The 98,475-nt window shown below is 56.0% G+C and carries 82 protein-coding genes, 3 tRNA genes, 1 other RNA gene and 1 pseudogene; 33 read left to right on the top strand and 54 right to left on the bottom strand.

The genetic code is table 11. From position 1 onward, the window contains the following. The 4 genes and pseudogenes from AD948_RS18215 to hrcA form a co-directional block, all read right to left on the bottom strand. Positions 1–213, bottom strand: a pseudogene (locus AD948_RS18215) (energy transducer TonB); the annotation flags it as partial. Between the two features lie 475 nt (positions 214–688). After that, positions 689–1,820 (bottom strand): peptide chain release factor 2 gene (gene prfB / locus AD948_RS12855; protein ID WP_097802352.1). Its coding sequence is split into 2 segments (ribosomal slippage): positions 689–1,750 and positions 1,752–1,820, totalling 1,131 coding nucleotides; the frame shifts between segments, so codons are not numbered across the junction. Between the two features lie 76 nt (positions 1,821–1,896). Next, complete coding sequence (locus tag AD948_RS12850) at positions 1,897–4,683, bottom strand: penicillin-binding protein 1A (RefSeq protein WP_061472269.1); 2,787 nt, start codon at positions 4,681–4,683, stop codon at positions 1,897–1,899. Between the two features lie 154 nt (positions 4,684–4,837). Further along, a complete protein-coding gene (gene hrcA / locus AD948_RS12845; protein WP_006559767.1) occupies positions 4,838–5,911 on the bottom strand; it encodes a heat-inducible transcriptional repressor HrcA in 1,074 nt (357 codons plus the stop codon). 271 nt (positions 5,912–6,182) lie between these two features. Here hrcA and rph point away from each other — a divergent pair, with 271 nt between their 5' ends. The 4 genes from rph (at position 6,183) to acs (ending at position 11,430) form a co-directional block, all read left to right on the top strand. Then, on the top strand, positions 6,183–6,911 hold the full coding sequence (gene rph / locus AD948_RS12840) for a ribonuclease PH (protein ID WP_061472268.1): 729 nt from the start codon (positions 6,183–6,185) through the stop codon (positions 6,909–6,911). Between the two features lie 4 nt (positions 6,912–6,915). Then, a complete protein-coding gene (rdgB, locus tag AD948_RS12835) occupies positions 6,916–7,515 on the top strand; it encodes an RdgB/HAM1 family non-canonical purine NTP pyrophosphatase (RefSeq protein WP_006559765.1) in 600 nt (199 codons plus the stop codon). 96 nt (positions 7,516–7,611) lie between these two features. Continuing rightward, positions 7,612–8,841, top strand: a complete 1,230-nt coding sequence (mtnK, locus tag AD948_RS12830; RefSeq protein ID WP_061472279.1) for an S-methyl-5-thioribose kinase — start codon at positions 7,612–7,614, stop codon at positions 8,839–8,841. Between the two features lie 627 nt (positions 8,842–9,468). Beyond that, entirely contained in the window at positions 9,469–11,430 is a 1,962-nt protein-coding gene (gene acs, locus AD948_RS12825; protein WP_061472267.1) for an acetate--CoA ligase, read from the top strand. A 133-nt stretch (positions 11,431–11,563) separates the two neighbouring features. Here acs and AD948_RS12820 read toward each other — a convergent pair whose 3' ends face one another. From AD948_RS12820 to aroA, 4 genes are all read right to left on the bottom strand, one after another. Beyond that, positions 11,564–12,772, bottom strand: a complete 1,209-nt coding sequence (locus AD948_RS12820; RefSeq protein ID WP_061472266.1) for an L-dopachrome tautomerase-related protein — start codon at positions 12,770–12,772, stop codon at positions 11,564–11,566. 538 nt (positions 12,773–13,310) lie between these two features. Further along, entirely contained in the window at positions 13,311–15,023 is a 1,713-nt protein-coding gene (gene rpsA / locus AD948_RS12815; protein WP_035378973.1) for a 30S ribosomal protein S1, read from the bottom strand. Between the two features lie 279 nt (positions 15,024–15,302). Further along, positions 15,303–15,947 carry a (d)CMP kinase gene (locus tag AD948_RS12810; RefSeq protein WP_045543632.1) on the bottom strand — a complete coding sequence of 215 codons (645 nt, stop codon included), beginning with the start codon at positions 15,945–15,947 and terminating at the stop codon, positions 15,303–15,305. After that, complete coding sequence (aroA, locus tag AD948_RS12805; RefSeq protein ID WP_058987672.1) at positions 15,944–17,296, bottom strand: 3-phosphoshikimate 1-carboxyvinyltransferase; 1,353 nt, start codon at positions 17,294–17,296, stop codon at positions 15,944–15,946. The genes AD948_RS12810 and aroA overlap by 4 nt, the downstream gene beginning before the upstream one ends. A 236-nt stretch (positions 17,297–17,532) precedes the next feature. On the opposite strand from aroA, the gene AD948_RS12800 reads away from it, so the two are divergent. Then, positions 17,533–17,865, top strand: coding sequence for a TIGR02300 family protein (locus tag AD948_RS12800; RefSeq protein WP_035378876.1), 333 nt, complete (start codon positions 17,533–17,535; stop codon positions 17,863–17,865). A 109-nt stretch (positions 17,866–17,974) separates the two neighbouring features. On the opposite strand, the gene AD948_RS12795 is transcribed toward AD948_RS12800, so the two are convergent. The 7 genes from AD948_RS12795 to ffs form a co-directional block, all read right to left on the bottom strand. Continuing rightward, positions 17,975–19,309 (bottom strand): radical SAM protein, encoded by a 1,335-nt coding sequence (locus tag AD948_RS12795; protein WP_156479028.1) that lies wholly within the window; start codon positions 19,307–19,309, stop codon positions 17,975–17,977. Positions 19,310–19,792: 483 nt separating this feature from the next. Next, a complete protein-coding gene (folB, locus tag AD948_RS12785; protein ID WP_061472263.1) occupies positions 19,793–20,197 on the bottom strand; it encodes a dihydroneopterin aldolase in 405 nt (134 codons plus the stop codon). 7 nt (positions 20,198–20,204) lie between these two features. After that, a complete protein-coding gene (locus AD948_RS12780) occupies positions 20,205–21,005 on the bottom strand; it encodes an SDR family oxidoreductase (RefSeq protein WP_061472262.1) in 801 nt (266 codons plus the stop codon). A gap of 36 nt (positions 21,006–21,041) precedes the next feature. After that, positions 21,042–21,638, bottom strand: coding sequence for a recombination mediator RecR (gene recR, locus AD948_RS12775; RefSeq protein ID WP_006557591.1), 597 nt, complete (start codon positions 21,636–21,638; stop codon positions 21,042–21,044). 76 nt (positions 21,639–21,714) lie between these two features. After that, complete coding sequence (locus tag AD948_RS12770) at positions 21,715–22,038, bottom strand: YbaB/EbfC family nucleoid-associated protein (protein ID WP_006557590.1); 324 nt, start codon at positions 22,036–22,038, stop codon at positions 21,715–21,717. 95 nt (positions 22,039–22,133) lie between these two features. Further along, complete coding sequence (locus AD948_RS12765; protein WP_061472261.1) at positions 22,134–24,299, bottom strand: DNA polymerase III subunit gamma/tau; 2,166 nt, start codon at positions 24,297–24,299, stop codon at positions 22,134–22,136. Between the two features lie 57 nt (positions 24,300–24,356). Further along, an RNA gene (ffs, locus tag AD948_RS12760) (signal recognition particle sRNA small type) lies at positions 24,357–24,454 on the bottom strand. Positions 24,455–24,566: 112 nt separating this feature from the next. Here ffs and AD948_RS12755 point away from each other — a divergent pair. The 5 genes from AD948_RS12755 (at position 24,567) to AD948_RS12735 (ending at position 30,372) form a co-directional block, all read left to right on the top strand. Next, a complete protein-coding gene (locus AD948_RS12755; RefSeq protein WP_006557588.1) occupies positions 24,567–25,058 on the top strand; it encodes a hypothetical protein in 492 nt (163 codons plus the stop codon). A 533-nt stretch (positions 25,059–25,591) separates the two neighbouring features. After that, entirely contained in the window at positions 25,592–26,653 is a 1,062-nt protein-coding gene (locus tag AD948_RS12750; protein ID WP_082782441.1) for an N-acetylglucosamine kinase, read from the top strand. Further along, positions 26,653–27,957, top strand: a complete 1,305-nt coding sequence (gluP, locus tag AD948_RS12745; protein WP_061472260.1) for a glucose/galactose MFS transporter — start codon at positions 26,653–26,655, stop codon at positions 27,955–27,957. The genes AD948_RS12750 and gluP overlap by 1 nt, the downstream gene beginning before the upstream one ends. A 37-nt stretch (positions 27,958–27,994) precedes the next feature. Beyond that, positions 27,995–29,098: an N-acetylglucosamine-6-phosphate deacetylase gene (gene nagA / locus AD948_RS12740; protein WP_061472259.1), complete on the top strand. Its 1,104-nt coding sequence runs from the start codon at positions 27,995–27,997 to the stop codon at positions 29,096–29,098. Between the two features lie 320 nt (positions 29,099–29,418). Then, entirely contained in the window at positions 29,419–30,372 is a 954-nt protein-coding gene (locus AD948_RS12735) for an aldo/keto reductase (RefSeq protein ID WP_061472278.1), read from the top strand. Between the two features lie 88 nt (positions 30,373–30,460). On the opposite strand, the gene ypfJ is transcribed toward AD948_RS12735, so the two are convergent. The 4 genes from ypfJ to AD948_RS12715 all read right to left on the bottom strand — a co-directional run bounded on the left by ypfJ (position 30,461) and on the right by AD948_RS12715 (position 35,673). Beyond that, a complete protein-coding gene (gene ypfJ, locus AD948_RS12730; protein ID WP_006557580.1) occupies positions 30,461–31,330 on the bottom strand; it encodes a KPN_02809 family neutral zinc metallopeptidase in 870 nt (289 codons plus the stop codon). A 219-nt stretch (positions 31,331–31,549) separates the two neighbouring features. Next, complete coding sequence (gene mdoH / locus AD948_RS12725) at positions 31,550–33,715, bottom strand: glucans biosynthesis glucosyltransferase MdoH (protein ID WP_061472258.1); 2,166 nt, start codon at positions 33,713–33,715, stop codon at positions 31,550–31,552. Then, a complete protein-coding gene (locus AD948_RS12720; protein ID WP_039903444.1) occupies positions 33,691–35,235 on the bottom strand; it encodes a glucan biosynthesis protein in 1,545 nt (514 codons plus the stop codon). Before AD948_RS12720 ends, mdoH begins: the two co-directional genes overlap by 25 nt. A gap of 78 nt (positions 35,236–35,313) precedes the next feature. After that, positions 35,314–35,673: a winged helix-turn-helix domain-containing protein gene (locus AD948_RS12715; protein WP_006557577.1), complete on the bottom strand. Its 360-nt coding sequence runs from the start codon at positions 35,671–35,673 to the stop codon at positions 35,314–35,316. Positions 35,674–35,765: 92 nt separating this feature from the next. Between AD948_RS12715 and AD948_RS12710 the strand changes: the two genes are divergently transcribed. Next, the gene (locus tag AD948_RS12710) at positions 35,766–36,284 is read left to right on the top strand and encodes a GNAT family N-acetyltransferase (RefSeq protein WP_061472257.1); all 519 of its coding nucleotides are present in this window, start codon (positions 35,766–35,768) and stop codon (positions 36,282–36,284) included. Between the two features lie 64 nt (positions 36,285–36,348). Here AD948_RS12710 and recA read toward each other — a convergent pair whose 3' ends face one another. Beyond that, positions 36,349–37,371: a recombinase RecA gene (recA, locus tag AD948_RS12705; RefSeq protein WP_006557575.1), complete on the bottom strand. Its 1,023-nt coding sequence runs from the start codon at positions 37,369–37,371 to the stop codon at positions 36,349–36,351. Between the two features lie 269 nt (positions 37,372–37,640). Then, positions 37,641–39,020, bottom strand: a complete 1,380-nt coding sequence (locus AD948_RS12700) for a gamma-glutamyltransferase (RefSeq protein ID WP_405055303.1) — start codon at positions 39,018–39,020, stop codon at positions 37,641–37,643. 234 nt (positions 39,021–39,254) lie between these two features. On the opposite strand from AD948_RS12700, the gene AD948_RS12695 reads away from it, so the two are divergent. Beyond that, positions 39,255–40,031, top strand: a complete 777-nt coding sequence (locus tag AD948_RS12695; protein ID WP_061472256.1) for a DsbA family protein — start codon at positions 39,255–39,257, stop codon at positions 40,029–40,031. Between the two features lie 135 nt (positions 40,032–40,166). Here AD948_RS12695 and hemA read toward each other — a convergent pair whose 3' ends face one another. Together hemA and AD948_RS12685 are read right to left on the bottom strand one after the other, a co-directional pair. Beyond that, positions 40,167–41,444 carry a 5-aminolevulinate synthase gene (hemA, locus tag AD948_RS12690; RefSeq protein WP_035378905.1) on the bottom strand — a complete coding sequence of 426 codons (1,278 nt, stop codon included), beginning with the start codon at positions 41,442–41,444 and terminating at the stop codon, positions 40,167–40,169. Between the two features lie 108 nt (positions 41,445–41,552). Next, entirely contained in the window at positions 41,553–42,029 is a 477-nt protein-coding gene (locus tag AD948_RS12685) for a hypothetical protein (protein WP_039903443.1), read from the bottom strand. A 269-nt stretch (positions 42,030–42,298) separates the two neighbouring features. On the opposite strand from AD948_RS12685, the gene AD948_RS12680 reads away from it, so the two are divergent. From AD948_RS12680 to AD948_RS12670, 3 genes are read left to right on the top strand one after another with little or no spacing between them, the layout of a single operon-like run. Then, entirely contained in the window at positions 42,299–44,269 is a 1,971-nt protein-coding gene (locus AD948_RS12680) for a transketolase-like TK C-terminal-containing protein (RefSeq protein ID WP_061472255.1), read from the top strand. Positions 44,270–44,293: 24 nt separating this feature from the next. Continuing rightward, positions 44,294–45,316, top strand: coding sequence for a type I glyceraldehyde-3-phosphate dehydrogenase (gene gap, locus AD948_RS12675; RefSeq protein WP_058987695.1), 1,023 nt, complete (start codon positions 44,294–44,296; stop codon positions 45,314–45,316). Further along, positions 45,316–46,539, top strand: a complete 1,224-nt coding sequence (locus AD948_RS12670; RefSeq protein WP_006557567.1) for a phosphoglycerate kinase — start codon at positions 45,316–45,318, stop codon at positions 46,537–46,539. The genes gap and AD948_RS12670 overlap by 1 nt, the downstream gene beginning before the upstream one ends. Before the next feature lie 117 nt (positions 46,540–46,656). Here the strand turns inward: AD948_RS12670 and AD948_RS12665 are convergent, their stop codons facing one another. The 9 genes from AD948_RS12665 to AD948_RS12625 all read right to left on the bottom strand — a co-directional run bounded on the left by AD948_RS12665 (position 46,657) and on the right by AD948_RS12625 (position 55,853). After that, positions 46,657–47,571, bottom strand: coding sequence for a DMT family transporter (locus tag AD948_RS12665; RefSeq protein WP_211264486.1), 915 nt, complete (start codon positions 47,569–47,571; stop codon positions 46,657–46,659). A 30-nt stretch (positions 47,572–47,601) separates the two neighbouring features. Continuing rightward, positions 47,602–48,264, bottom strand: coding sequence for a fused DSP-PTPase phosphatase/NAD kinase-like protein (locus AD948_RS12660; protein ID WP_006557564.1), 663 nt, complete (start codon positions 48,262–48,264; stop codon positions 47,602–47,604). Positions 48,265–48,351: 87 nt separating this feature from the next. Continuing rightward, on the bottom strand, positions 48,352–48,861 hold the full coding sequence (locus AD948_RS12655; protein WP_061472254.1) for a GNAT family N-acetyltransferase: 510 nt from the start codon (positions 48,859–48,861) through the stop codon (positions 48,352–48,354). Positions 48,862–49,322: 461 nt separating this feature from the next. After that, complete coding sequence (locus AD948_RS12650) at positions 49,323–50,810, bottom strand: hypothetical protein (protein WP_061472253.1); 1,488 nt, start codon at positions 50,808–50,810, stop codon at positions 49,323–49,325. Positions 50,811–51,074: 264 nt separating this feature from the next. Further along, positions 51,075–51,857 carry a succinate dehydrogenase iron-sulfur subunit gene (locus AD948_RS12645; RefSeq protein WP_006557561.1) on the bottom strand — a complete coding sequence of 261 codons (783 nt, stop codon included), beginning with the start codon at positions 51,855–51,857 and terminating at the stop codon, positions 51,075–51,077. 36 nt (positions 51,858–51,893) lie between these two features. Then, positions 51,894–53,705 (bottom strand): succinate dehydrogenase flavoprotein subunit, encoded by a 1,812-nt coding sequence (sdhA, locus tag AD948_RS12640; RefSeq protein ID WP_006557560.1) that lies wholly within the window; start codon positions 53,703–53,705, stop codon positions 51,894–51,896. A gap of 95 nt (positions 53,706–53,800) precedes the next feature. Next, positions 53,801–54,217, bottom strand: coding sequence for a succinate dehydrogenase, hydrophobic membrane anchor protein (gene sdhD, locus AD948_RS12635; RefSeq protein WP_006557559.1), 417 nt, complete (start codon positions 54,215–54,217; stop codon positions 53,801–53,803). A 1-nt stretch (position 54,218) separates the two neighbouring features. Then, on the bottom strand, positions 54,219–54,692 hold the full coding sequence (sdhC, locus tag AD948_RS12630) for a succinate dehydrogenase, cytochrome b556 subunit (RefSeq protein WP_035378917.1): 474 nt from the start codon (positions 54,690–54,692) through the stop codon (positions 54,219–54,221). A gap of 138 nt (positions 54,693–54,830) precedes the next feature. Next, positions 54,831–55,853 (bottom strand): aspartate-semialdehyde dehydrogenase, encoded by a 1,023-nt coding sequence (locus AD948_RS12625; RefSeq protein ID WP_006557557.1) that lies wholly within the window; start codon positions 55,851–55,853, stop codon positions 54,831–54,833. Positions 55,854–56,015: 162 nt separating this feature from the next. On the opposite strand from AD948_RS12625, the gene zwf reads away from it, so the two are divergent. After that, positions 56,016–57,563 (top strand): glucose-6-phosphate dehydrogenase, encoded by a 1,548-nt coding sequence (gene zwf, locus AD948_RS12620; RefSeq protein WP_061472252.1) that lies wholly within the window; start codon positions 56,016–56,018, stop codon positions 57,561–57,563. A gap of 14 nt (positions 57,564–57,577) precedes the next feature. Here zwf and AD948_RS12615 read toward each other — a convergent pair whose 3' ends face one another. After that, complete coding sequence (locus tag AD948_RS12615; RefSeq protein WP_061472251.1) at positions 57,578–59,050, bottom strand: mannitol dehydrogenase family protein; 1,473 nt, start codon at positions 59,048–59,050, stop codon at positions 57,578–57,580. A gap of 606 nt (positions 59,051–59,656) precedes the next feature. On the opposite strand from AD948_RS12615, the gene adhP reads away from it, so the two are divergent. After that, positions 59,657–60,685 carry an alcohol dehydrogenase AdhP gene (adhP, locus tag AD948_RS12610; RefSeq protein WP_061472250.1) on the top strand — a complete coding sequence of 343 codons (1,029 nt, stop codon included), beginning with the start codon at positions 59,657–59,659 and terminating at the stop codon, positions 60,683–60,685. A gap of 32 nt (positions 60,686–60,717) precedes the next feature. Then, positions 60,718–62,109, top strand: a complete 1,392-nt coding sequence (locus tag AD948_RS12605) for an NAD-dependent succinate-semialdehyde dehydrogenase (RefSeq protein WP_006557551.1) — start codon at positions 60,718–60,720, stop codon at positions 62,107–62,109. A 60-nt stretch (positions 62,110–62,169) separates the two neighbouring features. On the opposite strand, the gene AD948_RS12600 is transcribed toward AD948_RS12605, so the two are convergent. From AD948_RS12600 to xseA, 6 genes are all read right to left on the bottom strand, one after another. After that, complete coding sequence (locus AD948_RS12600) at positions 62,170–63,012, bottom strand: creatininase family protein (protein WP_061472249.1); 843 nt, start codon at positions 63,010–63,012, stop codon at positions 62,170–62,172. Between the two features lie 119 nt (positions 63,013–63,131). After that, the gene (locus AD948_RS12595) at positions 63,132–65,147 is read right to left on the bottom strand and encodes a CocE/NonD family hydrolase (RefSeq protein ID WP_248846019.1); all 2,016 of its coding nucleotides are present in this window, start codon (positions 65,145–65,147) and stop codon (positions 63,132–63,134) included. 233 nt (positions 65,148–65,380) lie between these two features. Continuing rightward, the gene (locus tag AD948_RS12590; RefSeq protein WP_058987713.1) at positions 65,381–66,556 is read right to left on the bottom strand and encodes a phosphoserine transaminase; all 1,176 of its coding nucleotides are present in this window, start codon (positions 66,554–66,556) and stop codon (positions 65,381–65,383) included. Positions 66,557–66,590: 34 nt separating this feature from the next. Then, a tRNA-Leu gene (locus AD948_RS12585) sits at positions 66,591–66,674 on the bottom strand. Between the two features lie 94 nt (positions 66,675–66,768). Then, positions 66,769–67,116 carry a hypothetical protein gene (locus tag AD948_RS12580; RefSeq protein WP_035378931.1) on the bottom strand — a complete coding sequence of 116 codons (348 nt, stop codon included), beginning with the start codon at positions 67,114–67,116 and terminating at the stop codon, positions 66,769–66,771. Positions 67,117–67,215: 99 nt separating this feature from the next. Next, the gene (xseA, locus tag AD948_RS12575; RefSeq protein ID WP_061472247.1) at positions 67,216–68,673 is read right to left on the bottom strand and encodes an exodeoxyribonuclease VII large subunit; all 1,458 of its coding nucleotides are present in this window, start codon (positions 68,671–68,673) and stop codon (positions 67,216–67,218) included. A gap of 48 nt (positions 68,674–68,721) precedes the next feature. Between xseA and purD the strand changes: the two genes are divergently transcribed. Further along, positions 68,722–70,005, top strand: a complete 1,284-nt coding sequence (gene purD, locus AD948_RS12570) for a phosphoribosylamine--glycine ligase (RefSeq protein WP_211264485.1) — start codon at positions 68,722–68,724, stop codon at positions 70,003–70,005. 374 nt (positions 70,006–70,379) lie between these two features. Here the strand turns inward: purD and AD948_RS12565 are convergent, their stop codons facing one another. The 6 genes from AD948_RS12565 to AD948_RS12540 form a co-directional block, all read right to left on the bottom strand. Further along, positions 70,380–70,862: a GNAT family N-acetyltransferase gene (locus AD948_RS12565; RefSeq protein WP_248846018.1), complete on the bottom strand. Its 483-nt coding sequence runs from the start codon at positions 70,860–70,862 to the stop codon at positions 70,380–70,382. Beyond that, positions 70,862–71,557 (bottom strand): tRNA (adenosine(37)-N6)-threonylcarbamoyltransferase complex dimerization subunit type 1 TsaB, encoded by a 696-nt coding sequence (gene tsaB / locus AD948_RS12560; RefSeq protein WP_061472246.1) that lies wholly within the window; start codon positions 71,555–71,557, stop codon positions 70,862–70,864. The genes AD948_RS12565 and tsaB overlap by 1 nt, the downstream gene beginning before the upstream one ends. Positions 71,558–71,559: 2 nt before the next feature. After that, on the bottom strand, positions 71,560–72,141 hold the full coding sequence (locus AD948_RS12555) for a malonic semialdehyde reductase (RefSeq protein ID WP_006557835.1): 582 nt from the start codon (positions 72,139–72,141) through the stop codon (positions 71,560–71,562). A 95-nt stretch (positions 72,142–72,236) separates the two neighbouring features. Further along, positions 72,237–72,800 (bottom strand): NifU family protein, encoded by a 564-nt coding sequence (locus AD948_RS12550; protein WP_006557834.1) that lies wholly within the window; start codon positions 72,798–72,800, stop codon positions 72,237–72,239. Between the two features lie 199 nt (positions 72,801–72,999). Next, positions 73,000–74,268 (bottom strand): DUF2075 domain-containing protein, encoded by a 1,269-nt coding sequence (locus tag AD948_RS12545; RefSeq protein WP_061472245.1) that lies wholly within the window; start codon positions 74,266–74,268, stop codon positions 73,000–73,002. Between the two features lie 68 nt (positions 74,269–74,336). Then, positions 74,337–76,358 (bottom strand): M61 family metallopeptidase, encoded by a 2,022-nt coding sequence (locus AD948_RS12540; protein WP_408736070.1) that lies wholly within the window; start codon positions 76,356–76,358, stop codon positions 74,337–74,339. Positions 76,359–76,632: 274 nt separating this feature from the next. Here AD948_RS12540 and AD948_RS12535 point away from each other — a divergent pair, with 274 nt between their 5' ends. After that, positions 76,633–77,328: a fumarylacetoacetate hydrolase family protein gene (locus tag AD948_RS12535; protein ID WP_061472273.1), complete on the top strand. Its 696-nt coding sequence runs from the start codon at positions 76,633–76,635 to the stop codon at positions 77,326–77,328. 89 nt (positions 77,329–77,417) lie between these two features. Here AD948_RS12535 and AD948_RS12530 read toward each other — a convergent pair whose 3' ends face one another. After that, entirely contained in the window at positions 77,418–78,281 is an 864-nt protein-coding gene (locus AD948_RS12530; protein WP_061472243.1) for a LysR family transcriptional regulator, read from the bottom strand. A gap of 326 nt (positions 78,282–78,607) precedes the next feature. Here AD948_RS12530 and aldA point away from each other — a divergent pair, with 326 nt between their 5' ends. After that, positions 78,608–80,065 (top strand): aldehyde dehydrogenase, encoded by a 1,458-nt coding sequence (gene aldA / locus AD948_RS12525; protein WP_061472272.1) that lies wholly within the window; start codon positions 78,608–78,610, stop codon positions 80,063–80,065. 115 nt (positions 80,066–80,180) lie between these two features. Here the strand turns inward: aldA and AD948_RS12520 are convergent, their stop codons facing one another. From AD948_RS12520 to uvrA, 3 genes are all read right to left on the bottom strand, one after another. Continuing rightward, complete coding sequence (locus AD948_RS12520; protein ID WP_061472242.1) at positions 80,181–81,491, bottom strand: YncE family protein; 1,311 nt, start codon at positions 81,489–81,491, stop codon at positions 80,181–80,183. A 282-nt stretch (positions 81,492–81,773) separates the two neighbouring features. After that, positions 81,774–82,610, bottom strand: coding sequence for a creatininase family protein (locus AD948_RS12515; protein ID WP_061472241.1), 837 nt, complete (start codon positions 82,608–82,610; stop codon positions 81,774–81,776). Positions 82,611–82,612: 2 nt separating this feature from the next. After that, the gene (uvrA, locus tag AD948_RS12510; RefSeq protein ID WP_006557822.1) at positions 82,613–85,507 is read right to left on the bottom strand and encodes an excinuclease ABC subunit UvrA; all 2,895 of its coding nucleotides are present in this window, start codon (positions 85,505–85,507) and stop codon (positions 82,613–82,615) included. 233 nt (positions 85,508–85,740) lie between these two features. On the opposite strand from uvrA, the gene AD948_RS12505 reads away from it, so the two are divergent. The 4 genes from AD948_RS12505 to AD948_RS12490 are packed head-to-tail and all read left to right on the top strand — an operon-like array spanning position 85,741 to position 88,075. Further along, positions 85,741–86,700 carry a tetratricopeptide repeat protein gene (locus AD948_RS12505; protein ID WP_061472240.1) on the top strand — a complete coding sequence of 320 codons (960 nt, stop codon included), beginning with the start codon at positions 85,741–85,743 and terminating at the stop codon, positions 86,698–86,700. Positions 86,701–86,711: 11 nt separating this feature from the next. Beyond that, on the top strand, positions 86,712–87,413 hold the full coding sequence (locus AD948_RS12500; RefSeq protein ID WP_061472239.1) for an LON peptidase substrate-binding domain-containing protein: 702 nt from the start codon (positions 86,712–86,714) through the stop codon (positions 87,411–87,413). A 23-nt stretch (positions 87,414–87,436) separates the two neighbouring features. Next, positions 87,437–87,631 (top strand): Trm112 family protein, encoded by a 195-nt coding sequence (locus AD948_RS12495; protein ID WP_006557818.1) that lies wholly within the window; start codon positions 87,437–87,439, stop codon positions 87,629–87,631. Positions 87,632–87,655: 24 nt separating this feature from the next. Further along, positions 87,656–88,075, top strand: a complete 420-nt coding sequence (locus tag AD948_RS12490) for a hypothetical protein (protein WP_006557817.1) — start codon at positions 87,656–87,658, stop codon at positions 88,073–88,075. A gap of 162 nt (positions 88,076–88,237) precedes the next feature. Here AD948_RS12490 and AD948_RS12485 read toward each other — a convergent pair whose 3' ends face one another. Together AD948_RS12485 and AD948_RS12480 are read right to left on the bottom strand one after the other, a co-directional pair. Continuing rightward, positions 88,238–89,686, bottom strand: coding sequence for an amidohydrolase family protein (locus AD948_RS12485; RefSeq protein WP_082782440.1), 1,449 nt, complete (start codon positions 89,684–89,686; stop codon positions 88,238–88,240). 35 nt (positions 89,687–89,721) lie between these two features. Continuing rightward, complete coding sequence (locus tag AD948_RS12480) at positions 89,722–90,963, bottom strand: multidrug effflux MFS transporter (RefSeq protein WP_058987723.1); 1,242 nt, start codon at positions 90,961–90,963, stop codon at positions 89,722–89,724. On the opposite strand from AD948_RS12480, the gene AD948_RS18210 reads away from it, so the two are divergent. After that, complete coding sequence (locus AD948_RS18210; protein ID WP_140385751.1) at positions 90,962–91,228, top strand: hypothetical protein; 267 nt, start codon at positions 90,962–90,964, stop codon at positions 91,226–91,228. The genes AD948_RS12480 and AD948_RS18210 overlap by 2 nt on opposite strands. 158 nt (positions 91,229–91,386) lie before the next feature. Here the strand turns inward: AD948_RS18210 and AD948_RS12475 are convergent. Both AD948_RS12475 and AD948_RS12470 read right to left on the bottom strand, forming a co-directional pair. Beyond that, a tRNA-Ala gene (locus tag AD948_RS12475) sits at positions 91,387–91,462 on the bottom strand. Positions 91,463–91,547: 85 nt separating this feature from the next. Next, positions 91,548–92,180: a Maf family protein gene (locus AD948_RS12470; RefSeq protein ID WP_061472238.1), complete on the bottom strand. Its 633-nt coding sequence runs from the start codon at positions 92,178–92,180 to the stop codon at positions 91,548–91,550. Between the two features lie 370 nt (positions 92,181–92,550). Here AD948_RS12470 and hemE point away from each other — a divergent pair, with 370 nt between their 5' ends. From hemE to hemJ, 3 genes are read left to right on the top strand one after another with little or no spacing between them, the layout of a single operon-like run. Beyond that, complete coding sequence (gene hemE, locus AD948_RS12465; RefSeq protein ID WP_061472237.1) at positions 92,551–93,630, top strand: uroporphyrinogen decarboxylase; 1,080 nt, start codon at positions 92,551–92,553, stop codon at positions 93,628–93,630. Continuing rightward, positions 93,630–94,331, top strand: a complete 702-nt coding sequence (locus tag AD948_RS12460) for an HAD family hydrolase (RefSeq protein WP_061472270.1) — start codon at positions 93,630–93,632, stop codon at positions 94,329–94,331. Before hemE ends, AD948_RS12460 begins: the two co-directional genes overlap by 1 nt. Beyond that, positions 94,328–94,780, top strand: a complete 453-nt coding sequence (hemJ, locus tag AD948_RS12455) for a protoporphyrinogen oxidase HemJ (protein ID WP_006557809.1) — start codon at positions 94,328–94,330, stop codon at positions 94,778–94,780. The genes AD948_RS12460 and hemJ overlap by 4 nt, the downstream gene beginning before the upstream one ends. A gap of 110 nt (positions 94,781–94,890) precedes the next feature. Here the strand turns inward: hemJ and AD948_RS12450 are convergent, their stop codons facing one another. Next, on the bottom strand, positions 94,891–95,466 hold the full coding sequence (locus AD948_RS12450) for an NUDIX domain-containing protein (protein ID WP_039903590.1): 576 nt from the start codon (positions 95,464–95,466) through the stop codon (positions 94,891–94,893). A 140-nt stretch (positions 95,467–95,606) separates the two neighbouring features. Here AD948_RS12450 and AD948_RS12445 point away from each other — a divergent pair, with 140 nt between their 5' ends. The 4 genes from AD948_RS12445 to AD948_RS12430 form a co-directional block, all read left to right on the top strand. Then, a complete protein-coding gene (locus AD948_RS12445) occupies positions 95,607–96,824 on the top strand; it encodes an MFS transporter (protein WP_039903588.1) in 1,218 nt (405 codons plus the stop codon). A 49-nt stretch (positions 96,825–96,873) separates the two neighbouring features. Beyond that, a complete protein-coding gene (locus tag AD948_RS12440) occupies positions 96,874–97,458 on the top strand; it encodes an LOG family protein (RefSeq protein WP_039903585.1) in 585 nt (194 codons plus the stop codon). 89 nt (positions 97,459–97,547) lie between these two features. Continuing rightward, positions 97,548–97,624: transfer RNA gene (locus AD948_RS12435), tRNA-Pro, on the top strand. 503 nt (positions 97,625–98,127) lie between these two features. After that, positions 98,128–98,475: hypothetical protein (locus AD948_RS12430; RefSeq protein ID WP_211264484.1), on the top strand; the 348-nt coding region annotated here is incomplete at its 3' end.

Genomic DNA, 98,475 nt, shown 5'->3' with positions numbered 1-98,475 from the left:
GGGGGGCGGTGGTGGTGGTGGTGGTAGAATTCTGGTCTTGATCGGTGGTTTGGGCACCGGGACGCTGGTGGACGTTCCCATACCCAGCACTAGGCCCATAACCGCCAATACATGCAGCAGAATGACTACCAGCAGAGCAACAACACCGACAACAGCTCCTGTCCCGACGACGTAATGCATCGGTCTCCGTTGCTGTTGCGTGCGGTCCTTCATATTTCTACATCCTCCTTCTTCCACGCCAGCCATAAAACGCCGGTCTGCATCCACCCCCGATACTCGGGCCCTGAAAGTGGCGGTTACAAACCAACATTTCGTGCCTCAGCACTGGATAGACTGACAGAGCTGCATAGCTGCCATCTTCCTGATCCTGATTGGGCAATTTGAGAACAGTTCTGTCAAGAATGTTCTTGATCGAAAATAATGCTGCCCCACACAAAGCGTTCTGCCTAAAATTTGAGCACGCAACTGCACCCCGCAGAAAAACGCCATATTTCAGCCAAAAATCACTAAATGCTGTCTGGTTATGCTTCTTTTCATTTCATTGTCATTTTGAAAAAAAATAGCGTCTAAACGCGCAGCATGAAGAAAGAGTTTCGGTCTGCCACGAAATATAAAACGGATTATAAAAAAGCGGGCCTGCCAGAGGCAGCCCGCTTTGTAACAAAACCTTCTTATTTTGAACGCAGCCTTACTGGGCGGAGGCACTGGCCTCAGAGCGGGTAGCCCCCACACGCGCGGCCAAGGCCGCCGCCATGAAGTCATCCAGCGCGCCATCCAGCACCGCATCCGGATTCCCGGTTTCCACGCCTGTACGCAGATCCTTGACCATCTGATAAGGTGCTAGAACGTAGGACCGAATCTGATGCCCCCAGCCAATATCGGTCTTGGCAGCTTCCGTGGCAGCCGCAGCGGCTTCACGCTTCTGAAGTTCGGCTTCATACAGGCGCGCACGCAGCATCTGCATGGCCGTGGCACGGTTCCGATGCTGTGAACGGTCTGTCTGACAGGCCACCACAATCCCAGTGGGAATATGGGTGATACGGATGGCAGAATCCGTTTTGTTAACGTGCTGCCCGCCCGCACCGGATGCCCGGAACGTATCCACCTTCAGGTCAGAATCATTGACTTCAATCTCGATCGAATCATCAATAACCGGATAGACCCAGACGGAGGCAAAGGACGTCTGCCGTCGGGCTGCCGCATCAAACGGAGAAATCCGCACAAGCCGATGCACGCCAGCTTCCGTTTTCAGCCAACCATAGGCATTGGGGCCGGAGACCAGAATGGTGGCCGATTTCAGCCCCGCCTGTTCCCCTTCCGAGCTTTCCATCAGCGTGACCTTGTAGCCATGCGCTTCTGCCCAGCGGGTGTACATGCGCAGCATCATTTCCGCCCAGTCCTGCGCCTCGGTGCCGCCAGCACCAGCATTGACTTCCAGATAGCAGTCATTGCTGTCGGCCTCGCCAGAAAGCAGGCTTTCCGTCTCACGCCGCTTGGCTTCTTCCGCCAGTTGCTTCAGGGTTGAAATGGCTTCCTGAACCACTTCGGCGTCCCCTTCAGCCTCGGCCAGTTCAACAAGCTCACAAGTGTCCTGCACGCTGTTTTCAAGCGCCAGAACCCCCTCTACCTGTCCAGCCAGCAGCGTGCGTTCACGCATCAGCTTCTGGGCGGCTTCCGGGTCATTCCATAAATCAGGATCTTCTGCCTGGTTGTTCAGCTCGGCCAGTCTGGCCTGTGCGACATCCCAGTTAAAGATGCCTCCTCAGCAGCGCCACTGACTGCTTGATCTGGTCATTAAGGGCTTCCGTCTCGGCAGACATCAGGCCGTTTCTCCATCACTTCTAGGACTTGCTTGAATTGCAGAGAGACTGTTCAGACAGTCTCTTGTAAGCGGCCTCAATAAAGGCCGCCCATGCCAATGTCACCCCCGGAAGGCTCCTGCGCAGGGCGTGGTGTGCCGGGTGCTGGCGTAGCGCTATTGCCCGCAGCAGTCCCACCCGCACCGGGCTGCCCGCCACCGGCGGCCATATCGCTTTCCGAATCGGGCATGTTTTCAGCGCCAGTATCGGCTGCCGTCAGTTCCTGAGACGCGCCATTATCAGCCAGACTGACGCTTACACCCGGAATCTGATCTGGCTTGAACGCATCAATCGCAACGCCACGGCCCGTATCATACCGCACCAGCGTAACACCCTCCGGCACGGGGAAATCAAGCTTGGGGTACCCCTCAAAGGCGGTCTTCATGATCTTGTTCCAGATAGGACCAGCAATGGCCCCCCCGGTCTCGTTCTTGCCCAGAGATTGAGGCGAATCGAACCCGATCCACACGACCGTCACCAGATCGGGTGAGTAACCGGCAAACCACGCATCATTGAAATTCTGGCTGGTGCCGGTTTTGCCCGCTACAGGCCGATCAATCCCTTTGCCAGCCTGCACCCCGGTGCCGCGACGGATGACATCCTGCAACATGGTGGTGATCTGGAATGTGCTTTGTTCTGACGCCACTCTCGGCCGATCATCCTTGACGGCAGGCTGATCATCCACACCGGGCAGATCTGCGCTGTTCTGCACGGCAGCAGACGGTGCCGGGGTGGTTACTGGCGCGGGCGCGGGTGCTGGCGGCTGCGGCTGCGGCTGCGCGGCATCCGGCTTGCCATCAGGGAAGATGGCGTCTGGTTCATTCTCATGACCCGCAGCCTGTTGCTCTGCGGCAGTCTGAGCAGCGACAGAAACCAGAGAAAGCCCTTCCGGCCGCCAGATCACCTTACCCTGCCGGTCCTGCACATCATCTATCAGGGTCGGGGTTACTTTCCGGCCCCCGGCAGCCAACGTGGCGTAGGCTCCCGCTTCTTTCAGCACCGTGGTTTCCACGGCCCCCAGAGCCGCAGGCAGCACGTGCGGCATGGAATCCACAAGCCCGATTCGCGTTGCCAGATCAGCCACATTCTTGATGCCGATATGCGCAGCCAACCGAATGGTCACGAGGTTGCGGGATTCCCGCAACGCATCATGCAGAGACGTTGGCCCCCAGAAATCCTTTTCATAATTGTTGGGGTGCCATGCCCCGTAAGAAACCGGAGAATCGTCAAAGGCCTGAGAGGGAGAAATGCCCTGCTCCATGGCTTGTAGATACACAAACGGCTTGAAGGATGAACCCGGCTGACGCAACGCCTGCGTTGCACGGTCAAACTGTGATGTCTGGAAAGACCAGCCCCCCACCAGCGCCATCACGCGCCCGGTATGCACATTGAGGGTCACCACAGCGCCTTCCACATGCGGCACCTGCATCAGCGCCACACGCTCCCCTTGGGCCTGAGGTTCAATCATCACCACATCGCCCGCTCTCAACAGGCGGAACCGGCGCGTCCATGCCAGATCACGTTCCAGCACCTGCGCGGTTTGTGGTGTTCCGCCCTGCGTGGCAGCACCCCGCCGCATGATGCCCCCTTCAAGCCAGCCCACCCGGCCGCGAGAAGGGTCAAGCACCACAGCCAACCGCCATTGATCCAGCATTCCCAGCGGCACTGGCACGGCCTGAAGGGCCGCCACCCAGTCCTCCTGAGAAGAAGAGGACGTGACCTCTGCCAGATGCTTGATAGGGCCACGCCAGCCACCATGTGCCCGGTCATACGCCATCAGGCCCTGCCGCAGAGTGGTCTGTGCCGTAAGCTGCAATGCGGGGTCCAGACTGGTGTGCACTTCCAGCCCGCCCTGTAGCGTCGTGTCCTGCCCGTACCGTTCCAGCAGTTCGCGCCGCACTTCCTCAGCAAACCATTCAGACCCGGGAGCCGGACCGGGGCGCACAAAGGCGTGCGGGATCAGAGGCTCGGCTTCTGCTGACCGGGCAGCCTCATGCGTAATGGCGCCTGTTTCGGCCATCCGCTCCAGCACCCAGTTCCGTCGCCCACGCGCGGCATCCGGAAACCGGATCGGGTTGTAATTGGTCGGAGATTTGGGCAACGCGCCAAGGAAAGCCGCCTCGGCATCATCAAGCTGATCAAGCGGCTTGTTGAAATATGTCTGCGCGGCGGCGGCAATGCCATAGGCGCCGCTGCCCATGTAAATTTCGTTCAGATAGATTTCGAGAATCTTCTCCTTGGGCAGCACCTGCTCAATACGCATGGCCAGAAACGCTTCCTTGGCCTTGCGCTTCATGGAGACAGCATTACTGCCCAGCAGCATGACGCGCGCCACCTGCTGCGTGATGGTGGACGCACCAATAGGCCTGCGCCCCTTGCCGCGAGTAAGATCGGTCAGACCTGCGCGTATAATGGCGACCGGGTCCACCCCCTTATGGGTCCAGAATTTCTGGTCTTCCGCTGCAATAAAGGCGTTTTTCACCCGGTCTGGAATAGCGCTGTACGGCACAAACACCCGGCGTTCATCTGCCAGCTCGGCAATCACCTTGTCATCTGATGCATAAAGGCGGCTCATTACAGGCGGCTGGTAGGTCCGTAACCCTTCCACCGTCGGCAGGTCTGCCACAATACCTTCATACTGGTGCCAGACCAGCAGGGACGCCCCCGTTACGCCAACAAGCCCCACGGCAGCCACTGTGCCCAGAAGCCCCCGCCATTGGCGGAAACGTGGCCTGCGCAGCGTTACACCCTGCCGGGAAGAAGCGTTTTCTTCTTTCTTGTCAGAAGAAGACCCAGAGTCACCAGAAGACGGAGTTCGTGTCATGCAGGTCCTTTATCATTCCCATGCGCTGCCGTCTTCCTTCTCATGCGCCATATTGACCACATGATGGCAAAAAGACACCTCTCCCCGCCGGACCAGCCTTTTCCAACGGAGTTTGCCTTTAATGTCACTGTTCCGTTTTACCGGAACACCCCATCTAGCCCAGCATTTCACCCAGAAAACGGGCCGTATAATCCACCACCGGAATAATGCGACCGTAATTGATGCGCGTGGGGCCAATCACGCCAATGGCCCCTACAATCCGATTGGCCTCGTTCCGGGCTGGGGCCACGACCATGGACATGCCGGAGGCCCCGAACAATCCACTTTCCGCCCCGATGAAAATCCTCACCCCTGCCGAATTTTCCGCCAGTTCCAGCAGGCGCATCATGGTTTCCTGCGTTTCCAGCCGATCAAACAGGGTCTGAATGGCCAACAGGCGTTCCTGCCCATCCACATCCGCCAGCAGCTTGCCTTGACCGCGAATAATCAGGGTGCCGCCGCGTTCATCCGCGCCACCGCCCCACACAGCCAGACCACTTTCCACCACCTCGGCCGTCAACTGGTCCAGCGCGTTCTGGTTCTCCGTCATTTCAGCGCCAACCCTGTCACGCAGATCATGCAGGGTTGTGCCTAAAACACGGGCATTCAGGTAATTGGCCGCTTCCACCAGAGCCGAGGGAGGCATGCCAACCGGGGTTTCCATGACCCGATTCTCCACATGGCCATCAGTGCCGACAAGGACAACCAGCGCCCGATTGCCGCCAAGTGCGACAAACTCAATATGCTTGATGCCCCCCTCCCCCTTGGGAGCCACCACCAACCCGGCCGCATCGGACATGCCTGAGAGCAGAGCCGAAGCCTCCGTCAACGTCTCCTGCAAGGAGCGCCCCCGCGCTTCCAGAGACCGACCAATACCGGCCTGCTCCTCTTCTGAAAGGCTGCCAAATTGCAGCAGGCCATCCACAAACAGCCGCAGCCCTTTTTCCGTAGGCAGACGCCCGGCGGAGGTGTGGGGAGAAAACAGCAACCCCGCTTCCGTCAATGAGGCCATGACATTCCGAATGGTCGCCGGAGAAAGTGGCAACCCCAACCGGCGTGAGAGCGTACGGGAACCTACGGGTTCACCGCTCGCCACGTACTCTTCCACAATTTCGCGCAAAATCGCGGCGGATCTGCCATCCAGTTCCGGCGGCAGGGGCGATTTTACGGGCAGCAGACCACGCTTCATGATGACAGGCCTCCTCCTTCAAAATGATCCAGCCGGTAAATCAGGCCAAACAGACATATCCTGATCTTCTGCGCATCTGGCGTGCGTCTGACAAGAGAGCAAGTCCCGTCAACGCAAGAGTGAGCAGTCCCTGACCCTTTTCAGGCAGACATAACGCACATCTCGCAGCACCGGCGCACCTGCGTAGCCGGAGACCGTCACGCGGTTCCGCTCTGACGCAAATCCCTTTATGTGCAGGGACCCCTCGTTTTTTTGTCAGGAGCCCTTCCTCATGCGCCCTTCCGGCCGTCAGCCAGACCAGATGCGCCCCGTTACAATTGAAACCGGTTTTGCCCACCATGCGGAAGGCTCCGCCCTTATCCGCGTGGGCGGCACGGAAGTGCTCTGTACGGCCAGTGTGGAAAACCGCGTTCCAGCCTTTCTGCGCGGAAAGGGTTCAGGATGGGTGACAGCCGAATATGGCATGCTGCCCCGTGCCACCCATTCGCGCGGCCCGCGAGAGGCCGCCAAGGGCAAACAATCCGGCCGCACACAGGAAATCCAGCGGTTGATTGGCCGCTCCCTGCGTTCTGTGGTGGACCTGCCCGCGCTAGGTGAGATCAGCATCACGCTGGATTGTGACGTCCTGAATGCAGATGGTGGCACCCGTTGCGCCTCCATTACTGGTGCATGGGTGGCGCTACGGTTGGCTCTGGGTAAATTGGTGGCCGCGCATGTGCTGCGCCAGTTGCCCCTGCGCGGACAGGTTGCGGCTGTCTCCTGCGGGTTGACGGAAGCCGGCCCTGTGCTGGATCTGGACTATGCGGAAGACAGCGCCGCCGCAGCCGACACCAATTTTGTACTGACGGCAGACCGGCGCATTGTGGAAATTCAGGCCACGGCCGAAGACGCTCCCTTTATGGAAGACTCTTTCACCGCCATGTTCGGCCTCGCCCGGCAGGGTGTTTGCGTGCTGTTTGATGCCCAGACAGCCGCAGTGAACGCAGCAGAAGGCCACTGATCCCATGACAAACCCCATTTTGAAATCTGGCGACAAACTGGTTCTGGCCAGCCACAACAAAGGCAAACTGGCTGAATTTTCCTCTCTCCTCGCTGATTTCGGCATTACCGTGCTCTCTGCCGGAGATCTTGATCTTCCTGAACCGGACGAGACGGAAACCACATTTGCAGGCAACGCCGCCCTCAAGGCTGTCGCCGCAGCCAAAGCCACGGGCCTGCCCGCGCTGGCCGATGATTCCGGCCTGTGTGTTTCCGCCCTTGGGGGAGCACCCGGCATTTATTCCGCACGCTGGGCCGGGCCGGATAAAGATTTTCCCGCTGCCATGGCCCGCATTCACGAGGGAATTGGCGAAGACGAACGCGATGCGTGGTTTATCTGCGTGCTGTGCCTTGCTTTTCCGGATGGCACTACCCGTAGTTTTGAAGGGCGTATCAATGGGCAGATCACGTGGCCCCCACGGGGAGACAAAGGCCACGGATATGACCCCATTTTCACGCCGGAAGGGGAAACCCGGACCTTTGCGGAAATGGCGGACGCCGAGAAAAACGCCATCAGCCACCGTGCTCGCGCCTTTAAATCCTTCCGTGAATCGTGCCTTGATTGATACCACTATTGGAAAACAGAGTTTTTGTCTGATACGGTGCGCCAGCCGGGGAATTCCCCGGCTGTTTTTCTATCAGATGTTCAGGACAAGGACTCCATGACCACACAGAACACCGCTTACCGCACACTGGATGCTGAGGGTGTAAGATCCTATGTGGCCTCTCTTCCCGCCATTGCCGCGCGCCTTGGAAGCGCGCCGGAAACATGGACCATCCGGGAAGTGAGTGATGGCAACCTGAATTTGGTGTTTCTGGCGGAAGGCTCAAACGGAGGGGTTTGCCTGAAACAGGCGCTTCCACACGTTCGGGTTGATCCATCCTGGAAAATGCCGCTGGACCGCACTTTTTTTGAAGCCGCCTATCTGCGCAACGTGTTTCCCCACGTGCCAGACCTTACAACAGAATGCCTGCATTTTGACCCGGAACAGTTTATCCTGATTGTCAAAAGCCTTTCTGGCCATACCGTTTTACGCACAGCCCTTATGAACGGGCCGGTTAACCCGGAAATAGCTACCCGGATTGGGCGCTTTGTGGCCCACAGCACGTTTGCCACGTCCCTGCTGGCAGCCCCTTTTGAACCCGTTATGGACCGCCGCATCTGTTTTGCCCGCAACCAGACACTCACCCGTATTACGGTTGATCTGGTGCTGACAGACCCGTACCATAATCACCCCCGTAACCACTGGGCAGAACCGGGCCTGACACCTGTGGTAGACGCCATTCGTGCTGACAAGAATGTGCTGGCCCGGATCGATTCACTGCGCCTACGCTTCCTTTCCTGCCCGCAGGCTCTTCTGCATGGAGACCTCCACACGGGCTCCATCATGACCACGGAAGACGATACACGTGTCATAGACGGCGAATTTGCGATCTACGGTCCTATTGGCTTTGATGCCGGACTGTTTGTCGCAAATCTCGTGCTCAGTTTATTTGCCACGCCGGACACTGCGGCCACACACCTTCATAAACAGATGATCACCTTGTTCTGGGGCAGCTTTACAGAGCACTTCCTTCATTTGTGGAACACACAGCCTACCCCTTCCGACCCGGCGGCCCTGTATTACGCCCCCACCCAAGGCGGCATTTCAGAACGAGAAAAAACTCTTTTTCTGGAAAGTGTTTTTCAGGACATGGTTGGATATTGTGGTGCGGAAATCATCCGCCGCATTATCGGCTATGCACACGTTGCCGATTTCTCTGTTCTGCCCAATACGGAAAGCCAGGAAGCCCGCAAAAAACAGGCTCTTCTGTTCGCAAAAAAATGTCTTGATCAGAAACATCTTTTTAAAAACGTTTCTGATTTTCTTACTTCGCTTTCCGCAGACTGATCTCTGTGCTCTGAACTGCCCAGCACTGATAGGCTGGGCAGCCTTTAGCCTCCGGCTCCGGGCTGGATGTGGACCTTTCCCCTAATGCCCTCTCTTCCGGCCTCTTAGGATGACACTGCTCCCTCTGCGGCCCGCACGACCCCAAGTGGCACCTGCATCGTGTTGTAACAGCTCTTTTACCTGAAGATGCAAGACGCCTCTTGCTTTTAGCGTCATTTTTCTGTCTGCTAGCGTCACCGCAGGAAAGTGCGTTGCTGCGATACCGCAATTTTTCCCTTTCCCTGCCCCAGCTTTGCAAACATTGCAAAACCCGAAAAAATCTTCGCTTCTTTTCACTTTTATTCGGGTAGCGCTCGGCAGACCTCCTCAGGCACACTTCGGCTTATGGACATACACAGAGGCCAAAGCCATGTCGTCTCACGATCTTAAATAGTGCAGCCCTTAATCAGGGCAACGCACTGAACCGTTTGCCTGTTCTGTCAGAAGCGCTTCCCACCAGAAGCGTTTCTATAGGGCTTTTGGCCCACGGTATCTGATTACTGAACTTGCAGCAGATGCCTTGCAGAACATGACACCGTATTTCTTCTGAGACACCGACAAAAACAAAAAGACCGGGGGACAAAGAAGATGTCTGAACATACCATTATTCCCGTGCATCCTCAGTCAGCAGAATACTCCTTGCTGACACCGTCACAACTGCAGGCGATGACACGCCGTGCCGAGCGTGATCCGGATGGGTTCTGGCTGGATCAGGCGGAGCGTATCCACTGGCACAGCAACCCGACCCGCGCCTTTTGTGGCTCCTTTCAGGATGATGTTGAAATCAACTGGTATCATGATGGCACGCTGAACGCCTCCGTCTCCTGCATAGACAGCCATCTGGGGGACAGGGCAGATCAGGTTGCCCTGATCAGCCACCGCGACGGCACGGATGAAGCAGAAAAGCTGACATACCGTATGCTGCATGAGCGCGTCTGCCGTCTGGCAAATTCCTTGCAGCATCTTGGTGTTTCTCGGGGAGATCGTGTTGCCATCTCCTTGCCCATGGTATCCGAAGCCCCTATTGCCATGCTGGCATGTGCCCGTATTGGTGCTGTGCATGTGGTGCTGTTTGGCGGTCTTTCAGCAGAAGCCATTGCCGAGCGTCTGGTAGATAGTGGCGCACGCGTTGTGATTACCGCCAACGAGATTGCACGCGGTGCAAAGCGTATCCCGCTCAAGCACATTATGGATGAGGCGTTGAAAAAAGCGGGGGCAGAGAGTGCGGTTGAAACCGTTCTGGTGCTCCGCACAACAGATGCGCCCGTTGCCATGCTTCCCGAACGTGACCTTGATTTTCACGATTTTGTGGACTGGTTTGAACCAGACTGCATCCCGGAGATCATGAATGCGGAAGATCCCCTTTTCCTGCTCTACACCTCTGGCAGCACCGGCAAGCCCAAGGCCGTGGTGCACACCACGGGCGGCTACATGGTATGGGCGGCCTACACCATGGGCATGGTCTACACCCACCGCCCGAATGATGTTCTGTGGTGCACAGCGGATGTGGCATGGATTACCGGCCATACCTCGGTTGTCTATGGGCCGCTGGCCAACGGCAGCACCACCATGATGTTTGATGGCCTGCCTTCCTACCCGCAACCGGGCCGCTGGTGGGAGCTGATAGAACGCCACAAGGTGACCATGCTGTTTACCGCCCCCACCGCCATCCGCTCCCTGATGCGCGAAGGCGATGATCTGGTAAACCGGTATGACCTGAGCAGCCTGCGGCTTCTGGGCACAGCCGGAGAACCCATCAGCCCGGATGCATGGATGTGGTACCATGATATTGTCGGCAAAGGCCGTTGCCCGGTTGTGGATACATGGTGGCAGACGGAAACCGCAGGCATCATGCTTGGCCCAATTCCCGGCGCACAAAAACTGAAGCCAGGATCAGCCACCATGCCGCTTCCGGGTGTTTCCATGGTGCTGACCGACACCAAGGGAGACGTGATTGAAGGCGCAGGCGAAGGATGCCTGTGTGTCACCCGCTCCTGGCCCGGACAGGCACGCACCCTGTGGAAAGACCATGCCCGTTTCCAGCAGACCTACTTCTCTTTCAGCCCCGGTCTGTATTTCACGGGGGATGGCGCACGCCGCGATGCCGACGGGTATTACTGGATTACGGGCCGTATGGATGATGTCATCAACATTTCCGGCCATCGGATCGGCACCGCCGAAATTGAGGAAGCTGTTGGTGCAGACAGGCGCATTACAGAATGTGCAGCCGTTGGCGTGCCACATTCCGTCAAAGGACAGGCGTTGGTTGTGTTCGCCATTGCGCGGGATGAACAGACCAGCATAACGCCCGAAGATATCACCCGGCAGGTCAGTCTGGCCATCGGGCGCTACGCTGCGCCAGATGAGGTTTTCATTGTGCCAGATCTGCCCCGTACGCGCTCTGGCAAGATTGTGCGGCGTCTGCTGCGCAAGATTGCTTCCGGAGAGCTGGATACGCTGGGGGATCTGTCCATGCTGAGCGATGCAGACAGCGTGGATATGTTGATCAACACCGTGTGGAAGGAGGAACAAACCTTGAATGTTGCCTGAGTTTTCGCAAAACACATTTTAGAATCATATTTTGCCGTTCAAATTTAAATGTCGTTCCGCTTTTTTGGTCTCTCAGCCCTGCCAGATGCTCCTGGCAGGGCTTCCTGTTTTTAAAAGGGCTTCTTTACCCCCCTTATGTGGGCTCCGCGCTGTAGGTCGGCACAGGCTCAATGGGAAAACGGATAAGATGATACGGCGGACGCCGCTTATCCTGCCCATTATTGAAGCTGGCCAGCCGGTTCCACTGTCCCAGTGTGCAATAGACATGCGTACGCGTGCAGAAAATGCCATCAGGCGAAAGAATGCGCGGATCATGCACCATCAGATCAAATGATCCATCCGTATTGCGCCGCAGAATACAATCGTGCTCGAAATTGGTTGTGTAGATACGGCCTTGAGCATCTGTCGCCAGCCCGTCTGCTGTTCCTTTTTCTCCTTCATCCCGCACCGCTTTTGCAAGATCCGCATCGGAAACAGAAAAATCGGACAGCAGCGCCGTTGGCAGACTGTACAGCCTGCGGCTGGTCAGAGGCGCGTAATAGAGCCGATCACTTGATGCACTCAGGGTAACACCATCTACGCCGCCCACCACAAAACGGGGCTTCTGGGCGGGGTCATACACCAGCGGCACCCCCTCCACCACGGCCATGAAGCCTGCCTCCGCCTGCGTGGAAGGATGGGTTGCCAGAACGCGGCGCTGCTTCCCGCTGGCAACGTCCACAACGACCAGCCCCGGACTGTGCCCAAACGAACTATCGCTGACATACACAGTGCCTGCCTGCCCGTGTGTCAGATCCACGCGCAGATCATTCATATGGCTGTCAGGCAGCAGCGTCGGGCTTTTGAGGATAATGCTGTGCAGCAGCCTGTTGGCCGCAATATCAAAACACACAATTTTAGCGGCACCGGGTTGAAGCGGCAGCCCCGCCAGCTTGCCGTCATCAATAGCCCACAGCCTGCCCTGAGTATCCATCATCATACCATGGATAGACATCAGCCTGTCCGCAGGTGCGGCAGAAGACGGCAGACTAAGCGCTGCACTGGGCCAAGGCACCACACGCCCGTTCACCAGTTCCCCTAGTGTCGCGCCTTTATGGTTGATGGCGTGCCGGGGAAAACCGACAAAAATCCGTCCGTTCTCCGCCACAACAATACCGGAAGGACCGGGCCCGTAAAACTCAGCGACAATATCGAATGACCCGGCAGGTTCATAACCCTGATCGCCATTTACGCCGGTTGTGGGCGTGCCCTGCGCCCGTGCGGGCAACGCCCCGCCGAGAGACACCATGCCCCCCACCAGAGGGGCCACAGCCACCCCGGCAACAAGCCGCCTGCGTGACATGCACGCCTGAACATGTCGCCAGAAAGAAGACCCCTTAGGCAAATCTGGTAAATGGCGATCCGTCATCCTCATCTCCCTCTTCCCTGCTCCACTTTAGACATCAGGGAAGAAACCCCGATGCCTCAAAGCGCGGTGCCGGCCTGACTTGCAGGCCGTTCTGGCCGGGTATTGCCCCGGACCACGCCCTGTCATTCCTGTTGGTTATCGTCTCAAGGGTTTCACGCGGGCCGTGATCTCACAACCCCTGAACCGTCTATACGGCCATCACACGTTGGTAGGGTGCGCATGCTCCCCTCCCCTACAGACATTCTATGCGCCACAGACCGCGGGAAGCGGGAAGCGGGAAGCGGGAAGCGGGAAGCGGGAAGCGGGAAGCGGGGGAGCAAGGCCCTTTTATGCCCACACACAAGCCAGTATGAGCGGGATATGAGACATAAAAAAAGCGGCGCTGTTTCCAGCACCGCTTTTTCCGGCATCACTACCGAGGCGTTCCGGGGGTGTGAGGCGAACCCCACACATCCGGTATTCCAGTAACTGATCAGGCGTCGGTGTTACGACGACGGATGGCAGCACCCAGAATATCACCGAGAGACGCACCGCTGTCGGATGAGCCGTATTCGTTGATAGCCTGCTTGTCTTCTTCCACTTCACGGCCCTTGATGGTCAGAGCCAGCTTGCGGGCTGCGCGGTCAACGGAGACCACTTTCGCATCCACACGTTCGCCAACAGCGAAGCGTTCCGGACGCTGTTCCGCCTTGTCACGAGCCAGTTCCGCACGACGGATGAAGCCGGTCAGAACATCGTCAACCTTCACTTCAATCCCGTTGGACTGAACTGCGGTCACGGTGCAGGTTACAATGGCACCCTTCTGAACGCTGGTCAGCACATCAGCTGCCGGATCTTCCTGAAGCTGCTTGATGCCCAGAGAGATGCGTTCTTTTTCCACATCCACGTCCAGAACCTTGGCTTTGACAACCTGGCCCTTTTCGTAGTGCTTCATGGCTTCTTCGCCAGTTTCGTCCCAGGACAGGTCGGACATGTGAACCATGCCGTCGATGTCTGCGGAGAGACCAACAAACAGACCGAATTCGGTGATGTTGCGGATTTCGCCTTCCACGGTGGAGCCGATCTTGTGCTCTTCCGCGAACTGTTCCCAAGGATTGCGCTGAACCTGCTTCAGGCCCAGGGAGATGCGGCGCTTCGCGCTGTCCACATCCAGAACCATCACATCGACTTCCTGAGAAGTAGCGACGATCTTGCCCGGATGGACGTTCTTCTTCGTCCAGGACATTTCAGAAACGTGCACCAGACCTTCAACGCCCGGTTCCAGCTCAACAAATGCGCCGTAATCGGTGATGTTGGTCACGCGGCCCGTGTAACGCGCACCCGGCGGGTACTTCAGGGCAACATTTTCCCACGGATCAGCTTCAAGCTGCTTCATACCCAGGGAGATACGCTGCGTATCGGAGTTGAAGCGGATAACCTGCACGCGCACCGGCTGGCCGATCTGCAGAGCTTCAGACGGGTGGTTGATACGCTTCCACGCAATGTCGGTCACGTGCAGCAGGCCGTCAACGCCGCCCAGATCAACGAACGCACCGTAATCGGTGATGTTCTTCACAACGCCGTCCAGAATCATGCCTTCGGTCAGGCCCTGGATCAGTTCGCTGCGCTGTTCTGCACGGGTTTCTTCCAGAACGGCACGACGGGAGACAACAATGTTGCCACGCGCACGGTCCATCTTCAGAATCTGGAACGGCTGAGGAACACCCATCAGCGGGCTGACGTCACGCACGGGGCGGATATCAACCTGGCTGCCGGGCAGGAACGCCATGGCGCCACCCAGATCAACCGTGAAGCCACCCTTGACGCGGCCATAGATGGTGCCGTTGACGCGCTGGTTTGCTTCGAACGCCTTTTCAAGGTTCGTCCAGGCTTCTTCACGGCGTGCTTTTTCGCGGGAGAGAACAATGCTGCCGTCACGGTCTTCGTACCGTTCAACATACAGTTCCACCACGTCGCCCGGCTTGATATCCGGCGTCACGCCCGGAGGAGCAAATTCACGCAGGGACACGCGACCTTCGCTCTTCAGGCCAACATCAACAATGGCAAATTCGTCAGTCAGGCGAACAATACGCCCGCGCACAACGGACCCGTCAAAGCCGGTATCACGGCCAAGGGTCTCGTCGAGAAGGGTAGCAAAATCTTCACCACGGAAGTGATCCGCGGTCGGGGTTGCGGCTGAAGCCATGTGTAACTGTAAATCCTGCGCCGACTTGCCAATGAAGAAGCCGGCCATTCCTGCGCACCACATCGTGCGGCACGACTTGCTGGCGGAGATATCAGGAAAACCTGATCTATGTTCCGGCAGCCCAGAGAAAAGAAAATTGAAAACCCGCTGCAAACAACAGGCATCTGTATCGCAGAGACACCTTCCACCCGCGCTTTGTCAACACAAAGGAGTGGAAAATAACGTGAGATATAATGAAAATAAGCAGTTGCGTGCCATCCATGACACGCAAACCTGCCTTTACTGGCCGAGTCGCCTGCGCGCGAACGCGAGAGCCTGCGCCAGAACGTCTTCCGCGCTCAGGGTATCCGTTTCAATAACCTGAGCATCTGCCGCTACCTGCAAGGGGGCTGTTTTCCGGCCAGAATCCGCTGCATCCCTCACCTTCAGCGCCTCTTCCATTTCAGCCACCTGCGCCTGCGCGTTGGGGGCACTCTGGTCCCCTCCCAGTTGCAGGAAACGCCGCAGGGCCCGCGTGGCGGGAGAGGCTGTGATGAACAGTTTGACGTCCGCATCGGGAAAAATCACGGTGCCGATATCACGCCCGTCCAGCACAGCCCCGCGCTCACCCGCAAAGCGGCGCTGGGTTTCGACAAGGGCCTGCCGCACGGCTGGCTGGGCGGCTACCTTACTGGCGGCCTGCGCTACCTCTGGCGCACGCAGGTCTGTGCGGGCCAGATCTTCCGGGCTTAATTTCTGGGCAAACGCCTCTGCCGGAGCAGCAGGGTCCTGCCCGGCATCCAGCGCAAGCCGCCCTACGGCCCGATAGAGCAACCCCGTATCCAGATAAGGAAGCGAGAGCGCCTGCGCCAACCGTTTGGCCAGAGTGCCTTTTCCCGCCGCAGCAGGACCATCAACCGCTATAACCGGACCGCCACGCTTCATGCCGCAAACCCTGCGCCAAGGCTGTTCAGAAGCGGGAAGTAACCCGGGAAACTTGTGTCAATAAACGCGGTATCATCAATTTCCACCGGGTTTTCTGCCACCAGCCCCAGAATGGAAGCGCTCATGGCCAGACGATGATCCATATGGGTTTCCACAGTGCCACCGCCCGGAATAGCGCCCTGGGTGCCATAAATAATCAGATCATCACCATCCACTTTGGTGCGCACGCCGTTCTTTTCCAGCAACGCCACGGTAGACGCCAGACGATCACTCTCCTTAACGCGCAATTCCTCCACTCCGCGAAAACGCGAAATGCCCGTAGCAAACCCCGCTGCCACAGCCAGAATGGGGTATTCATCAATCATGGACGGCGCACGCTCCGCAGGCACATCCACGGCTTGAAGTGAGGAAGCCTGTACGTGCAGATCCCCTACCGGTTCGCCACCTTCCGTCCGTTCGTTGGTGATATCCAACCGGGCACCCATTTCACGCAGGGTGGTGAACAATCCCGTGCGCAGCGGGTTAAGGCCCACATTGGAAATCACAACATCAGACCCCGCCACCAGCAAAGCCGCCACCAGCACAAAGGCTGCGGATGACGGGTCTCCCGGCACAGTCACATCCCGCGCTATCAGGTGCGGTTTGCCTTGCAGGCGGATAATCCGACCGCCTTCTGGCGTTTCTTCCACTGCCACCTGCGCCCCAAAGTGACGCAGCATGTTTTCCGTATGATCCCGCGTGGGCACAGGTTCTTCCACCCGTGTTTCGCCAGCGGCATTCAGGCCCGCCAGCAGAACGGCGGATTTAACCTGAGCAGACGCCACAGGCAGGCGGTAATCAAGCGGAGCAGGCGTTGCATTGCCCTGAATGGCCAGTGGCAGACGCCCGCCTTCCCGCGCAAGGAAGGTAGCCCCCGTGCCCGCCAGCGGGTCTGTCACCCGTTTCATGGGGCGGCGGCGCAGGCTGGCGTCACCGGTCATGACGGACATCATGCCGTGGCTGGCCAGAATGCCGGAAAGTAGACGGGCCGCCGTGCCGGAATTGCCCATATCCAGCACATCAGAGGGCTCTGTCAGCGCCCCAAGGCCACGCCCCCGCACATGCCAGCGGCCATTTTCATCGCGGGTGATATGCGCGCCCAGCGCCCGCATGGCGTCTGCCGTGCGCAGCACGTCCTCCCCTTCCAGCAGACCGATAATGCGGGTCTCGCCTTCAGCAAGCGCAGAAAACATCAGCGCCCTGTGGCTGATGGATTTATCTCCCGGTACGGCCACCGTACCGGCAAGAGGGGCAGGCGCGCGGGTAACGCGCAAAGGACGGGAAGAAGAGGGTGCCTGTGTCATGCCCATTTCATTCCGGCTTGTCCCGCCGTAAGTCAATCCGCCAGAGGCTGGAATCTGTCTCTTCTGCATGGAAAATTATTACCTCTTTTTCCACGCAGGGTTTGACAGGCGTGCTGTGCAATGGCATTTGGCCTCGCCTTAATAGTGTGGTCGATTCCCGCCTCAGGCCATCTGAGCAGGGAATCGCCCGTTTCCGGGGCGATCCCTCGTCCCATGTCTGCTCAGGATCGACAGGTAGCAAGATGTCCCAGCCCGATCTCGGCACCAAACGCGTCTGCGTGTCCTGTGGTGCCCGCTTCTATGATTTGAACCGTAACCCGGCCGTATGCCCCAAATGCGGGACAGAACAGCCCGAACTGGTTCCCCGTCTGCGCCGCAGCACGGACAGCCTGACCCCCACCCCGGCTGATACCCCGGCGGCTAAGCCCAAAGACGATGATGATCTGGATCTCGACACCGACGCCGACACCGATGCCGATGATGTGATGGAAGATACATCCGATCTGGATGACGACGACGATGACATCAGCTCCGACATTGATGTCAGCACGGATTCGGATGAACACGATTCCTGATCTGGCACACTGCACCGGGTTTTTCCCGGTGTGCTGATCACATTAAAGCCCGCTCTCGCAGCGGGCTTTTTTTATGGTTGCCACACAGCCAGAAAATACGCTTTGTCTATCAGGCTGGAATTTCCGACCGATCAAGCGTGTTAAAAAACGTTTCCGGGTCGCCAATATCACGCACATTTTTTGTCAGGATAGGCACTTCGATCATCGTATTCCCTGTACTGGCCACGCTGATGCCCCGCAGTTCCAGCGTTCCATCCCAAGAAAGGCGCGCGAGATAACGACCGGGCAAAAAGCCGGTCTCCAGCGTGGGAGCGGGAACAGGAGCAGGCGATGGCTCATCTCCTGATGGAACCGGAGGCCTGTCGAGAAGGATCTGACCTGGCTCAAGTGTCGGGAGATTGGCTTGGAGCCAGTCCCAATCCGTTTGCGTCAGAAACTCCTGCTCACGAAAGGCTGGATCAATAAAGGGAACATCATAAGTATAACGAATCTCTACCTGTGCGGCTCGCCGTTCTTCTATCAGATAACGCGCCAGATCTGGCAGTTCGTGGAGATTGGATTTATAGGCCATAATGATATAGCGCAGTGCAACTGAGGAATTTACCTCGTTGAAAGCATTTAGAAGTTTGTCCCAGTTTTCCATGAAGATTGGAAAACGAGCCCCCTTGCGCATCCGCTCGTATATCTCTGGCGTGCGAGATTCTATTGAAATATTGATATGGTCAATTCCACTCCGGGCCAAACCATGAAAGTAAGAGGCAGGCATACGCCGCGCAATATTGGATGTGAAAAACACCTTATTGCGCATCCCGTTCGGTATTAAATCCAAAAAAGAAAGAAAATCTGGATGAAGCGATGGTTCATGCAGGCAGGAAAACCAGAATTCACCATCTTTCGTATAAGGCATCAACCGGAGTGCAGCCTCCAATGTCTCCCGTGTCATGACATTTGTCCGGCGCACGCCGCTATAGTCATAAAGACAGAAGGGGCACCGTAAATTGCAGTTATTTACGATATCCATCGCCACGTGCAGAAGGGGCTGCCACGCAGCAAGCTGCGGGGAATGCGTAATCTCATCTCGGCCCGGAACGCGCACCCGCAAGCGCTCTCGTTCAGCAGGAGAAAGCTCCCGCTTCAGGTGAAACCAGAACCCATACGCGCGACTATTGTCTCCTACACCGGCAATACCATGATGAAACTGGTCCGCTAAAACGGTGCCAAGACTCTCGCCTGTGTCTGGAAGAAAGGCTTCTACCGGCAGGCGCTGAACTGGATCATCCGGATCCATGATCCACCCGTGAATGTGGCGTAGGCCGATCTGATCTACAAAACCGAGCAGAGGTTTCCCTGCGGTAGTCTGCACATGCTCCGCACCCCCTTCCGGGGGAGAAGGACGCGTGAAGAACCCCAGTATTTTTCTGCCCGCTCTTTTAACCCTGCTCACATGCGCACCATGCTGTTCATCACATTATTTTCTGCCCGCACCATAAGATTATATCTGAGAAAAGAGCGCAACATTTTCAGGAATAATCAGATGCTGGTTGATTGATTATCTGTCCATATGACAAAAAAAATACCTACTGAACTCTCATTTGGTGCATATGATAATTCTGTCTTTCAGAAACACGGTAACCATTAGCGGACCGTGGAAACACACTGCAAAGCCGGACATAGACCAGCCCTCCGGATAGGACTTTCAAAACGGAAGGCTTTGATCTACCGCGGCCAGGCAGCTCTCAAGCCTTATCTCGAAAAATCAAATCATATTTTGCAGATTTGAAAAGCTGTAGCTTTCCCTGACGCCCGATGCATGTGTCTCCATAAAATCAATGTGTCCGTATAACACAGCATCGGGACACCTTATTTTTCTGAAGTGTTGCGTTTATTTTCAACATGCCGATGCTGGAAAATAAACGCTCTTTTGTCCTCAGCCCTGCGGGGTAGCACGGCGTTCTATTTCTACGCCTACGGATTCAATTTCTTCAAAAACATCCAGTTTTTCAATTTTTATGCGCACAACACGCACGCGGGCATCTGCCAGAACACCGGCGGCAATGCGTTCCGCCAATGTTTCCACCAACCTTACATGCCCTTCACTTACAATACGGCGCACCAGAAGCACCACATGCTCGTAAGAGACCGTGCGGCTCAGATCATCTGCGCCCACTTCCAGATCATCCCGATCCAGCACACCAAACGCCACGGAAACGCGGATACGCTGGGTGACACCCTGCTCATGCGGGAAAACGCCAATATGCGCATCCAGCACCATGTTGTTGAGGAACAGGCAGCGCAACGGCGGTTCGTCCGCCCACGGAGCAAAAACTGTCATACGAGGGTTATTCTTCCAAAACAGAACCGGCTGCCGCAGCCGGAGACCACTGCAAATGTTGCCCGCCATCCAGCGCCAGCATCTGCCCCGTAACTGAGGGTAACGCCAGAAGAGCCAGGGCAGACCGCGCCACTTCTTCTGGCGATGTGCCATGACCCAGCGGTACGGAAGCGCATTGCCGGGCAAATTGTTCCTCACTCTGCCGCACACTGGCCAGAGCAGGGCCGGGGCCTATGGCGTTCACCCGAATGCCATGGGGTGCAAGAGCAAGCGCCATGGTCTGTGTCAGGGTCCACAAAGCACTTTTAGACACCGTGTAACTGATAAAATGAGGGGTGAGGGACCACACGCGCTGATCCAGCATGTTCAGCACCATTCCCTCCGCATCCTTGGGGAGCGCCTTGGCAAAAGCCTGCATCAGCACAAATGGCGCACGCAGGTTGGGCTTCATATGCCCAACCCAACTGTCCTTTGTCGCGTCATCCCATTCATCACGCTCAAAGGTTGAGGCGTTGTTGACCAGCACCCCAAGCGGACCGCCTAGCGCTGCACTTGCCTGTTCCACCAGTGGTGAAACAAATTCTTCCCGTGCAAGATCCGCCTTGAGCAGACACGCCTTACGGCCCAGCGCCACAACTTCTTTCCGCGTTTCTTCCGCCGCGTCCGTGTCTCCACGGTAATGAATGGCCACATCAAACCCGGCTTCAGCCAACGCCAGAACAATAGCCTTGCCCAGCCGCGCCTTGCCCCCCGTTACCAATGCCCGACGCGGAATGCGTGAAGAAATTGGAAAAGCATTTATCGCCACGTTATTCTCCGTCTCCGGGTTAGTATACGCTGCTCTTCAGGCAGGCCGTCGGGCGCCCAGAGCCGCCGCCAGTGTGCCATCATCCAGCACATCCAGTGCGCCGCCCACAGGCACGCCCTGCGCAACCCGGCTGACGGCTACGCCCTCATAAATCGCCAACCTGTCCATCAGCCAGTGCATGGTGGTGGCCCCTTCAACAGTGGCCCCCAGTGCCAGAATGACTTCACGCACACTGCCACATTCCAGTCTGTCCAGCAGGGGGGCTATATTCAGGTCTTCCGGCCCTATTCCCGCCAGCGGAGAAAGCGTTCCGCCCAGCACCAGATAGACCCCTCTATGCACGCCAGCACGCTCCAGCGCCCACAGATCACCCACCGTTTCCACCACACACACCACACTGCGGTCCCTTACTGGGTCCGTGCAAATGTGGCAGGGATCAACCGTGTCCAGATTGCCGCAGGTGGAACAGGTTTTGACAGCATTGCCGGCATGTTCTAGCGCGCGGGCCAGCGGCACCAGACGCGCCTGAGGATCACGCAGCAGAAACAGGGCAATGCGCCGGGCCGAACGCGGGCCAAAGCCCGGCAACCGCCCCAGAAGCTTGATAAGCTGCTCTATTTCCTGCCCGCGCATCCTGCACTCCGCCTGTCTTCTCCATCCGCTCTGCATCGCGCCCGCCATGTCATGCGGGCACGCATTGCACGATGGATCAGAACGGCAGCTTCATACCTGCGGGCAGGTTCAGCCCACCGGTGACTTTCTGCATTTCTTCCGCTGCCTTGGCATCCAGCTTGGTGCGGGCATCGGCACAGGCCGCCACGATCAGATCCTGCAACATTTCCATTTCTGCAGGGTCTGCCAGTTTGGGGTCGATGGTGATGGAGCGCATGTCACCCTTGCCGCTCAGCACGACCTTGACCATGCCAGCACCAGCAGCGCCTTCAATGTTCATCGCTTCCAGCGTGGCCTGCATGGCTTCCATCTTTGCCTGCATCTGGGTCGCCTGCTTCATCAGTCCGGCAAGATTTTTCATGGTTTACTCTCCCTGTCTGACCGCAGTGCAGCGGTCTGGTCTGGGGTGGTCTTCCACCCTGTCGTTAAAGCCGGAGGTTCCGGCCGATATCCAGCTCAATCCATGGATGAACCGGGATCGAATGGTCGTTCATCCTCGTCCAGCAGTTCGGCGTCAAGCGGTGCAAATACAAGGTCTGGCACCTCCTCAGGGGGCAGGCCGTAATCATCCAGCCCGTGGTCACGCACTTCACCCAACTCCGCATCCGGAAAAGTGGCCAGAATGGCCTTTACCAGCGGATGTGCCTTGGCAGTGCGGCGTTGGAACTGGATGATCTCCGCACCCTGTTCGTCCAAAGTGGGCTCCCCGGCCTCATCCGAGATCTTGACCCGCCATTGCTGATGAGTGGCGTGCTCGAGCACACGCTGAAGCTGCCGCCCCAGATCAGACGGAACGCCAACCTCCGGCCGCACCACAATGTCACCCGGCGCGAAGGAAACCAGATGAACTGCATTCCGCAAATGCCCATGCAGCAGGGCTTCCCTCCGATCCTTGACCAAGGCCACGGCCTCACGCCACGTGCGGGGCATGGGAGCAATGCTTGGCTGTGCAGGTTCGGAAGGTTCTACCGCTGGCTCCGCCGCAACCTGAGGCGCCGGATCTCCACCCTGAGCAGGCTCTCGGGCAATATCGGGCTGCACAGCCATGACAGAGGTGCCACCGACCATTCTCAAAGCGGGCGGAGGTTCTGCCGGTTGATGAGCGGAGGTGTCTGGCCGCGCTGAAGATGCTGATGAGGCGGAGGGGCTGCCATCGCCATCCAACCCGGTTCCTGTCTGTGGCGCAGGACGCTGGGCAGGCGCATCCTCCCATGGGGGATGAACATCTGACGTCTCGATGCGCGCAGAAGGAAGTGACCCATTCTGCCCACTCATTCCAGAAGAAGAGATCTGTGCACCGCCAGCCGAAGGTGGGGCTGGAGTGTTTTCTTGCCCGGACAGACGTTTGATCAGATCAGCCGGGGAGGGAAGGTCCGCCACGTAACAAAGGCGGATCAGCACCATATCTGCAGCGGCGCGTCTGTCCGGTGCGGACTCAACTTCCTGCACGCCTTTCACCAGCATCTGCCAGGCACGCATCAACACCGGCACAGGCAGTTTTTCTGCCATTTCCGTGCCGCGCACCCGCTCAGCTTCTGGCAGATCGGCCGAATCCCGCAGGGAAGGAACAGCCCGCAGGCGGGAAATGGTGTGCACCAGTTCCAGCATATCCCCCAGCATCAGGCCGGGGTCTGCACCCCGCGCATGGGCTGCATCAGCCAGAGCCAGCGCCTTGTCCGGTTTGCCGGTAAACGTGGCTTCCAGCAGATCAAAAACCACCTGCCGATCCGCCAGCCCCAGCATGTCACTGACAAGAGCGGCCCCAATTTCTTCTGATGCCCCATCCGGCCCCGTGCCTTGAGCAATGGCCTGATCAAGCAGGGAAAGACCATCACGCACCGAGCCATCCGCCGCGCGGGCAATCAGTGACAGAGCCTCGGGGGAGAGACGCACCTGTTCCTTTTCCGCAATGCGGGCAAACAGGGCGGCCAGATCTGCCTGCGGCACACGGCGCAGGTCAAACCGCTGGCAGCGGGACAGCACCGTTACCGGCACCTTGCGCAGTTCCGTCGTGGCAAAAATGAAAGTGACCTGTGCAGGCGGCTCTTCCAGCGTTTTCAGCAACGCATTGAACGCGTTGCGGGAGAGCATGTGCACTTCGTCAATAATGAAGACCTTCATCCGGCCCTGCATGGGCCGGAAGCGCGTGGCTTCTATAATCTCACGCACATCATCCACCCCCGTGCGGGAAGCGGCATCCATTTCCAGCACATCGGGGTGGCGGTCATTCAGAATGGCGACGCAATTGGCACACACACCACACGGATCTGGCGTGGGGCCGCCCTTGCCATCCGGCCCGATACAGTTGAGCGCTCGGGCGATAATGCGGGCCGTGGTGGTTTTACCCACACCGCGCACACCGGTCAGCATGAAAGCATGAGCCACACGCCCCAGCGCAAACGCATTACGCAGCGTGCGCACCATGGCTTCCTGACCAATCAGGTCATCAAACGTGGTAGGGCGATATTTGCGGGCCAGAACACGATAAGGTGAGCCAGAAGGCGCGACCGGGGCAGGAACAGGGGCTGGAGAAGGAGCATCTCCAAACAGACCGGGGCCTTCCATAACAGGATCGGGAAGCCCCTCATCCTGAGAAAGCTGCGCATCGGTCTTATCGGTCATGACAGTTCCGAAGAGTAAGAGTCACGCCCGCAAGAACTGGTCAACAGGGCGGAAAACGGTGGAAAGCCGGACAATGACCCGGACGAAACTTACTGTGGCTGCTTCCTTCCGGACCTGACCTGGTCAACAAGGTGCCCGTCCACCGCCGACTTTCCACCTCGGTAGATAGCACCAAACGCTGGCACATGCCAACCCTGCACATCTCGGAACCACTTTGGGGCGTTTCCCTCTTGGCCTTGAGGCAATGAGCACGCTAGGACAGAAATCATGGGAGCATCCAGCCCCGGTTCCTCAAGTGCAGAGAGTGTGAGCGTGCCCAGATTCAGCCAGCCCTTTCTTGTTGCAGCCCTGATACTTGCTTGTTTTTCTGTCCCGGTGATGGGCCACGCAGAAGAAGACGATAGCAATAGCAACGGTGAGAACAGCGAAGTTCGCAGCAAAGTGCCCAACATGCAGTTGCAGAAGGAACTGGCCGTACTCCAGTTCAAACCGGAAGCTGCCAGTGAAGCCTGCATCGACTCCCTGAAGGAGCTGCACAAAACGCAGGCGCAACTTGCGGAAGAACAGACCCGCACCCACGATCAGGATGTGGCCATTGCGCAGGACGTGCTTGAGTCAGATTTTGAAAACTCCATAGAACTCTGCTCTCCGGACGTTCGCAAACTCTGTGAAACACAGAACCCCGAAGTACGGCTGGCACGGGCCTGTGAACAGTTGGGCAGCCTTCCCGATGGAGACGGCGCCGGGCAGGAAGACTGACCCCGGCCCATATCAGGCCCCTTTTAAGGTCGCTTCAACAAGATTGAGGTGAGGGCGGACAGGGCAGTGTTGGCCTGAAAAGCAACCAGGAAGGCCCATAAGAACACGCCGAAAAGATTTTTGAAACAGTGGCCCGACAGAGGAAAATGGGCTTCTGTTCCCTCACCAACACATTGGACCATATGCCCCACCAGCACGCAGCCATGGTTGTGCCGAAAGGCGTGGATGCTTCTTGCTAACGACATGCGAAAACTGGCATCCAGCGAGAACGAACGGCCAAAAAACCGGCAATGCGTTTAAGACGCTGGCACGGAAAGGCCGGAGCGTACCGGGATAGAAATCCGCCGGGCCTGCCTTGCAGGTGTGCTCCCTCATCCCTTTCACTCACATGCGCTTCATCCTGCCTCTTACCCTTGGGTTAAGAGCTCTTATTCACACGGCAACTGGTGAGAGACCTGAAAAGGTTATAGGCTTTGCGAAACAAACCAACGCCACATGGCACGGTTTTCCCAAGGCAACCGAAGTTCCGGCCCATGCATGATTCCGCCTTTTCTGCTCCTGCTTCCTCTGTTCCCGCCATTCTGGCCGTTGATGGCGGAGGCACCAAAACAGCCGCGGTGCGTATCGGGCAGGACGCTGGCGTGCAGGCTTATCACACCACGTCTGGCAGCAACCCGTTTGACCAACCTGCATGGCGCGACGTGCTGACTGATCTGGTCACGCCCATAAGCACAGGTGTGCAGGCATCTGCGTTCGGTCTAGCCGGGTATGGAGAAAATCGTGCTTTTGGTGAAACCATCCGCACCCATCTGCATGGCCTGTGCCCCAATGGCGCATTTAGCCTGAGCAATGATGTGGATATGGCCTGCAACGGAGCTTTTGCGGAAGGAGCGGGTGTCCTGTTGCTCTCCGGCACGGGGTCCATTGCATGGGCGCGCAATGCACAGGGCCAGACCACCCGCGTTGGCGGCTGGGGCAGTACCTTTGGAGACGAGGGAAGCGCCTACTGGATTGGCCGCACGGCGCTTCAACTGCTCTGTCAGGCGCTTGATGGCCGCGAACCGGACGCCGTTCCTTTTGCTCGTAAACTGTGCGCTGGCATGGGTTGGCCGGACACAAACCCTGCTGCGATGGACGCCCTGCTGGGCTGGCACGCCGGGCAGGACCGTCCACGTTCGGCAGTGGCGCAATGCGCGCGCCTTGTGGACACACTTGCAGAAGAAGGCTGCCCGCAGGCTCTTACCCTCCTGAAAGCGGCCGCGGCCGAACTGGCCCGCTGCGTGCAGACCGCACGTGCCCATTTTGGTGCAGACAGCGTTGGTGCCGATCCTCTGCCATGGAGCTACGCAGGCAGCGTGTTCAACAGCCGCCTGATCCGTGCGGAACTGACAGCACTCTGCGGTGCGCCCCAGCCGCCCCGGCTGCCACCATTAGGGGGCGGTATTTTACGCGCAGCCCGACAAGCCGGGTGGAGCATTGATGCAGACTGGATTTCTGTGCTGGCAAGAAACCTTGAGGCTCTTCCCGCCACCCAGTCCCTGACAACGCCCCTTCACTCTCTTCTGGCTCCCCTTTCAGAAAAGGCTGGCTCCTGATGCCCGAAGCCACCTCAGCCCCGGCCCCATCCTCCACTGAGAACAATTTTTGCCCCGCAGGGTCTTATGGCTGGACACCGCTCTGCCTGACGGCAATGCTGTTTTTCCTGATCGGGTTTGTCACATGGCTTAACGGGCCGCTGATCTCCTTTGTCAGGGTTTCTTTTTCCCTTGATGATATCAGTGCATTTCTCATCCCGCTTGTTTTCTATTTTTCCTATTTCTTTTTTGCCATCCCAGCCTCCTGGGTTATTGCCCGCACAGGCCTGAAACGTGGTCTTTCCCTTGCGCTGACAGTCATGGCCATGGGCATGGCCTGCACGGGCCAGTTTATTGCTGCCGGGGTCTATGAAGCCGCCTTGGCAGGGTTGCTGATTCTGGGCGGAGGGCTTGCGCTGTTGCAGGTCGCTGTGAACCCGTATGTCAGTTTTCTGGGGCCGCCTCAAAAAGCAGCGCAGCGCATTGCCATTATGGGAATATGCAACAAATTTGCGGGAATTTTGGCTCCCATCGTGCTGGCAACATTGGTCATGGGCGATATTGAAAACGTGGCGCGCCGTGCCGCTGGCATGACAGATGCCGTCGCCCGGTCTGCCCTGCTGAGCCAGTTTGTTCAGGCCATTTACTGGCCCTATCTGGGCATGGCCCTGCTGATGCTTCTGGCTGCTGGCGGTGTTGCGCTTTCAAGCCTACCTGATCTTCAGCCGCCAGAAAAAGCCATTTCTTCAAGCGAACTTTCCCACGCCTCAGACACACGCAGCACGCTGCTTTCCTCACATGTTCTGTGCGGGATAGCCGCCATGTTTCTTTATGTGGGGGTGGAAGTCATGGCGGGCGACGCCATTGGCACCTACGCGCAAGGGTTTGGCCTTCCCCTTAGCCAGACACGGTTTTTCACGGCATTGACACTTACTGGCATGTTGGTGGGATATTGTCTGGGCATGGTCTGCACGCCCCGGTTCTATTCACAGGAACGCTACACCCTGTATTCCTGTATCGCCGGAAGCATTCTCAGCCTGTTGGCTTTTGTGGGGCATGGTTATGGTTCCGTTCTGTGCATCGCCCTACTTGGTGTCGCAAATTCCATGATTTTTCCGGGTCTTTTCCCAACAGTTCTGAATAATACCGGCAAAGCAGCACCCCTTGTTTCGGCTTTTCTGGTCATGGCTTATTGTGGCGGCGGCATTCTGCCCCAGCTTTTTGTCTGGCTGAAAACCCTGTTTGGATTTCAGGGCGTTTTTACCAGCCTGACACTCTGCGGCTATGCACTGATCGCCCTTTACATGCGCCGCTCAGCCTCCTGATATCTTACAGCCCTTTTGCCATTCAAAGAGTTCTACCATGCAGACCTTAAGCGGACACCTTGTTCTTCCTGACCAGATTCTTCCCGGAACAGTCACGTTTTCAGAAAAAACTTTGACTGTTTCTGAAAATACGTCCGTTCCAGACCGCTACATTCTGCCGGGTTTTATTGATGGACACGTTCATGGTGGCAACGGCGCGGACACCATGGATGGTGTAGAGGCCATTCATACGCTTGCCCGCTTTCATGCCACGCATGGCACCACCACCATTTTACCCACCACCATCACCCGGCCATGGGCGGATGTGATGGACGCTCTGCGCGCTGTGGCGGAAAGTGTGCGTACCCAGTGTGCAGGAGGCCCCGTAATCCATGGCGCGCATCTGGAGGGCCCGTTTGTCAGCCCTCATAAACTGGGGGCGCAACCCCCGTACGCCATTGCTCCTACGGAAGACCGCGTAACGGAAGCCTTGGCAACCGGCTGCGTAAAAGTGGTGACGCTGGCTCCAGAACTTCCGCATGCCGAGCAGGCCATGGAGCAGTTTGTCGCTGCGGGTGTGCGCGTCAGCATGGGGCATACGGTTGCAACTTACGAGCAAACGGAAAAAGCCATCTGCCACGTCTGCTCCGCCGGAGGCGTTGCGGGGGCCACGCATCTGTTCAACGCCATGGCGCCCATTACCAGCCGCAAACCCGGCCCGGTAACAGCCCTGATGTGTAGCGATGCTTATGCAGAAATGATTTTTGACACGCATCATGTTCACCCGGCCACCTTCCGGCTGGCACATAAGGTTATGGAAGATCGACTGCTTTTTGTAACAGACGCCATGCGGGCCACGGGTCTGCCCGAAGGGCCCAGCCAGTTGGGCGGGCAGGATGTCATTGTAAAAGACGGCGCCGTGCGTTTGCCCGACGGCAGCCTGGCAGGCAGTGTGCTGACACTGGATGTCGCCTTGCGTAACGCCCTGAAAACCGGAACCCCTCTTGTAAAAGCGTCTGCGCTGCTCAGCAGTAATCCTGCTCGCTATCTTGGCCTGACCGATCGCGGCACATTGGAAGCAGGCAAGCGCGCAGATTACGTGGTGATGGATAGCAGCTTTATGGTGCAGGAGGTCTGGGTGGGCGGCCAGCGCATCCACTAAACCGCTTTGCAGGCACTGTGTTTGGTCGCAGCATCGAAAACCTCCCTGTCTGGCAACAGGAAAACTGACCTGACAGAGCTTCATTTGCTGTCACATTTTGAATCACGGGAGCGCATGCCTGCCTCTTCTGGGGAACAGGCGCGCGCTTCATGCGTTTTGATGCCTGTTTGTGGCCAGTTTTCCCAGAAGAACGTCCTCTTGTGGAGCACTGGTCCGTAAGATGGTTTTCCCGCCGTGTGCAGACGGACACCAACCAGCGCGCTATACGGGCCCGCCCCTGCACTTGAGCTAACAAAGCCTGCTAAATGAAGGAAAATATCATGGAATTTCGCCCTCTTGGCAAAACAGACCTGAATATTGCCCCCATCGTATTTGGTGGAAATGTATTTGGCTGGACCATTGATGAAAAAACCAGTTTTTCCATTCTGGACGCCTTTCTGGATTACGGGTTCAATGCCATTGATACGGCAGATGTCTATTCCCGCTGGAGCCCCGGCAATGAGGGTGGAGAATCTGAAACCATTATCGGGAACTGGCTGAAGGCCAACCCCGGCAAGCGGGATCAGGTGCTGATATTCACCAAGGTTGGATCAGACCTGGGCAAACCCGGTGAAAAAGGCCTTTCCGAACGCTGGATCATGCAGGCTGTTGAAGGCTCCCTCAAGCGGCTGGGAATTGAGAGAATTGACCTTTATTTCTCCCATTGGCCAGATCCCGAAACACCTTACGAAGAAACACTTGGCGCCTATGAAAAACTGCTCAAGGCCGGAAAAATCCGCGCCATAGGTGCCTCCAACCTGAACGCCGAGCAATTACAGGCCTCTCTGGATGCAGCCAGAACCCACGCACTGCCGCGCTACGATGTGCTGCAGCCGGAATACAATCTGTATGATCGATCCTCTTACGATGGCGCATTGCGTGATTTGTGCATCAAGGAAGAGCTTGGCGTGGTGACGTACTACAGCCTCGCTTCCGGCTTTCTAAGTGGCAAATACCGCAGCAAGGCTGACCTTGCCCAAAGCACACGAGGAGAAGGCATTGAGAAATATCTCACGCCGCGCGGAACCGCCATTCTACAGGCGCTTGATACCGTGGCAGCCCGCCATAATGCCAAGCAGGCAGAAATTGCGCTGGCATGGCTGATTGCCCGTAAGGGGGTGACTGCCCCCATTGCCAGCGCCACCCGCCGCGAACACGTGGCCAGTTTTGCAAAAGCCGCGCAACTGGAACTCAGCGCGGACGACATCAAGGAGCTTGATGCCGCCAGCGCCTGAGAACGGCTTTTCAGCCTTTGAAAGCTGTTTGAAAAGACACCGGCAGCAAAAGGGCCGGGCCCGAAAGGACTTTTAAAAGGCAGCCCCGTTATAGAGAGGGGCTGCCAAAAGTATTACACTGGCGGATATCACCCGAATTAAGCCCCCGGCGGAACCACTGCACCCGCTGCGCGGACGTCCCGTGAGTAAAGCTATCCGGCACGGCGTAACCCCGCGCCATTTTCTGCAACCGATCATCACCCACGGCGGCGGCGGCGTTCATGCCCTGTTCAACATCGCCCGTCTGCAAGATCTGTTTGGCGTCATTCGCGCGCTTGGCCCACACGCCAGCAAAGCAATCCGCCTGCAACTCTATCCTGACAGACACACCGCCTTCACCCGTTTCAGACAAACTGCTTCTCTGGGTCTGTGCCTGCTGCATGATGCCAAGTTCGTTTTGAACATGATGCCCGATTTCATGAGCAACGACATAGGCTTTGGCAAAATCTCCGCCAGCCCCAAGCCGGCCCTGCAATTCCTGAAAAAAGGCGAGGTCGAGATATACTTTATGATCTGCCGGGCAATAAAACGGCCCGACTGAGGTCTGCGCATATCCACACCCTGACGGCTCTCCGCCGCTAAACAGCACCAGATGCGGTTCGTGATATGTGCGGCCCATCTGCTGAAAATAGGAGGTCCAGACATCTTCCGTGGAGGCCAGAACGCTGGAGATGAACCGCTTTTGTGCATCATTCCCGGGAGCAGGCCCCTGCTGTGCCACCATTGACCCAGAGCCTGCAGACGGCGCGCCGCCCTCCAGCAGATTAAGCACCAATCGGGGATCGACTCCAAAATAGAGCGCGCCCAGAACCAGAACGAGGCCGCCTATGCTGCCGATACGGATGGGCGCACGCCCTCCGCCGCCCGAACCGCGCCTGTCCTCGATATTGCTGCTTTGGCGTTCATCATCCAGACGCATGATTTTTCTGTCCTGTTCTGTCGCAGCCTGACCTGCGCGGTCTGCTTTTCAGTCTACTGTGTCTGCAATGTGTGTGCGGTATAAAAAATTTGCCAAGCCAATATGGCAGGCGGGATAAGCGGCTCTCGGCATTGACTGTTATGCCAATGCTTCCGCCTTGATCCGCTCATCCCGCCTTTTCAACGTCACGTAACCTGTTTTGTTACGCTGCTCTGGCTCTTACTCTGGCAAACGCAAAATAGCGTCCACGCCTTCACTACACCCAAGAACAGCCGCTTTTTCCTTGGGAGACAGTGCCCGCTCTGCCGCAGCCAACGTGGAAGCCTCTTCCACCTTCACCAGTCCCACCAGCCTTTCCGCATTAATGGGATCACCCGCCTTGCGGGCCGGGGGCAACATGGCACGGTGCGCGGCCAGCAGACTCGTATCTGCACGCAGGGCACGCAGGGCATCATCCGGCAGCTGGGGCGCTTCATCGCTTTCCTGCGCATGTTCCAGTTTTTTCAGCACATCCGGCGGATATGTTTCTTCCGGCACCAGCAGCAGCCCGGCCTTGCGGAAATTCTGCCCCACGGCGCGGCTACTGGTTAGCGCCACCAAGGGAATGGAAAATACCAGTCCCAACAGAACAGGCGTCATCCAGAAAAACAGGGAGGGAGAAACCACCCACGCGCCAATACCCAGAACCAGCCCGAACAGGGTGAATTTGGCATATTGCTGCACCACCACCATCAGCGGAAAACCGCCATCATCGCGGCGCTGCGTGTTCCAGCCGGAATCATGCCCAGAAAGAATGGACATCACCCCGGATGTCTGGATCAGCATGGCGATCGGTGCGATCAGACCACCAATCAGCGTTTCCACCAGAACTGACCCTGCGGCTCTGATAGCGCCTCCACACCCTTTGCAGGTCACCCGGTCAAACAGCAGGGCAACATACGCCAGCAGTTTAGGGGCCAGCAGAATGGCCATGGTGCCGATAAACACATATTTCGCCTGTACCGGGTCAACATGCGGCCAATGAGGGTAAAGGGTTTTTGTATCGCCAAAATATTCGGGCCGCTCAAAGTGAGCCTGCAAGGAAATCAGGATACCTGTCAGCAAAAACACCAGCCACAGGGGGGAGGTAACATAAGCCCCGATCCCCACAATCATGTGCATACGGCTGATCCAGTGCAGGCCCTTGGTGGGCAGAACCTTCACATGCTGCAAGTTCCCCTGGCACCAGCGGCGGTCACGAATGGCCACATCTGTCAGAGAAGGCGGGCTTTCCTCGTAAGATCCATCAAGAGCAGGCACCATATGAATGGCCCAGCCCCCACGCCGCATCAACGCGGCCTCAACAAAGTCGTGGCTCAGGATATGCCCGCCAAAAGGTGGCCGTCCCGGAACATGCGGGAGCCCAGCCTGCCCGGCAAAAGCACAGGTGCGGATAATGGCGTTATGGCCCCAGTAATTGCCTTCAGATCCATGCCACCACGCAATACCATGCGCAATAATCGGACCATAAACACGCCCGGCAAACTGCTGCATCCGGGCAAACAGCGTGGTGCCCCCCACAATAACCGGCAGGGTCTGGATCAGGCCAACGGTGGGGTGCCGCTCCATGGCTCCCGCCATCCGCACCAGTGTGTCCCCGGACATGACGGAATCCGCATCAAGCGTAACCATCTGCTCATAGGCTCCACCAAAGCGGCGCACCCATTCGCCCACATTCCCTGCCTTGCGTTCCACATTGTTATGGCGGCGACGGTAGAAAATGTTCTCATGCCCGCCTGTCTGCTCCCGCAGGGCCAGAAAGGCGGCTTCCTCTTCAACCCATACATCGGGGTTTGTGGTGTCGGACAGGATGAAGAGATCAAACGCTCCCATCTGCCCGGTTTCCCGCAGGCTCTGATAAATCGCTTTCAGACCGGCCATAACGCGGTGGGGTGGCTCATTATAGGTCGGCAGCAACAAGGCCGTGCGGCTGCGGAGTTCCGGCAATGGGCCTGACCGCGTAATGCCAAGCCCAAGCCCGCCGCGTGTCACAAGGGAGACAAAACCCGCCAGAGCAGAGGTAAACGCCAGCGCAATCCACATGAACAGTGCCACAAACAGCACCAGCATGATCATCCCAAGGATGGACACGCCATTGGCGTCCAGAACCTTGTGCGTGCGCCATGCACCGTAGGCCGTCAGGGCTATGGCTGAGCCCAGAACGGCCAGCCGCCGCAAGGCGACGGTGCGGGGGGATGTAACGGGTATCCGTGGCCGCCCCTCAAAATCAGGGGCCGCGTGCAGATCCTGCACGGGCATGTTGAGCGGCGATTCTGGCGGCAAGGCCTGAAACGGTGTGGTTCCCTGCGTTGCCTGCATGCTCAGGGCGTCCACCGGTACAACCATTCTTCTGAAATGGGTCCGGTATCAGAGGCCAGAACACAGCGGAGTTCCGCCAGTTTTTCATCCCCCGGCACAAATTCGAACGTTGTGCGCCAGCCATTGATGTTGGGATTGGGTTCCACCACCACATTGCGGATGGTGCCAACAGATGCCTGCGGCACCAGATGGAAGTGCGCATCCTTGGGTAGATGATCGAACGGAGAGCCCATGAAATCAATGGCGAAGAAACGGGCGTTCTTGTCATCTGTTACGGAGCCGACCCGCGTGGCCCCGATCCGTGCCAGAGATGTGGGGAAGGGGTTATCCCACCCCCAGTACATGCGGTACGTGAAACTGTATTCCTTGCCCGCTGCCAAGGGCACCTTGGGCCGCCAGAAGGAAACAATATTGTCATTCACTTCGTTGGGCGTCGGGATTTCCACCAGATCCACCCAGCCTTCACCCCAATCTCCAATGGGCTCAATCCACAGGGAAGGGCGCTTTTCATAATTCAGGGCCAGATCTTCAAAATCATGGAAGTTCCTGCGCCGCTGCATCAACCCGAACCCGCGAGGGGAGACATCATTAAACGCAGAAAACTGCAAATCCAGCGGGTTGCGCAGGGGACGGAACAACTGCTGACCGCTGCCGGTCCACATTTGCAGGGCTTCACTGTCATGCGCGGCGGGGCGCCAGTCATCCACGTGGTTGTGGTCATTGGCGTCAAAATAGAACATGCCCGTCAGGGGGGCGATGCCGGACTGGCTGATTTTGGTGCGCGGGAAAATGGCGGACTGCACATCAAACACCGTGGTGTCACCCGGGCGGATGGTGAAACGGAACGCTCCGGCCAGGGAAGGACTGTCCAGCAACGCATGGATCACAATGGACTGCACATTGGGCTGCGGCTTTTCCAGCCAGAAGGCACGGAACAGCGCGAACTCCTCGCCTTTTGGGTCACCCGTGCCATCAGCAAAGCCGCGGGCGGAAAGACCGTAATTCTGCCCCTTGCCGACAGCCCGGAAGTAGGAGGCCCCCAGAAATACGCAGAATTCTTCCATCACACCCGGCGTATTGATGGCCGTGCGCAGACGCAGCCCCGCAAACCCGAGATCATCCGTGACCTCAAGGGAGGGATCACCGTAGGAGAACAGGTCCGGCGTGTAAGGAACAACGGCGGACTGACCATCCTTCACTTCATAAATTTCAATCCGGGGACGGTAGAGAAAGCCACGCGGGAAAAATTCAGCATCAAAGGCCAGATTCTCGCCGTGCCACAGTGCCTTTTCCTCACGGTAGGCAATGCTGCGGAACTGATCAAAATTCAGATTATCAATGGCCTTGGGCAAAGACTGATCCGGCGCCTTATAAGGCGCACTGGCAAGCTGCTTGGCAATCTGACGTACCGTACCATCATCAAACGCGCCGACTGCACCATTCAGCCCTTCGGCTCTGGCCTTGCTCACAACACCGCTGGCCAGAGAGGCCAGGGTGGCCCCGGCCCCAACCTTTATCAAGTCACGTCGCTGAATGGATGATGACACACCAATCTCCCGCATTGCGTTAATGGACGGCATAACCGTTTTACTTTTTTGACAGGTTTGTTGCTTCGTTACGGCTTTTTAAGGGCATTCGGCCTGCCCCGGCGCAAGAAGCTGCTCGATTCTGGCCAGATTCTGGGCTGAAGCCTGCGCCGCTTCCTGCTCTATTTCCCGATAAAGCCGGACAACGGTCTCGCCCTCTTCTGTCAGAAAAGCACCACCACCACCACCTGGCCGGGTGGCGACAAGAGGCGCTTTGAATAACTGATTGAGACTGTCCACCAACAACCAGGTGCGCCGATAAGACATCCCCATGGCCCGGCCCGCCGCAGAAATGGACCCGGTTTCCGCCAACATTTCCAGCAAACGAATTTTTCCGTGCCCTAAAGCGGCCTTGCCATCTGCGTCTACCCGCAAGGTCAGTCTTACCCGATCAGGCATCAGGCGACCTGCTTTGGCTGGATGGTATTTTGCATGATAATGTGAGGACTCATGTTCTCTCTTACTCAGGCCGGAGCTGTGGCAAACCTGTCATGACACTGTTTTCCGCAAATACCATCTGGTGCCCCATGATGCCAGCCGATCTTGCGGCTACAGTCGCCCTGGCGGCTACCGTGCATACGGATTACCCGGAAGATAACGAAATTTTCACAGAGCGACTGGCACTTGCACCTCAGGGATGTTGGGTGCTTTCCGGTTCTGAGGGAGTAATGGGCTATATGCTCAGCCATCCGTGGCGGGGCAGCATAAGCCCTCCGCTCAACACGCTGCTGGGAAGCCTGCCTGTTCCGGCAGACCGCTGGTATATTCATGATCTGGTTCTGGCAGAAAGCGCCAGAGGGCAGGGAGCCGCCCAAAAGGCCATTGCGCTGGCAGAAGATGCGGCCCGCAGGCTCAGTGTACCGCTGCTAAGCCTGACATCTACTCGGCATGCCCAGACATTCTGGCGCAAACAGGGTTTTACGCCAGAAGCCGTTTCAGAAGCAGAGCGGGCAATACTGGCCTCTTATGATGCGGAAGCCAGCCTTCTCAGCCGCCCGGTTTCCCTCTGAGAGGCTGGGTTACCAGCCTCCAAAAAACCTCTCACACGTTTCGTGTTGAGGTTTCAGGCAGGTTTTACTCTTCTTCCTGTTCCGGCGCGGTCATCATGGCTTCTGCCACAACGCCAGCGTGCTCACGCACCTTGCGTTCAATATCCGCCGCCATTTCAGGGTGATCACGCAGGAACTGCTTGGAGTTCTCACGCCCCTGCCCAATGCGCTGGCTATCATAAGAGAACCAAGCGCCGGATTTTTCCACCACACCGGCCTTGACCCCAAGATCGATCAGTTCCCCGACCTTGCTGATGCCTTCACCGTACATGATGTCAAATTCCACCTGCCGGAACGGCGGGGCCATCTTGTTCTTGACCACCTTCACGCGGGTCTGGTTACCCACGACCTCGTCCTTGTCCTTGATGGAACCCACACGGCGGATATCAAGCCGAACGGACGCATAGAACTTCAAGGCATTGCCGCCGGTTGTGGTTTCCGGGTTGCCGAACATGACACCAATTTTCAGACGAATCTGATTCAGAAAGATCATCATGGTGTTGGAGCGTGATACGGAACCGGTCAGCTTGCGCAGCGCCTGGCTCATCAGCCGGGCATGCAGCCCCACGTGGCTGTCACCCATATCGCCTTCCAGTTCCGCACGCGGAACCAGAGCAGCCACACTATCCACCACCAGAACATCAATGGCACCGGAACGCACCAGCGTATCAGCAATCTCCAGCGCCTGTTCTCCGGCATCGGGCTGGCTGATCAGCAGGTTATCAACATCCACGCCCAGCTTCTTGGCATAGCCGGGGTCCAGCGCGTGTTCGGCGTCAATAAAGGCGCAGGTGCCGCCGCGCTTCTGCGCTTCTGCAATGGCATGCAGCGCCAGCGTGGTTTTACCGGAACTTTCCGGCCCATAGATTTCAATCACGCGGCCACGCGGCAGGCCACCAATACCCAGAGCAATATCCAGCCCCAGAGAACCGGTAGGAATTACATCCGCCTGTTCACGCGGGCGCTGGCCCAAACGCATAACGGAGCCCTTGCCAAAAGCGCGTTCAATCTGCCCCAGTGCACCTTCAAGGGCTTTTGCCTTATCCATGCTTCACCTTTTCCCTGTTGCCTCCGGCTCCGGCCAAAGGCGCATCTCACGCTGGGGACAAGAAGCCTCAGACTGAAGCTTTTATTCCAACGCGCTTTTCTCAAGACCTGCCATAAAAACGCCGCCCCCCGCAATGACGAGCATCACGCGAGAAAGACTCCACAGTGTCAGACCTCTGGTTCTGTTCCATTTTATTTAGAACAAAATAAGAACAATTCAAGCCAAAAACAGGCGGCCGAAGCCGCCTGTTTCGCCATAGCCAGAAAATATTATTTCTGCCGGTCAGACGATATGGCCAGACCAGAACCGCGCGGGTCTGTCCAGCCAAAGCATTTGCCGGAATCCCCCGGCAAACCAGCAGGGCAGGATACAAAATTGGCCCGCCCAGGCCCTGATGTCACTTCCGGCCGCCCTCCGGCCAATGCAGCCTGCAAGGCAACCGCAGCGGTATCAGCAGCCACATTCTGCCCGGATGCCGTTGCAGCAGCACGGAATTGTGCCGCACCCTGATGCGCAATGGCAGCTGTCAGCAATGGCTGGGGCCGCCGGAGTGGAGAAGCCCCCAGCACAATGCCGGTGGAACCAGCCACACGCCCGGTACCGAATAGGTTATTCATGGTCAGCGCACAGCTTACCGTTTCTCCCTGTCGGTCCGTCACCACAAAGGAGGTTGAGGCAGGAAGAGGAGGCAGAGCGGACCCGCTGGGCAAGCTGCCGGAAGTAAGCAGAGCCTGCGCATCCGCAACACTCGCGCTGCCGCCCTTACCGGCCTGCCGTGCACGCCAGCCGGATACAACAGTTTCGCCCCGTACCGTGGCATGACCCTGACCACCGGCAAAGGCTGCGGCTGTTCCTAACCCACCATCTGCCGGCGGCGGCAGGAAACTGATCTGAACGCCATCGGCGCTCAGCATGAGCGGCTGTTCAGCCGTTGCCAGACTGTCGCGCAGATCAGACGAGGTCAAACCACCACCCGAAGCCTGAGAGGCCTGCACAAATGTCTGTCCCAGTGAGCCTCCATACAGATCGCCCACGCCAGCAATCCGCATCCGCTCAAGCGCCCCGGCAAGGCGCGGCTGCACCATCAGGTCACTCACCTTCAGCACACTGCCGTTGCCATTACTGAAAATGGCGCGGGCCTTTTCATCCGCCAGCAAGGGAGACTGCACAGCCGCAAGATCAGACGCCAGAAGCCCACTGACAGGCACACCATCCGTGGCCAGATTACGCGCTGGCACCAGAATATCGGCAAAATCCGCACTGCCGTACCGCAGTTGCATCAGATACAGGCCACGCGCCAGCATGGGCACTGCGGCAGGGCGATCAGCCTTGGCATCAGCCTGTCCGGCTTTTGGCAGGAATACAAAAGCCTGCCCCTGTTCCTGCCCCGGCTTCCAGGCCAGACATGCCCCGCCAGCCCCCAGAGACGCACGGGAGGGCAGGGTGACAGACAACGCCATGCCAAGGGCAGCCGCAGCATCTGCCGCATTGCCCCCTTTGGCTAACACATCACGGGCAACAAGGGCGGCTTGGGGTTCGTCCGCCGCTACTTCGCCCACAAAGCCTGTGACCACAGGGGCGCCTGGATCCTTGTGCCCCCCAATAAGGCCACAAGCCGATAGGGAACAGGTCATCATAAGCGCCGCCATGCGGGCCTGACCTGAAAATAACGGCGCAAGCCGGGCTGAACGGGTCTTTCTGAAACGCTCGGGCACGCCTTGATGTCTCCACTTCATCTGGTCTGCCCGCAAAGGGGCGCATGGTTCTCTTCCGATAACCCTGTTCCGCACAGGCAGCAACACATCCGTGTCATTTCCTGCTCTCTGTTAGCATGCGAACGCTGCATTCCCATCCCACCAGTTCTGCTTTACAGGTGAAAAACCATGAAAAAGCTGATCTCCTCCTCTTTCAGGCCACTCGCCCTTGCCGGGGCCGCCTGTTTTCTTCTGCTTAGCAGCACCGCAGCCCCAGCGCGCGCGGCTGACAGTGGCTTCACTCCCACGCAACGCGCTGAAATTGTTGAGATCATGCGCAATGCGTTGAAGACGGACCCTTCCATCCTGTCAGATGCCATCACGGCATTACAGGCCAAGGCTTCTGCGCAGAAAGCCACGTCAGCCCTTGAAGCCGTGCACAAGAATCCTGCCCAGTTTGGAGACAGCACGACAGACGTTGTGCTGGGCAACCCACACGGCAAGCTGAAGGTGGTGGAATTTTATGACCCCCGCTGCCCTTACTGCCGCAAGGTTCTGGCCGATCTGGATAAGCTGGTGGCCGCCGAGCCTGACCTGAAGCTAGTTGAAAAGGTTATCCCTGTGCTGGGTCCCAACAGCGTGATGGATACGCAGGCCATTCTGGCTGCCGGATTACAGAACGCCTATGTGCCGTTCCAGAAAGCTCTGATGGCAGACCCCGCCAGCGCCTCCACTGACCGGATTCGCCGCATTGCGCTCCATGTCGGGCTAGACCCGGATCGCCTGCTTTCTGACATGAAAAACCCCAAGGTCATTGCCGCAGCCAGCCATAATCTGGAACTCGCCCGCTCCATAGATCTTGAAGGCACCCCCACCTTCATTATCGGAGACAAGGAAATCATTCCCGGCGCTGTCTCCTATGATGAACTGAGAGCAGCCCTTGGCCGCCTGCGCGAAGCCGGCTGATAGCAAAAAAGGCCTCGTCCCGTGTGGGATGAGGCCTTTTTTATGAGCTGATTGAAAAGTCCGTTTCAGCGGGCCGGGGGTGTTTCCTCCACCCGGCTTTTGCCGCCAGTTTTCCGGCTTTTTCTTACGTAAAACTCAGGCTGCTTTTTCTGTCTGACGTTCCGCTGCTGAACGGCCGGGAATAACCCCTTCTTCCCGCAGCAGGACAGAAAGCGCCCGCACCATCTCGTCCATCATCTCATCAGTGTGGAATGGCCCCGGCGTAAGCCGCAGACGTTCCGTGCCTTTGGCAACCGTGGGATAATTGATGGGGGTGGCATACTGACCATATTCCGTCAGCAAGCGGCGGCTGATGCGCTTACAGGTTTCTGCATCCCCGATCGGCACCGGCACAATGTGGCTGGGCGTCATGGTGAAGGGAATACCCGCCGCACGCAGACGCTGGCGGAAGGTATTCACCCGCTCAAACATCTTCTCACGCCGCCAGCCTTCAGCACGGACCTTGCGCACACTGGTCAGCGCCGCACCCACAACAGCCGGAGGAAGTGCCGTTGTGAAAATGAAGCCAGATGCCGTGGAGCGCAGGAAATCGACAATCTCGGCTGAAGCCGTGATGTACCCGCCATGCACGCCAAATCCCTTGGCCAGCGTGCCTTCAATAATATCAACCTGATCCGCCACGCCATCACGCTGGGAGACACCACCGCCTTCTTCACCATACAGGCCAACGGCGTGTACTTCATCCAGATAGGTGATGGCATTGTATTTGCGCGCCAGCGCACAGATACCGGCAATATCCGCCATATCCCCATCCATTGAATACACGCTTTCAAACGCGATCAACTTGGGGGCTTCCGCTGGAGCTTCCGCCAGCTTGGCTTCCAGATCAGCCAGATCATTATGTTCAAAAATAACGGTCTGAGAGCCGCGGGCCCCTTTGATACCGGCGATCATGGACGCATGGTTCATGCGGTCTGAAAAGCAGATCCAGCCCGGCATGGAGGTCAGGATGGTTTGCAGGCTGGCCTGGTTGGACACATAACCGGAAACAAACAGCAGGCCCGCTTCCTTGCCATGCAGCGATGCCAGTTCCGCCTCAAGCTGCGTGTGTAGCGGGCTGGTTCCGGCAATGTTGCGGGTGCCCCCTGCGCCAGCGCCGTGCTCACGGATAGCCGCAATGGCTGCTTCCTGCACTTCCGGCACCACGCCCATGCCCAGATAGTCATTGGTTGACCACACCACTACTTCACGCCCTTCCGGCACGGCGGCAACTTCTTCCTCATACAGGGGAAAACGCTCAGCCAGTCGCGCCAGCGGTGTAAATGTGCGGTACCGTCCTTGCTGCCTGATCTCGTTCAACGCCGAATGGCAATGTTCATAAAACGGATGCCGGGCGTTCTTGATCAATCCCACGCTACTACTCTCCTCGCGTCGTCAGAAACGGTCGGGGCACGGCGCATGGCCCGTCGGCCGTCTGGCCGGTGTCTTTTTACAGTATGACTTCACATAATGGTGTAAGCTTTACTGCACATACACCCTGATGACCGGCTTCGTCACGGTCGAATCTGGCATAGCGGTTATTTCCACTTGTTCAGGAGCCGCTCCTGCCTTGACAATTTCTTTTGTCACGGCCTGCCCATCACCCTGCACCAGTTGCACCAGTGTCAGTTGATCAAGTTCGCTTTTTCCGGACGCCGGCACCAGACATTTTACCACAAACAGAATGTTTGGCTTCCGTGCCAGTGCCTCATGCACCATCCGGTCAACTGGGGCTGCCCATTCTTCAGAAGGTGTGCCCCCCACCAGTTCCACCAGCGGCGGCACAGGGGGCGGACCGGGCGGCGGCGGCGGAATATAGGGTTTGGGCGGTGTGCCCGCCTGCGGATTAAAGGTTTTCTGGTCCACCAGTTTGCACCCGTTCAGGCACAGCGCAACGCCTGCCAGCAGCATGATCCGCACAACAGGCCGCCTTTCTGCAAAACAGGAAACAGAGGGCATGAGGGGCAGATCTCCGAGCAGGCTGAAAAAGTAGAGTGGTCTTTCTCTCTCTTTCGCGCTCCTTTGCGCCCAACGCAAGGCAACACCCTCATAAAGACAGGCCAAAATCACGCCCGTCTGCCGTTTTGTTGTCGTTTTTCTGGCCTTTGCTTGTGTACATTCGGTTATGTGGATGAGCCCTTGCTCAAATCTCCACACCCCTTTATTGACCAAAACGCAGTGATGAGAAGACCGGTCGTCATGACAGGCCCGTCACCTGAGGCAGGCGAATGGCAACAGCCCTTTCGACAGACCATCTCCTTTCCAATGAGGAAGGAGGCCTCTCCGCTCAACAGATCAGCGTTGTGCGGATGAGCCACGCTGCGCGCCAGTTACTCCGCACGGAAACCCTGCCAGCCCATATTCGCGCAGTGCTGGAACTGATGTGCCTGCCCGTAACAGCCCTGTGGTGCCGGGTGCTCCGGTTTGACCCCGCAGCACCAGACTGGCCGGACCGGGACCGTTTTGTGGTGCCCTCCACCACCATGCAGCCCTTGCTCCGCGCCATGTTGCGCCTGACAGGCGAGAAAAAACACGCTGCTGTTCCTCTTGAATATGGTCGTCATCCTGCGGTGGAAGTGGCTCCCGGCCCGGCAGGGCAGGGGGTAGCTGCCGCCGCAGGCATGGCTCTGGCTGAACAGGCTCTTTGCCGCCGGTTTGGCCGCTCTCTGGTCAATCACCGAACTTGGGTTCTGGCGCAGGATACGGATCTTGCCACAGGTGTTGCGATGGAAGCCGCCCAACTGGCGGGCCGCTTCGGGCTGGACCGTCTGGCCGTGCTGGTCGCACCGCCTTCAGAACCGGATACTGCTGATTTTGTCGATTCGCTCACACGGTTCAGTGCCTCTGGCTGGACGGTGCGCAAGGTGGAGGCCGACAATCTTCCCGCCATCACCTCCGCTCTGGCCGCAACATTACGGGCCCGCAAACCAACGCTGATTGCCTGCCTGCCCTCCGCCGCTCCACTCTCTCCCCTTGGCCCAGATCTTCCGCCAGAAGAAGAACTGACTGGCCCGTGGAGCCCCACGGCAAGGCGCGGCGCTTCCACCCGTCGCTCCTGGTTGCGCCGCTTTGCCCGGCACCGCCAGCGCACCGCCTTTGAACGCGAACAGACAGCCCGCCCGCCCACGCTGTTCCATGAAGACTGGCAGCGCGCATGGGAATGGCGGATGCGCACCGCCTTGGAAACCTCCACTCAGGAATCCGGGCTGGCTGGGCTGGATGCTCTATCGGATATCCTGCCGGAACTGACCTGCCTTACCGCAGCCTCCGCCAAGAACGCGCCCCCCTCTGACCAGAATACTGCCGGATGGCAAAGGCCCGTGGCACTGGCCAAAGGTCGGGAATGCGGCATTCAAGAACACGGCATGGCTGGTATGCTCAACGGTCTTGCCTTGCATGGTGGTGTGCTGGCCTGCGCCGCCGCCAGCATGATGACCGTGGACCGCATGCGTTCCGCGCTACGCATGGCGGCCTTCACGCGCCAGAAAGTGCTGTATCTTCTTACCGGAGACGGTCTGGCCCTTGGGGATGGCGGCGGCGCGTGGCAGCCGGTTGAACAGTTGGCCAGCCTGCGCGCCACCCCTAATCTGGCCGTTTTCCGCCCCGGCAGTGCAGAGGAAACCTTCAAATGCTGGGAGGCCGCTCTCCACTGGCAGGGTGGCCCGGCTGTTCTGGTACTGTGTCCCCACCAGAACACGCCCCTCCGTTTTCCGGCCGCAGTCTTGGGGGGCGCAACCCGTGGCGGTTACGTTATCCGCAGTCCGGAAAAACGGCAGGTCACGCTGATTGCCTCCGGCCCAGAGGTTGCCATTGCGCTTGAAGCATCGCACCATCTGGCGCAGCGGAACATCCGCGCTGCGGTGGTATCCATCCCATGTTGGGAACTGTTTGCCGCCCAGCCCGGCACGTACCGCCGTGCAGTTCTGGGAGGAGCGGGATTACGGATAGGGATTGAGGCCGCATCCGGCTTTGGCTGGGAACGCTGGCTTGGCCCGGAAGGAATTTTTGTTGGCATGGATGATTTCGGCACGTCTGCCCCGGCCAACGCATTGTATGAGCGTTTCGGCATTACTGCTGAAGCGATCTGTGAAAAGGTGGAGCATCACCTTTTTGCCTCAGGCGCTGCACGGGGAGCTTCCTCGTTCGCGCCGGACCAGCCTCGGGCACGCGCTCGGGGACCGTTACTGACAAGACCATAAAAGATAAAAACGGAGAACAGACAAATGGCAGTCAAAATCGCTATCAACGGCTTCGGTCGCATTGGCCGACTCGTCCTGCGCGGGCTGATTGAAAGCGGACGGACCGATGTTGTCCCTGTAGCGATTAACGATCTTGGGAGTGTGGAAGACAACGCGCATCTGCTCAGCTATGACAGTGTGCATGGACGCCTGCCCGCGGATGTGCGCGTTGACGGCAACAAGCTGATCATCACGACACAGGGCCGCACCTGGGACCCGATCACGGTTTCCGCAGAGCGTGACCCGTCCAAGGTACCGTTTGAAGGTGTGGATGTGGCCATGGAATGCACAGGCCTGTTCACCTCCAAGGAAAAAGCACAGCCACTGCTGAAGGCTGGCGCCCGCAAGGTGCTGATCTCCGCCCCCGCAACAGATGTGGACGCCACAATCGTGTTTGGCGTGAACCAGGACGTGCTGACACCGGATATGACGGTGATCTCCAACGCCTCCTGCACCACCAACTGTCTGGCCCCCGTTGCCAAGGTTCTGGAAGATACGTTCGGCATTGAACGCGGTTACATGGTGACCATTCACTCCTACACGGGTGACCAGCGCACTGTGGATACCCTGCACAAGGATCTGCGCCGCGCCCGTGCCGCTGGCCTGAACATGATCCCCACCTCCACCGGCGCGGCCCGTGCTGTGGGGCTGGTTCTGCCACACCTGAAAGGCAAGCTGGATGGCACCGCCATTCGCGTGCCAACGGCCAATGTGTCTCTGGTCTCCCTTGATTTCGTGCCGAAAAAAATTCCGGGCTCTGTTGAAGACGTCAACAACGCCATCAAGACGGCAGCTTCATCTGGCCCGCTGAAGGGCATTCTGGCGTATTCCGATGCGCCACTGGTCAGCTCCGACTTCAACCATGCTCTGGCATCCTCCACGTTTGATGCAACCCAGACTTCTCTGGTGGATGGCGGCAAGCTGGTTCGTATCTGCTCCTGGTATGATAACGAATGGGGCTTCTCCAACCGCATGGCTGATACAGCCGCTCTGTTTGGAACTCTCTAATGGCCATGATCCCTTTCAACACGCTGGATAAGCTTGACCCTCGCGGCAAGCGTATCCTGCTGCGTGTCGATCTGAATGTTCCCATGAAAGATGGGGTTATTTCTGATTTTACCCGTATCGAGCGCATTGTTCCCACCATTCGGGAACTGGCCGACAAGGGGGGCCGGGTGATTGTGCTCAGCCACTTTGACCGCCCCAAAGGCAAAGTGGTGCCGGACATGTCACTCCAGCCCATCGCCACAGCGCTCGCCACGGCTCTGGGCAAGCCTGTCAGCTTTGCGCATGACTGCATCGGCCCAGATGCGGAAGCTGCTGCTGCATCCCTGAAAGATGGCGAAGTTCTTCTGCTTGAAAACACCCGGTTCCAGCCGGGTGAAGAAACCAACGCACCCGATCTTTCCGCAGCCCTGGCTAATCTGGGCGATGTGTATGTGAACGATGCGTTTTCTGCCGCGCACCGGGCCCATGCCTCCACTGCTGGCGTGGCCGAGCATCTGCCCGCCTATGCAGGCCGCCTGATGGAAGCGGAAATTGCAGCGCTGGATGCAGCGCTGGAAAATCCGGAACGTCCGGTTGGTGCGATTGTTGGGGGGGCCAAGGTCTCCACCAAACTGGCACTTTTGGAAAACATGCTGGAAAAAGTGGATGTTCTGGCCGTTGGCGGTGCCATGGCCAACACGTTCCTCGCAGCAAAAGGCTACAAGGTTGGCAAGTCTTTAAAGGAAGAAGACATGCTGGACACGGCCCGCCAGATCATGGCGCAGGCTGAAGCCAAGAAGTGCGAGCTGATTCTGCCTGTTGATGTTGTGCTTTCAGAAGACTTCATGGCGGGAGCCCCCACTGCTGTTGCCCCGGTTACGGATATTCCTGATGGCTGGATGGCGCTGGACGTAGGGCCTGAAACCGTCAAACTGCTAAAAGAAAAACTGGCGGGCCTGAAAACGCTGGTCTGGAACGGTCCGCTGGGCGTGTTTGAAATGCCTCCGTTTGATGAAGGCACAAACGCTGTTGCGCAGGAAGCGGCACGCCTGACCAAAGCCGGTGCTCTGAAAACCATTGCCGGTGGGGGAGATACCGTTTCCGCCCTGCGCCATGCTGGGGTTCTGGAAGACATGACCTATGTTTCCACCGCTGGCGGTGCGTTTCTGGAATGGCTGGAAGGCAAGGTTCTGCCGGGTCTGACCGCCATCAGCACCACGCTGGAACGCACCATTCCCATCTAAAAAACCTTAAGAAAAGCGCTTCCTGTTTCTCACTTTGATCAAAAACAGGAAGAGTTCTTCAGAAAACGCCGGAGCATGTCTGCTTCCGGCGTTTTTTCTTTCGTGCCTTTCTTTTGTCTATCCCGCGCTTTTTGGTTTCCGGCCTTTAGCATTCATTAAGGCCACCCCGCTCAAGATGATGGCCCCGCCAAGCAGAATTCTGAATGTCGGCACTTCCCCGGCCAAAAGAAACGCCAACACCAACGTGGTGGGAGAAAGCAGATAAAGCAGCCCCGAAGACCGCGCCACGCCCAGATGCCCCACCACATAGGCCCAAGCCCCATAGCCCAACACTGCGGGAAACAGACCTAACTGGAGCACCAGCCCCCATGTACCTGGTCCCGCAATACTCAGGCTGTGCCACGCTTCTGCCCACCAGGGTGCCAGCAATACAGCACCCACTATCAGGATATACGCCGTGGTTGCCAAAGCACCATAAGACGCCACCAGTTTTTTCTGGAGCGTGTTGTAGAGGGCCGCAGAAAACGCTGCCCCCACAATATCCGCAGCGCCGGAACCAAACGCAAGGCCACCCGGCTGGCTGCGTGCAATCAACACCACACCGGCAAAGCTGACCAGAGACCCCACCCAGCCCCATAAAGAGAGACGTTCCCCCAGAAACGCAACCGCAATAAAGGCTGATATGAGGGGTGAAAAACTGATCAGCAGGCTTGCTGCACCAGAAGAGACCGTCTGCTCACCTACATTGAACAGAATATTATAAAGCGTAATGCCGACTGCGCCACACAGCACAAAACGCGGCAGATCCTGTACTCGTGGCAACAACGGCCGTTTCCAGGCCACCCAGACCAACGCCACAATGGCCGCAACCGCATAACGTGCCGCAGCCAGAGGAATGGGCGCCATACTATGCAGCGCCATGCGCACAACGGGATAAGCGCTCCCCCAGGACACCAGCGCCAACGCTGCGGCCAGCATGGTTCCATGCCGGAAGACATGCGTCTTTCGGGCTCCCGCAGGCTTATGCTCCATACATCCTGCCCCTGTCTTGCACGCCAGTGCCTATTCCCGGCGCAGTACCTGATCGGTCATGAAAGACGCCAGCTTTCCGGCCACAAAATCGCGCTTGAGCGCCACTTCATCATATTCATCCCGCACCCAGTCCAGAAACGGCAGGCGTCCTTCCGCTTCGGCCTGATAGCGCATGAAAAAGGCATCCAGAATCCCTGTGCGTGACCCCCGAAAATGCCCATATCGCCAGGAGAGTTCCTTGAGCGCACGCGCAGCGCTTCCGCCTTCAAACAGAACCACCAGCCCGGATGCCAGCCCCGCGCGGTCTGCCCCAGATTTGCAATGCATCAACATGGGAAAGGCAATGCTCTGGTAAAGGGAAGCAAACCGCAAAATACGATCCCGGTGCGGCGCGCCCCGGCTTTCAAAAGCCATATCCACATGTGCCAGGCCCAGCTTGTGCGCTGTAGAGCGGGAGAGGGCATCCGAACCGCATTTTCTGTGCCCACGTAAGTTGACAAGCGTGCGCAGCTGATACCGCTTCATGGCCCATTTCAGCCGCGCAGGGGTAGGGTGGTTGCACCGGTAGACCTTGCCAGGCACCACGGTATGAAAGTTGGTCCACACCAGCCGAAATACGGCGTGGTCAACAAACAGGCTATCCGTCCAGGCCCGTGTGCGGCCCGCCAGAGAAGTCAGTTGGCCGTCAAACACGACTGCAGAAGCTCCTGATCATAAAGGGGTCATGATGTGTTCCACCCTCTGGGGCGTGGCGTCAATCCATTCTGCGTTACCCGCCCTTCAGGGAATGGGCCGATCGTCCAGTTTGAGGCACAGAAACGCAAGGTCCAGCCACCGCCCGAACTTGGCTCCCACCTCCTTCATCACGCCAGTTTCTTCAAACCCCAGCGCCTTATGCAGAGCGATTGAACCCTCATTGCCAGCCTCTATGCCCGCCACCATAACGTGCAGGCCATCCGCTTTCGCACGGTCGATCAGGGCCTCCAGCAGCAGGCGACCAACTCCTTTCCGCTGATGGTCCGGATCAACATAAACCGAATGCTCAACCGTGTGCCGATACCCGTCAAACGCACGCCATGGCCCGAAACTGGCATATCCTACCACCTTCCCCGCCTTGTCCTGCGCAACCAGCACCGGATACCCTGCTACCTGCCGTTCCCTGATCCATCTCTCACGGTCAGGACCATCCACAGCCCGTTCATTCCAGATCGCCGTACTGAACTGCACATTATGATTATAGATATGCGCTATGGCTGGCGCGTCTTGTTCTGTTGCATTCCTGACCAGCATACCGTGCCTTCTTACCTTTGCCGAACACTGAGGGGTGTTTGAAAAGCCTGTCACATCCAGCAGGCGGGTCTTTATCTGTCTGAATGCGTTCGTCTCTCGTCCGCGCGGGCTCACGCAATGGCCCTTTAATCTACCTGCCCCGCCTCGAAAATCCACCTCAGCCTCTTAACTGCTGACTTTCCAATTTTCCCTTTAAAAGGAAGCGGCGAAAAAACCTGTCTGTCCAGTCTGACGGATCTTTTTATGTCTAACCTACGGCACTTTTTTACATACACTGCCGCCAAAGGCCGCTTTCAAAGGGATGCTACCTGCCTCAAAATTGCTTTTCCCGTAGCATGGCTGCGCCCCACACATGCGATGAGTCATGACTGTTTCAACCAGTCACCTTAGCACCGAAGGTCCTTCCTGCTTGCTACCCTTCAACTCGTCGTCATTGTCTCAGGATTACCTGATAACGCGCCCTACTGTAAGGAATGTGTCTGGTTTGCGAGGTCGTCATGTTGCTCGGGTAAAGTCAGCTTGTAGAGATCAAAGGAAAATCGTTGATCTTTTTCCGGGCGAGCATGTCGCGTATTCAGTGAGTAAATACGCGTATAATGCGTCGCCAGCCACTGACACACAACTGGTTCCACCAGATTACGCGCACACCCTGCATAAGGCGTTATGACATATGCAGGCCTGCGCAGAAGATCCTGCATATAACGCTGCCACGCGTTCTCTTTCCCAAACAGAATATCTATGTGTGTGGGAAACAGATAAACATCGAAAGGACGCAAATCAGCGAGGTAAAACGTCTCGTGACTGCCACGAATATTCAGAACTTTTTGCGTCCCGATTTCTTTTGACAGAAAAGCATAATCCACCCGATTATAATATAGTCTTTCATCTATGTTCTTCCGGGTATCCTGAATCATGCCCCCAACGAAAAAAAACGTGAATGGCACGAAACAGTAAGCTGGGAAGACATAGTTTTTCTCAAACAGGACCGCGGCCATGATGGCAGCAGGCGCAAAGCACAAAATAAAATAATGCTCAAACGGATGTCCGGAGAGGATAACCGCGGGAAGGGATGACAAAAACCACAATAATAGAACAAGTGTTTTCCTGTCCTCTCCTTTCAGGGTAAGGGGGAAAACCCTGATCCAACCTTGAAGCACGGGAAAGAGGAGGACTGTGTAAATGGCGCACCGGAGCACACTCCGCATACGGGCTTTAAGGGAAGCCCCATAATGATGCAGAAAGGCGCTTTGCATGGAAAAATATGCCTGTAACGCACCATGACCAACCACAAAATAAGGTGCGAATAGCAGCGCTAACCCTGTCACCAGCCCTAATACTGCAAGCAGGATATGCCTGATGCGAAACCAGCCGGGAGCCAGAAACAGAAAAAGGGACGGCAGAAACAGGCAGACGGCTGAGAGATAATTGACATTTACGATGCCCGCAAAAACCAGTCCGGCACCAAAAAACTGTAGCAGTTTTCCCTGAGTATTCCCTTGATAAAGCAACCGGAGAAACAGGGCTTCGCCCGCCACCAGAACCGTTTCCGTATTGGCATCCAGAATACCAAAAACTGATCCACCCACCGTCAGGATCAGCCACGCCAGCTCTTTGTTAAAAGGCCCGAAGGCACGGCAGAACCAGACAAAGGCGCCCATCAGCAAACAGGCCAGAAGTTCGAATTTTCCATAAGGAAGCGGAATAATCTGGTCCCACACCGCATAAACCAGATAAACGGCCAACGGTTTATGATCAAAGGCATAGCTGTATGGGAGAAGATGATCGCGCAGAATACCGCGCCCGATTATAACGTAGTACGCAATATCTCCATTTGAAAAAGGCAGCACGCTGTAGCTGGCAAAATAACAGAGCGCCAGAAGAAGGATAGAACAGAGCAGAAGCACAGGTATTTTTGTTATCTCTGCGACCTGAGCCAGAGACTCCAACATCCTGTGCTTCATTCTGGAAAAAGAAACCATTCTTCCTGCATATCCTCCCATTATGGCATGTGCCGTTCAGCATTTTAGCTGAGCACGCCATATCACGAGAGGGTATGTACCCAACCCTTCCTCACGCATTTCAGAAACGCAAAAAACAACCCCCACGCTGTCATCAAACTGCGTGGGGGTTGCTCAGTTCAGAATGAAGGTCCTCTCTCTTACAAGACTGACCATCATTTTAGCAGCGTTGAGGAGAAAGACTTCTGACTGATGTCAGAGCTTCCGCTCAATCTGAAGTTCTTTGATACGCCCAATTGCCTTGGCCGGATTCAGGCCTTTGGGGCAGGTCTGGGTGCAGTTCATGATGGTACGGCAAGCATACAGCTTGAACGTATCTTCCAGAGAATCCAAGCGGTCGCCCGTATGTTCATCACGGCTGTCCGCAATCCAGCGATACGCTGCCAGAAGCACGGCCGGGCCAAGATAACGGTCACCGTTCCACCAGTAGGACGGGCAGGAGGTTGTGCAGCAGAAGCACAGAATGCACTCCCACATCCCATCCAGCTTTTCCCGTTCTTCAATGCTCTGGCGGCGTTCTGAATCCGGCGGCGGCGCGCTGTCAGACTTCATCCACGGTTCAATGGAACGCAACTGAGCGTAAGCACCATCAAGGTTGGACACCAGATCCTTGACAATCGGCATATGCGGCAGCGGATAGATGCGCACATCGCCCTTGATGTCCTTGATGGGCTTCAGACACGCCAGCGTGTTTTCACCATCAATGTTCATGGCGCAGGACCCGCAGATTCCTTCACGGCAGGAACGCCGGAATGTCAGCGTAGGGTCCACTTCGTTCTTGATATGGATAATGGCGTCAAGCACCATCGGCCCGATTGTATCAAGATCCAGTTCGTAGGAATCAACAACCGGATTTTTGTCATCATCCGGTGTCCAACGGTACACCTTGAATGTTCTAACGTTTTTGGCCCCGGCTGGCGCGGGAAAGGTTTTGCCTTTCCCGATCTCGCTGTTGCGCGGCAGTCTGAGTTCGACCATCTTTACCTCCCTTATTCGCCCGTTCGTGCCGACAGATCAGTAAACGCGCTTTTTGGGTGGGAAGACCTCAACATCATTGGTGAGTGTCTTCATATGAACCGGACGGTAAGTCAGCGACACGCTGCCTTTGTCATCCAGCCAGGAAACGGAATGCTTCAGCCATTCCTTGTCATCACGGTCAGGGAAGTCATCCCGCGCGTGGGCGCCACGGCTTTCGTGCCGGGCCAGACCGCTTTCAAGGGTTACTGTCGCGTTGGCCAGAAGGTTTTCAAACTCCAGAGCTTCCATCAGATCACTGTTCCAGATCAGTGATGAGTCAGAAACGGAGATATCACCCAAACCGCCCCAGATTTCGTGAATCTTGTCCACGCCTTCCTGCAGGCTTTCCTGCGTACGGAACACGGCGGCATGGGTCTGCATGTCACGCTGGAGACGATCACGCATGGCGGAGACTTTGGTTCCACCCTTGGCATAACGCAGCTTGTCCAGACGATCGAGTGCGGCTTCACCTGCCCCTGCTGGCAGAGGTTTTACAAAGTCCGTGGGCTTCACAACTTCTGCTGCACGCTTGGACGCCGCACGCCCGAACACGATCAGATCGAGCAGGGAGTTCGTGCCCAGACGGTTAGCCCCATGCACGGACACACAGGCGGCTTCACCCACCGCCATCAGGCCCGGCACAACGGCATCAGGATTATCAGCCGTTGGGCGGACAACTTCACCATGAATATTGGTAGGAATACCGCCCATGTTGTAATGCACGGTCGGCAGAACCGGCACAGGTTCCTTGGTCACGTCCACACCAGCAAAGATACGGGCGGTTTCAATAATGCCCGGCAGACGCTGGTGCAGCAGATCAGACCCCAGATGCTCCAGATGCATCATGATGTGGTCTTTCTTCGGACCAACACCACGGCCTTCCTTGATCTCGATGGTCATGGCGCGGGAAACAACGTCACGCGATGCCAGATCCTTGGCCGTTGGCGCATAACGCTCCATGAAGCGCTCGCCTTCAGAATTTGTCAGATACCCACCTTCACCACGGCAACCTTCCGTCAGCAGACAGCCGGCGGGGTAGATACCAGTCGGGTGGAACTGCACAAATTCCATATCCTGCGTAGGCAGGCCAGCACGCATGGCCATACCGCCGCCATCACCCGTGCAGGTGTGGGCTGAGGTGCAAGACTGATAGGCGCGACCATATCCACCGGTTGCCAGAACAACCATCTTGGCATTGAAACGATGGATCGTGCCATCATCCTGACACCACGCCACAACACCACGGCAGGCGCCTTCATCATCCATAATAAGATCAATGGCGAAGTATTCGACAAAGAACTCAACGTTATGTTTCAGGCACTGCTGGTACAGCGTATGCAGAATGGCATGGCCGGTACGGTCGGCGGCGGCGCAGGCACGTGGCACAGGGGCCTTGCCGTAATCGCTCATATGGCCGCCAAACGGGCGCTGGTAAATCTTGCCTTCTTCCGTGCGGGAGAACGGCACACCGAAATGTTCCAGTTCCTGCACGGCGGGCACGGCCTCACGGCACATGAATTCAATGGCGTCCTGATCACCCAGCCAGTCAGACCCCTTTACGGTGTCATACATGTGCCAGCGCCAGTTATCTTCCGCCATATTTCCCAAAGAGGCCCCGATACCCCCCTGGGCGGCAACGGTATGGCTCCGTGTGGGAAAAACTTTGGTCACGCAGGCAGTTTTGAGGCCAGCAGCCCCCATGCCCAGCGTAGCACGCAGGCCGGATCCACCTGCACCCACAACCACAACATCATAAGCGTGGTCAATAATCCGGTAGGCTCCCCGTGACGGAGAGGTATTGGCATTCATCGTGACGGCGCTCCCATGTGCGTTCGGCCTGTCATGTCTTCAGGTTCGTGCCGCGCATATCCTGTCAGGCAGGCGGCACAAGGCTCAGAGTTTTTTCAGGATTTCTGGCTGTTGCCCGCCGCCACCAGCTTGATGACCGCAAACACGCCCAGAAGTCCGATCAGAGACGTTCCGATTTTCACCAGAATTCGCGTGGGCAGGTGCGCCTTGCCATGCACGTAATCATCCACAATCACCTGCAGGCCCATCTGGGCATGGTAGAATGTGGTGATGATCAGTGCGGTAAGCATTGTGGCGTTCACCGGCTTGCCACCCCATTTCACCACTTCCGCGTGATCAGCCCCGCCAAGACGGAACATCTGAACGACAAACCACGTTGAAAGAGGAAGAAGAGCCGCTGCGGAAACACGCTCCGCCCACCAGTGCCCTACGCCTGATCCACCTGCGCCCAGCCCACGTGCTCGGCCAAGCTGGGAGCGCATGACCTCGATATGAGAAACAGAAGCGTTCATGTCAGCCTGCCTTCCTTGCCTTGGCGCGGGAACGTGCCCGGCCACCCGCCACACACAGAAGGGCACCGGCCAGAACCGTGCTCACCCCAGCGGTAACACCAACAGCAACCGGCCCATCCTTGTTGATTTCCGTCTTGTCATAGCGGTAACCGCTATCCCAGATCAGATGGCGGATGCCGCCCACCGTGTGGTACACAACAGAAGCCAGCCATCCCACCAGCAGAAGCTGGCCAACCGGATTACCTGTAACCTTGCGTGCCGTTTCAAAAGATTTCGGCCCCTTGGCGGCGGCGGCAAGCCAGAACACGCCCAAGGCCGCTCCCGCTGTTGCTGCAACACCGGTCAATCGGTTCGAAATGGAAAGAACCATGGAGAGCCGATAGCGGTAAATTTGCAGATGCGGCGACATAGGCCGCTGAATGAGTCTGCCGTCACTTCGGCTCCCTACGTAGAGGGCCTTCCGGATATCCTGCATTGTCAGCCTCGTATCCCGTCCGTCTATCCCTACACTGGCTTAGTGCCAGCGTTTCTGCATTGATTTCGTCCTACGCCCCACCCGCAGAGTGGTCAATTCAACCAGGCAACACGACACCGAGAGGCGGGGCCGCCTCACTCAGCCGTGTTTGGGAAGGAGGTCCAGGGCGATCATGGTTTCAGCAATCTGAACCGCGTTCAAAGCCGCACCTTTCCGCAGATTATCGGACACACACCAGAATGCGAGACCGTTAGGAACAGTGGGATCGACACGAAGGCGTGAAACATAGGTTGCGTCTTCCCCAACGCATTCAATTGGAGTCACATACCCGCCGTCTTCACGCTCATCGCGCAGAATCACGCCATCTGCCTCACGCAGCACTTCACGCGCACGCTTGATATCCACAGGTTCTTCAAATTCGGCCACCACCGCTTCAGAATGACCGATAAACACCGGAACCCGCACACAGGTTGCAATCACGGAAATATCGGGATCAAGAATCTTCTTGGTTTCCACGGCCATTTTCCACTCTTCCTTGGTGGCGCCGTCATCCATAAAGCGGTCAATCTGCGGAATGCAGTTAAAGGCGATCTGTTTCTGGAACTGTTCGATCTTGGGCGGATCGTTCACAAAACTGCCCCGAGTCTGGGCAAACAGCTCATCCATGCCGTCCTTGCCCGCGCCCGCAACGGCCTGATACGTGGCCACAACCACACGCTTGAGCGTAAACAGATCATGCAGGGGCTTAAGCGCCACCACCATCTGAATGGTTGAACAGTTCGGGTTGGCAATAATATTGCGCTTCATGCGCTTCAGGGCATCCGGGTTCACTTCCGGCACCACCAACGGCACGTCCGGCTCCATACGGAAGTGGGAGGTGTTATCAATCACCACGCACCCTGCCTTGGCGGCAACCGGCGCATATTTGGCGGAAACAGCCCCACCTGGGGAGAACAGGGCAACGTCCCACCCCGTAAAGTCAAAGGTTTCAAGGTTCTGTACTTTCAGAACCTTATCGCCAAAGGAAACCTCACGCCCGGTAGAGCGGGGAGATGCCAGGGCCACAATCTTGTCAACCGGGAACTCCCGCTCCGCCAGTGTCTTTAAGATTTCACGCCCAACCGCACCTGTGGCTCCGACAACTGCAACCCGATACCCCATAACGTTCCCTATCTTCTGTTCTTGTTGAATGCCTGACCGGGCGGCGAACCTAGACCAAACTGGACATAAATGGAATTGTTCCTCTCCCGGCAGGACCATAAAAAGCCCTGTTTTTCAAAAGGCGCCCCTTGTGGAGTCGCCCACGCATAAAGGAGAGCGGTCTTGGTTCAGCTTTCACCCACATGCATCCCGGCGGGGGCTCCTGTTGCCCCGGCCGCCACGCAACCGGCACCGGCTGGCACGCTGGTCATTCTCGGGGCGGGGGGAGATCTGACCCACAGGCTGCTGGTTCCGGCCCTGTATGACCTCACCTGTAACAAATTCCTGCCTGATGACTTCCGGATTATTGGCGTCAGCGCGGAAGACCTGACATCCGCCTCATGGAAAGCCTCCCTGCGCGCCAAGATGGAGACGTTCACTCAGGACAGCCATGCGGAATTCTATACACCCAAAATAGATGAAACCGCCTGGTCCTGGCTTACCGAGCGCATGACGTATCAGACACTGGATTTTACGTCAGTTGACGCTGTTAGCACCCTTGCTCGGGATATTGGCGATCGGAATGCTGTTTTCTATCTGGCCACGCCACCGCGTTTTTTTGAGCCTGCGGCAGAAACGCTCGCCAAGGCCGGTCTTTTAAAGGAAACAGACAATCGGTTCCGCAGACTGGTTATCGAAAAACCGTTTGGAACGGATCTCCAGTCCGCTCAGGCGCTGAACGCGCACCTGCTCTCCTTCCTTCAGGAATCACAGATCTACCGGGTTGATCATTTTCTGGGGAAAGAAACCGTTCAGAATCTGCTTGCCCTCCGCTTCAGCAACCTTCTGTTCGATCCACTCTGGCGGTGCGAGTATATTGATCATATTCAGATTACCGCCGCAGAAATACTGGGAGTAGAAGGCCGCGGCGTGTTCTATGACGCCACGGGAGCCCTGCGGGATATGGTGCCCAACCATCTGTTCCAGATTCTGGCGCTGGTAGCCATGGAACCCCCAACATCGCTGGAACCAGAAGCCATTCGAAACGCCAAGCAGCAGGTTTTTGAGGCCATCCGGCCCATTTCTCCCCAAAATGCCGTGAGAGGCCAATATGAAGCTGGCCTGATAAAGGGGCGCATCCTTCCCGCGTATCGGGACAGCAAGGGCGTTTCCCCCGACAGCCGGACCGAGACCTATACTGCGCTGAAGATCGAAATTGACAGTAAGCGTTGGAAAGGCGTGCCGTTTTACCTGCGCACGGGCAAAGCGCTGGACTCCAGCGTGACGGAAATTGTGGTGCAGTTCAAACAGACAGCTCATCCGCTTTTTCATACGGCGGAGGGCGCAGCCCAGACTCCTAACCGCTTTGTCTATAATATTCGTCCGGAAAAAGGAGCGGATCTGCACTTCAATACCAAGCAGCCAGGCCCGGAAACCATAGTGAAGGAAGTTGTTTCCCAGTTCCGGTATGAACAAGCCTTCGGCAGCATACCCAATGTTGGGTATGAAACCTTGCTGTATGACTGTCTGCAAGGCAACGCCACCCTGTTTCAGCGTGCCGATAATATAGAAGCCGCCTGGCGGGCAGTGGACCCGGTTCTAAAGGCGTGGGCCAAAGACCCTACGCCGCCCGAACCTTACAAGGCGGGCACGGACGGCCCAGCCTCAGCATCCGCCCTGCTGGCACGAGATGGCCGCTGCTGGGCGCCGTTCTCTCAATTAAAAGAATAGCCCAAAAGAAACCCTCAGGCCAGAACGCCGGTTTCGAGGGTTTTCCGAACACCCTGTGCTTTAAGGGCCTGCCGCATTTCTACAAACTGCGTGACAAACGCATCTGATTTTTCCAGATCCCAGCCAGAGAAAACACTCATCTCCAATGCCTTGGCTGGGTCAGCATCAAATGCCAGCTTTTTATCCTCCTCTGTCAGGTGCGGTTCCAGTACATCATACGCAGCACCCTTTTCATCCCGCCCTGCCAGATAGGCGCAAAAGCAGGCCAGCAAAAAGGCTATCCGGCGCGCGTCACGCCCCTGCGCAACAACACCTGACGCGGTAGGCCTTATAAAAACCGGAAGCTTGGAGGCGCTATCAGACGCAATGCGCACAAGCTGGTCACTTATGGCCTTGTTGCGAAAACGGGAGAGCAGCAGCGCCCCGTATTCCTGCAACGCCATACCGGGAGGAGCCTGCAAAAGAGGCTCCGCATCAAACCCCAGAAACTGCTGCAGCAGAGCGTAAAGACTGGCGTCCTGCATGGCATCACTCACAACCCGGTATCCCATCAACACACCGGGCAGCGCCATCATGGAATGGGTTGCGTTGAGCATACGCAGTTTCACCTGCTCATAGGGCGCAACATCCTGTGTAAACAGAACACCCACTTTCTCCCAGTCAGGGCGGCCTGAGGGAAACGTATCTTCCACCACCCACTGAATAAAATCTTCACAATAAACCGGAGCGCGGTCTTCTATACCGCTTGCGGCATCCAGACGCTGAATATCAGCTTCCCGCACAGCGGGCGTGATACGATCAACCATGCAGGAAGGAAACTCCACGTTCTGGCTGATCCAGCCAGCCAGATCTTTATCCCGCTGTTCGGCCCAGCCCACCAGAGCCTTGCGCGCCACATGCCCGTTATGGGGCACATTATCGCACGACAATACGGTAAACGGCACAATGCCAGCCTCGCGTCGCAACCGCAGGGCTTCCGCCATGACACCAAAAGCAGAATGGGGAACCTGCCGTGCCAGATCCTCCACCATATCGGGATGGCTGTGCATGAACTGTCCAGCTTCATCCATATAATAGCCGCCTTCCGTAATAGTCATGGTGACCACCCGAATAGCCGGATCAGCCAGACGACGGATGGCCGCAGCCCGATCAGCCGGGGCGTGAACATACTCCATCAGGGACTTGATCACCCGCACCACATCCGGTTTATCCGCCGGGCATTCCGTAAGAGTGTAAAGACCGTCCTGCGCCTGCAATGCCGCAGCCTTCGCTGCTTCTGCGGGTGTATCCAGCAGACCGACACCAACAATTCCCCAGCCCCCCTGTTCGGGCAGAGCGAGAACACGATCCACATACACAGCCTGATGAGCACGATGAAAATTGCCGACGCTCAGATGAGCAATGCCCGGCCGCACCGTGCTGCGGTCATAATCAGACATCACGACCGTTGTGGGCAGATTACCCAGGGTCTTTACACTCAGTTCCATCAAGCTGTCCTCTGCTCTTCCTGCCGGTTCATGGCAACCATGAAACCTTTGTTTCAAGGGCAGGAAATCTCTTTTCAAAACAAGGCTTTCTATAAGTCATGTCTGCCCTAGAAAGGAAACGTGGCTTTTTTTGATACAGGTCAATGCAGCTTTTTGCATGGGCCGGCGTAATTCAGAAAGAGATAGAGTTGAATAGGAGCCATGGCCTCCAAAAACAGCGTGAAAAACACCAGAAGCCGCAGAAGCATCTGTATCGCTCAGAGTGAATGACCGCGAAAAAACGCTGCCGGGATAAGAGATGTGTGGTGGTTTCTTGGGGGTAAAAAACCAGTTGGAAGCCTGACGTTGAAGCATCCGCCCGACCACAGAGAACCTTCACGCACCAGAAGCCCGGCACCGACCACGCCAACTGACTTTCCGCTCCGTTCCTGGCAGTTGGCGGGGCAACACGATCTTTCAACCACAAGGGCTGTAGAATTCATGCTTTTCAATCTCTTAGCCCGAAAGCCCCCTCTTGTTCTTCCAGCCAAAAACCGGCAGGGAGGGCCTCTGCCTGCCCCGCAGGTGGCCTGTAAGAATAAGATAAAGAATGAAAGTTAAGGAACTATGTCAGGAAAAATGAAAGCCGCTGTTGTTCATGAATTCGGCAAACCGCTGACCATTGAAGAACTGGACATTCCCGACATCCGGCCAGACCAGATTCTGGTAAAAATGACGGCCTGCGGTGTTTGCCATACAGACCTGCATGCCACGAGCGGCGACTGGCCCAAGAAGCCTACCGTTCCCTTTATTCCGGGCCATGAAGGCGTAGGCGTTGTCACCAAGGTTGGCAGCAACGTAACCTGGGTGAAGGAGGGGGATGAAGTTGGCGTGCCGTGGCTTTACTCCGCCTGCGGCCATTGCGAACATTGTCTGGGCGGATGGGAAACCCTGTGCGCCAAACAGCAGGAAACCGGCTATTCCGTAAACGGCTGCTTTGCCGAATATGTGGTGGCAGACCCCAACTATGTTGCCCGCCTGCCCAAGGGGATAGACCCCGTGAAAGTTGCCCCGGTGCTGTGCGCTGGGCTGACGGTATATAAAGGTCTGAAAATGACAGACACCAAAGCTGGCAACTGGGTTGCCATTTCTGGTGTGGGCGGCCTGGGCCAGATGGCCGTGCAATATGGCGTGGCCATGGGCCTGAATGTGATTGCTGTTGATATTGATGATCAAAAACTGGCTACCGCCCGGAAACTTGGCGCAGCTCTGACCGTTAATGCCAGGACGACAGATCCCGCCGCCTTCATCCAGAAAGAGGTTGGGGGTGTGCATGGCGGCCTGATTACCGCTGTTTCCACAAAAGCCTTTTCACAGGCAATGGGTTATGTGCGGGCAGGGGGCACGCTGGTTCTGAACGGACTGCCGCCGGGAGATTTCCCAATTTCGATCTTCGATATGGTGATGAAAGGCACCACCATTCGCGGATCCATTGTGGGAACCCGGCTCGATATGATTGAAGCTCTCTCCTTCTTTGCAGAGGGCAAAGTGACTTCCGTGACCCAGACCGACAGGCTGGAGAACATAAACAATATTTTCACACGCCTTGAGGAGGGAAAGGTCGAAGGCCGTATCGTGATCGACTTTCGCGCCTGATCTCCGTCAAGGGGAACCGAAAGGCTCTGGAAATGGCTTACAAGACTGTTAATCCATACACCAATGAGACGATCGCTACCTTTCCTGATCTGAAAGACGGAGAACTTCAGACCCTTCTGGATCAGGCGGAGACCACATACAAAAGCTGGGCTCAGACCTCCTTTGCAGACCGAGCCAAAATTATTGCCCGGGCTGCGTCCCTGCTGCGTGAGCAGAAGGAGGATTATGCAAAACTCCTCACGCTTGAAATGGGAAAACTCAAGCGTGAGGCCGAAGCAGAAGTGGACCTTTCTGCCGATATTCTTGATTACTACGCCCAGAATTCAGAAAAATTTCTGGCTCCGCAAAAAGTGCCCGGCGGTGCAGAACGCGGTGATGACGCCATGGTGGTCAGCCAGCCCTTAGGCATTATTCTGGCCATTGAACCGTGGAACTTCCCTTACTATCAGCTCGCCCGCGTAGCGGGGCCGCATCTGATGGCCGGGAATGTTGTGGTGGTCAAACACGCCTCCATTGTTCCTCAGGCAGCGGCCGCATTTGAAAAACTGTTCCATGATGCCGGTGCTCCGGCAGGGCTTTACACCAACCTGTTTGCCACACGCGAGCAGCTTGAAGCCCTGATTGATGACCCACGCGTGCAGGGTATTGCCCTGACGGGTAGTGAAGGTGCAGGAGCCAAAGTTGCAGCGCAGGCAGGCAAGAACCTGAAAAAAACCACCATGGAACTTGGTGGCAGCGATGCCTTTATTGTGCTGGAAGATGCTGACCTTGAAAAATCGGTCAAGTGGGCGGTGTGGGGCCGTATGAATAATGGTGGCCAATGCTGTGTGGCTGCAAAACGCATTATTGTAGTTGATAAGATTGCCGATACGTTCTTCAAACGCTTTAGCGAAGAACTGGCCAAGCTTTCCCCTGGTGATCCATCTGATGATGCCACAGGCGTGCCTCCCATGTCCTCTCAGAGTGCGGCGGACCAGTTGAACGAGCAGGTGGAAGATGCTGTTAAACACGGTGCGACTGCCCACAGGGTTGGCCCTGCTCCGCCAAACAAGGGCGCGTTTGTTCAGACCACCATCCTGACAGACATCACAAAAGATAATCCTGCATTTTATCAGGAATTTTTTGGTCCCGTTGCCCTGTTCTTCCGGGTGAAGGATGAAGACGAAGCCATTGCCCTGGCAAATGACAACCCATACGGATTGGGTGGTTCTGTCTTCACGCAAAATACGGAACGCGGGGTGGATGTTGCTAAACGCATCAGCACTGGCATGGTGTATGTCAATCACCCCACATGGACCCGGCCGGACCTGCCGTTTGGGGGTATAAAACGCTCAGGCTATGGGCGGGAACTGGCCATGATGGGCATTGAAGAATTTGTAAACAAAAAGCTGATCAATGTCGTGCCAATTGATGCGCCAGCCTGATTGGCTGTAACAGGTTATCAACGCAAAGGCGGCAGGTTATCTGCCGCCTTTTGACATTCGTCAAATATTGAAAATATCGTTCTTGAAATCGTTTTTTTCAGGAGCTTTCTTAATGACATGCTCCACAAGCTGCACACCGTATTCTACCAGCTTTGCAGTCAACCTCTCACCATCTTCAGCCGAGCACAAATGAGGATTCCCTTTCCCGACACCGTGCGTTGCCGTGCTGTCCCCTTCCAGGGGAATGGAAACCGGAACCCCGTTTAGATCAACCGTTCCAAAATCAACAACTTTTAAACCCCACGCTGTTTTTTCTGAATCCGGCGCAATAAGACGTTCCGGTTTGATGCACTCTGGTAGCAGATGCATACCAATACTGGTCAAAGGGTTCGCACCATGGCCGCCAGATAAGGCCGCTTTTTCCTTCCCCATGATATGCGGCATTATTGTTGCAGCCACACGCCAGAGGTAAAAGCTGGGAATAATCATTCCACTTTTCTTCATAACGCTATGCGTCACATCATGGATCATGGTGCAATTTCCGCCATGCCCGTTCAGAATAACAAGACGCGTCAAGCCATGGCGTAGCAGACTTTCAAGCATATCTGACAGGACAGCCTGAAGTGTGGTTTGAGAAAGAGCGATGCCACCGGGCATGTATCCAAAAAAATCTTCACCACCAAAGGGTAGAACCGGAGCAACATAGGTTTCATGCCCTGCCTGTGTCGCTTTCTGGGCAATACGTTCGGCTACTGCGTCCGCCAGAAGATAGTCACCCATGGGCATATGCGGTCCCTGATCTTCAAAACTGCCGAGCGGCAAAAGAATAACAGGGTTACGGACAACGGCCTCCCGCATTTCTGCCGCTGTCAGCCGGGCCATATGAACTGTCGCTTTGGTCATTTTCTCGTCTCCGTGCAGAACCGTCTCTCAGATACAACACAAGGCGCATCAGAGCCTGATGCGCCTTGTTCCCGAAAAGCTGGTTCTTGAAAATCACATGATTTTATTTAGCACTCTTCTTACGGGTTCTGATCAGCCTTCACAACGGGCAGCAGAATGGCCGTTGAGGCATTTCCTCCATGGTGAATGCTCTGAGTAGCAACCGTATAATCCTCGGCTTTGGCATCAAAAATGTTTGGCACAAACTTCTGAGGGTTACGGTCATACAACGGGAACCAGGAAGACTGGATCTGCACCATAATACGGTGGCCCTTGCCAAACACATGGTTCACTGCTGGCAACGTGAAATGATAATGCTGCGTGGTATTGGGCTGTATGGCTTCCGGTTTTTCAAAACTGGCACGATACCGGCCACGGAAAATGTCCATCGAAACAGGCAGTTCATACCCACCCATTTTAGGGTTATCCGGCGTAGCGGCTGGTTGAACATCTATCAACTTGACCACCCAATCTGAATCCGTGCCCGTTGTTGCCGCAAAAAGATCGGCTACCGGCACACCACTGACACGCACAGGCGCATCAAGTTCTTCTGTTTCATAAGTCAGCACATCAGGGCGGGATTCCGCTTCCCGCTGATCCTGCACCAGCCAGCTTTTCCAGCGCGGCCCCATGGAAAATGCAAATGGCCGAGCCAGAAAGGGAACAGGGTGTGCGGGGTCAGAGACATAGCTGTCTGCGTCATCCTTGTCCGGATGCGTAAAGCTCAGGCTATGCCCACTGGCCAGAAAAAGAGGGGTCAGTTTATTTGTGCATTCAGTTTCACAAACTGACGGCCAGGAACGATAATAATCCCATTTCTGGTCACCCGTATTGTAAATGATGGCATCGGGCAAATGCACGGATGCGCTGCCCGGCTTAAGATATTCATCAAAGAACGGACGGAACACATCTTTCCGATACTGGTGCGCGGTATCCCCCTCAAAGGACAGCGGGCCGAGTTCTGAACCATTGTAATTGACGCCACTATGCCGCCACGGCCCCATGACCAGCGTATTGGGGGCTTTGACATCTGCATCCTTCAAGGCCTGCCATGTGTGAATGGCTCCCCACATATCTTCCTGATCCCACAGCCCTTGCTCCCACAACATGGGCACGGTGGGTTTTTTCTGGGCCAGAAGTTTATCCAGCGCCTGCTCCTGCCAGAAGGCATCATAAGCCGGGTGGGCATGCATCCGCTGCCAGAACGGATATTGGTCTAGCCCCGCCTGTGTCGCAAAGTTTCCGGCAGAGCCAGCTTTCAGAAAATTGGTATAATCGTCAGCATCTTTACGCGGAATGGAATCCCCGCTTCCTCTGACGGTCATCTGCGAGGTGAAATAATCAAACGTGCCCTGCCGGAAAGCACCGTAATGGAACCAGTCATCCCCCATCCAGCCGTCCACCATCGGGCTTTCAGGTGCCGCGACTTTCAGCGCGGGATGCGGGGCCAGCAACGCCATAACAACCGTAAACCCTTCGTAGGATGATCCGGTCATCCCCACACGGCCATTACTTTCCGAAACGTTATGCACCAGCCAGTCTATGGTGTCCCACGCATCCGTGGTTTCATCCGTTTTTGTGGGGTTCAGCGGGCCACGTGGCGGGCGGGTCATTACATAATCACCCTCCGAGCCATATTTCCCGCGAATATCCTGAAACACGCGGATGTAGCCGCCTTCTACAAAGACATCATCCCCTTGCGGCAGCAGTTCCCGCATGGTCAGTGCATCTGGCGTACGGTTTGCCCGCTCTTTGGCGTTATAAGGCGTACGGGTCAGCAGAATGGGGGCATTCCGCACATTCTTGGGAATAACAATAACCGTATAAAGCTTCACGCCATCTCGCATTGGCACCATGGCAACACGCTTGATGTAATCGCGCTGCTGTTCGGCAACAGGGAAGGCAACCTTTGCTGGAATATCCGTGCCTGTCTGCACCGTGAGCGGATCAGATGGCGGCACAGAAGCTGGCACCGGTGCTGCAAACGCTGTGCCGGAGAGAAGCCCGGCCAGAAAGCCCGATGCCACAAGGCGTCCGCACCACGATGTGCGCTGTTCAGTTTTTCCAGATTTCAGGGGTAAGGAACACGATACCATGAGTCTGCACTTTGTTTTTGGGTCTATGCTTTTTCAAGCTGGTTCCCGAACGATGCGTCGATTTTCTTCGCACGTCCACCCTGTTTCAGGGGCAAAACCAAAAACGCATATGTGTTCCGGCTTACAGAGCCTCTAGGATGCCATCCATTATCGGAGTTCTGCGGTATGCCATAAAAAAAACCGGCCACAATGACCGGTTTTTCAAGAGTATATGTTTTTCTCTCAGGCGTTTTTCAGGCCGGAGACACCTCTGCAAATGCCCAGTCAAGCCAGGGCAGAAGAGCGCGCACATCACTGGCTTCCACCGTTGCGCCACCCCAGATCCGTAAGCCGGGCGGTGCATCGCGATAGCTGGCAATGTCAAACGCCACGCCTTCTTTTTCCAGCACTGCGGTCATTTTCTTGACCACCTTCATCTGTTCGGCCCGTTCCAGCGCCAGAAACCACGGGGCCACAATCCGCAGACAGATGGAGGTTGAAGAACGCTCGGCCGGATTTTCTGCCAGAAAGGAAACCCAGTCCGTTCTGGCTTCCCATGCTGCCACTTCCGCCAGATTGGCCCGGCTGCGCGCTTTCAGTCCTTCAAGCCCGCCAACAGAAGCTGCCCATTTCAGGCTATCCAGCGCATCTTCCACACACAGCATGGAAGGTGTGTTGATGGTATCTCCCTTGAAGATCCCTTCAATCAGCGCGCCCTTGGCCATAAGGCGGAAAATCTTGGGCAGAGGCCGTGATGTCTGAAACTGCTCCAGCCGTTCCACAGCACGGGGTGAGAGGGCGAGCATCCCATGGGCAGCCTCACCGCCAAGCGCTTTCTGCCAGGACCACGTCACCACATCCAGCCTGTCCCACGGCAAATCCATGGCGAAAGCGGCAGATGTAGCATCACAGATCACAAGCCCGTCATGCTCCGCCGGAATCACATCAGCAGACGGCAGGCAGACACCTGACGTTGTGCCGTTCCAGGCCAGGACAACATCATGCGCCCAATTGACGTCAGACAGCGCAGGCAGCGCGCCATAATCCGCCTTGAGCACACGCGCATTCTCCAGCTTCAACTGGGAGACAATATCCTGCGCCCAAAGGGAAGAGAAACTCTCAAACGCCAGCACATCTACCGGGCGCGGCCCCAACAGAGACCACAGCGCCATTTCCACAGCGCCCGTATCAGAAGCGGGAACAATACCGATCCGCCAGCCTTCTGGTACGCCCAGTATGGTGCGGGAGCGTTCTATCACATCCCCCAGCCGCGCACGGCCTTCTGCCGAGCGATGAGAACGGCCTGTCAGCGCGCCAGAAAGAGCAGATACGCTCCACCCCGGCCGCTTTGCACATGGCCCGGAGGAAAAGCACGGATTAGCGGGGCGCGTAGCCGGACGAGAGGAAACTACGGAATCTAAAACGGTCATCGCCCTGTCCGGTCTTGGGAAGTGAGACAAGCTCTGGTGCGAGAGAGGGGACTCGAACCCCTATGCCTTGCGGCGGTCGATTTTGAGCCGACTACGTCTACCATTCCGTCACTCTCGCGGCTGGGTCTTTCCTATCAGCAAAACGCTGCGTCGAAAAGTCTGCTTCACGCAATTAAAGCGCTCACAGCGCAGCCCAAACTCCTACGGCTGCATCAACGGCAGACGCGGGGTGTGCCATCTGCGGCAATATAAGTGCCAGTCTGGGGGTTGAAGCACGCATTCTGCACGCAACTGTTTCCGGACCCGAGCGGCTGCGGGTAATTCTGCGTTGCCGCGGCAATAGCCTCCCGCGCAGCCACACCACACAAGGGCGTATTGGCCGGGGCGGAGGGATCATTCGTCAGCTTGCTTTCATCCGGGTGGGGGGCATCTGACACCATGCCTGGCGCAAAACTCTGCGATGGTATGCGGGAGGCGGTATGCTGTGGCTGGGCCGCACACCCTGCCAGCAAAGCCAGAACCAGACAGCCCGTGGCACGGGTCATAAAACGGATGGACATGCGCTCTTCCCTTACACTCAGGTCGGGCCTTGCAGCCCCGTTTCTCTTTGTGCCGTGATACTCTTAAACCGCCTCAAACTCCAAGGCCCGCACGTGGCCTTACAGGTCAAGAAGCCCCTGTGCGCGTTCACCGGCTTTCCTGCGGCCAATCACGGCATCCTGACTTCCATCCCCAAAAGTAAGTATTACCTGCTCGCCTGTTTTCAGGGCCCGAGCCGATGTAACGGGCTGCCCCTCCGCCGTAACCAACGCATAGCCTCGCGCCAGAACCGCCTTGGGGGAAACTGCTTCCAACTGCCCTCCTGAGCCTGCCAGCGCCACCCGCCGCTCCCGCACCAGTGCGGCAAGCGGAGCAGGGGAAAGCCTTACCCGGCCCAGCCGCGCTTCCTTACCCTGCAGACCGTGCCGCAACCCATTGAGAAGGCCATTTCCCAACAGGGCCAATTGGGTCCGCCGGGCAGACAGCAATGTCTCTACCGAAGGCATATGCCGCTCAATCGCTACAAGCGCGGCCCGCTGTTTCTGCACAAACCCCGGCAACGCGACATCCAGCCTGCGCCCCCGATCATCAAGCTGCATACGGGCTGTTTGCAGCAGGGCTGGGAGGTCGGGCAGCGCCGCCGCCGCGCGGTCCAACCGCAACCGCGCCGTCTGCATTTGCCGAGAAAGAGCCCCCAACGCACGCGCGCCACGGTGTTCAAGGTCTGCCAGTAGTTCGGTACGAACGGGCACAGCCATTTCGGCAGCGGCGGTGGGGGGGGGGGCCCGCCGGTCCGCCGCAAAATCAATCAGGGTGGTGTCCGTCTCATGCCCCACGGCGGAGATAAGCGGAATGGTGCAGGCCGCTGCCGCGCGCACCACGCCTTCATCATTGAAGGCCATCAGATCTTCCAGCGAGCCACCGCCACGCGCCACAATCAACACATCCGGGCGCGGCACCGGACCTGTGCCATCCAACTGAGAAAAACCGTTTATGGCGGCTGTCACCTGCGCAGCGGCACCTTCACCCTGCACAGCCACAGGCCACACCAGCAACTGGCGCGGAAAACGACGGGCCAATGTGGTCCGGATATCATGCAGCACCGCGCCCTGCGCGGAGGTCACAACCCCGATCACCTGCGGCAGAAGCGGAAAACGGCGTTTGCGCTCAGCATCAAACAGCCCTTCTTCCGCCAGTTTCAGGCGCAGGCGTTCAATACGGGCCAGCAACGCGCCTTCACCCGCATATTCCATGCGTTCCACAACAAGCTGGTAGCTTGAGCGTTCGCCATAGGCGGAAATCTTGCCGGTTGCGATAATTTCCAGCCCGTTTTCCGGCACCAGCCCAAGGCGGGAGACAGACCCTCGCCAGACCACACCCGCAATCTTGCCGCGTTCATCCTTGAGAGAGAAATAGACATGGCCGGAAGGATAACGTTTGAACTCCGTTATCTCCCCACGCACCCGCACGCGGCCGAATGTGCCCTCAAGCGTGCGCCTGATGGCCCCCGAAATTTCTGAAACGGTATATTCCGGCACATTCCCTGCGGGTGCGCCTGCTGCAAAGCCTTCGTCCATAAGCGCAATCTATGCTACAGACGCTCGCCCTGAAAGAGCAGACCTTACATGCGGGAGAAAACAATGCGGGTATTACTGGTTGGATCAGGCGGACGGGAACATGCACTGGCCGCAACACTGGCCCGCTCACCGCACCTGACAGCCCTGTTCATTGCGCCCGGCAACCCCGGTACGGCCAAACATGGCGTGAATGTTGCCATTGGGGCAGAAAACGTGCCGGCGCTGATCACCTTTGCCAAGGAACAGGCCATTGACCTGATTGTACCGGGCCCGGAAGCCCCGCTTGTAGCCGGTCTTGCAGATGCCTGCGCCAAGGCCGAAATCGCCTGCGCTGGTCCCACCCGCGCCGCCGCCCGGCTGGAAGGCAGCAAGAGCTTCACCAAGGAAATCTGCTACGCTGCGGGTATTCCCACCGCACAGGGCGAACGCTTTACCAGCGTGGATGCCGCACTGACCTACATACAGGAACGCGGTGCGCCCATCGTTGTCAAAGCGGATGGTCTGGCAGCAGGCAAGGGCGTTGTTGTGGCCCAGACACTTGCCGAAGCGGAAGACGCCGTGCGCGACATGATGACACAGGGCAGCATGGGCGATGCCGGACGCAGCGTGGTGATTGAAGACTGCCTGGTGGGAGAAGAAGTCTCGCTGTTCGCGTTCTGCTCGGGAGAAACCGCAACACTCATTGGCGCGGCGCAGGACCATAAGCGTATTGGCGATGGAGATACCGGCCCCAATACGGGCGGCATGGGGGCCGTTTCCCCTCCGCGCGGGTTTGACCGGGCGGCACAGGAACAGGCGCTGGATGTCATGGTTCGCCCCATGCTGAAGGAAATGGCACGCCGTGGCACCCCCTTCCGGGGCGTGATTTTTGCCGGGCTGATGCTGACAGATGCAGGCCCGCAACTGATTGAATATAACGTGCGTTTTGGAGACCCCGAAGCTCAGGCCCTGTTGCTCCGCCTGACCTCCGATCTTCTGCCTGCCCTGAAAGCTCTGGCCGATGGCCAGCTTGATGCCACGCCCATCACTTTTTCCGATCAGGCGTCCATCAGCGTTGTAATGGCAGCGCAAGGCTATCCCGGCAAAGCCCTTACCGGGGCCGTTATCTCCGGCATCGCGGATGCCAATGCCCTGAAAGATGTAACGGTTTTTCAGGCTGGTACAGCAAAAAATGCGGCAGGAGAACTGGTTGTTGCCGGTGGGCGCGTTTTGTCAGTCTGTGCTGTCGGCAACACGGTGCAGGAAGCACGAGACAAAGCCTATGCAGGAGTCAAAGCCATTTCATGGGACGGCGCACAATGGCGCACAGATATTGGCGCTCGCGCACTCTGACCCCTTTTGACCGGCGCACAAAAACTGCGCCGGGTTTTACAAAACTGACCCAGTTGCTCCCAGACCGAGACAACTGGTGTCTGCATACATGAGGCTGAATCCGTCTGTCTGATCAGAGGTTATACTTGAGCCGCTTTACCGGCAAGCAATCATGAACAACGGTTCAGAAGAGACAACAGACCAATAACGATGACAGAATGCGCCTTCCTCTTTGTTGAAAAGAGAAGAGGCCGCACACAAAAAAAATCCCGATCATCATGACACCGGGCACGATGCCGTCGTAACCATACGATAGAAAGTGTCCCCCCGGCGCAGGCTTCATTGCATTCGCATCAAAACACGATTTTGATCTGCCCCGAATCTACCCCGGTGCTTCAGTCATCTAGGCGTTTAGACAGCACCAGCGCATCCGATCCGTCAGGATAATAAGACCGGCGCAGCCCTGCTTTTGCGAAACCCGCATTTTCGTACAATGTTTTTGCGCCTGCATTCAGAACCGAGACTTCCAGAAACATCTGCTCAACCTGATCTGTCTGCGCTGTCAGCAAAGCCCACGCCAGCAAGGCCTGTGCAACGCCCTGCCGCCGGAAGAAAGGCACCACGCACAGGGTCAGAATTTCAGCTTCTCCCGCAACAGACCGGATCATAATGAAGCCAGCAGGTGTGCCATCCTTCACCCCGACTGCCGCAGCCACGCCGGGCGAAGACAGCAGGCTCTGCATGGCGTCTTCATCCCACTGATCAGCCGGAGGAAAACTGGCGGCATGCAGGGCCGCCAAAAGCCCACCATGGGGCTCTGAAACCGGCAGGATCTCCAAAGAAGTTCCATTGGCCGCACTCCCGCCGACGCCAGGCATCAGACCGGAGCCGAGCGTAAACCCGCAGCAGGCAATTTAGCCTCCGGAGGGTCCACATAGAGGGGTAACGCCTCCCGAGGGCCAAGTTCCCCTTTCTGACGAGCCAACGCGGCAGCGGCAATCTGCTCTGCTGTGGGAGTTGCACTCTCGGACAGCACCGTGCCTGCTGGCATAGGGAGGGACGTCGCTGCATCACCAGCCACCAGCCAGCGGTCTTCAGGCGGTTGCCAGTCCGCCAACGCCACGGCCTGCACGCCTGTCACAGTTTCCACAAACACGCGGCCTTTACGCGCAGCCGTCACCAGCAGCCAGCCTTGCAAGCCGTCAGCCTTCTTTACTTCTGTATCAAGAACAGACCGCAGGACTTCGCCCCGCGTAACGCCGACAACGGGCACACCAAGCCCCAACGCATATCCCGCCGCTGTGGCACAGGAAGCCCGCAACCCCGTAAAGGACCCAGGACCAACCACGACCGCTACCAGTTGTGGCTGCAAGGGTGCTCCAGCCTGCCAGCCTGCCTGTGCAAGAGCCTGCCCAGCCAGCAGCCCGATACCTTCCGCCGCCTGTTTTCCTGCCGCTTTCTGCTGGGCAATCAGGGCATACGCGCCCTCACTCCCTACCGAGACACACGCTGCCAGACCGCATGCAGCATCGCCTGCCGCACTGCCATCCAGAACCAGAATACGTGAAATCATGCTCACAGCAGACGACAGGCTTCTTCAAACGCCAGACGCGGCGCGCGGGGAGGCAGATTTTCCGTATCCCCATAGCCAAGACACAACAGGAAGTTAGCACGCCATCCGGTATCCGCCAGAAAGGCGTCCTCCACCAAAGAGGCATCAAAACCGGAAACCGGCAGTACATCCAGCCCCAGCGCACGAGCCGCCATAATCATGTAGCCACCTTGCAAGGTGCCATTCCGGAAGGCTGTTTCTTCCGCCAGCCCCACATCCGCAGCAAACCAGGAGCGCAGTTCCTCACTGGGGCAAAGGCGGGGAAGTTGATCAAAAAACAGGGGATCGTGCGCCACAATGGTAATAACGGGCGCACCCATGACGCGATTGACATTCCCGGAGGAAAGCGCGGGCCGCAGCTTTTCCCGTCCGTCAGACCCGGTAATGAACACAAAGCGGGCTGGGCTACAGTTGCCGGATGTTGGCCCCAGACTCACCAGATCATAAAGGCGGCGCAAAACATCCGTCTCGACCGGCCGGGCCATCCACCGCCGAGGCGTACGCGCCTTTTGGAAAAGAATATCCAGCCCGCTTTCATCCAGCATCTCTGTTCCGTCTCCACATCCCTACCGATGCAGGGGTTTCAGTTTCTGCTCTCTTTTAGGTCAGAGGCGTGCAGACGGAAAGATGGAAGCGCTTTTCAGCCCTCCACCTGCTCTACGCCGACAACTTCCGGCACATAATGGCGCAGCATGTTTTCCACGCCGTGCTTCAATGTTGCACGGGAAGACGGACACCCGGAACAGGCCCCCTGCATGGTCAGACGCACCACGCCATCCCGGTATCCACGGAAGACAATATCACCACCATCTCCCGCCACAGCCGGGCGCACGCGCGTATCAAGCAGTTCCTTGATCTGTTCGACAATTTCCTTGTCTTCCGGGGCAATGGGTTCTTCCGTAATACCCACGCCTTCCGCCACAACAGGGAAACCGGCTACAAAATGGTCTACCAGTGCTGCCAGCACCTTGGCACGCACATCAGACCAGTCCTCACTATCGGCCTTGGTGATGGACACAAAATCATTGCCCAGAAATACGCGGGAAACGCCGGGGATAGCGAACAATGCATCCGCCAGAGGGGAGCGCCCGGCCACAGAGTCGGCATCAATGAAATCAATGGTGCCTGCATCGCCCATCACGGGGCGACCTGGAAGAAATTTGAGCGTAGCGGGATTAGGAGTGTCTTCAGTTTCAATAAACATGGGAAGGGGTCCTGATTTCTCTGCTGAGTCCGTTTCTTCTCATCAGTTGGCACCAGAATGGGGACAGGACAAGTCCTGTATAAAAGAAAAAACCGTGTTCTGGCGTACCGTGTCACACTGCGGGGCCTTCACATGCCCCAAAAGCACCAGAAGAGCCTTCGCTAAAGAGTGGACGCAGCCATGCATCCTCTCCAAAGGCTCACCCCTCAGGCACCAGACTTTTTGTAACACGGGAGGAAGCGTAGTCCCGTTCGGCCTGAATTTCCATCAGTTTGCGCCGCAGTGCGGGGTCATGCGCATAAATATATAGCCCATGCACGGCACGCGTCATAAGCACATTCATGGCATTAAGCATGATCCGTTCCTTCACACTCTCCGGGTCAGTCAGACCGTCCCGCCCGGCAAAAGCGGCCCCATCTTCATACTTGCTGGTGTCAATACGGATGCCATCTGTCGAGGCATCATACAGCACGGAGGGCCCCAGAATCAGCCCGACATAGTTCAGGTCAAACCCCTGAACGGTATAGACTGATCCCACTTCTTCTATAGTGTCCGGCCGCTCGGCCCAAGGAAGTTTTTCATCGGGCTTGGACCGATCCCATCGGAGGTGAAACCGGCCTTCATGAATGAAATGGTCATGCCCATCCAGCCTGTAGGGGTAATCATATGTCGCCAACATGCGTGAAAGGCCATGTTTTGCGTTTTTGCGACACAGAACATCATACAGACTTTGTGCATCATCAAAAAACCTGAGGTCAAACGTCTGCTTTGCGGGCATCGGCCGAATAATTTTTTGGCAGAAGGCGCTTATCCATTCCTGTACATCCGCATTTGCCTGAACCCTGAACTGCTGCGTTAAAAAATATGTCTGCACAGGGTAGGGGCCAACAAGTTTTTTCAGAAGGTCACGGTTCCAGCAGCTCTTGAATTTCAGAACCTGTTTTTCATCAAAAACAACAACCGTAATACGGGAAAGCCGGATCAGTTCTTCCAGATGATTGTTCTGTTCAAAATGATTGTATTTGTCGCTTCGGGTCAACAGAAGATGGGCTTCATCAATAAACAGGATATCCGCCCTCTTTCCGGCCTTTTGCATCCTGTTGATGAAGGTTGTTGGGCGTTCAAAATCCTTTTTCTTCAGATACGGAAACTGTTCTGATATATTCTTGTACAGCTTCATCATTTCAGGATGATTGACAACAAGATAATTCTGCATTCCGTAAAAGGGGCTGTTTTTTTCCTTCTGCCGAGAGAGGGATTGTATTTCATTAAAAATAGAATTCAGAACAATGCTTTTTCCTGTTCCGGCATCCCCCTCTATCAGGAAGACAGCATGCTCATCCTGCCGATGCGCCAGGCAGAACGTCCGAATAGCCTGCTTCAGATCATTCTGCTGGGAAGAGAGCACCTTGGTGGGCGAGAGTTTATCTATCGCATCATTTTCCGCGCTATGAAGACTCTGTTCCATGCAGTGCTCTCTCTTCTCCGGTTATGGAAGGGATACGGGCATAAAAAAGACCTATATCCCCTAGCATTTTACTCCTTATGGTCCGCTGCAGAGGACTGCCCGCCCACAGGAGCAAGGATAGCCGCTAGACCATCCATTTTTCCGTCCAGATGCGGGTAGCGCAAACCACCATGATAGGTGATGGAAACGGTATGGAAGCTATCCCCATCCCGCAAAAGCAAGCTGATAGGCGCACCATCCTTGCTTTTTGCTGCTGTAATGACATCCTTCAGATCATCAGCATCATAAGCTTGCCCGTTTACAGCAACAAGTTCCTGATCCCGCGTAACCCCTGCCTGCCATGCAGGGCTGCCCCACAGAACCTCTGCCAGCACGCCTTTTTTGCCAACACTAAAACCAAGCGAGAACAGGAAATCCGTCACATGCCGCAGTGTGGAATAGGATGTGATGTAGTCAGACGGCTTTTCCGTAAAGACAAGACGCGTGCCCGTGCGCGTAAAACCGTCCAACGGTGCGTGATCCCGAATATCATACACACGCTGGTGCAGAAATGTTGCCCAGTCATAGGGTTGCACGGCGTTGAGAGCCTGCACGACATCATCAAACTGATAGGTGCTGGTGACAAAACTGCCATTATGAGTACCAAAGAACGTACTCGCAAAATCATTCAGGGATTTTTTGTTATCGGACAGTTTGCGAATAAGCGTATCTACATCCAGCCAGATCAATTGGCCTTCAGAATAATAATCTTCGCTTCGTGACCAGCTTCTCCAGGATTGCGGTGCACGCTGTGAAATAATTGGATCATTGGTTGTATCAATCAGCGGACGCCACGTGCGGCCCTGTCTGCCATCATAGACCGCAGCGACCTCGGCGAGGGCATCTTCCACTTGCGGTGCTGTCATCAACCCTGCACGCGCGGCCAGTACATATCCCCAATACTGGGTCTGACCTTCATAGACCCACAGGCCACTTCCCCGCTGGGGCGTGTTGAAATTGGCCGCCCACAAATCTGCCGGACGGCGATATTTTCCGTTCCAGGAATGAGTAAATTCATGCGCTAGCAGGTCGCGTGCAGCAAATGTCTTGTCCCAATGGGTAAAATATCCACGGGGGCCGCTATTTTCACTGGACTGATGATGCTCCAGACCAATGCCACCCAGCTTGTCCGTCAGCGCCAGAAGAAAATCATAGTGGTCATAGTGATGTGACCCAAACAGCAGGTTGGCCTGATGGACCAGTTCCCGATGCGCCTTGATCTGCTCATCTGTTGCCGCCAGATCTTCCGGACGATCCGCCATGACATTCAATGTCACAGGCACCTTGTCATCCTGTGTCAGATCAAATTTCCGGAAATATTTTCCAGAAAAAATGGGAGAATCTTCCAGAACATTAAAGGAAACGGGTTTGAACGTAATCGTATTTCCACTTTGTGCGCCATCAGCCCGCAGGGCTGTGCCATAAGACCAGCCCACAGGGAACACAACCTGCGGTTTGAACTGGATCTGGCGTGTGAAATACCCTGCCGGATACAAGGAGACAGCCGACCACTGCACATTCACCATGACGTCTGTCATCACCACACGGCCTTCCTTGGGAGAGACCGGGGTTAGCAACTGATAGGATACTTCAAGCTGATGCGTTCCTTTGGGCACCTGAACATGGAACGCGCTGACACTAACAGTATCCCGCACCCACGGAATCTGTTTCCCCCCAGCCTGTATTTTCAATCCGCCAAGCTGGTCAATCGTGCCTGTAGGGGAATGATTACCCGGCAGCCACATGGGATACAGGAGCGTGAAGTTCCCCCCTTTTTCCACCACATTCGCAGGAAGCGGAATGGTTTCCTGCATGCTCAGGATATGACGTGGCAGGTCTGTTGCATCCACCTTCAGGCTAATGGTGCCGCCATAAGGTACATCCTGCGGCGTCGGCACAGAGGGAGGCAGGGGAAGAGGTTCTGGTTGCGACTGAGCTAAAGCGTCAGCCGCATAGGCTTTTGACAGACCATGCGGCGCCACTGCGGCCATGACCAGCATTCCCGCACAGACACGCATGGCGGATGAGAGAAAGTGAGTTCGTAAAGACATGTTCAAATGTGTCTCCCTATGATGCGATCCCATTCTGGCAAGGTCATGAGCAACGGCTTCATGAACCAATGGTCCGCATGTTCAACGTAAGAGTGTTGAAGCACTCGGCAGGTTGTCTGTCGAGATATCTCGGAGGCAAAACGAAGGGCCTATTTCAAGAAAATGTGCATTGGCAGGCCGCCCTGAAGCGGTACCTTACCGGATTGCCCACGTTTCACTCAGATATGTCGTTACGGGTTTGTCTTGGGTCCCTCATTTTCAGGAAATTCTGGTCATGCCAACAAACGTGCTCCCAACACTTTTTCCGCTCTCTGTTCCCACGCTTCCGGTACAGGGAGAAAACAGCCGTTTTCCTGTGCGCCGCATTTGGTGTGTTGGGCAAAACTATGCCGAACACAGCCGCGAGATGGGCGGCAACCCTGACCGGGACCCACCTTTTTTCTTCTCCAAACCCGCTGATGCCGTCACCCAGGCCTCGGTTCTGCCGTTCCCACCCAAAACCGATAACCTGCACCCGGAAGTGGAGCTTATTGTCGCCATTGCTGCCGGGGGCGCTAATATTTCTTCCGAAACAGCGCTCAAGCATGTTTACGGATACGCAGTAGGCCTGGATATGACCCGGCGAGATCTTCAGGCTGTTGCAAAAAAAGCGGGAAGACCATGGAGCCTTGCAAAAGGGTTTGATGCATCCTGTCCAATTTCCGCCATCAAACCTGCCTCCCAGATACCATCTCTCGCACACAGCAAAATCACGCTAACAGTTAACGGCGAGGTCAGGCAGTCAGGGAACATTGACGATATGATCTGGTCTATTCCGGAAATAATTTCCATACTCTCACAATCTGTCCGGCTTGAAGCAGGAGATCTGATCATGACGGGAACACCGGCAGGCGTAAGCCGTATTATGAAAGGAGATGTACTTAAGGCCGCATGTGAAAATGTCGGCAATTTTGGTTTAACGTACGTCTGATTTTCAAATATCTTTTAAAATGGCAAAAAAATCCCTAAAATGGGATTCTCTCTTTCTCTGCCTACTTCTCTCAGTGAAGAGAAGGCTGCTCAGTCTTCTCTCATGTAGTCAAGAAACGCCTGGATGATGTCATTTTTCCCGTGTTTCCTCCAGACATAGTAAACATCTGTTGGCCCTATATCATCCATTTTGAAAATATTGAGCTTTCTACCCCGCACCCGAAACTGGGCAACAACACTTTCCGGCATACAGGCCAGACCAATTCCCATATCAAGGCAAGACAGGATCAGATCATAGGATTCCATGGTCAGCACAGAACGCGGCTGATATCCTTTCTGCTCCATCCATAACTCTGCACATCTTCGGTAAAAACAGTCCTTATTGAACAGATAAATATCAGACCGGTTTATAACGTCCGGTGTGATTTTCTTGATATGCTCCGGCATGACCAGATAAAGGGATTGATGAAACGCAAAAGAGCCTTCCAGAAGCGTGTTTTCAACTGGTCCATCGGTAATGGCGAGGTCAATTTTCTCTTCACTCAGCATTCTTTCCAGTACAAAACTGGAATGTTGCAAAACATTCAGCTCCACATCCGGATGATCCATCATAAATTGCGGCACATGTTTGGGAAGGCACGTTAAAAATGCAACATCCAACGCCCCTACGTTCAGAATGCCGCGTGATTTTGGCTGGGACCACAAAGAGGGCAGCCGTTCCGCTCGACTGACAATTTCCCGCGCTTCCCGATAAAACAGCCGGCCTGCCGGTGTAATCAGTAATTTTTTACGATCCCTTATAAAAAGATCCTGTCCAATATCCGTCTCCAGTTCTTTCAGTCGCATTGTAATGTTGGACGGAACACAGTTCATCTTCCGGGCTGCCGCGGCAATGGAACCGCCTTCTACAATAGCACAGAAAAAACGGAGCTGAGACAGTTTGGGAACGTACATCTTATCCTCACTTTAAATGATGTTTTTGCTCTTTTTAAATCACTTTCCTTTATACATTCCCTGTGAAACTATGAAACCCAAGCCAGACATGATTGTTGTTAAATCATGCTACAGAAATCAGAGAAATTTTGGAGAGTATTTGAAAATTGCAAATGCATACCGGATAAAAATCATTCGTGTATGATCGGATGAATATAAAAAGACAACTGAAGAAACATCCCGTTCAAGATGCCGGTAAGCGTCCACACAAAACCCGTTCTGCATCTATCCGCCGCCTTTTTCAAACGACTCTCTCTTTTTCCATACTCTGCAACAAGGAGATTTTGATGACTGATACAGATCACAAAACGCATTATGACCTGTTTATTGACGGTAAATGGACAAAAGCATCTACAAACACGTTTACAGAAATAAAGAGCCCGGCAAACGGAAATGTGCTGGCACAGGTGGCTAACGGAGCTAAAGATGATGTAGAGCGCGCCGTAGCCGCCGCCAATGCCGCATTTCCGGCCTGGAGCCGTAAAACGGCTGAAGCACGTGCGGATGCTCTCTATGCTTTCAAGGCGCTGATTGAGAGAGATGCCGAACGGCTGGCGCGCATTATTTCAAGTGAAATGGGAAAACCGCTTAAGGAAGCAAAAGTCGAAGTTGGATTTGCATCGGGCCTTCTGCGCTTTGCTGCGGAAAATACCCGCCGTCTGGAAGGCGATATTGTGCCCGGCAGCCGCCCTGGCGAGAAAATTCTTCTGGAAAAAATTCCACACGGTGTCATTGGCGGTATTTCCGCATGGAACTTCCCGCTGGCATTGTTTATTCGCAAAGTGGCTCCTGCTCTGGCAGCAGGCAACACCATTGTCATCAAACCCCATGAACTGGCTCCTCTAGCTGCGCTGGAAGCCACACGTCTGGCAGAGGAAGCCGGTATTCCGGCAGGGGTGCTGAATGTGGTGACAGGCGATGGTAAAGACGTTGGTACCCCATTGGTCGAAAACCCGGATATAAAGCTGATCACCATGACCGGCAGCACAGCCACCGGCAAAAAGATCATGGCTGCTGCTGCCAATACCCTCAAGGAAGTCCGTCTGGAACTGGGGGGTAAGGCACCCTTCATTGTAATGGAAGATGCAGATCTGGAAAAAGCGGCTGAAGCGGCTGTTCTTGCCCGTTTCACCAATGCCGGGCAGGTGTGCACCAGCAATGAACGCACTTATGTTCATGCCGCCATTTACGATAAATTTTCCACGCTGGTCAGGAAAAAAATTGATGCCCTAAAAGTTGGTAACCCGCTTGATCCATCAACTGATATGGGCCCTAAAGTCAGCCTGCAGGAACTGGAAAAAGTTCACGCCATGGTTGAAAAAGTGGTCTCGCAAGGGGCAAAGCTGGAAACTGGTGGTCATCGTTTGAAAGGCAATGAATATAACAATGGGTTTTTCTATGCCCCAACGCTTCTGACAAATGTGCGGGAGAACATGGACATTGTGAAAGACGAAGTGTTCGGCCCCGTCATGCTGCTGACAAAAGTCGCTGATTATGATGATGCTCTCCGCCAGGCGAATGATTGTCGCTATGGTCTTTCTGCTTATGTCTTCACCAATGATCTGAAACGTATCATGCGTATCAGTTCTGATCTCAACTTTGGTGAGGTCTATGTCAACCGCGAGGGCGGAGAGGCGCCGCAAGGTTTCCACCATGGTTACAAGGATAGTGGCCTTGGTGGGGAAGACGGTAAATATGGTTTGGAAGCCTATGTGCAGACCAAAACCATTTATCTGAACGCCTGACAATAGAAAGACGGGGGAGAGGTTTTTTCAAACCTGCTCCCCTCACTTAAAAAAAACCCTTCCTTGTTCAGGAAGGGGTTTTTCTTTTCCGCTTTTAATAAAATCTTTTACTGTATCAGCGTAGAATACCCGTATGACCGATTGAGTAGCGACCCGGCTGCGGCCAGACCGTCAACCCATGCGGTTCCGCACCAACACGGATCTTCTGCATGGAGCCATCTTCCGTGTTGATCTGATAAACGACATCATCAAAGCGCCCGGATAGCCAAAGCGTTTTTCCATCAGCACTGACATTGCCCATATCAGGGCTACCACCACCAGGAATGGGCCAGTTGGCAACAATCTTGTTTGTGGCAAAGTCAATTACCGTTACGCCACCCGCCTTGCTGTGCGGTTTACCATGAATTTTATGAGACCCCCGGTTGGCCACATACATTTTGGTACCATCGCGGCTTGGATAAAGCCCATGGGTGCCGATACCTGTTGGAATAAAGCCAATTTCACGAAAACTGTCACCATCCACAAGAAACACACCATCAGCCATCATGTCAGCAATATAGAATGTCTTGCCGTTGGGAGAGATGAGAATGTCCTGCGGCATTCCTCCGCTGGAAAGCTTCAGATAACCGAGCACTTTCTTGTTGACGGTATCAACCTTCACCAGATGCCCACCAAATTCACAGGTGAAAATGGCGTAACGCCCGTCAATGGAGAAATCCGCGTGGTTCACACCCTTACAGTCTGGCGTTTCAACTGACTGCTGAAGCTCCATGGTGTGGGGATCACGGAAATCCAGCCGTTTACGCGCTTCCGCCACTACAATGGCGGATTTACCATCTGGCGTAAAATACATGTTGTAAGGATCATCCACTGGTACATTGGGGCCCGGCTTACCTGTGTGGGCATCAATGGGGGTTAGGCTACCGCTGGTTTTACCTTCTGCATTGTTTGTCACCCATAGGGTGCGCAGATCCCATGATGGCACAACGTGCTGCGGGCTTTGACCAACAGGAAAACGATCAACCACCTTGGATGTGGCGGGATCAATCACATACACATCATTAGAACGCAGATTGGGCACATAGACACGGGCCGGGTCCTGCGCAATTTGCGGAGCGATATGGCCTGCACCTGTTTCACTATACAGATTGTTCGGATTGATAACCGGCGGCATACCGGGAATGGTCTGCACAGCAGGCGCCGTGGCCCCTGAAATAACCGGCCCCTCAGCAGAAGAGGAAACCGCCGGAGCAGGGGGCGTTTGAACAGATGGAGCTGTTCCCGGAACAGGCTGCTGAGGGTTGGTAGCAGACGGAGGTGTCTGCACAGGGGACTGAGCGGCTTCCTGCGCTGTGGCCACGCCGTATCCTGCGCCCAAAGCAACAAGAACAGCCGTTGCGGCTGCCAGATGTCGTTTTACTACCATAATATTACAGACCGTACCTTTTTTGTACTCTTTTAGTAAGCATGGAAATATTTAGCACAGGCTTTTTTTTGCGTCTATTTTCAGCTGAGCTTATAAAAACTTTCTTAATGGCTGTTTTTAATTAGCCACAGGGAAAGACTGTAAAGACATTTTTGCGGATGAAAAGAGCAAGCAAGGCAGGGCGAGACGAAAATATCGACCCGCACTATCGCCTGTCTCAGATACCAATAGCTGCCTGCCCAGACCGGACCGGCTGTTCAGACAGCGTTTGTTTACTGCCCGCTAGTTCCCACGGGCCTGTTCAATAGCCTGCACGGCCGCGTTCACTTGCATGGCAAGCCCTGCCTGCCCCAACGACGCAGAAGCCCGACGCGGATCTCCCCCATAGATACCGTCTACTGATGAAGGCGTGCCAGAAGCCCGTAATGCCTGTTCTCTGACCATGGAGGGAGCAACCGCCAGCATGAGGGAGGTATCGCTGATATCAGCATGCATGCCAACGTCCTTCCCATATCCCTTCTGTTTCAGCCAGTCAGCATATTGGTGCGCCACAACTGTATAGTAGCCGGCAGCATACAGGGCTTTCGCGCCTGTTCCCTTCCATTTTTGCGTAAGTGTTTCTGCCGCTTTTTGCAGATATTTCTGGTAGCCACCATGATCTCCCAGAAACACGATCAGTTTGAATCCCTGAACCTGAAAACTTTCTCCCGCTGAAACCAGAAGTTTTTCAAAAACATCTGGTGGAACAGTAATGGTTCCCGGAAACCGCATATGAGAAGACCGGGGAGACGTTCCGCCTTCCGGCACATAAGCTATCACTGGCGCCACCAGAGTATTTCCTGCTTTTTCAGCAATCTGCTGCGCAAGATACAATGCCCGCGTATTATGTTTGCCGACAGCAATGAAGGGACCACTCTGTTCCGTACCGCCCACAGGGACAATAATTGTGGTGGCACCGGCAGCAATATCCGCCTGGATTTCCTTCCATGTGTTCTGTTCGAACAACACGGAAGAAAGGGGAGCAGCACAGGCAAGATGCGAAGCGGCCAGAACGCCCGCACCACACAAAAAACACGCCGCCATGGACCTCAACGTGTTTTTCCCGAATTGACTCTGCATTCTTATTTTTTCTTTCTGGTTGTTTTCTTTGCCGGTTTCTGAACAAGCAGCGGTGCCAGAAAGTGCCCTGTATGGCTTGCAGGGCAAGCCGCAATCTCTTCCGGTGTGCCTTCCGCCACAATCTGTCCGCCGCCGTCACCGCCCTCCGGTCCGACATCCACAATCCAGTCTGCGGTCTTGATCACTTCCAGATTATGTTCGATCACGACAACCGTGTTGCCTTGGTCAACCAGCGCATGCAGTACTTCCAGCAGTTTCCGCACATCTTCCGTATGCAGTCCTGTTGTTGGTTCATCCAGAATATAAAGCGTGCGGCCTGTCGCCCGACGTGCCAGTTCCTTGGAAAGTTTAACGCGTTGGGCTTCACCACCCGAAAGGGTTGTGGCCTGTTGGCCCAAGGCTACATACCCCAACCCCACTTTTTGCAGAATGCTTAACCGGTCCCGAATACGGGTCTGGGCGGAGAAGTAGGGTACGGCTTCATCCACACTCATGGCCAGAACATCCGCGATGGATTTTCCGCGGAACTTGATATCCAGCGTTTCCCGATTATACCGCTTTCCCTTGCAGGTATCGCATGTGACAAACACGTCAGGCAGGAAGTGCATCTCGATCTTGAGCACACCATCGCCCTGGCAGGCTTCACAACGACCGCCCTTGACGTTGAAGGAGAAACGGCCCGGCTTGTAGCCCCGCGCCTTGCTTTCAGGCAGTTCGGCAAACCAGTCACGAATAGGGGTAAAAAGATCCGTATAGGTTGCCGGGTTGGAGCGCGGTGTACGCCCGATGGGAGACTGGTCGATATCAATAATTTTATCGAGCAGTTCTATCCCTTTTATCGCTTTGCAGGGTTCCGGTGTGGTTGAAGACCCCATCAGTTCCCGTGAGAGGGTTTTGTAAAGTGTATCAATCACCAGCGTGGATTTGCCGCTGCCAGATACACCAGTCACGCAGGTAAATGTTCCCAATGGGAAGCGTGCAGTTACGTTTTTAAGATTATGCCCGCTTGCGCCTTCAACTGTCAGAATCCGTTTTTTATCAATCGGGCGCCTTGTTTCCGGAACAGGAATTTTCTTGCGGCCAGACAGATACGCACCAGTGAGGCTTTCTGGTGACTTTGCAACCTGTTCAGGCGTACCGGCAGCCACAACTGTACCGCCATTGACGCCTGCACCGGGCCCCATGTCAATCAGCCAGTCGGCACTGCGAATGGCGTCCTCATCATGTTCAACAACAATCAGAGTATTCCCAAGTTTTTTCAAACGGTCCAATGTACCAAGCAGGCGTTCATTATCACGCTGGTGCAGGCCAATGGAGGGTTCATCCAACACATACAGAACCCCGGTCAACCCGGACCCGATCTGGCTGGCGAGGCGAATACGTTGGCTTTCGCCACCAGAAAGGGTGGCAGAACTACGGGAGAGAGTCAGATATTCCAGCCCCACATCATCCAGAAATTTCAAACGTTCCAGAATTTCACGCAGGATACGACGAGCAATTTCTGCTCTTTGTGGTGTCAGGGTAGGAAGCACCGTATCAAACCAGTCCAACGCTTTGCCAATTGGCAGATCACTGGCTTCCGCAATGGTTTTCTGCGCTACCTTCACGCACAGCGCTTCTGGCCGCAACCGTGCGCCATTGCAGACATGGCAGGGCTTTTCAGACTGATAGCGTGAAAGTTCTTCACGCACCCACATACTATCCGTATTGGCCAATCGCCTGGAAAGACTGCCGAGCACCCCTTCAAACGGCTTGGTTACGCTATAGCTTTTCTTGCCATCCTTATACGTGAATGTCACATCTTCCAGACTACCATCCAGAATACTGTTCTGCACACTTTCCGGCAGATCTTTCCACGGTGTTTCCATGCTGACGCCAAAATGCTCGGCCAGACTTTGCAATGTCTGGTCCAGCAGAGGCGATTTTGCATCTTTCCAAGGCGCAATGGCGCCTTTTTTCAAGGAAAGAGACGGATTGGGCACAACCAGTGCAGGGTTGAAGAAGGTTTCCGTGCCAATCCCGTCACAGGATGGACAGGCCCCCTGCGGCGCGTTGAAGGAAAACAGCCGGGGTTCAATTTCTTCCAGCGTGAACCCACTTTCCGGGCAGGAAAAACGGGAGGAAAATACCAGCCTTTCTGGCGTGGCATCACTGTCACGCAGCACTTCTTCCGTGTAGGCAATGCCATCTGACAGTTCCAGCGCAGCTTCAAAACTGTCCGCCAGCCGCGTTTCAAGACCGGGTTTGACCACAATACGGTCAATCACCACTTCCACCGTATGCCGCAACTTGCGGTTCAGGGAAGGAACATCACCAATTTCATACAGCGTGCCGTCCACCTTCACGCGGGTAAAACCCTTGCGTTGCAGTTCGGCCAGTTCCTTTCTGTATTCTCCTTTACGGTCCCGAATGACAGGCGAGAGCAGAAGCAGACGCGTGCCTTCTGGCAAAGCCATCACACGGTCAACCATCTGGCTGACGGTCTGCGCCTCAATGGGCAGACCCGTCGCTGGGGAATACGGCACTCCGGCACGGGCCCACAGCAGACGCATGTAATCATAAATTTCTGTCACCGTGCCTACGGTAGAGCGCGGGTTCTTGGAGGTGGTTTTCTGTTCGATGGAAATGGCCGGAGAAAGCCCTTCAATCGAATCTACATCCGGCTTGCCCATCAGTTCCAGAAACTGGCGGGCATAGGCGGAGAGACTTTCCACATACCGACGCTGGCCCTCGGCATAGATGGTGTCAAACGCCAGAGAAGATTTGCCGGAGCCAGAAAGGCCCGTCATCACGGTCAGGCTGTCCCGCGGGATATCAATATCCACATTCTTGAGGTTATGCACCCGCGCGCCACGAACGCGAATGGCCTGATGACCGGGCAGAGGGGTATTTTCCATCTTGGGTTCGCCGCCGTTCCTGTTTTGTCCTGTTGCTGTTGTAGCCCTTACCCATGCTGTATGGGAATGCTGCCCAACACACTTAATCTGCCCATATGGGCATGGATTGCCTGAATTCCCATTGCACCGGGACGATTGATTGACCATCTAGAACGATAAGCGCGGCGCATGCCGCAAAATGTGGAGCGCTTTTTGCATGCCTCCACCGCAGTTTTGAGCAAGGATAACACCAGATGGACCATATTATCGGCCAGTCCCGTCCCGGCGCGCAGAATGAAGGCGCGGGCGCTCAGGCTTCTGCCCCGCTTGTTTCTGATGGCTCTCAGGCCACCTTCATGCAGGACGTGATTGAAGCAAGCCGCACCGTGCCTGTGCTGGTGGATTTCTGGGCCGACTGGTGTGGGCCGTGCAAACAGCTTGCTCCTGTGCTGGAAAAAGTGGTGACGGCTGCCAAAGGCCGTTTGCGTCTGGTCAAAATTGATATTGAAGCCAATCGGGCGCTGACCGCCCAGCTGGCGCAGGTTGGTCTGCCGCTTCAGTCCATCCCACTGGTTGCCGCCTTCTGGAAAGGGCAGATTCTGGATCTGTTCCAGGGAGCCCTGCCGGAAAGCGAGATCAAGAAATTTGTAGAAAACGTGCTGAAAGCCGCTGGTGGTGGCACGATGCCCGCAACCGAACTGCTTGAGCAGGCCAATGTGGCGCTGGAAACCAGCCGCCCTGAGCACGCTGCCGAGCTCTATTCCGCCGTGATTGGGGAAGAGCCTGAAAACCCCAAGGCGTGGGGTGGCCTGATCCGAGCCATGCTAGCACTTGATGATGAAGAAGCAGCCGCAGCCGCCTTGGCGGATGTACCCGCCAAAATTGCGGAAGCCCCGGAAGTTGTGGGGGCCCGCGCGGCCCTTGAACTGAAAAAGGAAGGCCGCAAGGCCGCCGAGGAAATGGAGGAAGTGCGGGCACGTCTGGCCGCTAACCCCAACGATTATAATGCGCGCTGTGAACTGGCCACCGGGCTGAACGCCGCTGGCAAGCGGGAAGAAGCCGCGGATGAACTTCTGGCCGTGATCCGCGCTGACCGGAACTGGAAAGAAGGGGCTGCCCGCCTGCAACTGCTGCGCTTCTTTGAAGCCTGGGGACATGATGACCCTGCCACCCTTGCGGCCCGCCGCAAGCTCTCCTCCCTCCTTTTTTCCTGATACCCGGACCGTTGGCTTCTTATTTCCCTGAGGACGAGGACATCCCGCGGGCCATTCCGCGGGTGTCTGACCTGACACTGGCCGATATTCCGGCCGAGATCGGGCTTTTTCCGCTCAGTGGTGTCTTGCTGCTGCCGCGGGGAAAGCTGCCTCTGAACGTATTTGAGCCGCGCTATATTGCGCTGGTGGAAGATGCGCTGGCCTCCCACAGGCTGATTGGGTTGATTCAACCCGTCTGGAAGGAGGAAGATGCAGAAACGGATGACGCTCCTCCGCTTTACCATATTGGAAGCATTGGCCGGATAACCTCCTTCACGGAACGCTCTGATGGCACATACGCCATCACGCTCAGCGGCATTGCCCGGTTCCGGCTTCTGCGGGAGACCGGGCTGCATCGCGGTTACCGGCAAGCCCGGGTTGATGCGTCTTCCTTTGCATCTGACCTCAGCGAACTTCCCTCCGCGCCTTTTGATCGCCAGAAACTGCTGGATTCCATGCGCCGGTATTTCCAGCAACGGGGGCTGGGCGCACGCTGGTCCGCCATTGAACAGATGGGAGATGATGTGCTGCTGGTCACCCTGCCCATGATCTGTCCTTTCCCTCCGGCTGAAAAACAGGCATTGCTTGATGCTGGCACGCTGACAGACCGTGTGCGTGTGCTACAGATGCTGCTTGATCTGGCTGGCCCGGAAGAAGAGGGGCCGCCTTCATGATGATTTTGTATGGATGATACCTGATGTCTGGTGCTGAAACCCACGCCCCACTTGATCCGCGCCTGCTTTCCCTGCTGGTCTGCCCCGTTACCAAAGGGCCGCTGACCTATAACGCTGAAACCAACGAACTGGTCAGTCAGAAAGCCCATCTGGCTTTTCCCATCCGTGATGGCATTCCCGTCATGCTGCCTGAGGAAGCGCGTCACCTGGAAGGCTAACCTGCGGCAGGACACCATTCTTCCGTGATACATCGTTTTTCTCTGGCTCGGCCCAACCGGACAACCGGCATGCGGCCACATTCTTCCGGTTTTCTGGTGGGGATAGGCCTTACACTCCTTTCCCTCCCGTTTCTGGGGGGCTGTCACAGAGAAATTGAAGGTGACAATATTGATCTTCCTTACGAGCGCCCCGGTCGTTTCATGCCTGAAGCGGCCCCAGCGGAAGCACGCCGTGCCAAGGAACAGGAAGAACGCGAAGACATAGCCCGCGCCAACGGCCAGTTGCCTGAAGAAAAGCCCCAGAAACCTGAAGACCGGTATGAGGCCCTTACACCTTCCAACGCGGCCAACGGACCGCTGGATCAGGGCGATGGCCATTCCGTTATTCCGGAAACAGAAGCAATCTACGGCAAGCCGCCACAGCAGACGCAGCAACCCCGTTAAAGGCAATCAGAAGCCGGAAAAACGACTTAGCCTTTTCCAGCCTGAAGCACTCTTGGCGGTGTCTCTTTTGCCAACAGGGCAGCACGCTTCATTAGACAAAAAAACAGGCTTCCGCAGCATTACGGAAGCCTGTTCTGTTTCCAGTTTTGAATGCGCTGCGCGTTACCGCGGCACAAGTGGGCCATCAGCCCGCACGCCGCCGCGCCACACGGCGCTAATCTGATCAACTGCCGCGATATTCTGGGCAGGGTCAGCTTCCAGCACCACAAAATCCGCCCGCATGCCGGGGGCAATGACCCCACGATCAGACAGATTGAGCAAAGCCGCAGCCTGACTGGTTGCCAGCCGGAGGGCCTGCAACGGTGTCAGCCCAGCCTCAACCAGCAGCCTGAGTTCCCGATGTTCGGCAAAGCCCGGAATACGGACAGGCGCGGCTCCGGAATCCGTGCCAAACCCGATTTTGACTCCCGCTTTATACAGGGCCAGCAAGTTCTGCTCATTCATGGCGACAGCTTTATGAGACGCCGCATCCAACGGTGACTTAACAATTTTGTCCCGCCATGCTGCATCGGAGAACTGACGGGTCAGGTCTTCACTTAGGCCCGCCTTCAGAACGGGATCATTCAGCAGGGCAGGCTGTTCGGCAAACAGATAGGTCGCTTCATCCAGGCTGATTGTTGGCACATACCATACGTTATGGCTTTTCATCAGGGAGATGAGTTCATCGTCCACGGGTTCATCACGCACACCATGGGCAATAATATCCGCGCCCGCAGAAACCAGCTTTTTGGCATAAGCCAGATCATGAATATGGACAGCCACCCGCACATTTTTGGCATGCGCTTCCGCCATCACGGCCTGCCAGACCTCCGGCTTCATGACGGGCAGGGGCTTGGCTGATTTTACACCGTTACGGAAATCATCTACCCACAGTTTAATCAGGTCCGTGCCTTCGCTGACCATGGTATCCACGGCCTGACGGGCTTCTTCTGCCGTTGAAGGGCGAAAAATCTGGTCTTTTCCAACCTTGACCATCCCCTCCGGCGGCATGCCGCCCGGCACACCAATGCCCTGATCCACCCCGAACAGATCAGCGCCATCCGTGTTGGCATGCTGGGCTTTGCGAAGATCATCAAACAGAGGCGATTTGGTCAGGCCAAGTGCTGTTACTGTCGTCACGCCATAGCGCTCATACTGGTCCAGTGCCGTCTTGATAACCGGAGCGGTAAAATTCTCCGCGCCTACCTTGGTGCCCGACACCACCCCAACATGGCTATGGTTGGAAATCAGGCCGGGAATAAGGGTTTTACCGGACAGATTGATCCGTTTGGTGCCTTTAGGCGCTTTGACCGCACCATTATGGCCTACAGCCGCAACGGACTGACCTTCCACCAGAACAGCCATATCCTCCTGCTCGGGCGTGTCCGTACCGTCAAATAACCGCACGTGTTCCAGCAAAACCGGTGCTGACACCGTTGCCGCCTGCGCAGGCTGGCCTATTGCCACAAGGGAACAGGCCCCCGCTAACAACAGAGCCGGAAGAGGAAAGGGAGATCTGCGTTGCCGTGCCTGCGTAAGCAAGGATGTCTGTTCGGTCGCCTGCTGGTTCATACCATTCTTCCCTCTTCCAGAAAAATCATGAGGCCCTAGTCGTCCTCCGTCCCTATGGCCGGAGCACGGCGGCGCATGAGATCAGCAACCGCCATGCCAAGGATACCTGTCATCATGCCAATAGCTGTTGGTATAGCGCTACCCCCAGGCAGCAGCCCCACCAATACACTACTCAGTGAACCGATACTGAACTGCATGGTTCCCAGCATGGCCGATGCGCTGCCTGCATGCTGCCCGTGATGGTAAAAGGACATCACGGTAGCATTAGGCCCGATAAAGCCCAGCGCGCCGGTGATGCTGGTGATAAGCGCACAGGTCAGAATAGGATGATGTTCACCCGCAATGCCGGTAAGGGCGAGCACCACAAACAGCGCACCAACCACAAGAGCCCATAGCAGGGCACTTTCCAGCAGCACGGGCATGGCGAATTTATGCACCAGCCGACCATTAATCTGTGTTCCCAGAATGAAGGCGGCGGCATTGATGCCAAAGAACAGACCAAATTGCCCTGCGGAAAAGTGCAACACCTGTTCAAACAGCACAGGGGCACTGCCCAGATAGGCAAACATCACAAAGGTCGAAAACGTAGCCAGCAGCGCATTGGAAAGAAAAACCGGTTCTTTAAGAATAAGAATATAACGGCTGGCAATTCTGACAGGAGAAAAGGCGATCCGCCGTTCAGGAACCAATGTATCAGGCAGAGACAGCAGAATACCGACAATACCAGCGAGCCCATAAAAGACGCCAACCCAGAAGATCCATCGCCAGTTGCCAAACTTGAGCACGATACTGCCAAGGCTGGGGGCAAGAACCGGCATGACCCCAAACACCAGTGTCAGTTGCGACATGATGCGGGCACCCTTTTTGCCTGTCGCTACATCCCGCACGATCGCGCGCGGAATCACCGCAGAGGCTGAACCACCAACCGCGCCAATAAAACGGCAGAGGCAAAACAGGTGGTAATCCTGCACAAGGGCGCACCCGGCAGAGGCCAGCACAAAAATGGCGAGCCCGATCACCAGCGGCGCACGCCTGCCAAACCGATCAGATAAAGGCCCCTGAGAGAACTGGCCTATCGCCAGCCCCAGAAACCAGGCCCCCAATGTAAACTGCGCAGAGCCCGGCCCTCCGGCCAGATCGCGCTCCACTTCCGGAAAAGCCGGAAGATACATATCCGTTGCAAGCGGACCAATGGCCGTTACCAACCCCAGCAACACAATCAGCCAAGGGGTAAAACTACCACCGGGCAATGCTTTTGGGGGAGAGAAGCGTGTCATGAACCAAACCAGACCCGAAAAAAGGAAGAAATTGTTCTTTTGTCTTTTAGCCCTGTTTTGTCCACCCAGATCAGAAGCAGAGCAGGGCGTGATGGCGCTCAGTCCGGAAAGAAAAGAAGGGCTTCTCGCGCCATACGATCAGCTTTCAAGTGTCTCAACAGAAGAACAGCACGCATCTAACGGGCACTCTCCTTCAGGAGAGAGGTCCGAAGAATATTTTGAAGTGTCATTCTTTTTGGGAGAAAGTGGACTTTCGCCACAATAGCTTTGCGCCTTATTCCGCCATTCCAGCTTTTTTGCAGGACATCAGGGAGCAAAAGAACGATTACATCTGTCAGACGCAAGGGAGCGCAACAAAAGGAAAATACCTTCTGCCACAGCCTGTCCGACGAAATAATGTCTGAATGTCAGGGAAGGAAGAACTGGTGGAGCCAATCGGGATCGAACCGACGACCTCTTGAATGCCATTCAAGCGCTCTCCCAACTGAGCTATGGCCCCACACTGTTCCAACCATACCACTTGGGGGTGGTATGTGTGTGCATGCCTAATACAAGGCGTTTTTCCGGGTGGCAAGCCCCTTTTTTCAGGAAAGTATCACACTTATTTCACGCAACGCACTCAGAAGCGGCAAGAGGGGCAGACCCAGAATAGCAGTGTGATCCCCCTCTATTCTCTCAAACAGATGCGCGCCCGGTCCCTCAATCCGGTAAGCTCCCACTGAGGCCAGGCAGCGCTCTCCTTCTTCCGCCAGATAGGCTTCAAGAAACGCATCTGAAAACAGCCGCATGGTCAGACGTGGTTCAGACACATGCCGCCAGAGCACTGCTCCATTCCGGCACACCACAACTGCCGTGTGGAGAATATGTGTCTGCCCGCGCAGCGAGCATAAATGATGCCGGGCAGCCTGCTTGTCCTTTGGCTTGTCAAACAGAACGCCGTTGCAGGACAGCATCTGGTCCGCGCCAATGATAAAGGCATCAGGCACATCCACTGCCAGGGCTTTTGCTTCTGCCAGCCGGAGGGCCACCGTTGCGGGAGACCAGCCCTCACGCTGCCCAGCTTCCTTCAGTTCCGTTTCATCAACACTGGAAGGCATGACTGAAAAAGCAAGTCCGGCATTGGTCAGTACTATTCGTCTGATAGCCGAACCGCTGGCTAGTACTAGTTCGTGACGTTTGTCCTGTAATGGAGTCGGCTTAAGTACTAAATCTGTCACGTGAGCGAGTCCCTTTCAGGTACTGAGCAAAAAATAGGGGTGTGAGTACTATCCTGAGTACCGGGGTACATGTGGATTGTACGGCGATCATGACAAGCCCGTACCGAGTACCGTGCACAACCTGCAAGAGTCATGAACCGGTGAGTTGTACACAGCCTCATTGGGGTATTTTCTGGATAACTCAAAAAACCCCTGCTTTTCCAAGGCTCTGTAATCTGTACACACTGTGGGAAAGATGGGGTACATTTTTGGAATGGTGGGTACCCCGTCATCCACAGTACCTCTTAACCCCTACAATCAATTCTATCTTCTTTTTTTATAGTTAAGAGGGCGTGGACAGGCTGGAAAAAGACGTGCAGGACTTCTGAGCATGAGCAGCAAGACAGAAATCCCCCCCTCCAAGCGCCTTCTCAGAACCCTGAATGGTGAGGCCATGTGGCCACCACCGCTTTGGATGATGAGACAGGCAGGACGCTTTCTTCCTGAATTCAGGGCCATGCGTGCGCAGGCTGATTTTCTGACGCGATGCATGACGCCAGATATCGCCACGGAACTGACATTGCAGCCCATCCGCCGTTTTGGAATGGATGGTGCCATCCTGTTTTCCGATATTCTGATCCTGCCTTGGGCATTGGGTCAGTCTTTAGAGTTTGTTGAAGGAAAAGGCCCTGTTCTGGGCGCTATCCGCAGCGAACAAGATTTTGCCAGACTGGACCGTAACCGCATTGCGGAGATTACCGCACCTGTTCTTGAAACATTAAGCCGCCTGCGCAAAGTTCTTGATGGCCCGGACGATATTGGTGTGGCGAAGGGCGGAGCGACAACTCTGATGGGGTTCACTGGAGCTCCCTTTACCGTGGCCTGTTACATGGTTGAAGGGGGTGGTTCGCGTGAATTTGCCATTACCCGGCAGATGGCGTTTGCCGAACCCGCGCTGTTTGATCGTATCATGGCTCTGCTGACAGAAACGACGGCAGATTACCTCTGTGCCCAGATTGAAGCTGGGGCTGAAGCCGTCATGCTGTTTGATTCCTGGGCAGGTCTGCTTCCGCCCTCCGAATTCCGTAAGCACGTTATTGCGCCGACCCGGCAGATTGTTCAGGCTGTGAAAGCAAAACATCCTTCTGTGAAAATCATCGGTTTCCCGCGTCTGGGCGGCATGATGGTGCCGGAATATGCACGGGAAACAGGTGTAGATGTTGTTGCGTTGGATACCAGTGCGGATCTGGCGCTGATGCGCACGCAGGTGCCGGAGTCCATTGGTCTTCAGGGCAATCTGGACCCGATTGCCGTTCTGTCAGGTGGAGAGGCCATGCGACGGGAAGCGCTGGCAGTCAGAAATGCGGGTAAAGGCCGGGCTCATGTGTTCAACCTTGGCCATGGCGTGTTGCCGCAAACGCCTGTGGAACATGTTGCTGATCTGGTTAAAACAGTCAGGGAGACAGCATGATGGCTTCTCCTCTTGCTCTTTCCGCTGATGGTAGCCTGAAACTTGTCATTTTTGATTGTGATGGGGTTCTGGTGGACAGTGAGGAAACCTGCTGCCGTATCAGTGCTCAGGAAGCGCGAGCAGCAGGTATGGACGTGCCAGATGATCTGGCCGTTGATACATTTTCTGGTATGGCGCTGCCCAGTATTCAGGATGTTATTGAGCAGAAAACCGGAAAATCTCTTGGTGCGGATTGGGCCGCCAGAACGCAGGCTCGTTTTGTCGCCGCCATGAAGCAGGGCGTGGAGCCGATAGACGGTGTCTATGCCATGCTTGAAGATGTTACAAAACTTGGTCTGCCTGTCAGGGTTGGTTCCAATTCTTCTGTTGAGGAAATGGATGCCAAGTTCATTGCAACCAACCTGACACCGTATTTTGAAGGTCGTATTCATTCTGCACGGGATATGGGAATCCCCAAACCGCGGCCGGATGTTTACTTGCATGCGGCAAAGGAAGAACAGGTTGCTCCTGCAAACTGTGTTGTTCTGGAAGACAGTAATACAGGAGCACGGGCGGCAATTGATGCCGGGATGATGTGCGTTCTACTGCGCAAGGCAGGTGAAGACGTGCCTGACTGGCCAAATCTGGTTGTTATTCATCATCTTTGTGAATTTGCACCCCTTCTGAAAGAAGCCTTGAAGGCGCAGGGACGTCTGGCATGACAATTGAAGCCTTCCTGCCCTGGACACGCTGGTTTCTGGCGTTTCACGTCATGTCTGTCATGGCGTGGATGGCGGGGATGTTCTATCTGCCTCGGTTGTTTGTGTATCATTGTCAGGTGCAGATTGGATCGGAAGAAAGTGCGCGGTTCAAGATCATGGAACGCAGGCTTCTGCGGGCCATTATCAATCCTGCCATGATATCCAGCCTGCTTTTTGGTATTCTTCTTGTGCTTACGCCAGGGGCCGTTGATTGGCATGCCGGGTGGTGGCACTGCAAAATGGCTGCCTTATTGGGCATGTTTGCGTTTCATGGATTTTGTGCACGGTGGCGGAAAGATTTTGAAAAAGATCAGAACCGTCACCCTGAACGATATTACCGTATTGCCAATGAAGTGCCGACAGTTCTGATGATGATTATTGTGATCATGGTCATTGTAAGACCATTCTAAAAAACTGTTTTATGGTCTGCCTTTTTCAATAAGAAACATTCTGCACCTTCCAGGCCGGAACTATGGTCCGGAAGGTGTTTTCTGAAATACAAAATTATAAAAAATCCTTATTATATCAGGTTCTGTGCACGCAGCATGCCAAAGGCGGCAAGGCTGACCATGCAGGTGATCTCGTTTTTACGGATCATCTCTTCAACGTCTTCCAGCAATAGCGTGTGGCATGTCATGTCCTGCTCCGTGTCTTCCCGGTTTGTGGGGCCAGGGGTCAGATCCGTCGCCAGATAGACGTGCCCTTTCTGGGTGGAATACCCTGCTCCCTGATACACTTCTCCAGCGTGATGCATGGTGCGGGCAATCAGGCCTGTTTCTTCGCGTAGTTCCCCTGCCGCAACATCTGCGGGCGAGGCATCAGGGCGGGACTCCCACATGCCCATGGGTAATTCCCATAACCGTTTGCCAATAGGGTAGCGATACTGGTTGACCAGGGTAACCGTGGGTTTTCCATCGTCCGTACGGCCAAGGGGCAGTATCACAACAAATTGACCACGTTCAACCACGCCATATAGCCCGTCTTTCCCGTTTGGGCGGCGGATAATGTCTTCCCTTACGCGGGTCCATGGGTTTTCATAAGCAATGCGGGATGAGAGGACGAGGTATCCGCCTGCATCGGGGGATGACGTGGTCATGACGCGTAGTTCCATCTTCCGGTATCTGGAAGAGCATATTTTACAGGACTCTTTCTCAAAAAGCACTTCCGGGCTTTTCTGGCATCTGCGGACGGAGTGTGTGAAGAAACAGAAAAAGCGGATTGTTTAAGGGTTTTATCATGTCTGTCACGGCTGTACGTTCGCCCTCCGTCCTTATGACCATTCTGGCGGTCGTGCTTTTTACGTTGCTTTGTTACACGGTCATTGGCCTGCAAATGGCTGTTGTGCCGTTGTTTGTGCGTGAAAAGCTGGGCTTCAGTTCAGCCATGGCAGGCTTTGCTGTTTCTGTTCAGTATCTGGCCACTTTTGCTACCCGCGCCTCGGCCGGGCGCAGGATTGACACCATAGGCCCCAAGAAAGTTGTGCTGGTCGGGTTGGCGGCAGGTGTGCTTTCCGGTGTCATGTTGGCTATGGCAGGTGTTTTGGCCAGTGTGCCCATGCTTTCCCTGCTTCTGGTGATTGTGGGGCGTATTGTTCTGGGGTTTGCAGAAAGTTGGGTCGCCACGGCTGCTATTGTCTGGAATATCAGACGGGTAGGTGTGGCAAATACTGCTCAGGTAATTTCCTGGAATGGAATCTGTTCCTATGGAGGCATTGCGCTAGGCGCTCCGATTGCCACACTTCTTTACCATGCAACAACTTTACCGGCTTTTGGCGGTTTTTTTGGGGTGGGGCTGCTTTCAGCCATGCTGATGGGCATAGGTCTGCCTCTGGCGAATCGTCAGCCAGCAGTTGATCCGCTTCCTGCCACAAAGCAGCACTCCTTTTTCAATATTCTCTCTCGTGTCATGCCGTATGGTCTGGCGCTTGCGGCAGGATCAATCGGGTTTGGGGCAATTTCAGCATTGCTGGCGCTTTATTTTGCAGATCAGCATTGGAATGGTGCAGCCATTGGGCTGTCTTTGTTTGGCTCGGTTTTTGTGCTGACCCGCTTTGCCTTCACATCACAGATTGCAAAGCGGGGGGGCATGAGCGTTGCCCTGTTTTCCCTGCTGGTTGAAGCTCTTGGCCTGAGTGTTCTGGCATGGGGCAATTCTCCGCTCTGGGCGAATGTGGGGGCTGCTCTTTCCGGGGCTGGGTTCTCGCTTCTGTTTCCTGCTCTTGGGGTGGGTGCGGTGGAACAGGTTGGGCCCGAGAACAGAGGAGGGGCCATTGGTGCGTTTTCTGTTTTTCTGGATATTGCCATTGGTATTTCCGGCCCGCTTCTGGGCCTGATCATACCGTTGTGGGGGTATGGCGTGCTGTTTCAGATAACGGCGCTGTGCTGCCTGCTGGGGGTTGTTTTGTGCATGGTGGTGAAAAGCCACCAGCGGCATCATACGGCTGGCGTTTCGTGAACAGGCATGAGACAGTAATGCATCATTTTTGCCAGAGGAGAAAAAGCTGATGCCTGTGACGCTGAGTGCTGTTGCTGTGTTTTGTGGATCCCGTTTTGGAAATAATCCGCTTTATCGGCAGGCAGCCCAGAAAACCGGACAGGTGTTGGCAGAGCAGGGCATCAGGCTGATATATGGCGGTGGAGCTCATGGCCTGATGGGTGTGGTGGCAGATGCCGCCTTAACGGCTGGCGGGGCTGTAACCGGGGTTATTCCGGATTTTCTGGAAACGCGTGAAAAAATGCATGAAGGCGTTGCAGAACTGATTGTTGTGGACTCCATGCATGCGCGGAAGCAGATCATGTTTGCACGTGCGGATGCGTTCTGGATCCTGCCCGGTGGATTTGGCACGTTTGATGAAATGATGGAAATCCTGACATGGAAGCAGCTTGGCCAGCATGGGAAACCAATCATTCTGGTCAATGTGGAGCACTGGGCTGACCATGTGATTGCCATGCTGGATGCTGCCGTAGCGCAAGGCTTTGCGGAACCTGTCTCCCGCGCCATGATTCATACGGTTCCTGATATTGAGACCGCTCTGGCCTTTTCTCAGCCACAGATTGCGCAGCAGAAAGTGCCTGCCGGGCAGCTTTAAAGCACGATAAAACGGGGCAGAAATGCGATTCCGTGCGTTTCTGCTCTTGCTAAACCGGCACGAGAGCGGTATAGCCCCGTGCAGGTCATCGGAGTGTAGCTCAGCCTGGTAGAGCACTGTGTTCGGGACGCAGGGGCCGGAGGTTCGAATCCTCTTACTCCGACCAGACTTTTCCCACCAAAATAGTAAATAACCCTTCAACTCCTTTCCGGAGAGTTGGGCTATAATAATGTCATCGCATAGCTGCTATAAAAGCAGGTGGGTGGCATGGTTTCCTTCCTGAAATGGTACCATAAATTTTAGATACTGCTTGGAAATGCGTATCTGACAGGATGTGGTTAAGGCGCTGGCAACAGATCAAATCTTAGGGTTTGGCGTTGATATGTCCCGTTAGAGACTCATGGTACGCTGTTGCGGTTAGCAATTTCTCTGCCTGATATCTTGTCCATCTCTTACATGTTCGTGTCTTTGGACGCCATGAGATTGCCGTATAGAGGCATGTAAGGTGAATGTTTGTTGCAGATCGTGTTAGTATTTCATGCAGCAGAGCCGAATTGGGGATGGAAACGCGGCATCTGATGCCCCATCTTATAATGAGAACCCACAACGGCTTCGGTTGAGAAAGCGGAGCCCCATGGAATTGGATATCTACCCTGCGGGGAGAGGATCATGAAAAAACAAGCATCATTCAAATATGGTCTGGCGGTTTGCCTTTCTCTGGCAACCGGATTGGCTCCTGTGGCGCAGGCTCTGGCGCGTCCGGGCGGTGGTGGTGGGCCGGGAGGCGGCGGTTTTCATGGTGGCGGCCCCGGTGGGGGAGGATTCCGTGGCGGTGGCGGCATGGGGCCCGGTGGCGGTTTTAGAGGCGGCGGTATGGGCGGCGGTTTTCGCCCCGGTGGTCCTGGCTTTGGTGGTCCGGGGCGTGGCGGCTTTCGCGGTGGCCCGGGCTTTGGCGGGCCAGGAAGATTTTACGGCGGCGGCATGGGCTGGCGCGGCGGTTGGGGCGGTGGCCCCAGA

This window comes from Acetobacter senegalensis, from assembly GCF_001580995.1.
GTDB classification, from domain to species: domain Bacteria; phylum Pseudomonadota; class Alphaproteobacteria; order Acetobacterales; family Acetobacteraceae; genus Acetobacter; species Acetobacter senegalensis.
Note: the sequence above shows the minus strand (reverse complement) of the source record. Positions and strands in the feature narration are given on the sequence as shown.

Bases quoted from the DNA above. Each gene is read 5' to 3' on its own strand.
- AD948_RS12850 (WP_061472269.1), bottom strand. From the start codon at position 4,683: ATGACACGAACTCCGTCTTCTGGTGACTCTGGGTCTTCTTCTGACAAG.
- hrcA (WP_006559767.1), bottom strand. From the start codon at position 5,911: ATGAAGCGTGGTCTGCTGCCCGTAAAATCGCCCCTGCCGCCGGAACTG.
- rph (WP_061472268.1), top strand. From the start codon at position 6,183: ATGCGCCCTTCCGGCCGTCAGCCAGACCAGATGCGCCCCGTTACAATT.
- rdgB (WP_006559765.1), top strand. From the start codon at position 6,916: ATGACAAACCCCATTTTGAAATCTGGCGACAAACTGGTTCTGGCCAGC.
- mtnK (WP_061472279.1), top strand. From the start codon at position 7,612: ATGACCACACAGAACACCGCTTACCGCACACTGGATGCTGAGGGTGTA.
- acs (WP_061472267.1), top strand. From the start codon at position 9,469: ATGTCTGAACATACCATTATTCCCGTGCATCCTCAGTCAGCAGAATAC.
- AD948_RS12820 (WP_061472266.1), bottom strand. From the start codon at position 12,772: ATGTCACGCAGGCGGCTTGTTGCCGGGGTGGCTGTGGCCCCTCTGGTG.
- rpsA (WP_035378973.1), bottom strand. From the start codon at position 15,023: ATGGCTTCAGCCGCAACCCCGACCGCGGATCACTTCCGTGGTGAAGAT.
- AD948_RS12810 (WP_045543632.1), bottom strand. From the start codon at position 15,947: ATGAAGCGTGGCGGTCCGGTTATAGCGGTTGATGGTCCTGCTGCGGCG.
- aroA (WP_058987672.1), bottom strand. From the start codon at position 17,296: ATGGGCATGACACAGGCACCCTCTTCTTCCCGTCCTTTGCGCGTTACC.
- AD948_RS12800 (WP_035378876.1), top strand. From the start codon at position 17,533: ATGTCCCAGCCCGATCTCGGCACCAAACGCGTCTGCGTGTCCTGTGGT.
- folB (WP_061472263.1), bottom strand. From the start codon at position 20,197: ATGACAGTTTTTGCTCCGTGGGCGGACGAACCGCCGTTGCGCTGCCTG.
- recR (WP_006557591.1), bottom strand. From the start codon at position 21,638: ATGCGCGGGCAGGAAATAGAGCAGCTTATCAAGCTTCTGGGGCGGTTG.
- AD948_RS12770 (WP_006557590.1), bottom strand. From the start codon at position 22,038: ATGAAAAATCTTGCCGGACTGATGAAGCAGGCGACCCAGATGCAGGCA.
- AD948_RS12765 (WP_061472261.1), bottom strand. From the start codon at position 24,299: ATGACCGATAAGACCGATGCGCAGCTTTCTCAGGATGAGGGGCTTCCC.
- AD948_RS12755 (WP_006557588.1), top strand. From the start codon at position 24,567: ATGGGAGCATCCAGCCCCGGTTCCTCAAGTGCAGAGAGTGTGAGCGTG.
- AD948_RS12750 (WP_082782441.1), top strand. From the start codon at position 25,592: ATGCATGATTCCGCCTTTTCTGCTCCTGCTTCCTCTGTTCCCGCCATT.
- gluP (WP_061472260.1), top strand. From the start codon at position 26,653: ATGCCCGAAGCCACCTCAGCCCCGGCCCCATCCTCCACTGAGAACAAT.
- nagA (WP_061472259.1), top strand. From the start codon at position 27,995: ATGCAGACCTTAAGCGGACACCTTGTTCTTCCTGACCAGATTCTTCCC.
- AD948_RS12735 (WP_061472278.1), top strand. From the start codon at position 29,419: ATGGAATTTCGCCCTCTTGGCAAAACAGACCTGAATATTGCCCCCATC.
- ypfJ (WP_006557580.1), bottom strand. From the start codon at position 31,330: ATGCGTCTGGATGATGAACGCCAAAGCAGCAATATCGAGGACAGGCGC.
- mdoH (WP_061472258.1), bottom strand. From the start codon at position 33,715: ATGGTTGTACCGGTGGACGCCCTGAGCATGCAGGCAACGCAGGGAACC.
- AD948_RS12715 (WP_006557577.1), bottom strand. From the start codon at position 35,673: ATGCCTGATCGGGTAAGACTGACCTTGCGGGTAGACGCAGATGGCAAG.
- AD948_RS12710 (WP_061472257.1), top strand. From the start codon at position 35,766: ATGACACTGTTTTCCGCAAATACCATCTGGTGCCCCATGATGCCAGCC.
- recA (WP_006557575.1), bottom strand. From the start codon at position 37,371: ATGGATAAGGCAAAAGCCCTTGAAGGTGCACTGGGGCAGATTGAACGC.
- AD948_RS12700 (WP_405055303.1), bottom strand. From the start codon at position 39,020: ATGGCGGCGCTTATGATGACCTGTTCCCTATCGGCTTGTGGCCTTATT.
- AD948_RS12695 (WP_061472256.1), top strand. From the start codon at position 39,255: ATGAAAAAGCTGATCTCCTCCTCTTTCAGGCCACTCGCCCTTGCCGGG.
- AD948_RS12685 (WP_039903443.1), bottom strand. From the start codon at position 42,029: ATGCCCTCTGTTTCCTGTTTTGCAGAAAGGCGGCCTGTTGTGCGGATC.
- AD948_RS12680 (WP_061472255.1), top strand. From the start codon at position 42,299: ATGGCAACAGCCCTTTCGACAGACCATCTCCTTTCCAATGAGGAAGGA.
- gap (WP_058987695.1), top strand. From the start codon at position 44,294: ATGGCAGTCAAAATCGCTATCAACGGCTTCGGTCGCATTGGCCGACTC.
- AD948_RS12670 (WP_006557567.1), top strand. From the start codon at position 45,316: ATGGCCATGATCCCTTTCAACACGCTGGATAAGCTTGACCCTCGCGGC.
- AD948_RS12665 (WP_211264486.1), bottom strand. From the start codon at position 47,571: ATGGAGCATAAGCCTGCGGGAGCCCGAAAGACGCATGTCTTCCGGCAT.
- AD948_RS12655 (WP_061472254.1), bottom strand. From the start codon at position 48,861: ATGCTGGTCAGGAATGCAACAGAACAAGACGCGCCAGCCATAGCGCAT.
- AD948_RS12650 (WP_061472253.1), bottom strand. From the start codon at position 50,810: ATGTTGGAGTCTCTGGCTCAGGTCGCAGAGATAACAAAAATACCTGTG.
- AD948_RS12645 (WP_006557561.1), bottom strand. From the start codon at position 51,857: ATGGTCGAACTCAGACTGCCGCGCAACAGCGAGATCGGGAAAGGCAAA.
- sdhA (WP_006557560.1), bottom strand. From the start codon at position 53,705: ATGAATGCCAATACCTCTCCGTCACGGGGAGCCTACCGGATTATTGAC.
- sdhD (WP_006557559.1), bottom strand. From the start codon at position 54,217: ATGAACGCTTCTGTTTCTCATATCGAGGTCATGCGCTCCCAGCTTGGC.
- sdhC (WP_035378917.1), bottom strand. From the start codon at position 54,692: ATGCAGGATATCCGGAAGGCCCTCTACGTAGGGAGCCGAAGTGACGGC.
- AD948_RS12625 (WP_006557557.1), bottom strand. From the start codon at position 55,853: ATGGGGTATCGGGTTGCAGTTGTCGGAGCCACAGGTGCGGTTGGGCGT.
- AD948_RS12615 (WP_061472251.1), bottom strand. From the start codon at position 59,050: ATGGAACTGAGTGTAAAGACCCTGGGTAATCTGCCCACAACGGTCGTG.
- adhP (WP_061472250.1), top strand. From the start codon at position 59,657: ATGTCAGGAAAAATGAAAGCCGCTGTTGTTCATGAATTCGGCAAACCG.
- AD948_RS12605 (WP_006557551.1), top strand. From the start codon at position 60,718: ATGGCTTACAAGACTGTTAATCCATACACCAATGAGACGATCGCTACC.
- AD948_RS12600 (WP_061472249.1), bottom strand. From the start codon at position 63,012: ATGACCAAAGCGACAGTTCATATGGCCCGGCTGACAGCGGCAGAAATG.
- AD948_RS12595 (WP_248846019.1), bottom strand. From the start codon at position 65,147: ATGGTATCGTGTTCCTTACCCCTGAAATCTGGAAAAACTGAACAGCGC.
- AD948_RS12590 (WP_058987713.1), bottom strand. From the start codon at position 66,556: ATGACCGTTTTAGATTCCGTAGTTTCCTCTCGTCCGGCTACGCGCCCC.
- AD948_RS12580 (WP_035378931.1), bottom strand. From the start codon at position 67,116: ATGTCCATCCGTTTTATGACCCGTGCCACGGGCTGTCTGGTTCTGGCT.
- xseA (WP_061472247.1), bottom strand. From the start codon at position 68,673: ATGGACGAAGGCTTTGCAGCAGGCGCACCCGCAGGGAATGTGCCGGAA.
- purD (WP_211264485.1), top strand. From the start codon at position 68,722: ATGCGGGAGAAAACAATGCGGGTATTACTGGTTGGATCAGGCGGACGG.
- AD948_RS12565 (WP_248846018.1), bottom strand. From the start codon at position 70,862: ATGCCTGGCGTCGGCGGGAGTGCGGCCAATGGAACTTCTTTGGAGATC.
- tsaB (WP_061472246.1), bottom strand. From the start codon at position 71,557: ATGATTTCACGTATTCTGGTTCTGGATGGCAGTGCGGCAGGCGATGCT.
- AD948_RS12555 (WP_006557835.1), bottom strand. From the start codon at position 72,141: ATGCTGGATGAAAGCGGGCTGGATATTCTTTTCCAAAAGGCGCGTACG.
- AD948_RS12550 (WP_006557834.1), bottom strand. From the start codon at position 72,800: ATGTTTATTGAAACTGAAGACACTCCTAATCCCGCTACGCTCAAATTT.
- AD948_RS12545 (WP_061472245.1), bottom strand. From the start codon at position 74,268: ATGGAACAGAGTCTTCATAGCGCGGAAAATGATGCGATAGATAAACTC.
- AD948_RS12540 (WP_408736070.1), bottom strand. From the start codon at position 76,358: ATGTCTTTACGAACTCACTTTCTCTCATCCGCCATGCGTGTCTGTGCG.
- AD948_RS12535 (WP_061472273.1), top strand. From the start codon at position 76,633: ATGCCAACAAACGTGCTCCCAACACTTTTTCCGCTCTCTGTTCCCACG.
- AD948_RS12530 (WP_061472243.1), bottom strand. From the start codon at position 78,281: ATGTACGTTCCCAAACTGTCTCAGCTCCGTTTTTTCTGTGCTATTGTA.
- aldA (WP_061472272.1), top strand. From the start codon at position 78,608: ATGACTGATACAGATCACAAAACGCATTATGACCTGTTTATTGACGGT.
- AD948_RS12520 (WP_061472242.1), bottom strand. From the start codon at position 81,491: ATGGTAGTAAAACGACATCTGGCAGCCGCAACGGCTGTTCTTGTTGCT.
- AD948_RS12515 (WP_061472241.1), bottom strand. From the start codon at position 82,610: ATGCAGAGTCAATTCGGGAAAAACACGTTGAGGTCCATGGCGGCGTGT.
- uvrA (WP_006557822.1), bottom strand. From the start codon at position 85,507: ATGGAAAATACCCCTCTGCCCGGTCATCAGGCCATTCGCGTTCGTGGC.
- AD948_RS12505 (WP_061472240.1), top strand. From the start codon at position 85,741: ATGGACCATATTATCGGCCAGTCCCGTCCCGGCGCGCAGAATGAAGGC.
- AD948_RS12495 (WP_006557818.1), top strand. From the start codon at position 87,437: ATGTCTGGTGCTGAAACCCACGCCCCACTTGATCCGCGCCTGCTTTCC.
- AD948_RS12485 (WP_082782440.1), bottom strand. From the start codon at position 89,686: ATGAACCAGCAGGCGACCGAACAGACATCCTTGCTTACGCAGGCACGG.
- AD948_RS18210 (WP_140385751.1), top strand. From the start codon at position 90,962: ATGAACCAAACCAGACCCGAAAAAAGGAAGAAATTGTTCTTTTGTCTT.
- AD948_RS12480 (WP_058987723.1), bottom strand. From the start codon at position 90,963: ATGACACGCTTCTCTCCCCCAAAAGCATTGCCCGGTGGTAGTTTTACC.
- hemE (WP_061472237.1), top strand. From the start codon at position 92,551: ATGAGCAGCAAGACAGAAATCCCCCCCTCCAAGCGCCTTCTCAGAACC.
- AD948_RS12460 (WP_061472270.1), top strand. From the start codon at position 93,630: ATGGCTTCTCCTCTTGCTCTTTCCGCTGATGGTAGCCTGAAACTTGTC.
- hemJ (WP_006557809.1), top strand. From the start codon at position 94,328: ATGACAATTGAAGCCTTCCTGCCCTGGACACGCTGGTTTCTGGCGTTT.
- AD948_RS12450 (WP_039903590.1), bottom strand. From the start codon at position 95,466: ATGACCACGTCATCCCCCGATGCAGGCGGATACCTCGTCCTCTCATCC.
- AD948_RS12445 (WP_039903588.1), top strand. From the start codon at position 95,607: ATGTCTGTCACGGCTGTACGTTCGCCCTCCGTCCTTATGACCATTCTG.
- AD948_RS12440 (WP_039903585.1), top strand. From the start codon at position 96,874: ATGCCTGTGACGCTGAGTGCTGTTGCTGTGTTTTGTGGATCCCGTTTT.